General features: G+C 30.3%; 110 protein-coding genes, 4 tRNA genes, 1 riboswitch and 1 other annotated feature (2 of these 116 only partly in view). Of the genes, 101 read left to right on the top strand and 13 right to left on the bottom strand.

Features of this window, described 5'->3' with window-relative positions; all coding sequences use genetic code 11:
* The 14 genes from KQI86_RS17980 to KQI86_RS17915 all read left to right on the top strand — a co-directional run.
* On the top strand, positions 1-293 hold the 3' portion of the coding sequence (locus KQI86_RS17980; RefSeq protein WP_216440791.1) for a DUF362 domain-containing protein. It extends 820 nt beyond the left edge of the window; 293 of the gene's 1113 nt are visible here — the last part of the coding sequence; the start codon falls outside the window, past its left edge; it ends in the stop codon at positions 291-293.
* A 59-nt stretch (positions 294-352) separates the two neighbouring features.
* A complete protein-coding gene (locus KQI86_RS17975) occupies positions 353-1120 on the top strand; it encodes a TatD family hydrolase (RefSeq protein WP_216440790.1) in 768 nt (255 codons plus the stop codon).
* A 298-nt stretch (positions 1121-1418) separates the two neighbouring features.
* Positions 1419-2459: a resuscitation-promoting factor gene (locus tag KQI86_RS17970; protein WP_343216192.1), complete on the top strand. Its 1041-nt coding sequence runs from the start codon at positions 1419-1421 to the stop codon at positions 2457-2459.
* A gap of 48 nt (positions 2460-2507) precedes the next feature.
* Positions 2508-3062 (top strand): ribonuclease M5, encoded by a 555-nt coding sequence (gene rnmV, locus KQI86_RS17965; RefSeq protein ID WP_216440789.1) that lies wholly within the window; start codon positions 2508-2510, stop codon positions 3060-3062.
* The gene (rsmA, locus tag KQI86_RS17960) at positions 3052-3885 is read left to right on the top strand and encodes a 16S rRNA (adenine(1518)-N(6)/adenine(1519)-N(6))-dimethyltransferase RsmA (RefSeq protein ID WP_216440788.1); all 834 of its coding nucleotides are present in this window, start codon (positions 3052-3054) and stop codon (positions 3883-3885) included. Before rnmV ends, rsmA begins: the two co-directional genes overlap by 11 nt.
* Positions 3886-3958: 73 nt before the next feature.
* A complete protein-coding gene (locus KQI86_RS17955) occupies positions 3959-5260 on the top strand; it encodes a DUF7922 domain-containing protein (protein ID WP_216440787.1) in 1302 nt (433 codons plus the stop codon).
* Between the two features lie 90 nt (positions 5261-5350).
* Positions 5351-5944, top strand: coding sequence for a hypothetical protein (locus KQI86_RS17950; RefSeq protein WP_216440786.1), 594 nt, complete (start codon positions 5351-5353; stop codon positions 5942-5944).
* A gap of 88 nt (positions 5945-6032) precedes the next feature.
* Positions 6033-6788, top strand: a complete 756-nt coding sequence (locus KQI86_RS17945) for a prolipoprotein diacylglyceryl transferase (RefSeq protein WP_216440785.1) — start codon at positions 6033-6035, stop codon at positions 6786-6788.
* 13 nt (positions 6789-6801) lie between these two features.
* Positions 6802-7647: a YhfM domain-containing protein gene (locus tag KQI86_RS17940; RefSeq protein ID WP_216440784.1), complete on the top strand. Its 846-nt coding sequence runs from the start codon at positions 6802-6804 to the stop codon at positions 7645-7647.
* A 130-nt stretch (positions 7648-7777) separates the two neighbouring features.
* Positions 7778-8926 carry an efflux RND transporter periplasmic adaptor subunit gene (locus tag KQI86_RS17935; protein WP_216440783.1) on the top strand — a complete coding sequence of 383 codons (1149 nt, stop codon included), beginning with the start codon at positions 7778-7780 and terminating at the stop codon, positions 8924-8926.
* 14 nt (positions 8927-8940) lie between these two features.
* Positions 8941-9633 (top strand): ABC transporter ATP-binding protein, encoded by a 693-nt coding sequence (locus KQI86_RS17930; protein ID WP_216440782.1) that lies wholly within the window; start codon positions 8941-8943, stop codon positions 9631-9633.
* Between the two features lie 30 nt (positions 9634-9663).
* The gene (locus tag KQI86_RS17925; RefSeq protein WP_216440781.1) at positions 9664-10875 is read left to right on the top strand and encodes an ABC transporter permease; all 1212 of its coding nucleotides are present in this window, start codon (positions 9664-9666) and stop codon (positions 10873-10875) included.
* Positions 10876-10938: 63 nt separating this feature from the next.
* Positions 10939-11781, top strand: coding sequence for an Mrp/NBP35 family ATP-binding protein (locus KQI86_RS17920; protein WP_216440780.1), 843 nt, complete (start codon positions 10939-10941; stop codon positions 11779-11781).
* Positions 11782-11882: 101 nt separating this feature from the next.
* Positions 11883-12074 carry a ferredoxin gene (locus KQI86_RS17915; RefSeq protein WP_216440779.1) on the top strand — a complete coding sequence of 64 codons (192 nt, stop codon included), beginning with the start codon at positions 11883-11885 and terminating at the stop codon, positions 12072-12074.
* Positions 12075-12144: 70 nt separating this feature from the next.
* Here the strand turns inward: KQI86_RS17915 and KQI86_RS17910 are convergent, their stop codons facing one another.
* The gene (locus KQI86_RS17910; protein ID WP_216440778.1) at positions 12145-12321 is read right to left on the bottom strand and encodes a DUF3006 domain-containing protein; all 177 of its coding nucleotides are present in this window, start codon (positions 12319-12321) and stop codon (positions 12145-12147) included.
* A gap of 121 nt (positions 12322-12442) precedes the next feature.
* Between KQI86_RS17910 and KQI86_RS17905 the strand changes: the two genes are divergently transcribed.
* Complete coding sequence (locus tag KQI86_RS17905) at positions 12443-13534, top strand: sensor domain-containing diguanylate cyclase (RefSeq protein ID WP_216440777.1); 1092 nt, start codon at positions 12443-12445, stop codon at positions 13532-13534.
* A 25-nt stretch (positions 13535-13559) separates the two neighbouring features.
* Here KQI86_RS17905 and KQI86_RS17900 read toward each other — a convergent pair whose 3' ends face one another.
* A complete protein-coding gene (locus KQI86_RS17900) occupies positions 13560-14543 on the bottom strand; it encodes a DUF3048 domain-containing protein (protein WP_216440776.1) in 984 nt (327 codons plus the stop codon).
* Between the two features lie 266 nt (positions 14544-14809).
* On the opposite strand from KQI86_RS17900, the gene KQI86_RS17895 reads away from it, so the two are divergent.
* The 4 genes from KQI86_RS17895 to KQI86_RS17880 all read left to right on the top strand — a co-directional run bounded on the left by KQI86_RS17895 (position 14810) and on the right by KQI86_RS17880 (position 20149).
* Positions 14810-16927, top strand: coding sequence for an anaerobic ribonucleoside triphosphate reductase (locus KQI86_RS17895; protein ID WP_216440775.1), 2118 nt, complete (start codon positions 14810-14812; stop codon positions 16925-16927).
* Between the two features lies 1 nt (position 16928).
* Positions 16929-17441: an anaerobic ribonucleoside-triphosphate reductase activating protein gene (gene nrdG / locus KQI86_RS17890; protein WP_216440774.1), complete on the top strand. Its 513-nt coding sequence runs from the start codon at positions 16929-16931 to the stop codon at positions 17439-17441.
* 132 nt (positions 17442-17573) lie between these two features.
* Entirely contained in the window at positions 17574-19685 is a 2112-nt protein-coding gene (locus KQI86_RS20550; RefSeq protein WP_216440773.1) for a Mur ligase family protein, read from the top strand.
* Between the two features lie 98 nt (positions 19686-19783).
* Positions 19784-20149, top strand: a complete 366-nt coding sequence (locus tag KQI86_RS17880; protein WP_216440772.1) for an ArsR/SmtB family transcription factor — start codon at positions 19784-19786, stop codon at positions 20147-20149.
* 58 nt (positions 20150-20207) lie between these two features.
* Here the strand turns inward: KQI86_RS17880 and KQI86_RS17875 are convergent, their stop codons facing one another.
* Positions 20208-20849 carry an MBL fold metallo-hydrolase gene (locus KQI86_RS17875; RefSeq protein ID WP_216440771.1) on the bottom strand — a complete coding sequence of 214 codons (642 nt, stop codon included), beginning with the start codon at positions 20847-20849 and terminating at the stop codon, positions 20208-20210.
* Between the two features lie 269 nt (positions 20850-21118).
* Between KQI86_RS17875 and murI the strand changes: the two genes are divergently transcribed.
* From murI to KQI86_RS17755, 24 genes are all read left to right on the top strand, one after another.
* The gene (gene murI, locus KQI86_RS17870; RefSeq protein ID WP_216440770.1) at positions 21119-21904 is read left to right on the top strand and encodes a glutamate racemase; all 786 of its coding nucleotides are present in this window, start codon (positions 21119-21121) and stop codon (positions 21902-21904) included.
* A gap of 174 nt (positions 21905-22078) precedes the next feature.
* A complete protein-coding gene (locus tag KQI86_RS17865) occupies positions 22079-22411 on the top strand; it encodes a DUF3870 domain-containing protein (RefSeq protein WP_216440769.1) in 333 nt (110 codons plus the stop codon).
* Positions 22412-22820: 409 nt separating this feature from the next.
* Positions 22821-24614, top strand: a complete 1794-nt coding sequence (locus tag KQI86_RS17860) for an N-acetylmuramoyl-L-alanine amidase (protein ID WP_216440768.1) — start codon at positions 22821-22823, stop codon at positions 24612-24614.
* A 92-nt stretch (positions 24615-24706) separates the two neighbouring features.
* Positions 24707-24926: a binding site (T-box leader), on the top strand.
* Between the two features lie 86 nt (positions 24927-25012).
* Positions 25013-28120 (top strand): isoleucine--tRNA ligase, encoded by a 3108-nt coding sequence (gene ileS / locus KQI86_RS17855; RefSeq protein ID WP_216440767.1) that lies wholly within the window; start codon positions 25013-25015, stop codon positions 28118-28120.
* Between the two features lie 138 nt (positions 28121-28258).
* Positions 28259-29257 (top strand): LacI family DNA-binding transcriptional regulator, encoded by a 999-nt coding sequence (locus tag KQI86_RS17850; RefSeq protein ID WP_216440766.1) that lies wholly within the window; start codon positions 28259-28261, stop codon positions 29255-29257.
* A 189-nt stretch (positions 29258-29446) separates the two neighbouring features.
* The gene (locus KQI86_RS17845; protein ID WP_216440765.1) at positions 29447-33502 is read left to right on the top strand and encodes an AAA domain-containing protein; all 4056 of its coding nucleotides are present in this window, start codon (positions 29447-29449) and stop codon (positions 33500-33502) included.
* A gap of 98 nt (positions 33503-33600) precedes the next feature.
* On the top strand, positions 33601-34668 hold the full coding sequence (locus KQI86_RS17840; protein ID WP_216440764.1) for a mannose-1-phosphate guanylyltransferase: 1068 nt from the start codon (positions 33601-33603) through the stop codon (positions 34666-34668).
* A gap of 240 nt (positions 34669-34908) precedes the next feature.
* Positions 34909-36030, top strand: a complete 1122-nt coding sequence (locus KQI86_RS17835; RefSeq protein WP_216440763.1) for a BMP family ABC transporter substrate-binding protein — start codon at positions 34909-34911, stop codon at positions 36028-36030.
* Between the two features lie 60 nt (positions 36031-36090).
* Positions 36091-37665, top strand: coding sequence for an ABC transporter ATP-binding protein (locus tag KQI86_RS17830; protein WP_246582876.1), 1575 nt, complete (start codon positions 36091-36093; stop codon positions 37663-37665).
* On the top strand, positions 37658-38734 hold the full coding sequence (locus tag KQI86_RS17825; RefSeq protein WP_216440762.1) for an ABC transporter permease: 1077 nt from the start codon (positions 37658-37660) through the stop codon (positions 38732-38734). The genes KQI86_RS17830 and KQI86_RS17825 overlap by 8 nt, the downstream gene beginning before the upstream one ends.
* Entirely contained in the window at positions 38735-39661 is a 927-nt protein-coding gene (locus KQI86_RS17820) for an ABC transporter permease (protein ID WP_216440761.1), read from the top strand.
* Between the two features lie 2 nt (positions 39662-39663).
* A complete protein-coding gene (rihA, locus tag KQI86_RS17815; protein ID WP_216440760.1) occupies positions 39664-40590 on the top strand; it encodes a pyrimidine-specific ribonucleoside hydrolase RihA in 927 nt (308 codons plus the stop codon).
* Between the two features lie 12 nt (positions 40591-40602).
* The gene (locus KQI86_RS17810; protein WP_216440759.1) at positions 40603-41529 is read left to right on the top strand and encodes a nucleoside hydrolase; all 927 of its coding nucleotides are present in this window, start codon (positions 40603-40605) and stop codon (positions 41527-41529) included.
* Positions 41522-42826 carry an amidohydrolase family protein gene (locus tag KQI86_RS17805; protein ID WP_216440758.1) on the top strand — a complete coding sequence of 435 codons (1305 nt, stop codon included), beginning with the start codon at positions 41522-41524 and terminating at the stop codon, positions 42824-42826. The genes KQI86_RS17810 and KQI86_RS17805 overlap by 8 nt, the downstream gene beginning before the upstream one ends.
* 13 nt (positions 42827-42839) lie before the next feature.
* A complete protein-coding gene (locus KQI86_RS17800) occupies positions 42840-44240 on the top strand; it encodes an ADP-ribosylglycohydrolase family protein (RefSeq protein ID WP_216440757.1) in 1401 nt (466 codons plus the stop codon).
* 2 nt (positions 44241-44242) lie between these two features.
* Positions 44243-45286 carry a LacI family DNA-binding transcriptional regulator gene (locus KQI86_RS17795; RefSeq protein ID WP_216440756.1) on the top strand — a complete coding sequence of 348 codons (1044 nt, stop codon included), beginning with the start codon at positions 44243-44245 and terminating at the stop codon, positions 45284-45286.
* Positions 45258-46157 (top strand): ribokinase, encoded by a 900-nt coding sequence (gene rbsK, locus KQI86_RS17790; RefSeq protein WP_246582875.1) that lies wholly within the window; start codon positions 45258-45260, stop codon positions 46155-46157. The genes KQI86_RS17795 and rbsK overlap by 29 nt, the downstream gene beginning before the upstream one ends.
* Positions 46158-46307: 150 nt before the next feature.
* Positions 46308-46874, top strand: a complete 567-nt coding sequence (locus tag KQI86_RS17785) for a TetR/AcrR family transcriptional regulator (protein WP_216440754.1) — start codon at positions 46308-46310, stop codon at positions 46872-46874.
* A gap of 11 nt (positions 46875-46885) precedes the next feature.
* A complete protein-coding gene (locus tag KQI86_RS17780; RefSeq protein ID WP_216440753.1) occupies positions 46886-48343 on the top strand; it encodes an MATE family efflux transporter in 1458 nt (485 codons plus the stop codon).
* Between the two features lie 250 nt (positions 48344-48593).
* Positions 48594-49202, top strand: coding sequence for a DNA-3-methyladenine glycosylase (locus KQI86_RS17775; RefSeq protein ID WP_216440752.1), 609 nt, complete (start codon positions 48594-48596; stop codon positions 49200-49202).
* Positions 49203-49218: 16 nt separating this feature from the next.
* Positions 49219-50472, top strand: a complete 1254-nt coding sequence (gene larC / locus KQI86_RS17770; RefSeq protein WP_216440751.1) for a nickel pincer cofactor biosynthesis protein LarC — start codon at positions 49219-49221, stop codon at positions 50470-50472.
* Positions 50473-50497: 25 nt separating this feature from the next.
* Entirely contained in the window at positions 50498-51316 is an 819-nt protein-coding gene (gene larE, locus KQI86_RS17765; RefSeq protein ID WP_216440750.1) for an ATP-dependent sacrificial sulfur transferase LarE, read from the top strand.
* Positions 51309-52055 (top strand): nickel pincer cofactor biosynthesis protein LarB, encoded by a 747-nt coding sequence (gene larB, locus KQI86_RS17760; protein WP_216440853.1) that lies wholly within the window; start codon positions 51309-51311, stop codon positions 52053-52055. The genes larE and larB overlap by 8 nt, the downstream gene beginning before the upstream one ends.
* Before the next feature lie 23 nt (positions 52056-52078).
* The gene (locus KQI86_RS17755; RefSeq protein WP_216440749.1) at positions 52079-53218 is read left to right on the top strand and encodes an ABC transporter substrate-binding protein; all 1140 of its coding nucleotides are present in this window, start codon (positions 52079-52081) and stop codon (positions 53216-53218) included.
* Between the two features lie 9 nt (positions 53219-53227).
* Here KQI86_RS17755 and KQI86_RS17750 read toward each other — a convergent pair whose 3' ends face one another.
* On the bottom strand, positions 53228-54352 hold the full coding sequence (locus KQI86_RS17750; RefSeq protein WP_216440748.1) for a glycosyltransferase family 4 protein: 1125 nt from the start codon (positions 54350-54352) through the stop codon (positions 53228-53230).
* A gap of 144 nt (positions 54353-54496) precedes the next feature.
* Between KQI86_RS17750 and KQI86_RS17745 the strand changes: the two genes are divergently transcribed.
* From KQI86_RS17745 to KQI86_RS17735, 3 genes are read left to right on the top strand one after another with little or no spacing between them, the layout of a single operon-like run.
* The gene (locus KQI86_RS17745; RefSeq protein ID WP_216440747.1) at positions 54497-55501 is read left to right on the top strand and encodes a CotS family spore coat protein; all 1005 of its coding nucleotides are present in this window, start codon (positions 54497-54499) and stop codon (positions 55499-55501) included.
* Positions 55502-55521: 20 nt separating this feature from the next.
* Positions 55522-56274, top strand: a complete 753-nt coding sequence (locus tag KQI86_RS17740) for a spore coat protein (RefSeq protein ID WP_216440746.1) — start codon at positions 55522-55524, stop codon at positions 56272-56274.
* A gap of 11 nt (positions 56275-56285) precedes the next feature.
* A complete protein-coding gene (locus KQI86_RS17735; protein WP_216440745.1) occupies positions 56286-57302 on the top strand; it encodes a CotS family spore coat protein in 1017 nt (338 codons plus the stop codon).
* 35 nt (positions 57303-57337) lie between these two features.
* On the opposite strand, the gene KQI86_RS17730 is transcribed toward KQI86_RS17735, so the two are convergent.
* The gene (locus tag KQI86_RS17730; protein WP_216440744.1) at positions 57338-58462 is read right to left on the bottom strand and encodes a glycosyltransferase family 4 protein; all 1125 of its coding nucleotides are present in this window, start codon (positions 58460-58462) and stop codon (positions 57338-57340) included.
* A 136-nt stretch (positions 58463-58598) separates the two neighbouring features.
* On the opposite strand from KQI86_RS17730, the gene KQI86_RS17725 reads away from it, so the two are divergent.
* The 12 genes from KQI86_RS17725 to spoIIR all read left to right on the top strand — a co-directional run bounded on the left by KQI86_RS17725 (position 58599) and on the right by spoIIR (position 72375).
* A complete protein-coding gene (locus KQI86_RS17725; protein WP_216440743.1) occupies positions 58599-59603 on the top strand; it encodes a CotS family spore coat protein in 1005 nt (334 codons plus the stop codon).
* Positions 59604-59711: 108 nt separating this feature from the next.
* Positions 59712-60578, top strand: coding sequence for a sporulation peptidase YabG (gene yabG, locus KQI86_RS17720; protein WP_216440742.1), 867 nt, complete (start codon positions 59712-59714; stop codon positions 60576-60578).
* 283 nt (positions 60579-60861) lie between these two features.
* Complete coding sequence (locus KQI86_RS17715; protein ID WP_216440741.1) at positions 60862-61095, top strand: Veg family protein; 234 nt, start codon at positions 60862-60864, stop codon at positions 61093-61095.
* 359 nt (positions 61096-61454) lie between these two features.
* A complete protein-coding gene (locus KQI86_RS17710) occupies positions 61455-63011 on the top strand; it encodes a DUF3794 and LysM peptidoglycan-binding domain-containing protein (RefSeq protein ID WP_216440740.1) in 1557 nt (518 codons plus the stop codon).
* Positions 63012-63163: 152 nt separating this feature from the next.
* A complete protein-coding gene (locus KQI86_RS17705) occupies positions 63164-63982 on the top strand; it encodes a cyanophycinase (protein ID WP_425514393.1) in 819 nt (272 codons plus the stop codon).
* A gap of 3 nt (positions 63983-63985) precedes the next feature.
* On the top strand, positions 63986-66601 hold the full coding sequence (gene cphA, locus KQI86_RS17700) for a cyanophycin synthetase (RefSeq protein WP_216440738.1): 2616 nt from the start codon (positions 63986-63988) through the stop codon (positions 66599-66601).
* Between the two features lie 67 nt (positions 66602-66668).
* Positions 66669-67511 carry a 4-(cytidine 5'-diphospho)-2-C-methyl-D-erythritol kinase gene (ispE, locus tag KQI86_RS17695; RefSeq protein ID WP_216440737.1) on the top strand — a complete coding sequence of 281 codons (843 nt, stop codon included), beginning with the start codon at positions 66669-66671 and terminating at the stop codon, positions 67509-67511.
* Positions 67512-67718: 207 nt separating this feature from the next.
* Positions 67719-67913: a CLC_0170 family protein gene (locus KQI86_RS17690; RefSeq protein ID WP_216440736.1), complete on the top strand. Its 195-nt coding sequence runs from the start codon at positions 67719-67721 to the stop codon at positions 67911-67913.
* A 26-nt stretch (positions 67914-67939) separates the two neighbouring features.
* Positions 67940-69397, top strand: a complete 1458-nt coding sequence (locus KQI86_RS17685) for a spore germination protein (protein WP_216440735.1) — start codon at positions 67940-67942, stop codon at positions 69395-69397.
* A gap of 16 nt (positions 69398-69413) precedes the next feature.
* The gene (locus KQI86_RS17680; RefSeq protein ID WP_246582874.1) at positions 69414-70526 is read left to right on the top strand and encodes a GerAB/ArcD/ProY family transporter; all 1113 of its coding nucleotides are present in this window, start codon (positions 69414-69416) and stop codon (positions 70524-70526) included.
* A gap of 1 nt (position 70527) precedes the next feature.
* Positions 70528-71703: a Ger(x)C family spore germination protein gene (locus KQI86_RS17675; RefSeq protein ID WP_216440733.1), complete on the top strand. Its 1176-nt coding sequence runs from the start codon at positions 70528-70530 to the stop codon at positions 71701-71703.
* Between the two features lie 75 nt (positions 71704-71778).
* Complete coding sequence (spoIIR, locus tag KQI86_RS17670; RefSeq protein ID WP_216440732.1) at positions 71779-72375, top strand: stage II sporulation protein R; 597 nt, start codon at positions 71779-71781, stop codon at positions 72373-72375.
* Positions 72376-72409: 34 nt separating this feature from the next.
* Here the strand turns inward: spoIIR and KQI86_RS17665 are convergent, their stop codons facing one another.
* Positions 72410-73555 carry an MGDG synthase family glycosyltransferase gene (locus tag KQI86_RS17665; protein ID WP_216440731.1) on the bottom strand — a complete coding sequence of 382 codons (1146 nt, stop codon included), beginning with the start codon at positions 73553-73555 and terminating at the stop codon, positions 72410-72412.
* 228 nt (positions 73556-73783) lie between these two features.
* Between KQI86_RS17665 and ypeB the strand changes: the two genes are divergently transcribed.
* The 9 genes from ypeB (at position 73784) to phnD (ending at position 84067) form a co-directional block, all read left to right on the top strand.
* Positions 73784-75151 (top strand): germination protein YpeB, encoded by a 1368-nt coding sequence (gene ypeB / locus KQI86_RS17660; protein WP_216440730.1) that lies wholly within the window; start codon positions 73784-73786, stop codon positions 75149-75151.
* A gap of 117 nt (positions 75152-75268) precedes the next feature.
* Entirely contained in the window at positions 75269-76297 is a 1029-nt protein-coding gene (locus tag KQI86_RS17655) for a D-alanine--D-alanine ligase family protein (protein WP_216440729.1), read from the top strand.
* A gap of 23 nt (positions 76298-76320) precedes the next feature.
* Positions 76321-77307 carry a tRNA 4-thiouridine(8) synthase ThiI gene (locus KQI86_RS17650; protein WP_216440728.1) on the top strand — a complete coding sequence of 329 codons (987 nt, stop codon included), beginning with the start codon at positions 76321-76323 and terminating at the stop codon, positions 77305-77307.
* Positions 77308-77335: 28 nt separating this feature from the next.
* Positions 77336-77758: a YwiB family protein gene (locus tag KQI86_RS17645; RefSeq protein ID WP_216440727.1), complete on the top strand. Its 423-nt coding sequence runs from the start codon at positions 77336-77338 to the stop codon at positions 77756-77758.
* A 77-nt stretch (positions 77759-77835) separates the two neighbouring features.
* Positions 77836-78132 (top strand): hypothetical protein, encoded by a 297-nt coding sequence (locus KQI86_RS17640; RefSeq protein ID WP_216440726.1) that lies wholly within the window; start codon positions 77836-77838, stop codon positions 78130-78132.
* Between the two features lie 189 nt (positions 78133-78321).
* Positions 78322-79923 carry a CTP synthase gene (gene pyrG, locus KQI86_RS17635; protein WP_216440725.1) on the top strand — a complete coding sequence of 534 codons (1602 nt, stop codon included), beginning with the start codon at positions 78322-78324 and terminating at the stop codon, positions 79921-79923.
* A 120-nt stretch (positions 79924-80043) separates the two neighbouring features.
* Positions 80044-80400, top strand: a complete 357-nt coding sequence (locus tag KQI86_RS17630) for a hypothetical protein (RefSeq protein ID WP_216440724.1) — start codon at positions 80044-80046, stop codon at positions 80398-80400.
* Between the two features lie 153 nt (positions 80401-80553).
* Positions 80554-82038, top strand: coding sequence for a transcription termination factor Rho (gene rho / locus KQI86_RS17625; protein ID WP_216440723.1), 1485 nt, complete (start codon positions 80554-80556; stop codon positions 82036-82038).
* Between the two features lie 295 nt (positions 82039-82333).
* A complete protein-coding gene (phnD, locus tag KQI86_RS17620) occupies positions 82334-84067 on the top strand; it encodes a phosphate/phosphite/phosphonate ABC transporter substrate-binding protein (protein ID WP_425514392.1) in 1734 nt (577 codons plus the stop codon).
* Between the two features lie 71 nt (positions 84068-84138).
* Here phnD and rpmE read toward each other — a convergent pair whose 3' ends face one another.
* Positions 84139-84348, bottom strand: a complete 210-nt coding sequence (rpmE, locus tag KQI86_RS17615) for a 50S ribosomal protein L31 (RefSeq protein ID WP_216440722.1) — start codon at positions 84346-84348, stop codon at positions 84139-84141.
* A gap of 167 nt (positions 84349-84515) precedes the next feature.
* Between rpmE and KQI86_RS17610 the strand changes: the two genes are divergently transcribed.
* The 29 genes from KQI86_RS17610 (at position 84516) to mreB (ending at position 109062) form a co-directional block, all read left to right on the top strand.
* On the top strand, positions 84516-85103 hold the full coding sequence (locus KQI86_RS17610; protein WP_216440721.1) for a thymidine kinase: 588 nt from the start codon (positions 84516-84518) through the stop codon (positions 85101-85103).
* The gene (locus tag KQI86_RS17605; RefSeq protein WP_216440720.1) at positions 85103-86017 is read left to right on the top strand and encodes a DUF1385 domain-containing protein; all 915 of its coding nucleotides are present in this window, start codon (positions 85103-85105) and stop codon (positions 86015-86017) included. The genes KQI86_RS17610 and KQI86_RS17605 overlap by 1 nt, the downstream gene beginning before the upstream one ends.
* The gene (gene prmC, locus KQI86_RS17600; protein WP_216440719.1) at positions 86010-86876 is read left to right on the top strand and encodes a peptide chain release factor N(5)-glutamine methyltransferase; all 867 of its coding nucleotides are present in this window, start codon (positions 86010-86012) and stop codon (positions 86874-86876) included. The genes KQI86_RS17605 and prmC overlap by 8 nt, the downstream gene beginning before the upstream one ends.
* 77 nt (positions 86877-86953) lie before the next feature.
* Positions 86954-88027 (top strand): peptide chain release factor 1, encoded by a 1074-nt coding sequence (prfA, locus tag KQI86_RS17595; RefSeq protein WP_216440718.1) that lies wholly within the window; start codon positions 86954-86956, stop codon positions 88025-88027.
* A 22-nt stretch (positions 88028-88049) separates the two neighbouring features.
* Positions 88050-88652, top strand: a complete 603-nt coding sequence (locus tag KQI86_RS17590; protein WP_216440717.1) for a hypothetical protein — start codon at positions 88050-88052, stop codon at positions 88650-88652.
* Positions 88653-88714: 62 nt separating this feature from the next.
* A complete protein-coding gene (locus tag KQI86_RS17585; RefSeq protein WP_216440716.1) occupies positions 88715-89434 on the top strand; it encodes a ZIP family metal transporter in 720 nt (239 codons plus the stop codon).
* A 33-nt stretch (positions 89435-89467) separates the two neighbouring features.
* The gene (locus tag KQI86_RS17580) at positions 89468-90520 is read left to right on the top strand and encodes an L-threonylcarbamoyladenylate synthase (protein WP_216440715.1); all 1053 of its coding nucleotides are present in this window, start codon (positions 89468-89470) and stop codon (positions 90518-90520) included.
* An 84-nt stretch (positions 90521-90604) separates the two neighbouring features.
* Complete coding sequence (locus KQI86_RS17575) at positions 90605-91060, top strand: low molecular weight protein arginine phosphatase (RefSeq protein WP_216440714.1); 456 nt, start codon at positions 90605-90607, stop codon at positions 91058-91060.
* A gap of 72 nt (positions 91061-91132) precedes the next feature.
* Complete coding sequence (rpiB, locus tag KQI86_RS17570) at positions 91133-91582, top strand: ribose 5-phosphate isomerase B (RefSeq protein WP_216440713.1); 450 nt, start codon at positions 91133-91135, stop codon at positions 91580-91582.
* Positions 91583-91600: 18 nt separating this feature from the next.
* Entirely contained in the window at positions 91601-92230 is a 630-nt protein-coding gene (upp, locus tag KQI86_RS17565; protein ID WP_216440712.1) for a uracil phosphoribosyltransferase, read from the top strand.
* A 199-nt stretch (positions 92231-92429) separates the two neighbouring features.
* On the top strand, positions 92430-92918 hold the full coding sequence (locus KQI86_RS17560) for a deoxycytidylate deaminase (RefSeq protein WP_216440711.1): 489 nt from the start codon (positions 92430-92432) through the stop codon (positions 92916-92918).
* A gap of 15 nt (positions 92919-92933) precedes the next feature.
* Positions 92934-93968 carry an MraY family glycosyltransferase gene (locus tag KQI86_RS17555; protein WP_216440710.1) on the top strand — a complete coding sequence of 345 codons (1035 nt, stop codon included), beginning with the start codon at positions 92934-92936 and terminating at the stop codon, positions 93966-93968.
* A gap of 27 nt (positions 93969-93995) precedes the next feature.
* The gene (wecB, locus tag KQI86_RS17550; RefSeq protein ID WP_216440709.1) at positions 93996-95150 is read left to right on the top strand and encodes a non-hydrolyzing UDP-N-acetylglucosamine 2-epimerase; all 1155 of its coding nucleotides are present in this window, start codon (positions 93996-93998) and stop codon (positions 95148-95150) included.
* Between the two features lie 131 nt (positions 95151-95281).
* Positions 95282-96460, top strand: coding sequence for an acetyl-CoA C-acetyltransferase (locus KQI86_RS17545; protein ID WP_216440708.1), 1179 nt, complete (start codon positions 95282-95284; stop codon positions 96458-96460).
* Positions 96461-96877: 417 nt separating this feature from the next.
* A complete protein-coding gene (locus tag KQI86_RS17540) occupies positions 96878-97231 on the top strand; it encodes a hypothetical protein (protein ID WP_216440707.1) in 354 nt (117 codons plus the stop codon).
* Positions 97231-97911: a F0F1 ATP synthase subunit A gene (locus tag KQI86_RS17535; protein WP_216440706.1), complete on the top strand. Its 681-nt coding sequence runs from the start codon at positions 97231-97233 to the stop codon at positions 97909-97911. The genes KQI86_RS17540 and KQI86_RS17535 overlap by 1 nt, the downstream gene beginning before the upstream one ends.
* 13 nt (positions 97912-97924) lie before the next feature.
* Entirely contained in the window at positions 97925-98182 is a 258-nt protein-coding gene (atpE, locus tag KQI86_RS17530) for an ATP synthase F0 subunit C (RefSeq protein WP_216440705.1), read from the top strand.
* Positions 98183-98207: 25 nt separating this feature from the next.
* On the top strand, positions 98208-98684 hold the full coding sequence (locus KQI86_RS17525) for a F0F1 ATP synthase subunit B (RefSeq protein WP_216440704.1): 477 nt from the start codon (positions 98208-98210) through the stop codon (positions 98682-98684).
* 2 nt (positions 98685-98686) lie between these two features.
* Positions 98687-99232 (top strand): F0F1 ATP synthase subunit delta, encoded by a 546-nt coding sequence (locus KQI86_RS17520; protein ID WP_216440703.1) that lies wholly within the window; start codon positions 98687-98689, stop codon positions 99230-99232.
* A gap of 4 nt (positions 99233-99236) precedes the next feature.
* Complete coding sequence (gene atpA, locus KQI86_RS17515; RefSeq protein WP_216440702.1) at positions 99237-100742, top strand: F0F1 ATP synthase subunit alpha; 1506 nt, start codon at positions 99237-99239, stop codon at positions 100740-100742.
* 23 nt (positions 100743-100765) lie between these two features.
* On the top strand, positions 100766-101617 hold the full coding sequence (gene atpG / locus KQI86_RS17510) for an ATP synthase F1 subunit gamma (protein WP_216440701.1): 852 nt from the start codon (positions 100766-100768) through the stop codon (positions 101615-101617).
* 33 nt (positions 101618-101650) lie between these two features.
* Positions 101651-103045, top strand: a complete 1395-nt coding sequence (gene atpD / locus KQI86_RS17505; protein WP_216440700.1) for a F0F1 ATP synthase subunit beta — start codon at positions 101651-101653, stop codon at positions 103043-103045.
* A gap of 25 nt (positions 103046-103070) precedes the next feature.
* Positions 103071-103319, top strand: coding sequence for a F0F1 ATP synthase subunit epsilon (locus KQI86_RS17500; RefSeq protein WP_216440699.1), 249 nt, complete (start codon positions 103071-103073; stop codon positions 103317-103319).
* A gap of 257 nt (positions 103320-103576) precedes the next feature.
* On the top strand, positions 103577-104263 hold the full coding sequence (locus KQI86_RS17495) for a YwmB family TATA-box binding protein (RefSeq protein ID WP_216440698.1): 687 nt from the start codon (positions 103577-103579) through the stop codon (positions 104261-104263).
* Between the two features lie 22 nt (positions 104264-104285).
* Positions 104286-105542 (top strand): UDP-N-acetylglucosamine 1-carboxyvinyltransferase, encoded by a 1257-nt coding sequence (murA, locus tag KQI86_RS17490; RefSeq protein ID WP_216440697.1) that lies wholly within the window; start codon positions 104286-104288, stop codon positions 105540-105542.
* 75 nt (positions 105543-105617) lie between these two features.
* Positions 105618-106664, top strand: coding sequence for a stage II sporulation protein D (gene spoIID / locus KQI86_RS17485; protein WP_216440696.1), 1047 nt, complete (start codon positions 105618-105620; stop codon positions 106662-106664).
* A 160-nt stretch (positions 106665-106824) separates the two neighbouring features.
* The gene (locus KQI86_RS17480; RefSeq protein ID WP_216440695.1) at positions 106825-107559 is read left to right on the top strand and encodes a M23 family metallopeptidase; all 735 of its coding nucleotides are present in this window, start codon (positions 106825-106827) and stop codon (positions 107557-107559) included.
* A gap of 114 nt (positions 107560-107673) precedes the next feature.
* A complete protein-coding gene (gene spoIIID / locus KQI86_RS17475) occupies positions 107674-107928 on the top strand; it encodes a sporulation transcriptional regulator SpoIIID (protein ID WP_216440694.1) in 255 nt (84 codons plus the stop codon).
* A 99-nt stretch (positions 107929-108027) separates the two neighbouring features.
* Positions 108028-109062 (top strand): rod shape-determining protein, encoded by a 1035-nt coding sequence (mreB, locus tag KQI86_RS17470; RefSeq protein ID WP_216440693.1) that lies wholly within the window; start codon positions 108028-108030, stop codon positions 109060-109062.
* A gap of 60 nt (positions 109063-109122) precedes the next feature.
* On the opposite strand, the gene yyaC is transcribed toward mreB, so the two are convergent.
* Together yyaC and KQI86_RS17460 are read right to left on the bottom strand one after the other, a co-directional pair.
* A complete protein-coding gene (gene yyaC, locus KQI86_RS17465; protein WP_216440692.1) occupies positions 109123-109650 on the bottom strand; it encodes a spore protease YyaC in 528 nt (175 codons plus the stop codon).
* 59 nt (positions 109651-109709) lie between these two features.
* On the bottom strand, positions 109710-110429 hold the full coding sequence (locus KQI86_RS17460) for a tRNA 2-thiocytidine biosynthesis TtcA family protein (protein WP_216440691.1): 720 nt from the start codon (positions 110427-110429) through the stop codon (positions 109710-109712).
* Between the two features lie 261 nt (positions 110430-110690).
* Here KQI86_RS17460 and KQI86_RS17455 point away from each other — a divergent pair.
* The 5 genes from KQI86_RS17455 to metK all read left to right on the top strand — a co-directional run bounded on the left by KQI86_RS17455 (position 110691) and on the right by metK (position 112498).
* A tRNA-Thr gene (locus KQI86_RS17455) sits at positions 110691-110766 on the top strand.
* Between the two features lie 5 nt (positions 110767-110771).
* Positions 110772-110857 (top strand) — tRNA-Tyr (locus tag KQI86_RS17450).
* A gap of 19 nt (positions 110858-110876) precedes the next feature.
* Positions 110877-110952 (top strand) — tRNA-Thr (locus tag KQI86_RS17445).
* Positions 110953-110957: 5 nt separating this feature from the next.
* Positions 110958-111043 (top strand) — tRNA-Tyr (locus tag KQI86_RS17440).
* Between the two features lie 103 nt (positions 111044-111146).
* Positions 111147-111248, top strand: a riboswitch (SAM riboswitch).
* 74 nt (positions 111249-111322) lie between these two features.
* Positions 111323-112498, top strand: a complete 1176-nt coding sequence (gene metK, locus KQI86_RS17435) for a methionine adenosyltransferase (protein ID WP_216440690.1) — start codon at positions 111323-111325, stop codon at positions 112496-112498.
* Between the two features lie 45 nt (positions 112499-112543).
* Here metK and KQI86_RS17430 read toward each other — a convergent pair whose 3' ends face one another.
* From KQI86_RS17430 to KQI86_RS17415, 4 genes are all read right to left on the bottom strand, one after another.
* A complete protein-coding gene (locus tag KQI86_RS17430; RefSeq protein ID WP_216440689.1) occupies positions 112544-113533 on the bottom strand; it encodes a D-alanyl-D-alanine carboxypeptidase family protein in 990 nt (329 codons plus the stop codon).
* A 245-nt stretch (positions 113534-113778) separates the two neighbouring features.
* A complete protein-coding gene (locus tag KQI86_RS17425) occupies positions 113779-114609 on the bottom strand; it encodes a 4Fe-4S binding protein (RefSeq protein WP_343216191.1) in 831 nt (276 codons plus the stop codon).
* On the bottom strand, positions 114602-114760 hold the full coding sequence (locus KQI86_RS17420) for a CD1871A family CXXC motif-containing protein (RefSeq protein WP_216440688.1): 159 nt from the start codon (positions 114758-114760) through the stop codon (positions 114602-114604). The genes KQI86_RS17425 and KQI86_RS17420 overlap by 8 nt, the downstream gene beginning before the upstream one ends.
* Before the next feature lie 136 nt (positions 114761-114896).
* Positions 114897-115343, bottom strand: partial view of a TlpA family protein disulfide reductase gene (locus KQI86_RS17415; protein WP_216440687.1) — the final stretch only. It continues 648 nt past the right edge of the window; 447 of the gene's 1095 nt are visible here — the last part of the coding sequence; its start codon lies off the right edge, out of view; its stop codon occupies positions 114897-114899.

Here is a 115343-nt window from a genome sequence, read left to right as displayed (position 1 = left end):
GTTTTATTATGAATGTGTCACCAAATTGTGATTGTTGGGATAGCAACGATGCACCTATAGTTCCAGACATAGGTATAGCAGCATCCTTCGATCCAATTGCACTTGATATGGCTTGTGCAGATTTAGTAAATAAAGCACCTATGATGAAAAATACAATATTAGAAGATAAATGTTATCATCAAGGACATGATAAGTTTACATATATTCATAGTAATACCAATTGGAAAGCAGGACTAGAACATGGAGTAAAGTTGGGAATTGGTAGTGAAGATTACGAGCTTATTATAATATAGAACTAATAATATAAAAATAATAATATAAAACTAATGATATAAACTTAGGAGGAATATTAATGCTTATATTTGATTCACATGCACATTATGATGATGAGAGTTTTGATGAAGATAGAGAGAAAGTACTAGAAGAATTAAAACAGAGCAATGTTGTAGGAATATTAAACTGTGGATCGTCTCTTCAAGGTGCTAGAGACTCAGTAAAGCTGGCAAGAGAAAATTCTATATTCTATGCAGCAGTAGGAATACATCCAGAGTATGCAGATAAAGTTAATGATGAATTAATAGAAGAAATAAGAAAAATGACAGAATATGAAAAGGTTAGAGCTATAGGAGAAATAGGATTAGATTATTACTATGATGAAAACCCTCCTAGGGAGATTCAAAAATATGCTTTCATAAAACAAATGGAATTAGCTAAGAAGCTGAATTTGCCAGTTGTAATACATAATAGAGATGCTCATGCCGATACATTGGAGATACTAAAAATGTTTCCAGAGGTAAAGGGAGTTATACATTGTTTTTCAGGGAGCGTTGAATTTGCAAGAGAATGTATAAAATTAGGTTATTATATAGGTTTTACGGGAGTAGTTACTTTTAAAAATGCTAAAAAAATAGTAGAAGTAGCTAAGGAAGTTCCTTTAGATAGAATTCTAGTAGAAACTGATTGTCCATACATGGCTCCCACACCATTTAGAGGCAAGAGAAATAGATCTGAGTATATAAGTTATATATTGGAAGAAATTGCAAATATAAAAGAAATATCCATAGATACACTTAGTAATCAAACTATTTCAAATGTGAAAGAGTTGATAAAAATAAAATAATAGTGTAAAATGATTCTATATCTTTTTCAAAAAAAGGGTAATTATTTTGTTACAAGTGATTAAAAATTAAATATTTGGCATATAATATAATAACTTAAATTGTAATAAATCCCAAATTCCACCTTTAAGAACTGTCGCCATAAAAAAACCGCAATAATATATTTATTATAAATTTATGCACAGTGTTGCATTTAGACAGTCAAAATATAAGGAAATTTGACAAAACGAAATTTTAAGGATATAATCTTCAAATGTCCAAAATAATAGAAATCCTACGTTTTGCCAAAGGGAGGTATTTGTGGTGGAAAAATTTAAAAATTCTATTAGAAATTATTTTTCCAATGGTCCTAAGGCAGTTTTTGTTACTGTATTATTAATTATGATTAGTACTGTTATAATAACTGGTACTAGAAAAACTTTATATGTTTATATTGATGGTAAAGAAAATAAAATAACGACATTTAGATCTAACGTAAAAGAAGCTTTAACTGCGAATGATATAGAAATAGGATCAAAGGATAAAGTAACACCAGGGTTAGACAGTAATATAAAAGATAAGGATAAAATATATGTTAAAAAAGCTGTAAATGTTGAACTGAAGTTAGATGGAAAAACTTTAACTATCCAATCTGCGGAAAATGATGTAGAAACTATGTTAACAGCAGAAGGAATACAGTTAAATGCGCTTGACAGAGTAAGTCCATCTAAAGAGGAGCCACTTGGAGAAGGGTTACAAGTTGAGATAACCAGAGTTGAAAGCAAAGAAGTAAAAGAAGTAAAACCTATAGACTTTGCAACTGTTACTAAAAGCGATACTAGTTTACAACAGGGAAACAATAAGGTTATTCAACAAGGAAAACCTGGAGAAAAGACTGTTACTACAAGGGTAGTTTATGAAAATGGAAAAGAAGTTTCCAAAAAAGTAATAAGTGAAGTGGTTACTAAGAAGCCAGTTGAAAAAGTAATTGCTATGGGAACAACAGGAAGTTATACTCCATCTCGTGGTTCTAATATGCGTTATTCAAATGTAATGAGAATGAAGGCAACTGCCTATACGTCTGATTACGCGTCTACAGGAAAGAATCCTGGTGATCCATATTTTGGAATAACGGCTACAGGAACTACAGCGAGAAGAAATACTAATGGTTACAGTACTATAGCAGTTGACCCAAGAGTTATTCCTCTAGGAACTAAAGTATATGTAGAAGGATATGGATATGCCATAGCGGAGGATACTGGTGGAGCTATTAAAGGAAATATAATAGATGTTTATTTTGATAGCAATAACCAAGCTAATAATTGGGGAGTAAAATCAGTAAATGTTTATATACTTAAATAAAAAAGGGAGCCATAGGCTCCTGTTTTTTTGGTATTAGGAGAGGATAAAATGATTAAGGAAGTAATTGTAGTAGAGGGTAGAGATGATATTACCGCAGTTAAAAGAGCAGTAGATGCAGAGGTTATAGCAGTAGGTGGATTTGGTATAAATGCAAAAGCTATAGAGAGAATAAAAGAAGCACATAAAAGGCAGGGAGTAATAGTACTAACTGATCCTGATTTTGCCGGAGAGAAGATAAGAAAGATAATATCCAAAAGAATACCAGATGTAAAGCATGCCTATATATCTAAAGTAGAAGGATTGAAGGATGGAGATATAGGTGTGGAAAATGCATCACCAAAGGCCATAGTAAGCGCATTAAAAGAAGCAAAATGCGAAGTCAAAGATAAGAGAGAAGCTTTCACAATTGGGGACATGATTTATTTTGGACTCAGTGGAAAAGAAGATTCTAAAGAAAAGAGACAGCAGTTAGGTAAAATACTCAGAATAGGATATGGAAATGCTAATCAATTTTTAACTAGACTAAATAATTATGGTGTAACAAAGGAAGAGTTCATAAAAGCTATAGAAAAAATCAGTAAGGGGAATGATTATGCAAAATAATACTAAAGATATAGTAAGTAAGTATAATTTTAAGTTCACAAAAAGCTTAGGACAAAATTTTTTAATAGATGATGGAGTATTAAAAGATATAGTAAAGGGTGCTGAAGTAGATAAAGAAGATTTTGTAATAGAAATAGGGCCTGGTGTAGGTACTTTAACAAAGGAACTTTTAAAAGAGGCTAAAAAGGTTTTAGCCATAGAGCTAGATTCAGATCTGATCCCAATATTAAAAGAAGAGCTAAAAGAGTTTCCTAATTTTGAAATTATAAATAAAGATGTATTGAAAGTAGACTTTAACGATTTACTTAAAGAAGAAGATTCAGTAAAATTGGTTGCTAATTTACCATATTACGTAACAACACCTATTATATCTTCATTACTTAAGGGAAACCATAAGTTTAAATCATTAACTATAATGATACAAAAAGAAGTGGCAGATAGAATAGCTGCGGAACCTAATACTAAGGAATATGGTTCTCTTTCTTTATTAGTTCAATATTATTGTGACGTAAAAGTAATAAGAAGAGTATCACCAGCTTCTTTTATACCAAGACCAAAAGTAGATTCCATTGTAATTAGGCTAGATAAGCTTAATAAGCCAAGAGTAGATGTAAAGGATGAGGAATTGTTTTTTAAAATTATAAGATCATCTTTTAATATGAGAAGAAAAACTCTTTGGAACGCTTTAAAGGGCCTAGGAATAAATAAAGATTTATTAGGGGAAGCATTACAAAATGTTAGTATAGATAGCAGAAGAAGAGGAGAAACTTTATCCATAGAAGAATTCGCAAATCTATCTAATAATATAAAAGAATTACTATAATGTAAAAATTTGTTCACTTTTTGAAATGTGACTCATATATTATAATGAATAAAATATATGGAGGTACATTGATTTGGCACAAAAAAAGAGTTATAGTAGATATTTTATTATATTAAATGAAGAGGTAAAGGGATATGCCATAGCTTCTGATAAACTACCTACTGGCTATGTTAAACTTGAGATAAAAAATAATAAGTGTAAAGTTTCGTATTATGTGCAAAATCTAAAGAAAGAATCTATCCCCTATTACATGATATTAATACTTGGCAAAAAAGACACTAATAAATTAATTAAAATTGGAGAATTGAACATAGACGATTACGGAAGAGCAGATGTTTCTTATGAATATCCTTCAGATAATATAGGGGATACTGGAATGGATATTGAAAATGTTTCAGGAGCTGCAATTGTTAAATTACAGGGAAATGATGTAAGACCGGTTTTAAACGGATTTTTAACTTCGGACATTCCGGCATGGAAACAATACACAATAATTGAGCCCCAAAAAAGAGATGTGTCGGAAGAGGAGAGGGTAAAGCCAGAGCCAGAACCTGCTCCAGTTAGTATTTTTGACAAATACGAAGAAGTTATTGAAGAGAAAGTTAAAGTGGAAAAGGAAGACAAACAGGAAATAAAGAATGAAAATACTAGGGAAGAAAATGAAGGCTATGAAGATGAGATAAAAGAAAAAAAGGAAGATGAAAAAGAAGAAATCCACTATGAGAATACTAGAGAAAAACATGATGTTGTCATAGAAGAAAATAAAATTGAAGAAGATGAGAAAAGAAAAGAACACGTTGAATGTATTAAAGAGGAAAAGGACAAAAACATAACGAGAGAAAATGAAAATGATATTGAAAATGATTCAGAAGAAATTATAGAAAAAGTTGCTGAAGATATACAAGAAGAGGACATGATAAGGCGTGATCATTGTCATAAAGAGGATGATGAAAAGATGCCTAAAGGAAAGTTAGGAAAATTCTTCAAAGAATTAGCTAGAGATTTTGAAAAGCTTGAAGACGAAGTTAAAGACATAAAGAGATGCGTATGGTATAAAATACCTGCAGCTAATAGAAGTGATATGAGCTGTCATGTTAATTGGAATAGGCATTCCATTATATACCATCCAATGGCTAATTATTATAACTATATTAGTCCACATAAATATTATATGATTGGATATAAATGTGACAAAGAAGATAAAATGAAATGTTTAGTATATGCTATACCAGGAAGTAGATCAAAAAGAGATCAGCCTTTTGCTGGTAAAACTGGATTTGTAACATGGGTACCATCTAATTCAGGAAGATGTGAAGGATATTGGTTAATGTTCTATGATTTTAAAACTTCAACAATACTAATTCCTGTAAAATAGGTATGCAAATATGCATACCTATTTTCATTAATATTTCTAAATAAAATCTCATATATTGTATTAGTAATCCATTTATAAAGGGGTAGGGATATGAGAGTCATTTTAATAAATAAGAGGAGATTAGGCGTATCCATAATAATTATTGGACTTATGTTAACAATGTTTGGTACGCAAAAATTTTTTAGAGATAGGATTAACTATACATCTTTAATGCAGAATAACATAAATTCTTTAAAAGAATATGTAATTACGAAAGGGGAGGCTACATATAGTCTTCCAAGTGAGTGGAATACTAGCGAAAGGTCATTCGGAGGAGAAGAAATAATATATCATAATGATTTTCAATCAAAAGATTTAAAAATACACGGCTTTGTAGAAATGTGGAATTTAAGAGAAGACATAACTGATTTTTTAAAAAAGAGTGAAGAAATATCTAAAGCTGAAAATAAAATACTTGATTATAAGCTAGAAAAGATAAAAATAAATAATGAGGAATGGTATTTAGTGGAATACACAGTTAAGAATAATTATGGATCTAAGTATAGATCTAATGAATATTTCAAGAAAAATAAAGATAAGCTTATTAGATTTTCATTCTTTGTTTTGGAAGAAAATTTTAAGGAGAATATGCCCACATTATTTAAAACAATAATTCAAACTTTTAAACATAATTTAAATCAATAAATTATATGTTATAATTATAATAAAAGATTAGCAAATGATAATAAGAGATTAACAAAGGATAGAAAGGTGCCTAAGGAGGATAAACTAGATGAGGCCAGTTTTGTTTGAGATATTTAATAGAGAGATATATGGTTACGGCACAATGATAGCCATAGGTATTTTATCAGCTATATTATTGTTAAACTATAGAATTAAGGATAAGAAATATAATGAAGATCATATTTTTAATATGATAATAATAGGGATAGTGTCAGGGGTATTTGGAGGCAAGCTATTATATATAATAACAGATTTTAAATATATAATTGATAATCCTAGTTCATTAAAGGATTTAGGCTATGGATTTGTAATATATGGTGCAATAATAGGGGGAGCTTTAGGAGTCTATTTATATTGTAGAAAAAGAGGATGGAATGCATTGGAAATGTTTGACTTAATCGTGCCATCCTTAGCTTTAGCCCAAGGTTTTGGAAGAATAGGTTGTTTTTTTGCTGGATGTTGTTATGGAAGAGCTACTACTCTACCTATAGGAGTGGATTTTACCAACTCTCCTTTCGTAACACCAGGAGTTTTAAGACATCCGACTCAAATTTATTCTGCAATTTTTGATTTTTCATTAGCAGCTTTCCTAATATGGTATAGTAAAAGGAATAAAAATGCAGGAAGAATTTTTGCATTGTATGCTATAATATATGGTATAGGAAGAATAGCTATTGAATTTTTAAGGGATGATCCGAGAGGAACAGTAGGAATGATGTCAACATCACAATTCATTAGCATATTTGCTATTATAATAGGAATTGTTATATTTAATTTAAATAGATTTAAGAGCAAATTAACCTAGGAGGTTAAATAAATTGTTTAAGAAAACTAAAGATGATAAAGTAAAGTATATTTTGTTAATTATAGTGTTAATATTACCAGTGTTTTTAAGTGGTTGCAGTAGAGTAGATTCAATGAAGGTGAGACTAGGTCTAAAGAATAATGATTTTGAATATATAAAACAGAATAAAGTTGATAAAATCGTCATACAAAATACAAGGGATAAGGGATATAGATTCGTGGTAACAGATCAGACAGCTATAGAAGAACTATATAAAATATTGTCTACAGCCAAAGAAGTAGAGGAGAAGTCAACTTTAAAACCGGATTATATATTTGAAATACACGAATCACATGATAAAGTTCATAAATTTCAATATATCGCGGGACTAGATAAGAAGAATGGCGGTAATTTATATAGTGACGATAAAGTATATATAGTTTCCAAAAGAATAGACAATGATATAATAAAAAGCTTTTGGAATATAAGAGTTCCTAAGGACTTTACAGATATATACTATAGCTCAATAATAAGTGTGCTTAATGAATATACCAAAGAAAATAAAGGCAATAAAACTATAGGTATAAATTTAAATGATGATATTGATGTAAGTAAATTTATATTGTCTGCGGATTTAGAGAATCTAAAGTATAGACTGAATAATAAATTTTCTGGAGTTACTTTAATAGAAGATGACAATACTAAGTATGATATTTTAATGACAGTAAAAACCCAAGGATATAAAAGAACTTCGTATAAATCAATTGTAACTTTCTATGATAAGAAAAGTAAAAAGGAAACAAAATATTATATAGTAGGTGAATATGAGAATACAGATTGGAATATAAATGTATCTAATGAAAAACCTAAAGATTTTTAATACTGCAACTTAGTTGCAGTATTTTTTTATTTGAAATTCAAAATAAATAATACACAATTGTCAATAATATAGATATCTAAATTGATGACAGGGGTAATTTGATTTAATTAAGGGAGGAGGCAGAGGGAAGATGAAGAAGAAAAATTTCGTTTGGATTATTTCCATATTTATAATCGTACTTATAATCTCATTTTTTTATATGAGAAAAATGGGTAAAAAACCCATATCAGTAAAGACAGCTATTGTTCAGGAAGGAGAAATAAAATCTTATTTATCTACTACAGGAATTATAAAATCAAAAAACTCAAAGGAGTACTATGCGAATCAAGGAAAAATCCAAAAGCTATATGTGAAGCTTGGTGATAAGGTAAAAAAGGGGCAAACATTAGTAGAATTTGATGTGCCAAATGTAGATGATAGCATCAGACAGGCTGAAATACAGTACGAAAACGCACTTTTACAGAAAAAAGATTTAATGAGACAAAGGGACAATATAGAAGAAAATAAAAAGAAGCTAGATGAAAAAATCCATGAACTAGAAAGTAGTAAAAATCCTAATAGTTTATCTCAGTTGCAGACATTAAAGCAGCAAAGAGAAAGTATTCAAAATATATCTAATGAGAAGCTAAAGCAGTCAGAAAATGCTGTTGCTTTAGCTGAGATTGTATTGGATTCAACAAGAAAGAAGAAGGATGAAATAAAATCTAAAATAATTGCTGATTTTGATGGAGTCATAACTGCAATAAATGGGGCAGATGGAGCTATATATAATGGAATGCAACCAGTAATTGTTGTTGAGGATGTAAATAACTTAAAAGTTATAATATCTTTAAGCAAGTATGATGCTGCAAAAATAAAAGTTGGTCAAATGGCTATTGTAAAAAATGGAAACAAAAATTATAATGGAAAGGTTACATTTATGGAACCTGTGGCTAAAAAGCCAACATCACCTATGGAAGGAGAAAAAACTCTTGATGCTACTGTAGACATAGTAGATAAGGTAGAAGATTTAAAAATTAATTTTGATGTTGATATAGATATACTTACAGGAAAAGTTGATAAGACCATTAAAATTCCAACTGAATGTATTAAAAATGAAAAGGGTGGCAGAAATATTGTATATATAGTTTCAGAGGATAGGGCTATAGAGAGAGAGGTAAAAACAGGCTTCCAGTCAGATATGGAAGTTCAAATACTTGAAGGACTAACATTAGGAGATAAAGTTATATTAAATCCTAGCACTAACATTATAAATGGAACCCTTGTAAAAGAAAGTTAAGGTGAGTTGGTAAGATGATTCAAATAAAAAATCTTATAAAAAAATATAAGATGGGAGACTCATATTTTGTTGCTTTAAATGGAGTTAATATTAACGTAGGAAAAAAAGAGTTCACAGCAATAATGGGACCTTCTGGTTCAGGTAAATCAACATTAATGAACATATTAGGGTGTTTAGATAGACTTGATGATGGTGAGTATATTTTAAATGGCAAGAATGTGTCTAATTTATCTGAGGATGAATTGGCCTATATAAGAAATAAAGAAATAGGATTTGTTTTTCAATCATTTAACTTATTACCTAGGATGAATGTGATAGAAAATGTTGAATTACCTATGCTATATAGTGGAGTATCAAAGAAGGAAAGAAAAGAGAAAGCTTTAAATGCATTAGAAAAGGTGGGGTTATTAGATAGAATTCATCATAAACCAAATGAAATATCCGGAGGACAGAGGCAAAGAGTGGCTATAGCAAGAGCTATAGTAAATAATCCTTCAGTTATAATGGCGGATGAGCCTACAGGAAATTTAGATTCAAAATCTTCCCTAGATATAATGAGTATATTTCAAAAACTAAATGAAGATGGTGCTACTATAATAATGGTAACTCATGAACCGGATATTGCTCAATATTCAAAAAGAATAATAAGAGTAAGAGATGGAAAAATAGTTTTTGATGAAGAGGTTAAAAACAGGATTATTTTATGATGAGATAAATTGCTGGAGGAGGGGAGCCTAATGAATTTTATAGAGAATATTAAAATGGCAATGGATAGTATAAGAGCTAATAAATTAAGGTCTTTTCTAACTATGCTTGGTATAATTATAGGAATAAGCTCTGTCATAACTATAGTGTCTTTAGGCAATGGAGCACAAAAGACAATTACGGGGGAATTTGAAAAGATAGGATCATCTACAATTACCTTAAAGGTTAATTCCTCCAAGGCCTCTAACAGTGATTATATAACTTTTGAGGATATAAAGGCTATAGAGGACAGAGTAGAAAAGGTCAAATATGTATCTCCGTTGATACAAAAGAACGGAGTGGTTGATTCAGGAAAAGCATCTAAAAGTGCTATTATAAGCGGTGGTAATAGTGATTTATTGTACATATCAAGTGAAGAAATAGTTTACGGGAGATTTTTTAATGAAAGAGAATATATAGAAGGGAAGGCAGTTGTAGTTATCGATGAACATTCTGCGAAAAGCCTATTTGGATATTCAGATGTTGTAGGGGAAACTTTAAAGCTTGGTCCAAAATCATCTATAAAAAAGGCCTTAATAGTAGGTGTAACAAAAGGATTTACAAGTCCATTTATCGATGCATCAGAAGCCAATATGCCAGCATTTATTTATACTCCCGTCACTTTTATGAAGTTATTATATCCTAATGATTACAATATAGATACTTTAAATATCATGGCAGTTAGTAAGAATGATTTAGAAAGTGCGGGAAATGGAGCTAAAAATGTTTTAGAAAATAGGCATAATAATAAGGAGAAAGAGGTCTATAAAGTCGATAGTATACTAAAGCAAATGGAACAAGTTAATAGAGTACTAAACATATTTACAGCTTTTATAGGTGCTGTAGCAGCTATATCTCTATTAGTTGGCGGTATAGGAGTAATGAATATAATGTTAGTATCCGTAACAGAGAGGACTAAAGAAATAGGAATAAGGAAAGCTATAGGTGCTACGACTAAGGTAATCTTAATACAGTTCCTAACAGAGTCATTAATAATATCATTAATAGGTGGCATAATAGGTATGATTTTAGGTATAATTGGAGGAGAGGTAATAGGCATTTTTGCTAAAATTAATCCATTGGTTTCAATTAAAGCTGTATTAGGGGTTATACTTTTCTCATCAGCAGTAGGGATTTTCTTTGGAATATATCCTGCGAAAAAAGCGGCTAAGTTAGACCCTATAGAAGCTTTAAGATATGAATAGTATACTTATGTGAATATGGATTAATATTAATTAACTAAGATTAACGGAAGAGGAGGAGTTATAATGAGTAATTGTGATAGTTGTCCAAGTAAATCAGGCTGTAATACTAAGGAATCAGGATGTTCTAAGTTATTACCTAAGCATGGTAATGTAAAACATATTATTGGGGTAATAAGTGGTAAAGGTGGAGTAGGGAAGTCTACAGTGACTGGCATACTAGCAACGCAATTAAGCAAGGCTGGATATAAGGTTGGTGTTTTAGATGGTGATATAACAGGACCCTCTATGCCTAGATTTTTTGGTATAAATGAAAAAAGAGCAGAGATATATGCAGTAGAAAATAGTGAGGAAGTGAAGTTCGTTCCAGTTGAAACATTATCAGGAATAAAAGTAATATCACTAAATTTACTTACAGAGAAAGAAGAAGAACCTGTTATATGGAGAGGACCTGTAATAACAGGTGTTTTAACTCAAATGTATACTGATACTCAATGGGGAGACTTAGATTATCTTCTTATTGATATGCCACCAGGAACAGGAGATATAGCACTTACAATCATGCAGAGTATTCCAGTAGAAGGTATGGTAGTGGTATCAACGCCTCAAGATATGGTTTCTATGATAGTTAAGAAAGTGATTATCATGGCTCAGAAACTTAATGTAAAGATAATAGGAGTAGTAGAAAACATGTCTTATGTTCAATGTGGAGAATGTGGAGAAAAAATAAACGTATTTAGTAAAAAATCTGCAAAAGAACATGCTGAATATTTAGGAGTACCTTTATTAGCTGAGATGCCTATAAATTTAGAGTTATCAGATAGCCTGGAAAGAGGAGAGGCTGAGAAGTTTGTATTAGAAAATAAAGAATATGAAGAAATATTAAAAAGTTTTAATAAATTCATATAAATTGTTTAAATAGGTTTTTTTTCCACATAAGTTATGTTATAAATAGATTATAATTAGGTAAAAATAAAAGTATAATTTTTATTTAATAAGGAGGTTATATTATGAAGGCACATGTAGATAAGGATACTTGTATTGGATGTGGATTATGCCCAGGTATTGCTCCAGATGTTTTTGAAATGGACGATGATGGAAAAGCTGTAGTTACAGTAGATGAAGTTCCAGATGGATCAGAAGATGCTGCAAAGGAAGCAGAAGATAGCTGTCCTACAAATGCTATCTCAACAGAAGAATAAAATATAGAAAAGTAAAATATATAAGAGCAAAATAAGGAGGGATATTTATCTCTCCTTATTTTTTAAATAATTAAAAGAAATCTACTAATTTTGAATTGGATATTCTAGGAGTTCCAGGATCAATTCTTACAGTGTCACCTATTTTTGCATTTGATGGTAAATTGAATTTATTTACATCTATGGTAACACCATTTTCAAAGCTTACAAATACTTCAGTATTATTCATATCAATAATTCTACCAACCATTGCATTTATACCTCCGTAAAATATATTCTTAAAATATTGTTTACATTATTTAATGAATTTATTAATATTAAATATAATGGTATTCATTCCATTATTTATAAAATGGACTATGGAGGATAAAATGCAAAGTATATTAAAGGATCTACTTTTATTGACCCTTATAATTTTTACATGTATACAATTTATTAGTATAAATAAAATGAGAATACATATAAGAAAGGTAGAAAAAATAAAAGAAGCATTGTATGAAATTGCATATACGATAGTACATACACAAAATGAAGAAGAATTATATGATATTATTCTAAGTACAGCAATTCAATTAATTCCCAATGCATCAAAGGGGAGTATATTACTACTAAATGAAGACAATAAATTTTATTTCAAAACTTTAATAGGATATTCGGAAAGATTAAAGAGTATATCTTTTTCTAAGGAAGAAATATATATTAGTAATATGACTTCAAAAATAAGCATTATTATAAAAAATCCCTCAAAGTTTGATGAAAATTTTTTAAGTGTAGATAAAAATGAATATTTAAGGACAAACAATGCGTTGGATATAGCATGCACAATTAGTTCCCCCATTTACATTGATGATAAATTAATAGGATTAATAAATATAGATAGTACTAGTAAAAATAAAATATTTACCGAAGAAGATAGAACCTTTATGGATTATATAAAAAGAGATTTAGAACTAGTACTTAAAAATACTCATATACAAAATAAGCTCAAATTTATGGCTAATTATGATGAGTTGACCGGATTGATTAATAGACGATATTTTAGAAAATTATTTGAAAACGAAGTTAAAATGATTAAAGAGTGTGACGATATTTTATCAGTAGTAGCTATAGATATAAATAATTTCAAAATAATAAATGATACTTACGGACATTGTATGGGTGATAGAGCTCTTAAAAAATTTGCTAAGGTAATTAGTAGTAACGTTAGAGGTCATATCTGTGCTAGGATATCCGGAGATGAATTTGTAATTGTTTTAAAAAACTATTCATTAGAAAAGGCAAATGAAAGGGTAGTTCATATAAAAGAAGAGATCAATAAAATAAAATTTGGTGATTTAAGTTTAGACTTTAGTTATGGTATATATTGTGTTAATTCAAGAGAAAACATTAAACCAGATGAAATTTTGATAATGGCGGACAGAGAAATGTATAAGGACAAAAAAAAGTTCCACTGTAATATTTAAATACAGTGGAACTTTTTATAAAAATCTATTCAATGGCAACTTTTATTTTGTTATCAAAGATATGCCACCATGTCTTACCGGGGGATAAAGGAATCTCTTTATTATCTTTATCTAGAAAAACTGTAGGAGAATTGGAATCTTTCTTTGACCAACGACCTTTTATATATTTGCCATTACTTATAATATAACAATCGCCTTCCCCTATAAGACGCACATCTATATGTAGATTATCTTTTTGTAAAGTAATATCCGTCAACTGTATAATAATATTATTAACTTCAATAGGTATTTTTTTCTCTGCATCAATAGATTTTTCTCCATCCATATATTTTGTATATTTATTATTATTAAAAACATAAGAAGTATTGTAGTATTTATTCACATTTAAAGATACTTTCTCAGCATTATCCAAGGTATTTTGCCAAAAATCACTATTAAAATATAAAGATTTACTTGGAGATTTAATTAAATTTTGCTCTTTAATAAGTTCTCTTAAATTAGATGAAGTATATAGGCTATGTTCATAGGGCCTATTTTTATCTCTCCAATAAAATTTTTCATATAAAAATTCGTTTAAGCTAGGAAGTTTCTCTTTTTCTATTCTGTTCTTAGCCTCTTCACTATATCCACAGTGAGCAAAAGGAAGATTGTTTTCGATTGCTATATCTAAAAAATATGGTCTAGCGCTTCTAACAGGACCTATTTTAGGGGAATCATCTTTATGATAAATTGCCATAAATCGCGATATTCCACCTTCGGCCATAGTTTCATAAACTACATCTGCATGAATTAATCCAGAGTGAGGTCTAGAAGTCTTTGAGTTTTCCACTATTACCATAAATGGAATTTTAAAATAAGTATCCTTATCTATTTCTTCCCCAGTATAGGGAGAAAAGAATTTTTCCTCTTCTTTAGGCTGTTCTTTTTTGACTTCTTCTTTTATTTCGGGAGGTTTATTACATCCAACCAATAAAAAAATTGAAAATATTAAAACTAAAATTTTTTTCATATTAACAACTCCTATAAAAATACTATATATATTTTACCAAATAATGTATTTATTTGGTAGTACTAAAGATAATATTAAATCTATTTAGCATAATAAAAAAAATATCAAGCTGCTAATATATATAAGATAAAGAAAGAGATAAAGAAAGAGAATAGTAAATACATATATCATTGTAATATAGTTAATTTTAAAATTGCCAAATATTTATTACCATAGTATAATTACACAGTGCAAACACAATATATAGTAGTTGGGGGTATTAATTTATGCTACATGTAGTAAAGAGAGACGGCAGAAGGGTTTCCTTTGACACCACAAAGATAACTAATGCTATAAAAGGAGCATCAGAGGAGATTGCATATAATTTAAAAGAAAGTGAAGTTATAGATCTAACTCAGAAAATTATTAAGAGATTAGAAGATATAGATAGCGGAGAAATATCTGTAGAAGAAATTCAAAATTTAGTAGAAAATATTTTATTAGAAAATGGATATAGAGAAATAGGGATTGTATACGCTAACTACAGAAAAGAAAGAACTAAAATTAGAGAAATAAAATCAGATTTAATGAAGGCAATAGAGAAAATAGGAGTAGAAACTGATAGAGATAATGCTAATGTTGGAAATAATTTTTCTTCAAAATTATTAAGAATAGCCAGTGAATCCAATAAATGGCACAATTTATCTATAATGCCTAAGCATTTAGCAAAGGCCCATGAAAATGGGGATGTATACTATCATGATTTAGATAGTTACAATTTAACAACAAATTGTTTACATATACCAACTAAAGAAATACTATTAAAAGGATTTAACACAGGCTATGGTTATATAAGGCCACCTAAAAGAATAGAATCTGCTTGTGAGTTATCTTGTATACTTCTTCAATCCACACAAAATGATATGTTTGGAGGACAATCTCATCCGGATTTTGATAATGATATGGCTGTATTTGTTGGGCCAACAAGAGTTGAAATAGAGAAAGAATATAAAGAAGTAGGATTAGAAGACTCAGTAATAGAAAAATTAGTTGAGAGAAGGCTTAGAAAAAATATCAGCCAGGCTATGCAGGGAATTGTGTATAACTTAAATACTATGCATTCAAGAGCAGGCTCTCAAGTGCCTTTCAGTTCCATTAATATAGGAATACCTCAAAGTGAAGATGCAGCGTTGATATGTGAGATATTCTTAAATGAATATGAAAAAGGATTAGGTAAGGGAGAACAGCCTATCTTCCCTAATATAATTTTTAGGGTAAAGGATGGGGTGAATAAAAAGCAATCAGATCCATACTATTATTTATTTAAATTGGCATGTAGAGTGGCAAGCAAGAGAATGAACCCAACTTTTATGAATATAGATGCTGATTTTAATTTGGAGTATTATGAAAAAGGATACTTACCAGCTACCATGGGTTGTAGAACAAGGGTTCAAAGCAATGTAAATGGAGAGCCTACAGTAAAGGCTAGAGGCAATATAGCTCCAACAACAATTAATCTACCAAGGGTAGGTATATTGGCTAAAGGAGATTTAGATAAGTTTTTTAGCTTATTAGATAATAGGTTAAATATGGCTAAGGATTCTTTATTACATAGATATGAAGTACTTAAGAGATTAAGAGTTAAGGATTTACCTTTTGTAGCTGGACAAGAATTGATGAAAGGTGCAGAAAATTTAAGTTCAGAAGATAGCATAGAACCTATATTAAAGCAAGGAACTTGGGCAATTGGATTTATAGGACTTGCGGAAACACTAAGAGCGCTAATAGGAAAACATCATGGTGAAAGTGAAGAAGCAAGGGAATTAGGATTGAAAATAATACAATATATCAGAGATTTTGCAGATAAAACTACAGAAGAAACAAGTTTAAACTGGTCTTGTTATGCTACTCCTGCAGAAGGACTAAGTGGAAAATTTATAGCACAAGATAAAAAAGTGTTTGGAGAAATAGAAGGCGTTACTGATAAAGACTATTATACAAATGGATTCCATGTTCCAGTTGAACATTCTATATCAATAAAAGAGAAAATAGATATAGAAGCGCCATACCATAAAGTTTGTAATGGAGGACACATAACTTATATAGAGTTAGATGATTATCCAACAGAGGATGTAATAATGGATATATTAGAATATGCTTATACACATTCTAATATAAGCTACATAGGAATAAACTTTCACATAAAATACTGTAGAGATTGTGGCACGTATTTAAGCAATAATGAGTGCAAGTGTAATAAATGTGGAAGTTTAAATATACAGGGTATTTCAAGAGTTACAGGATATTTAAGTTTAGATGAAAGATTTGGAAGTGGAAAAGTGGCAGAAAGAAGTGATAGAATATCACACACTAATGGAATTAAATTCTACAATAAAGGTGAGTAATATGAAGGAACTTCAAGTTGCAGGGTTTTTAGATAACTCTTTGGTAAATGGTAAAGGGTTAAGAGCTGTATTGTTTTTGTCCGGCTGTAATCATCATTGTCCAGGATGTCATAATGTAGCCATGCAGGGATTTGATTATGGAGAAAAGGCTAATATAAAGGATATTGTTAAGAGAGTAGAGAGCAATATGCCATTAATAAAAGGAATTACTTTTTCTGGGGGAGAACCTTTTGAGCAAGCCGAAAATCTAAGTGAATTAGCGTATCTTTTAAAAAAAGAGGGCCTTAATATTTGGTGCTATACGGGATATACTTTTGAATATATAATTGAACATTTAGATAAAAATAATGGGTGGAAAGAGCTATTAGATAATATTGATATACTAGTAGACGGTAGATTTGAGATGGATAAATACAGCCACCATTTAAAATACAAAGGCTCAAGTAATCAAAGGATAATTGATGTGAAGGAAAGTGTATTACTAAAACATATTATATTATACGAGGAAGTTTAAAATTTTAATATGCATAATTTCTCTTGTAAATTAAGAACCTATATTATTATGGTTTTTGAGGATGGTGAAATTATGCATATTTCTTTTATAAATTTTTTTGAAGGAAACAATATTAAGGGTATAAAAAGTTTAGTGAAAATAAAAGTTAAATCTACTAATAAAGTAGATTTAAATGAATTTATGAAAAAATATTTAGGAGTATACAAATATATTGGATATGATGAAAAAATAATAGAAATAGAGGAGGAAGAGGAAGGATATATTATTTGGGCTACCTATAAAAGAGAGAATTTATGTAGATATATAATTTACAATATAATGGATGAAAATTCTAGTGTGAAGAAAGTTGGAGATAAGATTAAAAAGCTATTTCAAGATAAATTTACTTTTACAATTATAGATTTAGCTAAAGATGAGGGAATTCCAACAATTGAGCTTTCAGAAGGATTATATCAATTAGGCTATGGGCGAAGATCTATAATTATAAGTGATGAATATCAGAGCTATGAAAATGATCCAATGGTAATCAGAAGTAAAAACAGAGATACTTTATATGGATTATTAAGATATAACAATCTTCCTAGAGTAGAGATGAAAAAGCTATATAATTTAATAGAGGAAGATATTATGGATATACAATATCCAATAAATATATGTAATTATTCGAAAGATTATAATATAGATATTAATTGTAAAAATACTGAAGAGTTGATGACTGTTGTGAATAATATCATTAATTCTTATGGATATGCCCTAGCTTATAATGGAGACATAAGTTACAGAGTAATTAGCTATAAAGGTAGAAATAACAAAGTGTTTAAAATAAATACAAATGGAGAGTATGAAAGAGTAAATGAAGGGTTAGGGCTTAGGGAACTAATAAATAGTATATATAAGATTTTTAGAATTGAATTTATGTATATAGATTTCTATGAAGATGAGAAAAATAACGCATTAAAGGTAAGAGATTTGGGATGCGTGTTTAATATAAAAGATGAACTGACTAATATAAAAAATGATATAATAAAGTTTTTTCTACAAAACATAAAGAATGAAGTTGGAGCCATACCCATAATATCAATAACTGGATCAAATGGTAAGACAACTACAGCAAGGTTAATTTATAATATATTTAAAAGACTTGGCTATGTGACAGGATTGGCCTCAACAGAAGGTATATTTATAGGAAATGAGAAAATTAGAGATGGAGATACTACAGGATTTTTAAGTGCAAGAGAGATTTTAACTAATGAAAAAGTGGAAATAGCTGTATTAGAAACGGCAAGAGGAGGCATAGGACGAAATGGGTTAGGCTACGAAGGAGGGAATATAGGTATTATAACATCCATATCTGAAGATCATGTAGGCATGGAGGGGACAGAGGATATGGATAAATTAATTAACACTAAGTCAGTAATTATAAAAGAATTAGAAATGGGAGGAAAGGCTATATTAAAAGCTCAACAGGAATTATCCCATTTATTTTCTTGTAGAAATGATATAGGCATATGCTTGTATGATTTAGAAAAAAATCCATTGATAGAGGAACACATAAAAGAAGGTAGGGAAGCCTTTTATGTAAGGGATGATTATATAATACATTGTAAAAATGGTATTGAAAGTAAGATTATAAACGTAAGAAAAATCCCATTCACTTATTATGGAAAGTCTAAAAGTAATATCTTAAATATAATTTCTTCACTAGCAGCAACTTACTATATACATGGAAATATTGAAAAAATTATAGATATAATAGGTAATTTAGAGTGTGATCTATATTTAAATCCTGGAAGGCAAAATATAATAAACATGAATAAATATAAGATTATTTTAGATTATGGACATAATGGAGAAGCCTTTGAAGAAGTATTTAATTTAGCTAAGGAATTTAATCCTAATAGAATAACCTCAATAATAGCTGCTCCTGGAGATAGGATGGACAGATACATAAAAGAACTAGGAGAAATATCTGCCAAGTATAGTGATCATATAATAATAAGAGAGCAGTTTGATCTAAGAGGTAGAAAAAAGGGAGAGTCCGCTAGTTTAATAAAAGAAGGAGTTATATCAAAAGGATTTGACATAAATAGTTTAGAGATTATTTACAAAGAGGAAGATGCAATAATATATGCCATGGATAGGGCAATAGAAGGAGAAATTATAATATTATTTACTCAATGTTTAGATTTAATAATTGAGACTATAAATAATCATGAACAGAATAAAGTACCTCTATTAAGTTGAATAAATAAATTATAAACTATATAATGAGTATATAATAAAAGGAAATTAGTCAGAGGATAGTACAATGATAAAGCAACTGATCTAAGGGTGGTGAAAAAATGAGAGAACTTGAAGAAATAGAGGTTTGCAACTGTTGTGATGTTCATGACGATTGTGTTAGCTGTGTTAAGAAAAATATGTTAGATAATGAGACATTTACAAGGCTATCCGATTTATTCAAAGTTTTAGGAGACTATACAAGAATTAAGATAATATATGCTCTTTTTAAAAAAGAATTGTGTGTTTGCGACATTGCAGATGTATTGGGTATGAGCCAGTCTTCAATATCTCATCAACTTAGAATTCTTAAATCTGCAAGACTTGTTAAGTTCAGAAAAGAGGGAAAAACCGTATTTTATTCCCTGGATGATGAGCATATAGGTGAGATTTTTAATGCTGGTTTAACTCATGTTGAACATAACTAAAATTAATTGTAAAACCTTAGTTTAAGAGAAAAAATTCAATTAAACTAAGGTTTATTTTTTATTTATAATCTAATATTAATAATTCTCCATCAAGTTTCTTTAGATCATCAGTCAGCTCGATAGAATTGCTATTTATACGTTTACCTTTCTTTATGTACTTTAGAAAAACTTCCAATCCTTCTAAGGGAAAGGATAAGTCTGGAGTTTTATAATGCATAGGTATAATTACATGGCTTTTTATTGTTTTAGTTATTTGAAAAGCTTCCTTACCGTTTATGGTATAATTCCCTCCTATAGGTATAAATAGTACGTCAACGCCTCCAATTTTTGATATATCTTCTTTTGATAAAAGGTGACCTAAATCTCCTAAATGACAAAGTTTGTAACCATCCATTTGAAATAGGTATACTATATTTTCTCCTCTTTTCGTACCTTGGTCCTTGTCGTGATAGGAAGGTATGCCCTGTATAGGAATATCGCAGGGATTAAAAAATCCCACCTTCTCCACTACAGCAACTTTTTCAGAATTGATATTATCTTTATAATTGTGATCAAAGTGTTGATGACTAATAGTTACAACATCTATATCTCCTTTAAAGACCTCATATCCTATGGAATCATTAAAAGGATCTGTAAGTAATTTTCTTCCTTTGCAATCTTCTATAATAAAGGAAGAATGGCCCAACCAGGTAATTTTCATTTTCCACACTCCTATAAATTATTAATTTAATATATATATTTATACAATTGTCGAAAAATATTCAGAAAAAATAATAAAAAGAAAAAATATTGACAAGCTGCGTCATATTTGTTAAAATATTTTTAAATGAGAGTGAATTTAATATTCACCGTTCATTATATTGGTATACAAACTTAGTGTATATAAATTTTGTATATAAAAATATAATGAAGCCGGTTTTCTCCTAAAAGGGAGAACCGGCTTTAATTTTTTGTGGAGGTTGATTTATAATGATAACAAAAAACAGTCCAATAGGGGTGTTAGATTCAGGAGTAGGAGGACTTACTACTGTAAAAGAGCTTCAAAGGTTGCTACCAAAGGAAAATATAATATATTTTGGTGATAACAAGAATGTGCCATATGGAAACAAGAGTCAAGAAGAAATTATAAGTCTTACTAGAAGAATGATCGAATTTTTAATTAGCCAAAACGTAAAAGTTATCGGGGTGGCATGTAATACAATTTCCACCATTATAGATCTTATAAGTGATGATTATGATGTTAAGATAATAAAAGTTATTGATCCAGTAGTGGACAACATTAGAAATGTATTAAGAAAAGAAAAAGTTGGATTAATAGCAACTAATTTTACAGTAAATAGTGGATATTATGATAAAATGTTAGGGGATATTAAAGTTTATGGAAAAGGCTCAGGAGAGCTTGCGGCTATAGTAGATAGCGGAAAGATAGATAGAATAGAAGTTAAGGAAATAATAAGAACTCATGTTAATAGTATTTTGGAAAAAGAAAGTGTAGATACAGTAATACTAGGATGTACTCATTATCCAATAGTAAAGGATATATTTGAAGAATGTTATCCAGAAATTAACTTTATTAATCCGGCTTTCCAACAAGCAGAGGCTATGAAGGAATATCTAGAAGAAAAACAATGGTTAAAAGAAGAAGAAAGTAAAGCCTTTAAGGTATATACTACAGGGGATGAAGATAAATATCATACAATAATGGGCATGCTACAATTAGAATTGCCACAAGAAATAATACAATACAACGATTAGTAATTGAGTTATGCAATATCGTTATATTGAAAATTCAGACTGTTAATTTTATATTTAACAGTCTGAATTTTTTGATATAATATAATTGTTGCTCTTATTTATTGAAAATGTTGTATAATCTAATTAGTGCGAATATATAAATTTCGAATATATAAATTTAAGGAGTGGTACTGTATGAATTATGAAAAAAATACTATATATATTACAGGAATATCTAGAGCAAATAGTACAGATCCAATTACAATTATGTATAATGGCTTTTTTCTTGGATTAATAATTAATATAGATAATGGTGAGATAATAGACATAACATGTAATGCCATTAGCAATGTGACCTCTGATTTCATAAAGTCTATACTTGTTGGATACAACTTAATAAGTGATTTAGATCATATGATTAATGAAATAAATAATAGATTTTTAGGTACTGCCCAGAAAGCTCTAATTGTAGCTTTAAAGGATGTTCATAATAAATTTTTAATGGAAAAGAAAAAAATAAGTAAGTAATATTTTAGTACCATTTTTTTAGCAATAATAATTTATTCTATTTTATCATATAAATATCCTCTTAATGCTGGAGATGGCAGTATTATAAATGATATAGGAAGTTCTTTTTATATAGGAACAATATTTATTATCCCAGACATTGTTATTTTGATTTCGTATTTCTTTAAAATAGACGTTAAAGTTTCTATGGTAGTAAGTATAATTGTGGCTCTATTGATAAGCATTTTTGTGCAAGACAATTAATAAATCTTATTTATTTAACCTCTAGAGACAAAAAATATAATAAATTTTTAAAATATACCGTAGATTAATATGGAATATATGTAATTTTATATTATAATGAATGTATGTGTGACGAAATTAAAAATAAATCGTATTAAAAGTTGATGCTGTAAAAAGGGGTGGTTTTTTGAAAAAAAATTATAGGAAAATAATAACTATATTTACAATGTTATTGTTTGTGGCTACTGGATTCTTTGGAGGAAATTACGTTAAAGCAAGTACAGACTTTGGAAATTGGAGTACTAAAGAAAGCGTAGAGGAAAATAAAGTTTGGACCATTAAGTTCAATAATGAACTAAATAAAAGCACTATAAATGATAAAAATATTTATGTAACAAATGAAAGTGGACAAACCATTCCTGTAAATGTAGTAATTTCTTCTGATAAAAAGGGAGTGACAGTTTCTTTAAAAGATAATGGGAAATATGAAGCGGGAAAAACTTATTATTTATATGTGAATGAAAAAGTTCAAAAAGCTTCAGGGAAACCCTTAGGTAAACCCATTAAAATGAAATTTACAATAAAAAATAAAACGATTTCAAACAATAAGGAATTTGCTGTGGTATTAGATGCAGGCAGTGGTGGCAGTGATACAGGAATTGTAGGCCCTAATGGAAACATGGAAAAAGATATAACATTAAGCATTGCGTTAAAAGCAGGAGAAATATTAGAAAAAAGCGGAATTAAAGTTATATATACCAGAAAAGACGATAATGTAAATTGGGATAAAGATGATATGAAATCCCGTTATAGTATAGTTAACAATGAGGATTATAATTACTTTGGAGTAACCATACATACAAATACTGCAGGCAATGTAGAAGCCACAGGTGTAGAAACATATCACTTACAGGGAGACTTGTTAGGACAAAAACTTGCAGAAAATATCCAACAAAAAGTTGAAGGAAGTATTGATATTAAAAGCAGGGGTGTTAAAACTGGAGACTTTCCAGAAAAAAGTGCTGCCAATATGTCAATGGCTAAAGTATTTGTAGGATTTTTGAATAACCCTATAGAAGAGTTGAAAGTTAGCACTTCTGAGATGCAACAAAAATTTGCTGAAGCAATAGCAGGTGGAATAATAAGATTCAAAGAGACAGAGGACTTCAGCGGTAACAATAATAACAAAATAACTTCAGTAGAAGATATTATACATACTGTAACAGAAGGGGAAGAATTTATATTACCAGATAAGGTAAAAGCTACGCTAAGCAATGGTGAAGTTAAAGATGAACCAGTAACTTGGGATAGTACTACTGTAGATACAAGTAGCGCAGGAACATATAGCTATACTGGAACAGTAGCAGGTTACAGTGGGAAAGTATATTTAACCTTGCTAGTTACTCTCAAAGGGGACAGCAGATATACAGTAGTAGTAGATCCAGGGCATGGAGGATATGATCCAGGGACAGTAGGACCTACAGGTGTTAGAGAAAAAGATGTAACATTGGCAGTGGGTATGGAAGTAGGGAATATACTTCTTAAAAATGGAGTGAAGGTTGTTTATACAAGAACTAGCGATAAAGTATCCTGGCCATCTAATGAAAGAGAGGATTTACAAAAAAGAACGGAAATAGGTAATAGCGTAAAAGGGAATTATTTTGTTTCAATACATTGTAATTCCATAAAGAATAATCCTGCGCCTAATGGAACGGAAACTTATTATGATAAAGATAGCGTTGCTGGTAAAAACTTAGCTCAAAACATTCAAACTGAACTAATTAGTAATTTAGGTACAGTAGATAGAAAGATAAGAACGGCAGGATTCTATGTGTTAAAATATACTGATGCTCCAGCAGTTTTAGTTGAGTTAGAATTTTTAAGTAATCCTAATGGAGAGAAAAATCTAAAAGATCCTAAATTCCAAAAGAAAGCTGCACAGGCTATTGCTAATGGTATACTAAAATCTTTAGGAAAATAGTAAAAAAAATTGACAATAAAAATTCCTTATAATATAATTAAGCTTAATTATATTAAACACTTGTTTTAAGTGTAATAAAATATTTTAAGTGTAATAAAACTGTGAAGAGGAAAAGTACTTAATTCCTATACTTTAAAGAGAGTGGTGTTTGGTGAAAATCCACAGGTTAAGTTTTAAGGAAAATCACCTTGGAGTTGAGAACCGAAGTAATAGTAAGTTTGTCCGTAATCCTGCGTTAAAGGATAGAGCATATGAGTGCTTGAAATTTACTTACCATAGGTGGTATAGCGAAAATATAACTTCGTCCTATTAGAGACGAAGTTTTTTGTTTTATAAAATAATTTGTTTACAATACATGTATTATGACAAGAATTAATTATTAGGAGGGAGTTGCGGAAATGTATAAGAAGATAGACAATGGCAGAGGCTTTGTCCAAATGGAAAGAGATGTATTAAATAATTGGCAAGATAATAAAATAATAGAAAAGAACTTTGACCTAAATAAGGATGGAGAGTTCTTTACTTTTTATGATGGACCGCCGACAGCTAATGGAAAACCACATGTAGGTCACGTATTAACAAGAGTTATAAAAGACTTAATACCAAGATATAAAGTAATGAGAGGATATAGAGTATTAAGAAAGGCTGGGTGGGATACCCATGGACTTCCTGTAGAACTTGAAATCGAGAAGAAGCTTGGTATTTCAGGAAAAAAAGAAATTGAAAAATATGGTGTAGAAAAATTTATAGGTGAATGTAAAGAATCAGTATTTACTTATTCTAGTATGTGGAAAGATATGTCAGAAAAATTGGCGTTCTGGGTAGATATGGAGAATCCTTATGTTACTTATCATAATGATTATATAGAATCAGTATGGTGGGCGTTAAAACAAATGTGGGATAAAAATTTATTATATAAAGGTCATAAGGTAATTCCTTATTGTTCAAGATGTGGAACTACATTATCTTCTCACGAAGTAGCACAGGGATACAAAGATGTAAATGAAGGAACAGCATTTGTTAAGTTTAAAGTAAAAAACGAAGATAATAAATATATACTTGCATGGACAACAACTCCTTGGACATTACCAAGTAATATTGCTCTTGGAATAAATAAGAACTTCACTTATGTTGAGGTAATAAATAATGAAGAACATTTAATACTAGCAAAAGAACTTCTTAAAGTATTAGATGGTGAATATGAAATTGTAAAAGAATTTAAAGGAGAAGAACTTTTAGGGTTAGAATATGAACAGCTATTTAACTTCTACACTCCTGAAGAAAAGGCGTTCTATGTAGTTCATGGTGATTTTGTTACACTAAGTGATGGTACAGGAGTAGTTCACTTAGCACCGGCTTATGGTGAAGATGACAGTATTGTTTGTAAAAAACATGATTTGCCATTTATGAATCTAGTAGATAGTGAAGGAAAGTTTATTGACTGTGTAGAGCCATGGAAAGGTATGTTTGTAAAAAAAGCTGATCCAAAAATAATAGAAAATTTAAAAGAAAGTGGAAAGTTATACAAATCACAAAGATTTACTCACTCTTATCCTCACTGTTGGAGATGTGATACACCATTATTATATTATCCAAAGGATAGCTGGTTTGTTAGAATGACATCTTTAAGAGATAAGTTACTAGAAAACAATAATAAAGTTAATTGGTATCCAGACAACGTTAGAACAGGAAGATTTGGTAAATTCTTAGAAAATGTTATAGACTGGGGAATTTCAAGAGATAGATATTGGGGAACTCCTCTTCCAATATGGGAATGTGCTTGTGGTCATAGAGATTGCATAGGAAGCATTAGTGAGTTAAAAGAAAAAGGAATTAATGTTCCAGACAATATAGAATTACACAAACCATTTATAGATAATGTAAAGTTAACATGTCCTCATTGTAGTGGAGAGATGACAAGAGTTGGTGAAGTTATAGATTGTTGGTTTGATTCAGGATCTATGCCTTTTGCTCAGCATCATTATCCATTTGAAAATAAGGAAGTCTTTGAAAAGACTTTTCCAGCGCAATTTATATCAGAAGCAGTGGATCAAACGAGAGGATGGTTCTATACATTAACAGCAATATCAACAGCCATATTTGATACAAATCCATTTGAAAATTGTATTGTGTTAGGTCACGTTCTTGATAAGAATGGATTAAAAATGTCAAAATCAAAAGGAAACGTTGTTGATCCATTTGAAGTATTAGATAAAGTTGGAGCAGATGCATGTAGATGGCACTTCTATACAGCTAGTGCGCCATGGTTACCAACAAGATTTTCAGTAGAAGATGTAGAAGAAACTCAAAGAAAGTTCCTAAGTACATTATGGAATGTATATTCCTTCTATATTTTATATGCTGATTTAGATAAGTTTAATCCATTAGAATATACTGATTTTGTTAGTGAAAATGTAATGGATAAATGGATAATATCAAAATTAAATACTTTAATTAAAGAAGTAGGAGAACACATGGATTCCTATAGAATTACGCAAGCTTCTTTAGCTATTGAAGAATTTGTTGACGAACTATCCAACTGGTATGTAAGAAGAAATAGATCTAGATTCTGGAGCGAAACATTAACTGAAGACAAAATTGGAGCGTATGTAACTCTATACAGAGTATTAACTACCGTATGCTTAGTTGCAGCACCATTTGTTCCTTTCATCACTGAGGAAATATATAACAATCTAGTTATAACATTAAATAGTGAAGCACCAGAAAGCATACACTTATGTAAATGGCCAGAATACAATGAAGGCTTGATGGATAAAGAGTTAGAAAGAGAAATGGAAGAGGCTTATAGAATAGTTAAGCTTGGAAGAAGTGCAAGAAATACAGCAAATATAAAGAACAGACAGCCGTTATCAGAAATGCTTGTGAGTTCAAAATCTCTTCCAAAATACTATGGAGATATTATAAAAGATGAACTTAATATAAAAGATGTATTATTTGGAGCAGATTTATCCAAATATGTTAACTTTGATATAAAGCCTAATTTACCAATGTTAGGGAAAGCTTATGGTAGACATATACCTGCAATAAGAAAAGAATTAGCTTCAATGAATCAAATGGAATTAGCTCAAAAAGTTCAGAATGGAGAAAATGTAACTATTAATGTTGGCGAAGTAGAAATAGAACTTAATAGTGAGAACCTTCTTGTTACAATGCAAGGTCTTGAAGGATTTGCTTTTGCAGGTGAGGGAGCTATAGGAATAGTATTAGATACTACTATTACCGAAGAATTAAGAGAAGAAGGACATCTAAGAGAAATATTAAGTAAAGTTCAAAATATGAGAAAAGACAGCGGCTTCCAAGTAGCAGATAAAATTAAATTATACGTAACTGGAAATGCAATGCTAGAAGATGTAGTTCGTAAGTTTGAGGACTATATTAAAAAGGAAACACTTTCTGTAGAAATTTACTACAACGAAGAAAAAGAATACACAGATTGTAGAATTAATGGAGAAGACCTTAAGGTTTATGTAGAAGTGGTAAAATAAGATTGCTAAGGGGAGTTGTTTAATAAAAACAGCTCCTTTTGCATAATATAAATAATAATTAAAGGATTTTTATGAGAGTTTGAAGAATATATAAAGTTGGATAAAATATATAAAAATACCTTATTAGGAGTTGATAATATGGCAGCATCCATAAAAGACGTAGCAAAAGAAGCAGGCGTATCAATAGCAACAGTATCTAGGGTTTTAAATGATATAGATGTAGTAAACGAAGATACTAAGAAGAAAGTTTTAGCAGCAATTAAAAAACTAGGATATAGACCTAATATAGTTGCTAGAAGTTTAAAGACTCAAAAGACAAGTACTATAGGCATTATCATACCTGATATATCTAGTCAATTTTATCCGGAAATAGTTAGGGGAGCTGAAGATGTAGCTAATATATATGACTATAACATAATTCTTTGTAATACTGATTTAGATGTTGAAAAGGAAATGGAATATCTAAAAGTTTTAAAAGAAAAAATGGTAGATGGTGTTCTATATATGAGTAGTTCCCTTCGAAAGGATATTATAGAACTTATAAGGGAATTAGAGATACCTACAGTATTAGCAGAAACAATAGATGAAGAAAAGAGCTTTCCTAGTGTAACCATAGATAATCTAGAGGCAGCATATGATGCTACAGAGTATTTAATAGAAAAAGGAAATAAAAAAATAGCTTATATAGGTCCAAATGACAACAATGTTAATGGAACTTCTCTAAGATATAAAGGTTATAAAAAAGCATTAAAGGAAAACAACATAAAGCTTGATGAGAGTTTAATATGCTTTGCAGGAACTAAAGCGAAAGATGGATATGAAGCTATAGATAAAATTTTAAGTAATTCATCTATAGATGCAGTTTTCTGTGCTAGTGATGAGATAGCTATGGGAGCAATAAATTCATTAAGGGATAAAGATATAAATGTTCCGAATGATATTGATGTAATGGGATTTGATAATATTTATTCCTCATCTATATTTTATCCTAAGCTTACAACAATAGCTCAACCTATGTATGACATGGGCTCTGTTGGTATGAGAATGTTGATAAAAATAATTAATAAACAAGAATTAGAAAAAGAACATTACGTATTAGATCATAAATTGATTGAAAGAAATTCATGTAAGAAATAGTAACTAAATATATAATAAAGAAAAAACACAGTATTTATACTGTGTTTTTTTCTTTATAGATGTTAGAGTTTGTCATTAATGAAAACATAATGTACAACGAAAGTTTTGAAATGAAAATAAATTAATGGTATAATTTAACATAAAAGTAATATACATTATATTTTAATGTTTATTTGGGGGTATGAATATATGGAAGCTAGGGCTAAAGTTAAGAATATATTTAATTATCTCTTAAATTTAAGAAGTATTAATGAAAATATAATTAGAGATGTTAAGAAATATAGCAAAATTTTTTGGGAAAATGAAATTATTAATACTGAGGGATGTATTTTAAATAAAACTGAAAATGATGGCTACTACATAATGATAAGCAAAAAAGCTAAAAATATATATGATTATTTATTTAACTTATACGGCCAACTTGAAAAAAGTAATAATAATTTTGAAGTTGTATATGCAAGTCATTTATTTGCTTGGATGTTTAATGGAGAAAAAATTATGCATCCTATTTTTACTACACCCGTTGAATTAGAGTTTCAACCGGGTAAGGAAAGGTTTTATTTAAAATTATATAATAGTGTAAACTTAGAGCTTCAATTCTTTCAAGGATTAGATGTAGAACTTGAAACTATAATGAATTTACAAAAAGAACTGCAGAGCAAGGCAGAATGCTTTCATCATGATAATGTAAGAAAATATTACAATATGATATTAGAAGCTATAGAAAAAAATAATATGTGTAAAAAAGAAGAGAGTGTTTATAGTTGTGGATATGAAGAATTAACAATTAAGGACAAGCCTCTAATGATAAGTGAGGGGCTAATAATAGTAAGAGAAATAAATACGAACTTATGGAAGGAGGATATAAAAAGAATAATCTCAGAATTGGATAATGGAGCTCATATACCTAAGTCATTAATGGCTTTAGTAGAAGAGAATGTAGTCCAAGAAAATAGCCAAGAATGGATGTCTTTAAAAGAAGATATATTGTTTCCATTACCATCCAATGGAGAACAAAAAGAAGTGGCTAGGTCACTAGCAGAGAACTATGGAGTAGTAGTTCAAGGAGCCCCAGGTACAGGAAAAAGTCACACTATTGCCAATTTAATATGTCATTTATTGGCTCATGGTAAAAGAGTTTTAGTAACTAGTGAGAGAGGAAGAGCTTTAAAAGTTTTAGAGGATAAAATTCCTGAGAAAATAAGACCTTTATGTATAAGCTTACTAGGAAATGATTCTAGAGAGCTAAAAGAACTAGAGGATTCAGTAAGAGTTATAACAGATAATGTGTCTGTAAATCCTAGGACTTTACATGATGAGCTAACAGTGCTAGAAAAAAACTTAAAAAACTGCAGGAAAAATACAGATGATATAATTGAGCAATTGAAAAGTTTAGATAGAAAAGAAAGAGAAATAATAAATTATTGTGGAAATGAATATACTTTGGCTGATATTGCAAAGTGGATTAAGGAAAATGAAGAAGAATATTCTTGGATTGAAGATTATATAAGCATTGATACGAAATCTCCCCTGTCAGAAGAAGAATTTGAAAGTTTAAAATTATGCATAAAAACAATAGGAAGTAATAATTTTGATAAATATAGTAATGCTTTACCAATAATAGATCAAATTCCACCTTACGAGGAACTTTATAAAATGCTCTCAGATTACATAAAACTAAAAGAAAAATATGAAACCAATATAGAGTTTTTACAAGGATGGGGAATATATTGTAAAAAAATATTTAACTATGATAGAGCGATGAAATCTATAGATTTTGCTATAAGTGAGATTGTAAAAATAAATGATATGGGATTGGGAGAGGTTTTTAAGATTTATAATAATAGTGACTTTATAAAAGATAACTTATTTAATATGTTAATAAAGTGGGAAAATAGTATTAATCGATTAAAACATATAAGAAAGGAAATGAACAATCATAACATATCTTTACCGGAAAATATAGATTTCGTTAATTTGAAAATACAATATGAAAAAATATATAAGGAATTAAATAGGAGGGGAAGAATATCTCAATTATTTTATATAGTTAATAAGGAATGTAGATATATACTGGATAATTGTTTTGTAGATGGTATGCCTTTAGAGAATTTATCTCAAGGTTTAATAATTAAATTATATATAGAAGAAAAATCTATAGAGGAAAGTATTATAAGCTTTTGGAATAACACATTTAAAATGTACAATAATTTAATAATAAATAAGAGCTGTGATGAGGGCATGATTATATTAGAGAGATACATGATGGCTATAGAAAATATAGTAAACTGGAATAAAAAAGTAAGGCTAGAAATAAGTAATTCCCTAGGAGATATAAAATATCCATCAGATTTAAATTGGTACGAAAAATCTACTTTTGTAAATTTAAAAGAGTGTTTGAAGTCTATAAAAGAAATATATGAATATAGAGAATTAGATGCAAAAATAAATTGTATAAATAGTATGTTAAGTAATTATGAGGAATTTAAAGAATTAATTTATACAATTGAAGAATTAAATATAGATGAATTGAAAATGGCTTATGAAGAAGTATGTAATCTAAAAAACATTAAATCTTCTATAGTTCATATGGACAGTATTTTATGTAGGCTAAAGGAAATATGTCCTAAATTATATAAAAAACTATTGGAAGGAGATATGGAGAAGCTAAATAATTGGAACAGGGCATGGAGATGGAAGAAATGGAGCTCTGTTTTAGATAAGTTAGAAGAAGTTAATAAAGCTCAATTAGAAGAAAGACTAGAAAATGAAAAGGAAAAGGAAAGGCACATTATTAAAGAAATTATATGTAAAAAAACTTGGTATAATCAAATCTCTAAAATATCAGAGAATGAGAAAAGAAGTTTATTTACATGGATTCAGGCAGTGAAAAGAATTGGGAAAGGCAAGGGAAAATACGTAGATGAATATGTAAAATTAGCTCAAAGAGAACTAAATAATTGTAAGGAAATTATTCCTGTATGGATAATGCCTTTAAATAAGGTGCTGGAGAACATAGATATATCAAGTAATAAGTTTGATGTGATTATATTTGATGAAAGTAGTCAAAGCAATATATTTTCTCTATGTGGTCTTATGAGAGCAGAGAGAGCTGTAGTTGTTGGAGATGATAGACAGATAAGCCCTGAAGCTGTAGGTGTAGACCAAGGTAATGTAAGAAAAATAATAAATACATATTTAAAAGACATCCCTCATAGAGAATGGTTTGATTTACAAACAAGCCTTTATGATACGGCACTAAGAGTGTTTCCCGCGAGGATAGTACTTAAGGAGCATTTTAGGTGCGTAGAAGAAATAGTAGAATTTAGTAATAAATATTGTTACTCAGGTGAAATAACACCATTAAGATATGCCTATAAGTATGAAAGGTTAGAACCTGCGATAAATGCTATAAAGATAGAAGATGGAAGGAGAGATGAGAAAAAAGGAATAAATATTAAAGAAGGGGAGGCTATTGTAGAGAAAATATATGATCTTTGTAAAGATAGAAATTATAGAGGAATGACCATGGGGGTGGTGTCTTTATTAGGTGAGGAACAAGCACAGTATATTCAAGACAGGCTGAGAGAAAAAATTGGAGAAGAGGAGATAATAAAAAGAAAAATAATATGTGGAGATGCGTATTCTTTCCAAGGAGATGAGAGAGATGTAATGTTTCTGTCTATGGTTGTGGGGGAAAATATAAAGTTTGCTTCATTAACAAAAGATTCGGACATCAGAAGATTTAATGTAGCAGCATCAAGAGCGAAAAATCAAATGTGGCTTTTTTACTCAATAGATATAGAAACTTTAAACAGAGATTGTGTTAGATACTCTCTTCTTAATTATTGTCTAAATTATAAAGACTATAAAAAGGAAAAGGATAAAGTAGAATATGTATTCTATTCCGATATTCAAAGAGAAATATATAATAGACTATGCAGTATGGGATTTAATCCATACCTGAACTTAAATATAGGAGGGATTAAAATAGACTTTGTATTAGAAAATTTGAAAAATAAAGTAGCTATTATATGTAGTGATGAATGGAAGAATAGTAGATCAAATTGGAATGAAATGTATGAGGATAAATTTAAGCTGAAAACTTTAGGGTGGCATATCATAGAAATAAGGAATATAGAATTCTATAGAAGACCGGAAGAACTTATGGAGGAGGTGTATTCATCACTAGAACTTAGGGGCATTGTTTCTAAGAAAAATTCTAAAGAGTTAAGAGTTGTTTGATAAAATATTTAGATTTATAAGGAAATTGCTATTTTAATCACCACTCCGTTTTATTGTTCATAATATATATTTATGAACAATAAAACGGAGTGGTGTTTTTGTTATATGCTTTAATTCTTGCCGGTGGTAAAGGGACTAGGCTATATCCGTTGTCTAGAGATAAAAATCCAAAGCAGTTTCTTGAAATAATTAATAATAAAAGTTTCTTAAGAAATACAGTGGATAGAATAAAACCTTTAGTCAGCAAGGAGAATATTTTTGTAGTTACTAATGAAAAGTATCTTGATAAAGTAGCTGAAGAGTTGCCAGAGATTAAAAAAGAAAATATTTTTGTTGAACCTTCAAATAAAGAAACTGCAACATGTATAGGTTTATCAGCTATAAAATTGTTGAAAAAAGACAAGGACGCTGTAATGGTAGTGCTTCCTTCTGATCATTATATAGAAAATGAAAAGATATTTATGGACACTATTTCTCAAGCGGTGGAAACAGTGGAAAGAAGACGAGGCCTTATTACGATTGGAGTTCCTCCAACGAGACCAGAAACAGGATATGGATATATACAAATTGGAGAGAGAATTGCCGGAGAGATAGCTTCCTATAGGGTAGAAAGATTTGTAGAAAAACCTAACCTGGAAGTAGCAAAAGATTTAATTGCAAAGGGTACGTATTTATGGAATAGTGGAATGTTTGTTTGGAGAGCAGATGTATACCTTAGGGAAATGGAAAGATATTTGCCTAAAATGTATAAAAGCATGATGAATATATATGCTAATTTAGAAACAGAAAAAGAAGAAGAAGTGATAAGAGAAGAGTATGACCTGATAGAAGGTATTTCTGTAGACTTTGGTATAATGCAAAAAACTAGAAAAGCTTATGTGATAAAATGTGAATTTGCATGGGATGATATAGGGAACTTTATGTCGCTTTCTAGATTTTTAAAAAATTTCCGGGGAAATAATGTAACAGGAAATGCATTTATGGAACAAAGTGACAATTGCATAGTATTTGGTGGCGAAAAATTGGTAATAGGATTTGGAGTAAAGGACTTAATTATAGTGGATGCAGGAGATATATTTTTAGTTATGGATAAAAATAAAGACCAGGAGATAAAGCACTTAGTAACAGAACTAAAAGAAGCTGAAGGATTGGATAAATACGTATAAATTAACCAAGAAATAAAAGAGAGAATTTATAATAAAATGGGGATTTTAGAAACTCTAAAATCCCTTAAACTATTAATAAGGTCGATTTAAAAGATATAATAGGGAAAGATTCATTTTATGTGGAAAAATTTGTACAATAACAAAAGTTGATATTGAAATATAAGATAAAAACATTTATAATATTGATAAAGCATTAAGTAAACGTTTTAGTAAAACGTTTTATCAAATGGAGGGGTAAAAATGAAAAAAGTAATATCTTTAATGTTAAGTATCTTAATGTTTACTGCATTAGTATTAACTGGATGTGGAAGCAAAAGTACAGATGGACAAGCTTCCAAAAGTGGCTCAGAGGATAAGCCATTAAAAATAGCATTATTGCTTAATGGTAATTTAGGGGACAAGTCTTTCTTCGATTCAGCAAATGAGGGAATAAAACAAATAAAAGAAAAATTCAATGCAGAAACAAAAGTAGTAGAAATTGGCCCAGATCAGACAAAATGGGAGCCTACACTAGCGGATGTATCTGAGGAAGACTGGGATATAATAATCGTTGGTACATGGCAGATGCAAGAATATTTACAGAAGATAGCACCACAGTACCCAGAGAAAAAGTACATATTATTTGACTCTTCAGTAGATTATTCAAAAGGAGAATTCAAAAACGTATACTCAATAAACTATAACCAAAATGAAGGATCATTTCTAGCAGGAGCTTTAGCTGCTAAAATCACTTCCTCTGATATGGAATTAGCTAACAAAGATAAGTTAATAGGATTCGTTGGTGGAGCTGATATACCAGTTATAAATGACTTCCTTGTTGGATACATTAGAGGTGCTCAACATGTAGATCCAGAAATTAAGGTTGCTATTTCTTATGTTGCAGACTTCTTTAATAGTGCGAAAGCTAAGGAAATGGCGTTAGCTCAATTTAACCAGAAGGTTGATGTGATATTCCCAGTTGCTTCTCAAGCTGGCTTAGGTGCATTAGATGCAGCTAAAATAGAAAAGAAATATGCTATAGGTGTTGACTCAGACCAAGCTATGTTATTTAAAGATGATGCAGAAAAAGCAAACTTAATAATGAGCTCAGTTTTAAAAAGAGTTGACAATTCATTAGTAAGAGCTATAGAACTTCATACACAAGGAAAATTACCATGGGGTACAGCAGAAGCTCTAGGAATAAAGGAAAATGCTATTGGATTAGCAACAAATGAATATTATAATAAAAATGTTCCAGAAGATATGAGAAAGTTCATAGAAGATCTTTCAAAGAAAATAGTAGATGGAGAAATAAAGGTTGATTCAGCTATTGGAATGGATACAAAAGATCTTAACGAAATAAGAAATTCAGTAAAACCTTAACATAAACAAACTATATATGCACTGGATAACTCCAGTGCATATAGTTTAATAATAAAAATCATGAGAGTAGAGGTGAAGGATTTGTCAGGAGAAATATTAAAAATGGAGAACATAACCAAGGTGTATCCCAATGGTATGGTAGCCAGTAAAAATGTAAATTTTTCTGTTAATACTGGAGAAATACATGCACTTATGGGTGAAAACGGAGCAGGTAAGAGTACTTTAATGAAAATATTATTTGGCCTTGAAAATCCCGAAGAGGGAGATATTTATCTAAAAGGCGAAAAAATAAAAATTGATTCACCTAATACAGCAATAAAAAATGGAATAGGTATGGTTCATCAACATTTTATGCTTGTTCCTTCACTTACAGTAGCAGAAAATATGGTTTTAGGTATAGAGCCAAGAAAAAATGGATTTATTGACTTTGAAAAGGCAATAAATATCACTGAAGAAATATCAAAGAAATACAATCTTTTAGTTGATCCAAGAGCTAAAGTTGCAGATTTACCCGTTGGAATAAAGCAAAAAGTAGAAATACTTAAAGCGCTGCTTAGAGGAGCAGAGATATTAATACTAGATGAGCCTACAGCTGTATTAACCCCACAAGAGACGAAAGAACTATTTGCAGAACTAGTAACATTAAAAGATAAAGGACATACTATAATTTTTATTTCTCACAAATTAAAAGAAATAAAAGAAATATGTGATAGAATAACAATCCTAAGAGGGGGAAGAAGTGTAGGAGTTTACGACGTAAAAAAAGTGTCACAAGAAGACATTTCTAAGTTAATGGTAGGTCGTGACGTAATTTTAAAGATAGAAAAGGGATCAAGCAAGCCTACAGAAACAGTTTTAAAGGTAAATGGAATTAATCTTGTAGATGATACAGGAAAAGATATACTTAAAGATATAAATTTTTCTCTTAGAAAAGGAGAAATATTGGGAATAGCCGGAGTAGAAGGCAATGGTCAAAGAGAATTAATTGAATTAATCACCGGATTAAAAAAATATGATAATGGCGAAATATTGATAGATGACAATAATATTAAAAATTTAAATATAAGACAAATAAGGGAACTAGGAACATCTCATATATCTGAAGATAGAATGACTTATGGTGTTGCTGGTGAAGCAAGCATTGAAGAGAATATTATCTCAGATAGGGTTGGAAGTAAGGAATTAAACAAAGGTTATTTACTAAATATTGGGAAAATTCATGAAATGGTTAAAGAACTTATAAGTGACTATAAAGTAAAGTGTGACGGAGCAAATCAGCCTATTAAGATGCTATCAGGAGGAAATATACAAAAGGTTGTAGTAGCAAGAGAATTTTCATCTTCTCCAAAGCTTATTATCGCTAACCAGCCAACGAGAGGAATAGATGTAGGTGCTACGGAATTTATACATAAAAAATTAGTTGAACTAAGAGATGAAAAGACAGGTATATTGTTAGTATCTGCGGATTTAAATGAAGTCATGGAACTTAGTGACAGTCTAATGGTAATGTATGGTGGAGAAATTGTAGCATATTTTAAAGATAGCTCTAAAGTTACAGAGGAGGAATTAGGAACATATATGCTAGGAATAAATAAACAATCTCCTGAAGAGATAAGGAGGGCTATGAATGAGTAGTAAAAAGATAGAAACACAATTTGAAATAATAAGAACCTTTGTAGCTATTTTATTAGCGATGTCCTTAGCATTTTTAATTATTTTAGGAATAAGCAAACAACCACTAGAGGCATTAACTACATTCTTAACAGGACCTTTCTCGTCTCTTAGGCGTTTTGGTAATATGATTGAAATGTCTATACCATTTATTTTTTCAGGGTTGTCTGTTTGTGTAATGTTTCAAGCCAAACAATTTAATATGATAACTGAAGGTGCTTTTTTCATAGGAGGAGTGGCAGCTTCATTTATAGCAGTTAAGGTGATGCTACCTATTGGCATCCATCCAATTGTAGCTATACTATTTGGAGGGTTGATAGGAGCTTTAACAGGTTTAATACCAGGAGTATTAAAAACAAAATGGAATGCAGATGAGTTGGTTTCATCTTTAATGCTTAATTATGTTTGTCTATACGCGGGTATATATGTAATTAACAATGTATTAAGAGACCCTGACGCAGGAATGATGTCTTCATATGTTTTTAATCCTACAGCGGTTTTAAAAAAGATAGTTCCAGGAACAAGAATTCATTTAGGTATATTTATAGCAATTTTATTTATAATTTTAACTTATTTATTTATGTATAGATCAAAATGGGGATATGCATTAAGAATGACTGGGTTAAATAAAAACTTTGCTGAGTATTCTGGCATTAATACTAAGAGGGTGATTTTATATTCACAGGTACTAGGAGGATTTATTGCAGGTTTAGGTGGAGCCACAGAAATACTTGGAATGTATCAGAGATTTCAATGGCAAAGCTTGCCAGGATATGGTTTTGACGGAATAATAGTTGCTATTTTAGCTAGAAATAACCCTTTATTCATACCAATAGGTGCATTGTTTTTAGCATACTTAAGAGTGGGAGCAGATATAATGGCTAGAATGACCGATGTGCCAAGTGAAGTAATAGCAGTTATTCAAGCGATCATAATTATGCTTATAGCAGCAAATAGATTCTTAGCAAAATGGAAACATCAAAGGATTGTTAAGGATTCACAAGAAAAACTAGCTGTTAAGGAGGGAAAGTAAATGGAAAATCTTTTTTCAATAATATTTTCAACAAGCTTTGGATATGCAATATTAAGAGTTACAACTCCAATACTTTTTGCTTCGTTAGCAGCTTTAATATCAAATAAGGCAGGAGTTATAAACATAGGTTTAGAGGGTATAATGCTTTCAGCCGCTTTAGGAGGTGTAATTACCAGTGCCTTTACTCAAAGTGCTTTAGTAGGTATTATTTGTGCGGTAATAGTGGGAGTATTGTTGTCATTACTTCTTGCATACTTTTCACTCAATCTTAAATCGGATATTATTTTAACAGGTATAGCATTAAATTTGCTTGCTAGTGGGGGAACGGTTTTTCTTTTATACTTAGTAGCTAAAGATAAAGGGATTTCAATTTCTCTAAAGAGTATGGTTGCTCCAGAGGTATCTATACCATTATTAAATAAAATACCTGTATTAGGACAAGTATTATCAGGGCATAACATATTGACTTATATATCTTTATTATCAGTGATAATAGTATATGTTTTATTATATAAAACTCCATTAGGGTTGAAGATAAGAGCAGTAGGAGAGAATGCCAATGCAGCAGATTCCGTTGGTATCAGCGTTAAAAAGATACAATATTTAGCTTTGGTGTTAAGTGGAGTTTTTGCATCATTAGGGGGAGCATATATGTCCATGGGTTATGTTTCTTGGTTTTCAAGAGATATGACTGCAGGGAGAGGTTTTATAGCTTTAGCCGCTGAGGCAATGGGTAGAGGAACACCTATAGGGACCTTTTTAGCTTCTTTAATATTTGGTTTTGCAGATGCTTTATCTAATGTAATGCAATCTTTGAGGGTTCCAGCAGAATTCGTTCAGATGGTACCTTATTTGACCACTATATTAGGTCTAGTTATATATTCGGCACAACAGTCTAATAAAACTAAAAAAATTAGGAGGAAATAGTTATGCGTATACCAGTAATTATAGATTGTGATCCAGGTCATGATGATGCAATAGCTCTTTTATTAGCTTTTGCAAATAAAAAAATAGATGTGAAGGCTGTAACTATAGTAGCGGGAAATCAAACCCAAGAAAAAACTCTAAATAATGCATTGAAAGTATTAAGTTTTGCAGATATAGAGGTGCCAGTAGCTAAGGGAGATGATAAACCACTTATGAGAGATCTCATAATTGCTCCTGAAGTGCACGGAGATAGTGGACTTGATGGCCCTGAACTTCCAGAACCAACGCTAAAAGCTTGTGATATATCAGCAGTAGAACTTATAGCAAAAACTGTTAAAGAGAGCGAAGAGAAAGTTACATTAATACCAACAGGAGCCTTAACTAATATTGCTAAATTCCTTTTATGTTATCCAGAATTAAAGGGAAAAATTGAAAGAATCTCATTAATGGGAGGAGCTTGCTTTGGAGGGAATTGGACTCCAGCAGCAGAGTTTAACATACTAGTAGATCCTGAAGCAGCAGATATAGTATTTAAATCAGGAATACCTATAACCATGTGTGGTTTAGATGTAACTCACAAAGCTTTAATATATCAGGAAGACGTTGATAGAATAAGGGATTTAGGTGGAAAAGTTGCCGTTATGGTAGCAGAACTTTTAGATTTCTTTTCAAAATTTCATGGGCAAATGGGATTTGAGGGAAGTCCTTTACATGACCCATGTGCTGTAGCATGGGTAATTGACCCATCTATTATGACTACAAAGAAATTACATGTAGCAATCGAAACAAAAGGTGAACATACTTTAGGGGCTACGGTAGTAGATTATTATGATGTTTTGAAGAAAGAAAAAAATGTGGATGTAGTTTTTGATATAGATAGAGAGAGATTTGTAGATATGCTAGTGGAAGCTATGCAACAGTATAACTAAGGAGGGAGTAATATGAAGATACCAGTTATCATAGATACTGATCCAGGTGTAGATGATGCTATAGCTCTATTTTTAGCATTCTCATCAGATAAATTAGATATAAGAGCTGTTACCACAGTAGGTGGCAATATACCTTTAGAGAAAACTACTAAAAATTCCATAGACTTAGTAAGTTATTTTGGAAAGAGTGCTAAAATTTCAAAAGGCGCTTCAGGTCCATTACTTAGAGAGCTAGAAACAGCAGAATGGGTACATGGCGCTTCAGGTATTGCTTCAGTAAAATTACCTAAAGGAAATATTGAGTTGTATGAAAAAAATGCATGGGACACCATATATGAAGAAGCTATTAAGTTTGAAGGTAAATTAAACATTATTACTTTAGGACCTCTTACTAATATAGCTATTGCTTTAATGAAATATCCTGACTTAAAAGATAAAATAGAGAGAATAACCCTTATGGGTGGAGCTTGCTATATAGGTAATACTACCCCAGCGGCAGAATTTAATATATATGTGGATGCTGAAGCGGCAGACATAGTATTTAAATCAGGTATACCTCTTACAATGGTTGGCTTAGATGCAACTCATAAAGCTGTTGTTCTAGAAGAAGAAATAAATGAAATAACTAGTAGTGGTAACAGAGTATCATCAGTAGTAAAAGAATTATTCCAATCCTGTTTAAGCGTATGTAAACTTTATGGAGCTGAAGGAGCAATTGTTCATGATGCTTTAGCAGTGGCTGCTGTTATTGATCCTTCAATAATTAGCAAGAAAGAATACTATGTGTCTATAGAGACTAAAGGAGAGTTGACTTACGGTAAGACAGTAGTAGATATATATGATGTCACTAAAAACAAGCCCAATGTGGAAGTTGCTCTAGGAGTTGATAGAGAAAGATTTGTACAAATGTTTAAAGGGATGATGAGAGAGTATGCTTAAGGGTTATTATAAGTGGGATACAGTCTTAAAAGATGGCAACATAATACATAATGAAGGTAATATAGAAGAGAAGGTACATTTATATATAAGGGATGGAAAGATAGAGAAAATATCAAAAGAGTATGAAGAAGGCGCTAAGGAAGTAACCCAGTGCAAAGATCATTATATAACACCTAGTTTTGTAAATTTACATTCTCATGTGCCAATGAATATACTAAAAGGATTAGCTGAGGACGTAAATATTAATGATTGGTTCAATGTGGAGATATTTCCTTATGAAAGTAAACTTACCCCTATGGATATATATTATGGAGCATTGTTAGGGATAAGTGAGATGATAGATAATGGAGTTACAGCTTTTGCAGATCACTACTTTTTCGCAGATAAGATTTGTGATGCAGTTATAAAAAGTGGTATTAGAGGAGATATAGCACCTACAGTATTTGGATTAGCTGATAATTTTGAAGATATCTTAAATGAAGCTTCTAATCTTATAGAAAAGAGAAGGAATGAAAGTAGTAGACTTAATTTAAGAATGGGACCACATGCCCCTTACACTTGTCCACCAGATAAACTAAAGAGAATAGTAGAGAAAGCAAAAGAGCTTAGAGTAGGATTACATATACATGTATCTGAGACAGAGGAACAGGTAATACAGAGTTTAAATGAGTATGGAAAAACTCCTTTTCAAATGTTGAATGAAGCAGATGGATTCAATCTTCCGTTAATAATCGCTCATGGTCTATGGGTTAAAGAAGAGGACTTTAAATATATAAATAAAAATACTTTCTTTGCTATATGTCCTAAGACTTATATGAAATTAGGAATGGGCGTAGGTAATGTTTTCAATAGATACAATGAGCTTCCATTATGTATAGGAACAGATGGAGGAGCAAGTTCAAATACATTAAATCCTTTAGAACAATTAAGGTTATTTGCTCTGATTGGTAAGTTAGAGAATAGAGCGGAAGATTTTAAACTAAAAGATATGTGGAAAATTTTAATGAGGGGGCATAGTGCATTAAACTTTAATACTGGAGAAGTAAAGAAAGGATTTAATGCAGACTTACTTATATGGGATCTAAGCAAAAGTAATACTTACCCAAATTATAATCCACTAGCCTCTATAATTTATAGCGGTGAAAGTAAAAATATAGTACATTCAATGGTTGATGGGAAATTTATAAAGAAAGATGGAGAGGTAGTATTTAAAAATGAATTATTGTGGAAAGAGATTGAAACTACCTCAAAAAATATACTAAATAAAGGAAAAGGTACAAATAAAGTTATATATTAAGGAGGAAAAAATTATGAAAAAAGCTTGGGAAATGGAATACGAGTTAATGCAAAATGCTATACCTGTAGTATTAGGTGAAGAGGATCAGACTTGGAGTACGGGAGCAGAACATGCAGAAAAATATATAGAAGCAATGACTAAGGCAGTTTGGAAAAGTAATGTTCCAGGATCATTTGCTCCAGAGAGAGTTATAATAGGAGCTATTCAATCTATGGATAACATGGGATATAGTGTAGAAGAGGCAGAAGAGTTAATTCCCCTTGGTCTTAAAGCTTTAGAAGAAGACAATATCGTTGAATTAAGTAAAATAACTGCTAGGGTTTATCATAAATTGAACAATGTGAAAAAGGATATGAGTTCACCATATTGGAAATATAAAATATATTCCACTTGGGAAGAATATAAAAATTCAGTAAAATTCTATAAATATGATAAATACGATATATCAAGGGAAGATTTTGAAGAAAAGATATTAGCAGGATGGATAGCTCAAATATGTGCAGGAGCTCTAGGAACAGCTATAGAAGGATATACTACTGAGAATATCGAAAAGACTTTCGGTGACGTAAAGTATTATGTTAGAAAGCCAAATACATATAATGATGATATAACATATGAATTAGCTTTCCTAAAAGCTTTTGATGAAAAAGGTTATGAAGTTACTTCATCAGATATAGCGGAAGAATGGGTTGGACTTATTCCATTAGGTTGGTCAGCAGAAGATATCGCATTAAAAAATATCAAAGGCGGAATATATCCTCCTCACAGTGGTGAATTTAATAACTATTATCGTGAATGGATAGGCGCACAAATGAGAGGAGCCATATGTGGAATGGTTGCTCCAGGAAATCCAGAAGAAGCAGCTAGACTTGCTTGGATTGATGGGGTAATTTCACATCATAACAATGGTGTAATAGGAGAAATATTCAATGCGGTATTAGTATCTTTAGCTTTTGTTGAAAATGATGTAAAAACTATATTAGATAAAACAATAGAAATGATACCTAAGGATTCAGAGTACTATTCAGTAATAGAGTTTGCATATAATCAATGCAAAAATAATAATAACTGGAGAGATGCGTGGAAGCCTTGTGAAGAAAAATATAAAATGTATAACTGGATTCATGCATATCCAAACGCAGCAGCAGAAGTTGTAGCTTTATACTTTGGTGGAAATGATTTTGACAAAACAATGAATATAATATCTATGGCAGGACAAGATGTTGACTGTAATGCTGCTCAGATAGCTACAATATATGGTATAATTCATGGTTTAAAAGGAATAGATAAAAAATGGTTTGAACCAATTGGTGACGATCTAATAACTTATGTTAGAACTATGGAAAAATTAAAAATAAGTGAGCTATCAAAATGGACAGTAGAGGCGATTAGGAAATCCGACAAGGGAGAATGATAATGAGCATAACTATCAAGGATATAGCCAAGGAGGCTAATGTATCTATTGCTACAGTATCTAGAGTTATAAACAACAAAGAGGATGGTGTTAGCAAAGAGACTAGGGAAAAAATTTTGCAAATAATGAAAAAGCATAATTATATACCTAGTAGTATAGCAAGAGGATTAGTGACTAAAAAAACTAATATCATAGGTCTTGTATTGCCAGATATAAATAACCCTTTTTTCCCTGGAATAGTAAGGGGAGTGGAAGATGCAGCAAATGAATATGGGTATAATATTATTTTATGTAATACGGATGATAACGAAAATAAAGAAAAAACCTATATTCAAATTTTAAAAGAGAAATGTGTAGATGGAATAATATACACTAGCACTCTATACAATAACGGAGAAAATATAAATTTGCTTTACAAGCATAAGATACCTTTTGTATCAATGGATAGAAATACGAATATAGATAATATTCCATTTGTAGCTACAAATGGTGAAGCAGGAATGTTTAAAATAGTAGAATATCTTCTCAAAAATGGTCATACAGAAATAGCATATATATCAGGTAAAAGAGGAGCAACATTTAATTGCGGTAGATTAAAAGGATATAAAAAGGCACTTGAAAAATATGGAGTTCCTATCAGAGAAGAGTTTATAAAGTATGGAGATTATAAAATAACTAGTGGCATAAAATGTATGGAGGAGCTTTTAGAGTGTAGTAATAAATTTACTGCAGTAGCTTGTGAAAATGATTTAATGGCTATAGGAGCTTTAGAAGTTTTAAACAGTAGGAAGATAAATGTTCCTGGAGAAGTTTCAGTGACTGGATATGATAATATCTTTTTTAGTAAAGCAACATTTCCCAAACTAACTACCGTATCTCAACCAACTTATCAAATGGGATATAAGGCTGTAGAATTACTAATGAAAATAATTAATAAAGAAGAAGTAAAAGAAAGAGAAATAATACTGAATACAGACTTAATAATAAGAGATTCTGTTTCAAAACGAGGTGATTTCATTGGAGATTTTAGTTATAGGCAGTATTAACATAGACTATGTATCGACTGTAGAGGAGCTTCCAAGAAAAGGGGAGACACTTCATGCAAATTCCTTTGAGGACAGCGCTGGAGGAAAAGGTGCAAATCAAGCGGTAGCAGCAAGGAGACTTGGTGCAGAAGTATCTATGATAGGTGCTGTAGGAAATGATGTAATAGGGAAAAAACTAAAAGAAAGTTTAGAGAAAGAAGGCATAGATACTAGCTGCATAAATGCTGTAGATGTACCTACAGGTAATGCTCTAATAACCGTAGATAAAAATGGTGATAATACCATAGTAGTTTATTCTGGCGCAAACTTTCAATTAGATAATAAATGGATTGATGATTCGGAGAGATTAATAGAAAGAAGCGATATAGTTGTGCTACAGTTAGAAATACCAATGGAAACTGTTATGTATTCAGCTAAATTGGCAAAAAAACACAATAAGATAGTTATTCTAAATCCAGCTCCAGCAAAGGAGTTACCAGAAGAAATTTATAGTTATATAGACTATATAACTCCTAATGAAACAGAGCTGTACAAACTTACTGGTATTGAAGAAAATGTAGAAATGGCTTCGAAGGAGTTACTAGACAGAGGAGCTAAAAATATAGTAGTTACGTTAGGAGAAAAGGGGTGCTACTGTCTAGGAAAAGTAGGAGAATACAGGGTAGATAGTTTTAGAGTTGAAGCTATAGATACTACCGCTGCAGGTGATTCCTTTAATGCGGCATTAGCCGTAGCACTATGTGAAAACAAGAGTATAGAGGATATTTTAAAATTCGCCAATGCAGTAGGAGCTTTAACTACAACTAAAAAGGGTGCTCAAACTTCTCTGCCATGTATGCAAGAAGTAAATGAGTTTATAAGTAAAAAATAATTTAAAAACAAAGTATAGATAGTAAGTATTATTATATTTAAGATCTATACTTTGTTTTTTATAAAATATAATCTTAATTACGAATTGACAATGTTATGGCTTTAACTTAAAATGAATGGTGATTCATTTAAAAATAAGGAGGTGTTTTTTGTGCCTAAAATAATAAAAGATATAGAGAGTAAAATATTCAGCACTTCAATGGATTTATTTTTAAAAAAGGGCTATAAAGCGGTGGATATGAAAATGATCGCTAAAGAATGTGGCATAGCGGTAGGTACACTTTATAATTATTATCCTAATAAGAAAGAGCTTTATATTTCTATATTGAAAGAAAGTTGGAATGATACTTTTATTAAGCTAGATAGTGTATTAGAATCATCTTTATTGCCTAAAGAAAAAGCAAATGAAGTTATAAATATTTTATATAGTGACATAGAAAATAGACAAGGAATCGGAAAAGAATTGAGGAATGACAATATAAAGGATTTATCTAATGATAAAAGAGTTACAGAATTTAAAGAAACTCTTATTAAAAAGATAGAACTTTCTATAAGTAAGCTAGAAAAAAAAGAAGAATTTAAAGAAGATAAAAATATAGATATGAAAATATCTGAGATTATACTCATGTCTATAATAGTTATTATAAAATCACATAAGAATGAAAAAGTAAAAAATATAAAAATTCTAAATAAAACATTAGAAGCATTTTTAGTATAAGGAGTGATTAAATGAGTTCAATAGCTTCAGAAGAAAGAGAAAAAAAAGCCCACATGATGGGAGAGGGAGAAATTAAAAAAGTATTATTAACTTTAGCTGTTCCAGCTATAGTGGCTATGCTTATTAATGCAGTTTACAATTTAGCGGACACTGCTTTTGTAGGAATGCTAAGAGATACAGCAGCTATTGGTGCGGTTTCTGTATCTTTCCCTCTATTTATGATTATAGGTGCCATAGGGCAGGCTTTTGGGGTAGGATCTGCCTCTTATATATCAAGATGTCTAGGAGAAAAAAATAATGAAGAAGCTAGTAGAACAGCCTCTACTGCATTTTTTACCGCTATAGGAACAGGGGTATTGTGCACTATAATTTGCCTTACGTTTTTAAAACAAATTTTATCCATTACTGGAGCATCAGAAACTATATTACCATATGCTATGGACTATTCAGTTATATTAGTATTAGGTTCAACAATTACAATAGTGAATATGACTTTAAACAATATAATTCGTGCTGAGGGTAATTCTAAATTTAGTATGTATGCTTTAATGATTGGTGCAGTACTAAATATTGTTTTAGATCCCATTTTTATACTAACCTTTGATATGAAAGTAAAGGGTGCAGCTATTGCTACGATAATTGGTCAAGGGGTTTCTACAATATACCTGTTATCTTATTTTAAGAGAAAAAAGGGAGTATTATCAATAGATAAAAAGTTTTTTACACCTAGTAAGAAAATATACAGTGAAATCTTTAAGATGGGTATTCCTACTTTTTTAATGCAATTTTTAGCTTCCTTTGGCATGGCACTTTTAAATTCAGCAGCAGTGGTGTATGGAGATGCAGCCGTCGCTTCTTTAGGAATTACCATCAAAATAAATACTTTGGTTACCTATGTTTTATTTGGGTATATTCAAGGATTCCAACCTTTTGTAGGTTATAACTATGGTGCTAAAAAGTATGATAGAGTCAAAAAAGCTACTAAAATATCTCTTATATGGGTTACGGCCTACGGCGTAGCAGCTGTTATGCTCTTGAATATATTCTCTGGAGCTTTAGTTAGAATCTTTAGTAATGATGTTGAAGTTATAAAATTAGGTGTAAATAATATAAGAGGTTTTTCTTTAGTATTGCCTTTCTTAGGATTCCAAATATTATTTAACGGTCTATTCTTAGGATTAGGTAGGAGTGCCGAGGCAATGGTTATATCTGTCACAAGACAAGGATTATTCCTTATACCAGCTATATTAGTTTTACCAAAGCTTTTTAGTAATAACATTAATTTAGTTAATATGTTTAAATTTATTTTCCCAAATACAATGGATCCAGGATTGTATGGTTTAATGCTTACTCAACCTATTGCTGATTTATTAGCAATTATTGTAGCCACTATATTAGCTATAAATTTTTTAAAGACATTTAATAAAAAAAATGAAAATCAACAAAATTTAGATACAGAAGTTTCTTAAACAACATTAATAATATTTTATGAGATTGAAGTATAGATGTGGAGAAGTTTTATTCTCTATATCTATACTTTATTTATTAAAATATTATTTTGGAATAGCGAAAAATACAATTATAATATTAAGTACATGACAAATATTTAAATGATTAGAATCAATAACAGAAAGTTTTACTTTTTATGGAATAGATAAATTGAATAATAATTAATTAGTATAAAGGGATAATAACTCTATAAGTGAAAGGGTGATAATGATGAAGTTATCTAGAGATTTTTATAATAGAGATACTCTTATTGTTGCAAAAGAGTTGTTGGGGAAGATATTAGTAGTAAATAAGGACAATAAAATATGTAAAAGTAAGATAGTTGAGGTAGAGGCCTATATGGGATTCATGGATAAAGCTGCGCACTCCTATAACAATAGAAGAACTAAAAGAACTGAGGTCATGTATGGAAAACCTGGATTTTCTTATGTATACTTTATTTATGGGCTTTATTATTGTATGAACGTGGTAACAAGGGAAGAAGGTGTACCTCAAGCTGTCTTAATAAGGGCTGTTGAACCATTAGAGAATCTTGAAGCTATGAGCTTTAGAAGATTCAAAAAAGGCTATGATGAGCTAAGTAATAGGGAAAAAATAAATATAACAAATGGACCTTCAAAGTTATGTATGGCTATGGGGATAGATAAAGATTTAAATGGTTTAGATTTATTAGAAGATGATATTTTTATAGAGGAGGGTATAAAAGAAAGTTTTGAGGTTTCTGCGTCAAAACGTATAGGGATAGATTATGCTGAGGAGGCTAAAGACTATCCTTGGAGATTTTATATTAAAGGTAATAAATATGTATCAAAAAAATAGAAAGGGTGAGTGGGATATGAGAGTTTTATATTATGATTGCTTTTCCGGAATTAGCGGTGATATGAACTTAGGAGCTATGATAGATTTGGGAGTGAATGAAGATTATCTTTTAAAAGAGTTATGTAAACTGCATTTACATGGCTATCGTATAGAGGTAAAAAAAGATGAAAAGAAAGGTATAACTGGTACTAAAGTAAATGTGATTCTAGAAGATCACCTTAATAATGAACATGACCATGGACATAAACATGATAATGAACACAGTGGCGGACATGAACACAATGATGGACATAAGCATGAAGATCACCATGTACATCACCATCATAGAAATTTAAAAGATATAGAAGAAATAATTTATAATAGCAAGTTAAATTCAAGGGTGAAGGAATTAAGTATGAAAATCTTTGAAAAGGTAGCAGAGGCTGAAGCTAAGGTTCATGGAAAGAGTTTGTATGATGTTCATTTTCATGAAGTTGGAGCTGTAGATTCTATTGTAGATATAGTAGGGGCAGCGATTTGCTATGACTACTTAAATGTAGACAAGGTTATTTCTGCACCAATAGAGTTGGGTAAAGGTTTTGTAAATTGCGCACATGGAACCTTCCCAGTGCCAGCACCAGCTACTACAGAAATACTAAAAGGAATACCTATTAAAAAAGGGACTATACCTTTTGAAGCTACAACTCCTACAGGAGCCGCAATACTAGCTACATTAGTTTCTGAATACAAAGAAGATTTTAGTTTTAATATTGATAAGATTGGATACGGCATAGGATTTAAAGATGAAGGAAATATACCTAATGTACTTAGAGTTTTTTTAGGAGAGGTTCAACACAATCAGGATGTGTATGTACTAGAATGCAATATTGACGATATGAATCCAGAAATATATCCATATGTAATGGACAAGCTAATGGAAGCAGGAGCATTAGATGTATATTTAACTCCAACGATTATGAAAAAAGGAAGACCAGGAATTAATTTATCAGTGTTATATAATATTGAAAGTGAAGATAAAGTAAAAAATTTAGTGCTAAAAGAAACAACCACATTGGGATTTAGAAAATATAGAGTTCAAAGAGAATGTCTTGATAGAAGTATAGAACATATAGATACACCTTACGGTAAAATCAAAATTAAAAATGCTTATTTAAATGGTGAAAAAGTGAAGTGTAAACCAGAGTATGAAGATGTAAAATCTATAGCAGAAAGAGAAGGCATATCTTTTAATGAAGTGTATAATGGTGTTTTAAAAGAATTAAACAAATAAATTTATTAATTCTGAGGTGGTATTAATGATTAAAGATAGTAAGTATAAAGATTTAATTGAATATTTAAAAGGATTAGAAAAGGTTGCTATAGCATTTTCGGGGGGAGTAGATAGCAACTTCTTGCTAAAAACTTCTCAAGAGGCATTAGGAGATAAGGTAGTAGCTATAACAGTAAAAGCTCCATATATTCCTAAAAGGGAGATAGAAGAAGTAAAGGAGATTGTTAAAAGCAGTGGTGTAGAACATTATTTTTTAGAAATGCCATTAGAAGATCTCATTAAAAATAATCCTGAAGACAGATGTTATATTTGTAAAAAAGCTGTGTTTAATAAAATTATGCTTCTTGCAAAGGATAAAGGGGCTAAATATGTATTAGACGGAACTAATTTTGATGATACAAAAGAATATAGACCTGGGATGAAAGCGTTAAAGGAGCTTAGTATAAAAAGTCCTCTTAAAGAATTGGGTTTTAAAAAAGAAGAAATTAGGCAATACTCAAAAGAGTTAGAGCTAAATACTTGGAATAAGCCTTCTTATGCATGTCTTTTATCTAGAATTCCTTATGGAAAAGAGATATCCTTTGAGGAGCTCGAAAGAATTGAAAAAAGTGAAGAATTTTTACACGAAATAGGATTTAAGGGTGCTAGAGTAAGAAGTTATGGAGAAACGGCAAGAATAGAAGTGTATAAAAATCAGATATGCAAGTTTTTTGATGAGAAAATTTCAAATATGGTAGTTTCAAAACTAAAGCTATTAGGATATAAATACATAACTGTTGATTTAGAGGGATATAGAAGTGGTAGCATGGATAGCAATATAAAGGATGGAAATAGCAATGAATGAAAAAGATATAAAGGAGCTATTAGTTAATATAAAGGAAAATAGAATATCTCTAGAAGATGGAGTAAAAGCCTTTAAGGAACTTCCTTTTAAAGATTTAGGATTTGCTAAAATTGATAATCATAGAGAAATTAGAGTAGGCTATCCAGAAGTTATATACTGTGGGGGAAAGACTGTAGAACAAGTAAAAGAGATTATAAAGTTTATGATGACGAAAGAAAATAATATATTAGCTACTAGGGCAACAGAGGAAATGTTTGATGAAGTAAGAGATTTTTGTAAAGAAGCTGAATATGATAAAGAAGCAAAAATTATAAGGATAATGAAAAATACACCTAAAGTTTCAGATTCATATATTGCTGTGGTAGCAGCAGGAACTTCAGATATTTCTGTATGTGAAGAAGCGGCTATTACGGCAGAAACTTTTGGAAATAAGGTAGAGAGAATTTATGATGTAGGAGTGGCCGGTATACATAGATTATTTGATAAGTTGGATATAATAAGAGGGGCTAAAGTTGTTATTGTAGTGGCTGGCATGGAAGGGGCCCTTGCTAGCGTTGTAGGCGGATTAATAGATAAACCGATTATAGCTGTACCTACTAGTGTAGGATATGGTGCTAATTTTAATGGATTGGCAGCTCTTTTATCAATGCTTAATAGCTGTGCTTCAGGAGTAACAGTTGTAAATATAGATAATGGATTTGGAGCTGGCTATAGTGCTAGTATGATTAATAAACTATAAATATATATTTAAGGGAGAAGAGTATGAACAATAAAAATCTGACCAAGTACTTAATTATCATATTAATGTTTAATCTTTTATTTGTATCTTGTGATAATAAGGAGCCAACTAATGGGTTTAATAAAAGGCTAAAAGGACAGGTTAATATTGTAGTACATAAAGATAGAGAAAATTATATAAAGAAATTTTCTCAGGAATTCACAAAATATTTTCCAAATGTGACTTTTAACATCAGGGTAGAAGAAAATATTTATGATAACTTTGATAAACTTTTAAATGAAAAGGGAAAAAATAAGAGTAATATTATAGTTGTAGAAAATAAGTATGTTCCGTACATATTAAAAGAGAATCAAGATGAACTTTTTGATATATCTTCAATTCTAGCTCTGTATAAAGATAATTATAATAAAGAAGATATTAAAAAGGTTTCTGTGAATAACAGTATTTATGGTTTGCCTTTAGATAGAAAGCCCTACTATATGATATATAGAAAGGAAATATTTGAAAAGAGCAAGATAAATATTGAAGATATAAGAACATGGGAAGATTTCATAAATAAATGTAGAATTATAAATAAAAAGAATAAGAATAATTATAAATTTATATGGGAAGAGAATGAGAATGAACTTTATAGTTTATTACTAAGTCAATTAGCAGGAAGTGGTTATTATTTAGAAGAAAATAGCAATCTATCATATTCTGATATTTTAAAAGTTAGAAATACTATTGAAACTTTTAAGAAGGAAGATATTTTAACAAGAAATAACTTGATAGATGAAATAAGAAGTGGAAAGCTAGCTGCATCAATAGTAAATATAAATCATATAAATAAGATCATGAAGGAAGTTCCTGAGATGAGCGGAAAGTGGGTAGTTACTAAAGTGCCTTCTTTCGAGATAGGGGGAAATAGAGAGATATCTTTAGATGGATATAGTGCTTTTGTGCCAAAGGAAACAAATAATAAGGAACTAGTTTTAACCTTTATGGAATTTATGATGGCAAATGAAAGACTTCAACAGGAATTATTATTTAATGAGGGTGTGTTTCCTGTTAATACAAGCACCCATAAATCTAAGGATTTAAACAGAACAGTAGAATACTATAATGATATTAGGTTGTGGCTTATGGCTGTAAATACAGAAAAGCTTCTCATGGGAAAATGAGAAGCTTTTTCATATATCGTTACATGTTTTATTATAGGCATCTAAGGTTCTTCTTGCAGTTTCAGTCCAAGAAAATAAAGAAGCTCTTTTTATAGCTTTCTCTTTAAGTGAATTTTGAAAGGTTATATCTCCTAAGGTTTTTTCAATCATTATCTCCAGGAGCTTTTCATCATAAGGGTCAATTAAAATTCCACCATCTTTAACCACTTCTGGTATGGATGATAGATTTGAAGATATAACAGGAGTTCCACAGCTCATAGCTTCAAGAGGAGGAAGCCCAAAACCTTCATACAGGGAAGGATAAACAAATAAATCACATCCATTATAAAATAAAGGAAGATGAGATTCGGGAATAAAACCTGTGAATACAATCCTATCTTTTATATTCATGTTGGTACTCATGTTAAGTAATGATTCACCATTGTCTTTATTAGCTCCTACAATTACAAGTTCATACTCCTCGTTGAGTTTATTAAATACTTTAGAAAAGGCTGTTATAAGGGAATGAACATTTTTTCTAGGGCTAAAGCCACCTATATACAGTATAAAGGGCTTAGTAATATTATAAAATTTTTTAAGAACATATTTGCATTTATCCTTATCCATAGGCCTATATTTAGAATCTGCAGCTAAAGGAGTTACAAAAATTTTTTCAGGGTCAAATTTAGGAAAAAATCTAGTTATGTCTTTTTTAGACCATTCGGATACAGTCAATATGGCATTACAGTTATCGATTAAAGTAGGCAATTCTTTTAAAAACTTATTTAAATATCCCTTACCTACGGTTTCTGGCATTACATAAGGAATTAGGTCGTGAATAGTAATAATTTTTTTACATGCAATATCTTGGTGCAAGCCAATTCCGTTTTGAGGGACATGATATAAATCTATACCTTCAGTAGATATACTATTTGAAAAATAATGATTTTCAAAGAAGTTTTTATTTTTTTTAGAAGTAAAAGTTATCTTTGAATTATTTTTTTTAAATTCATTATGATTTTCTCCCCACCAATATATGTGGTAATAATTATCTCTATCAATGTTTAGCAAGCATCTTAATAAGTTTTCTGTATATGTTCCAATTCCAGTTCCTTTGTAAAAGTTAATCCCTCTAGCGTCAATACCTATTTTCATTTAAATCCCTCCTTAAAAACAGGGCAGGTTATAAAAGCTTATATATTATTAATATTATATATAGTTGAAAAATGTGTCATTTAGCACATACAAAGGAAATTTTACATATAATACAACTATAAGTAATTTCGGGGAGGAGAAACCTTGAAAGAAGAACAAATAAAGATGAGGATTGAAGAAGAATATTCTATTAAGCCTCGTGAAATAGAAAAGGTGAAAAATGTTTATAGGGTAATAACTGAAAAAGAGAAATATTGTCTTAAAGTAATTAAGTATGAAATAAGTCATTTTCTATTCATATTGTCTGCTATAAAACATCTTGAAAAAAATGATTTCCAAAAGACACCTAAAATTATTAAAAATACAAAATCTCAAGATTATATTAATTTAGGCAATAAGCATGCTTATTTAACGCCATGGGTGGAATCGCGATCATGTAATTATGATAATCCAATGGAGCTAAGCTTAGCATCAAATAGACTTGCAGAACTCCATTTAAAAAGCAGAGGGTTTAATATAACATCAGACATGAAACCTAGAGTAGGATGGTTTAATTGGTTTGAGAATTTTTCTAATAAAAAAAGAGATATATTAGATTTTAAAAATATAATAGAGAATAAGGATGAAAAAACTTATTTTGATATTTTATATCTAAAGCATGTAGGGGAAGAGATAGAGAGAATAAATAAGTCGCTAGAGGATTTAATGAAAAGCAAGTATTTCCATAAAATGAAAGAAGAAATAGTAAAGAAAGGTTTTTGCCACCATGATTATGCTCATCATAATGTTCTTATAGACGAGGAAGGAAGCATAAATATAATAGATTTTGACTACTGTATTTTAGATACTCATTTACATGATTTAAGTAGTTTAATCATAAGAGCTATGAAAAATGGTAAATGGGATATATCTAATTCCATTCATATTTTAGATAGTTATAGTTCAGTGTGTCCTATAAATAAGGATGATATAGATATTATGGCTGCGTTTATAGAGTTTCCTCAAGCCTTTTGGCAATTAGGTATACAATATTATATTGAAAAGCAACCTTGGGAGGAAGATGTATTTATAAATAGGCTAAATAAGGTATGTGAGGATAAAGACTCAAGACAAGAGTTTGCAGATGAATTTAAAAATATTAGGTATTAATTAATACTGGGGGTAATTTTATGATAATAGGAAATACCTTTGAACAATACTTAATATCCAAAGGTATAGATGTAGTAGACCAAATTAATTTTGAACTAAAGAGTAAAGAAATAACTGAAGAAATGCTATTAGAGCAGATAAGAATAATGAATGAATTTCATCATAAAGTAAGAGGAAGCACTAGTGGAATAAAGGAAAGATTGGACAGTAGAGCAGGAAGAGTAGTAGAGAGTTTCAAGGTAAATATCAAGAAATTAAAAAGGGACATTGATAGATTTCAAAGTGAAGGAGCAAACAATCTCTTTGAAGAGATAATTCTTTACAAAGGTGAGGATTATATAAAAAGAGGAGAAAAAGTTATAAAGAATATATATGAAGATGGGTATTATGATTTAATACTAAGAAGCATGAAAAATAAAGAAATTTGCTTAGAAGATGTTGATTTTAATAATCTAGGTAAAGAATCAAAAATTCAAGTGAGAAATATTAAAAAAAGTAGTTACAACATGGTAGAGATAGATTGTTATAATCTACTTTATAAATACAAGAAAAAAGGATTAGATGTAAATTTCAAAAAATTAGTTGAAGAATTTTGTGAATTAGAAGGATTGAAAGAGAATAGTTATCAATTCATAATCGCATGTTTATCGTTTCCTTATGAGGTCACAAGGCAATGCAATAATTACAGATTAAAGAAGAAGGAGCTTGGAGATGATGAATATGTATTAAAGCTCCAGAAAGCTATTATTCAAGACTCTATGAGCTTATTATAGAGGTGAGAGCTATGAAAGATATGTATAAAGATATAGATTACTTAATTAAGTATGACTTAGATATAAGTCTCTTTAAGCAATTTAACTTAGAACCATACGATATATATCCAATAAGAAGCATATTTATAGTAAATACCGATAAGGGAGATAAAATATTAAAAAAAATAGATTATAGCAAAGATGAACTATTGTTTATTAATGAAGGATTGAATTATATAAGAGATAAATTTGATAGGATAATGAATTTTAATAAAACGGTAGACGGAGACATATATGCTTTATACAATGAAGAAATGTATTGCATGATAGATATATTTGAAGGAAGAGAGTGTGACTACTCAAATCCGATTGATATATTTACTGTAGCTAAAGGATTAGGGGAGCTACACGCGGCCTCATCAGGATTTAATTCTCAACTAGATAATAGAGTTAATTCAGGGAAGATGATAAATAAGTTTAATAGAAGACTAAAAGAAATGGAAGTCTTTAAAACTATATCTAACCTAAGTGAATATAATGGAGAGTTTGATCAAATTTTTTTAGAAAACATTGACCATTATATAGAAGAAATTAAAAGAAGTATTAAATTGTTAGAAGCATCTTCCTATTATAAGTTATGTGAAGAGAAAGACAAAGTTATATTATGTCATCATGATTTAGCATATCACAATGTAATTATAAAAAATAACGAAGCATATTTTATAGATTTTGATTATGCTATAGTAGATTTAAAAGTACATGACATATGTAATTTTATCAATAAGGTATTAAAAAGTTCCGCTTATGACATTGGAAAAGGGAAAAAAATTATGGATGAATATACAAAGGTCAATTCTATAGACAAAAGAGAGATGACCGTATTATACGGGTTATTAACTTTTCCACAGGATTTCTACAGTATAAGTAGAGATTATTACACAAGAAGAAAAGATTGGTCAGAACAAACATTTATAAATAAGATTAAGAAAAAAACAGAGATTGAAGAATTTAGAATAGAATTTTTAAAAGAATTTGAAGAGCTATTGTAAATAATAAGCTGCCCTAAACAGGGCAGCTTATTATCTTATGAATTGAGTATCTTGTTATATGCTATTAAAGTATTTTTAGCAGTATTACGCCAATTTAATTCAGAAGCTCTAATAAGACCCCTCAATGATAGCTCTTCTTTTAGCTCATTATTAGTAAGTACACTATACATAGAACTGCATAGTTGATCAATATCTTTAGGATCAACTAATAAGGCAGCATCTCCCGTAACCTCAGGAATTGAAGTAGAATTAGAGGCTATCACAGGAACACCACAAGCCATAGCTTCAACTGGAGGTAGACCAAAACCTTCATAAAAAGAAGGATAAACAAATAACTCACATCCGTTGTATAATGCTGGCATGTGTTCTAGTGGTATAAAGCCTGGGAATACTACTTTATCTTCAACTCCTAAGTCCTCACAGCGTTTTTTGTATATAGAATAAGACTGACCTTGCTTGCCGGCTATAATCAGCTTTAAGTTCTTTTTATATATGTTTATAAGTTTACTAAAGGATTCTATAAGCCCAACTATATTTTTCCTAGGGCTGAATCCACCCACATATAATATATATTCTTCGTCAATAGAATAATATTTTTTTATAAGTTCCTTACTAAGTTCTTTTTCCATTGGATGATATATATTTTCACTTGCTAGATGGGTTACATATATTTTTTCTTTTGGAAAATTAAAAGCTTTTAGTATATCCATTTTAGAGTGATTGGACACAGTAATTATTCCATCACACATTGAAACTATTTTGGGGAGGGTTTCGTTAAAAAGCTTTAAATATCTTTCGCTAGATGTTTCAGGCATTTTGTAAGGTATTACGTCGTGAAGAGTTATCACAAAGGAACATTTTTTATCTAAAGGTAGACCTATTCCGTTTTGAGGTACGTGGTATAAATCCATATCGTTACCCTTTAATATATTAGGGATATTTACCTCATCCCAGAAATTTTCCTTACAATTTTCTGTGATTTCAGCAATAGTAAAGTTAGGTTTAAAATTAATGTTGTTACTACAGTGCTGAGGTAAAAAAACCATATAGTCATTTACGGAATCTATATTATTAATGTGATTAATTAACTGATAAGTATAGGTGCCTATACCAGTGCCCCTATACCAATTTGCAGCTCTTCCATCTATTCCTATTTTCATGAGGCAATCCCTTTCCTAAACTAATCATAATTTATTATATTAACTATTACAAAAAAGTGTTAACAAAATAAGAATATACTAACATATCTTCTAAAATTATCATTTAATACATATAAATTATAAGGAGGTGATTGCTATGATGAGAGAGTTTGAAATAGAAAGACAATTTGATATCAAAATTGAAAGTTTAAAACCTAATAAGGGTGTATATTTATTAAAAACAAACAAGGGGCCAAAATGTTTAAAAAGAATAAATTATGGCATTCAAAAACTATTGTTTGTGTATGGAGCTAAAGAGCATTTAATAGAAAATGGATTCCCAAGAGTGGATAAATATTCTTTAAACATAGATGGACATCCTTATGCAATAGTAAATGAAGACATATATACTCTATCTCAGTGGATAGAAGGAAGAGAAGCGGATTTTAGGAACAAAGAGGATTTAGTAATAGCAGCAGAGAACTTGGCATATCTTCATATTGCCTCAAAGGGATATGAACCACCTGAAAATAGTAAACTAAAATCTGATTTGGGAAGATGGCCCAATCTAATGGAAAAGAGGGTAAGATCTCTAGATAAGATGAGAGACATGTGTAGAAAAAGAAATAACAAAACAAGCTTTGACATGAATTATATAAAGAATCTTCAATTTTATAAAAATATAGGTAGAAGAGCAATAAATGTATTAAAAGATTCAAAATACAGCGAACTGTGCATGATATCAGAAGAAGAAAAGAGTTTTTGTCATCATGATTATACTTATCACAATATAATAGTTGATAAGGATAAGGATATCAATGTTATAGACTTCGATTATTGTAAAAGAGAAATCAGAGTGTATGATATATATTCATTTATGACTAAAGTTCTAAAAAGAGTTGACTGGGATATAGAGTATGCTAATTTAATTCTAGATTCCTATAACAAAATATATCCACTTAAAACTTGTGAATATAGAGTACTATTTGCGTTTTTGCTATTCCCTCAGAGATTTTGGAGATTGTCTAATAGATACTACTATAATGAAGTAAACTGGCCTTCAAATACATTCAGCAATAAAATGGAGGAATTAATAGCTGAACAAGATAATTATATGGCATTTATCGAAAAATTTAAAAATATGTACGATCAAAACGAATAAGGATTAAAGCATGCAATACTTCGTAGGTAATGCATGCTTTGATTTTTGCACGTAAATTTACACATTAACATATTATGTAACATGAGTTTTATAAGTGGAGAGGATTTTATGAATATAGGAGATATAGTAGTAAGAAAATCCTATGATAGGGATATAACCTTTAAAATAATAGATGTTAAAGAAACAAGTAGGGGATATGTCTATGTATTAAAGGGAATAAACTTAAGAATAATTGCAGATTCTTCAGAAGAAGATTTAGAATTAGTAGATAGAAATACTTGTAGCGATTATGAAGAAGTATTTAATAGAAAAGTAAATACTTCTATTAAAAAAATATTACTTGATAGAAGTGGCATAGATATAAGAAATTTAAATAGGTCTGTACCTGTAAAGGAAAAGAAAGATTTATCTTTTGGTAGACCAGGAAAAATACTGCATGTGGATGGTGATGCGGAATATTTAGAAGTGTGTTTAAAGGTTTATAAACAATTATCTTTGGATGCAGTTGGTAAAGTAATTAAAGAAAATGAACAACCCAAACAAATAGTGGATATAGTAAAAGCAGTCAAACCGGATATTGTAATAATAACTGGTCATGATGGAGTAGTTAAAGATACTAGAGACTTTATGGATTTAGATAATTATAAAAATTCTAGACATTTTATAGAAACTGTAACAGAACTAAGAAATTATGAACCAGGATATGATAACTTAGTTATATTTGCAGGTGCTTGCCAATCTCATTATGAAGCAATACTAGATGCAGGTGCTAATTTTGCCAGTTCTCCTAGTAGGGTGCTTATACATTGTTTGGACCCTGTATTTATATGTGAAAGAATAGCTTATACAAACATAGAAAAGGTTGTATCAATAAAAGAAGCTTTGCAAAATACTATTAGTGGAGCAAAAGGTGTTGGAGGACTTCAGACAAGAGGTAAGTATAGAGAAGGGTTCCCAAAATCTAAATATTCTTAAATAAAAATTACGAAGCAATATTTATTGCTTCGTAATTTTTATTATGGAAATAATATTGTCAATTTCCATTTATTCAAGGAAACTTGAATAAATATGAAAAATATAGGTAATAATAATTTAGAAGAAGATATTGAATATTAAACAATGTAAACCTTTAAAAATATTTATAAATTAGCAAATATAAATGTTGACAAATTGTAAATTTAGATATAAAATTAAAAGTTTAGTTGACTTATTTTATATTTTAATATATAATATAATACGTGGAAAGAGGGTGTTTGTTGTGGAAAGAGGAAATGTATTGGCTGCTATAAGGAGAGATATAGAAAGCCATGTAGGAGAAACTGTAACTCTTAAAGCAAATGGGGGAAGAAGAAAGACCCTTGTGAACAAGGGAACCATAGAAAAAACATACCCCAGCATATTTGTCATAAGATTAAATAATGACACCCAAAGGACAGTGACATATAGTTATTCAGATGTATTAACAAAAACAGTTCAATTAGTTTATGCATAATAAAAAGCAGTACTTATAGTACTGCTATTTCACTTTTTATATAGATTTTAATACATACAAAAAGAAAGATGGTAAAAAAGCCATCTTTCAACTATGGTATAAAAGGGTATTGAGAATTTATGAGAGGTTATATGGTCAACAACCAGTTTTAATAATACGACAAAATAAGATATATGTCAACAATATTTGTGACAGTTCTACCCCTTATTATAATGCTATTTAAATAATATGAAATATTATGTTTTGAAAATTTTAAATATTTATATCTTTATAAGGTATAAATATTTAAAGTTTAATCATATTTCCCTATTTTTAGTTATATAAATAAATAGTAGGTTTATATAGGAGGGAAAAGAAGCATGGGTATAGAGCTTATTAGAGAGAATATAGAATGTGAACAATTATTGGGACAAAATTCAATGGATACAGTTGTCAAGGCTGAATATGTAATACCAGATACTCACCCGGATATAGCGAAGATATTGTGTGTGGATGCTAGACCTTTTATAATCAGCAAAGAAACCATGAAGGACAAAGTATATCTAGAAGGGCAAGTAGAATATAATGTAATTTATTTAGCAAAAGAAGAAGAAAAAATGGGTGTCAATAGCATTACCTATATTGGAAAATTCTCAAATTATATTGAAATGCCCGGAACAGAACATAAAATGAATTGCCAATGTGAATGCTATGTTGAACATATGGATAGCAACATAATACATGAAAGAAAAATAGGACTAGAAGGAGTAATAAAATTAAGGGCGGATGTATATAAAAATTATAACTTTGATATTGTAAAAGATATAGAAGATAATTTTGATGCTCAGATGCTTAAAAATCCAATGGAAATAGATAAAATTGTTGGAAATGTAGAATCTGATATGACGGCAAAATGTAATATTAAAATTCCAGCTAGCAAGCCTGAAATAGGAAACATACTCAAATGTGATGTAAAGGTACGTAAGAGAGATGCAAGGGTATTGGAAAATAGAGTATCTATTGAAGCATCAGTATTGATTACTATACTATATAGGGGAAAGGATACAAGAGATATTGTATCAATCGTAGAGGAAGTGCCTATTTCTAAGGATATAGAATTTGAAGGAATCAATTCACTAATGGAAAATTATACTGAATTTAAAGTGGATTCAATGCAAATGAATATTAAAGAAGATGATTTAGGTGAAAATAGAGAAGTAGAAGTTGAATCGGTAATTAAAACTGATACAAAGATAATGCATAAAGAAGAAATGGATATGATAGAAGATGTGTATTCTCCTTCTGTATTTATGAATATTAAGAAGAATAATTACAATCTAAATGCAATACATGGTCAAACCTCAACGGAGTCTATAGTTAAAGGTGATATTGAGGTAGAAGGACCTAAACCTATAGAAGTAGTTATGTGTTCAGGAAGAGTTTGCATTACAGATAAGAGAATAGTAGAAGATAAAGTTATAGTAGAAGGAGTATTAAATTCAGATATTTTGTATAAAACAAAGGATGAAGATAATTATATTTGTAGTGTATCAGAAGAAATACCTTTTTCGTGTCCGGTAGATGTTCCAGGATGCAAAATAAACATGAACAGTATTGCCAAAGCATTTTTAGAAAATATTGAGTGTGATATTGAAGCTGGTAATATAGTTATAAAAGCATTGGTAAAAATTTATGTTAAAGTAGACTATGTTATGCCTAAGGAATTCTTAGTTGAAATATCTCAGGTAGAAGGAAAACTTCCAGAGAAGAAGGCTAGTGTCACTATATATATAGTTCAGCCTGGAGATACTTTATGGAAGATAGCAAAAAAATACTCTACTACAGTAGAGGATTTAGTAAAGATAAATGATATTGAAAATATGGATTATATAAAACCAGGTCAAAAGCTAATAATACCTGGAAGGGCTTCGTTATAATTGATTTAAAGTCTGTAGTTTTATTCTACAGGCTTTTTTTATTTATAAATATATTAAAAAAGTATGTATTGAAGAGAATACACTTCATTCTTTCATATGTTTGATATTAAAGTGTATATTACTCGTGGAATTGGAAAAAATATAGAATACTTATGACAAAGGGGTGCGTTTTGTTGGAAGACAAGTTAAATGGAAATTTAATAATAATAGGCGGTGCAGAAGATAAAAATGGAGATAAAAGTATATTAAAGGAAGTTTGTAGTAAGATTGATAAGGATAAAGAAGAACTAGTAATAGCCACAGTAGCATCTGGTGACCCTGAAGAAAAGGGATCGCAGTATCATAAAATTTTTGGTGATTTAGGTGTGAAGAATATCTCTATACTCAATGTAAGAGAAAGGAAGGATGCTTTTGATGTTAATAATATAGAACTAATTAATAAAGCTTCTATAGTATTTTTTACAGGAGGAGATCAGCTAAGAATAACTAGTTTATTAGGAGGTACCGACCTTTATAAGATAATGATGGATAGGTATAATGCTGGATGTATATTTGTGGGTACTTCTGCAGGGGCATCTGTTATGAGCGATACTATGATTGTTTCTGGTCCTAATGATGAATCCCCTAGAAAATGTACCTTAAAGATGGCTCCAGGTTTAGGGCTTATTAAAGATGTTATAATAGATCAACATTTTGCACAGAGAGGTAGAATAGGTAGACTATTGGTAGGTATTGCAGAAAATCCTCAGAGTATTGGTATAGGTATAGATGAAGATACTGCAATTATTGTAAATAGAGAAGCTGAATTTAAAGTGATAGGTTCTGGAGCGGTATATCTTATTGATGGAAGAGATATCACTTATACAAATGTTTCTGAGCAGAATCAAGAAGAACTATTATCTATATTCAATATAAAAATGCATGTTTTAAAAAAGGACGATAAATTTGATTTAAACAGGAGGATACCTTAAAAAATGAAAATTTTAAATCATAAGTATTATAGTGGGAGAAATATATACTGCCATAGACCGTGTATAAAAATGGAGATAGACTTAGAAGGCTTTAAGGATGTACCTAGTAAAGATATTAATGGATTTAATGAAAAATTAGTTCAAATATTACCCATACTAAAGGAACATAGATGTGGAATTGATGAGGAAATGGGATTTGTCAAAAGATTATATGAGGGAACTTATCTTTCTCATATATGTGAACATATATGCATTGGTATACAAAATATGTTAGGGCTAGAGGGTGCTTATGGTAAAGCTAGGCAAATAGAAGGAGATATATATTTTATAATTTATGAATGTGAATATGAAAAAACGGGAATTGAAATAGGAAAAACTGCTGTAATGATAATAAACTCTCTAATAAGTAGTAAAGAAACTAATATAGAGGAAGCCATATATAAACTTAGAGAAATATTAAAATTTGAGCAATTAGGTCCCAGCACTGCAGCTATTATAAGGGAAGCGAAAAGTAGAAGAATTCCATATATAAGAATTGGAGAGGGAAGTATCTTTCAATTAGGATATGGAAGTACTTCTAGAATGGTAGAAGCTACTGTAAGTGAGAAAACTAGTGGATTGGCTATAGACATAGCCTGCGATAAGCTGCTAACAAAGGAAGTATTATATAATCAATGTTTGCCTGTAACTGAAGGTTCACAGGTTATAAATCCTGTTCAGATGTTAGTGGATGCAGAAGTGATTGGATATCCAGTGGTATTAAAGCCTAGATTTGGGAATCAGGGCAAAGGGGTATTCGTTAATTTGAAAAATGAAAAAGAACTTATGCAGGCATATAATATCATATCAAAGGATTACAAAGATATAATTATAGAAAAACATGTAGTTGGAGAAGATTTTAGGGTTTGTGTTGTAGATTATGAAGTGGTAGCAGTTTCAAAAAGAGTTCCACCCTACATTATAGGAGATGGAGTTACAACTATTGTAGAATTAATACACAAATTGAATGAAGACAGTAGAAGAGGAGATGGCCATGAAAAACCTCTTACAAGAATTAAGTTAAATGAAGAATTAATCAATTATATTTGGAAAAATTCATATTCATTAAATTCTATTCCTAAAAAGGGAGAAAAAGTGACTTTAAGGGAGAATGCAAATCTCTCCACTGGAGGAGCTTCTGTAGATTGTACTGATATTATATGTGAAGAAAACATTGAAATATGTAAAAGAGTTGCAAGAACAGTAGGATTGGATATATGTGGAATAGACATTTGCTGTACAGATATATCAAAACCAATAGATGGCGCTATTATAGAGGTCAATGCGGCACCTGGTATAAGGATGCACGAACATCCTTGTGATGGGAAAAGTAGAAATGTTGGAGGAGCTATAGTAGATATGTTATTTAAAGAAATACCAAAGCAGATTCCTGTCATATCTGTAACAGGAACTAATGGTAAAACTACAACTGCTCGATTAATATCTTATGTTTTATCTTTAGCAGGCCATAAAACCGGTTTAACTACTACTGGAGGTATATACATAAACAATCAATGTATAGATAGAGGAGACACAACGGGCTATGATAGCGCTATGACTGTATTAACTAATAATGAAGTAGAAGTGGCGGTTTTAGAAACAGCGAGAGGTGGAATTATACGAAAGGGTCTTGCTTATGATTTGGCAGATGTAGGCATAATAACTAATATAACTTCCGATCATTTAGGCATTGATAACATAGAAACCATAGAAGAATTAGCCTTCGTAAAATCTTTGGTAGTTGAGGCTGTAAAAGATGATGGATATGCAATACTTAATGCAGATGATCATGCAAGCATTGCATTGTTAAATAGGATAAAAAGCAATATAATCCTATTTTCAAAGGATAAAAATAATCTTATTTTGGTAGATCATATGAAAAATGGTGGCTGGGGAATATATGTATCAAATGATTTTATTTATGTAGAAAAGGATAAAAACATATTTCCAATAATAAAAGTTAAGGATATAAAGATTACTTTAGAGGGAAAACTTGAATATAATGTAGAAAACGCCATGGCAGCATGTGCTGCATTGGTTAGTTTAGGAGTAGATTATTCAGTTATAAGAAAGGGTCTGCAAAGTTTTTATCTTGATGAAATACATAACCCTGGAAGGTTTAATTTATATAAATTTAACGATAGCACAGTTGTTTTAGACTATGCTCATAATATTAAAGGATATAAAGCTGTAATAGATGGAATAAAAAAGCTAGATTATAAAAAATTAATAGGTATAATTGGGGTACCTGGAGATAGAAAAGATGAAGATATAATTAGATTGGGAGAAATTGCAGGGGAAAATTTTCAATATATATATATAAAAGAGGATAACGACAAAAGATGTAGAAAAGAAGGGGAAGTAGCATCACTATTGAAAAAAGGGGTGCTAAAAAGTGGGTTTGATGAGAAAAATATAAAGATAATTCTAGAAGAAAAACAAGCTTTAAAAAAGGCAATGGAAGAGTGTAAAAAAGGAGATTTAATTATAATATTCTTTGAAAACTATGAACCTTTACTTGAAATTGTTAAGAAAGAAATAAAGCGATCTAATAATAATTCTGATGAAGCATTAGCATAAGTATTTATTATTTATATTAAAAGCTATACAATTATATGTATAGCTTTTATATATTAGGAGGTTTATTATGAAGCGTAAAGCATATGCTAAGGTGAACTTGTCCCTAGATGTGTTAGGGAGAAAGGAAAATGGATATCATTTATTAAGTATGATAATGCAGTGCATAGATTTATATGACACTATAGAAATCAAAGAAATTAATAATGGAATAAAGGTTAATTGTAATAAAATTAATATACCAACTGATAAAAGAAATTTAGCATATAGGGCTGCTGATATGTTTATAGAAAAATATAAAATAAATAAAGGAGTAGAAATTTATATAGAAAAAAATATACCTACAGAAGCAGGTTTAGGGGGAGGAAGTAGCAATGCAGCTATAGTATTAAAGATGATGAGAGATATGTTTAAGCCCCAAATAAATGATGAGGAACTGGCCATGCTAGGTGAAAAATTAGGAGCGGATGTGCCATTCTTTATCTATGGTGGAACAGCCCTTTGTGAAGGTATAGGCGAAATAATAACACCATTAGAGAAGTTTAAAAACCATATTCTACTTTTAGTTAAACCAAATTTTGGGGTTTCAACAAAGGATGTTTATGAGGAAATTGATAAAATTACAATAAATGATCATCCTAATATGAATAGAATTCTAAATTATATAAACGAAAATAATTTAGAAGATTTATCTAAGAACATGATAAATGTTTTAGAATTAGTTACTTTAGATAAGTATCCAGAATTATTAGAAATAAAAAGAGATATGAAAAACTTAGGTAGTATAGGTACATTAATGAGTGGAAGTGGTTCAACTATATTCGGTTTCTTTGAAAACTACCAATTTGCTGAAAGATGCTACAACTTTATGAAAGATAAATATGATGAGGTTTTTCTCAGCAAAACAATATAAGTTTAATTTATAGTAAAAAATATAATTAAAAAGGGAAAAGGCTATCTCAAAATGATTTATAAAATTATTTTGAGATAGCCCTTTTTATATTTTATAAAAGTTTTATAACAAGAGTAGGAGTTGTTTATATTTAACTCTAATGAATAATTAATGGCTATATGTGAAAAATAATTAAGAATTATAAAGTGAATTAGAGGGATGAAGGTTATGGATATAATAAAACTATTTGATAAATATTTACTTATTTTAGTAACTATTCAAGCTTTTGTAGCTGTTTTTATAGATAGTACCAAATTTAAAAGAGCTAATATGCTTAAAGCCTCTAAACAAATAAAAATAATAGGAATAATTATATTTTCTATAACACTAGTGCTGTATATTATATCTGAATTTTATTATTGAAGTTGTCAAAATGAGGGGTGAGCAATATGAAAGAGGTAATAAAGGATAATATATCCAAGAATTTAGACGAAAACATACAATATCTAAAAGAGTTGTTAAAAGGAAATTCGGATATTGTATTTAGAGAATTTTATATAAATGACACAAAAGCACTACTCATGTACATAGATGGAATGGGAGATAAAGTGCTTTTGAATAATTTTGTTTTAGAAACTTTAATGTTTAACTGGAAAGAGCTAGAGATTGAAGAGATAAAAGACAAAATATTGACTGTTACGGATTTAAAGGAATTAGAAAAATTAAGTGAAGGTGTAAATGGCGTATTATCTGGGGACACAATGCTGTTGATTCATGGAATGAAAACCTGCTATGTAATTGCTTCGCGATTTTGGCCAACAAGGGGAGTAACTGAGCCTTCGCGTGAAACTGTAATAAGAGGAGGTAGGGACGGGTTTACTGAGACGATAAGGTTTAACACAGCCTTAGTAAGGAGAAGAATAAGAGATACAAGATTAAAGGTAGTACCTAAAACCTTAGGAACAAGGTCTAAAAGTGATGTAGCGATAATGTATATAGAAGACATAGCTGAAAACCATATAGTTAAAGATGTATTAGATAGAATGGAAAAAATTGATATTGATGCTGTATTAGATAGTGGATATGTGGAACAATTAATTGAAGATAATAAATGGTCCATATTTCCTCAAACCCAAAATACTGAAAGGCCAGATGTGGTAGCGGCGGCATTGTATGAAGGGAGAGTGGCTATATTAGTTGATAACTCTCCCTTTGCTATAGTAGTACCAGCAACACTGCCAAATTTATTTCAAAGCCCTGATGATTATTATCAAAGATGGGTGTATGGTACTGTATTGAGGTTTATAAGATTTTTATCCTTAATTATATCGATTATATTACCTGGTATGTATGTAGCTACGACTTCCTTTCATCCTTCAATAATACCAACACAATTAGCATTTTTTGTGGCAGCTTCTAGGGAAGGGGTTCCATTCCCTGCATTTATGGAAGCTATAATTATGGAGGTGAGTTTAGCTCTGCTTACGGAAGCAGTTATTAGGTTGCCTAAAGCGATTGGGGCCACAATAGGTATAGTAGGGGGGTTAATTATAGGTCAGGCAGCAGTTAGCGCAGGTATAGTTAGCCCGATAATGATCATAATTGTATCCCTTACTACCATTACAAGCTTTACAACTCCAAGCTATGAAATTACATCTGCTTTTAGGATAATAAGATTTTTATTAATAATAAGCGCATCGATTATGGGGTTATATGGAGTTGTAATATGTTTATTGATGGTATTGACACATCTTATTAGACTAAAAAGTTTTGGAGTTCCTTATTTATCACCTTTTGTCAATATAAATAAAAAAGATTTCAAAGATATGATAATAAGATTTCCACTAAGATTCATTAAAGAAAGACCTGAATATATGGGCACAAAAGATAAAATTAGACAGAAATGAAATAATATTGGAGGTGATGAATGTGAAGGATAAGAATTTTATATCCAATTACGGTTTGTTTTCCACTTTAGTTGTAACCATTGTGGGGGTTAATGTATTCTCCTACCCTAGTGAACTGGCTAATGTTTTGGGTGTAGAAGGCTGGATAGCTATAGTTATAAGTGGAATTATTGCAATTTTATTTGCTTATATGATAAATAGAATTGCTAAGAATAATAACTATAAGCATATTTATGAGATATTTATAAATAGTTTTGGGCAAATATTTGGGAGAGTAGTAGCGTTATTTACTATTTTTTACTCAATTTACTTTGTATCTATAGGATTAAGGGTTTTTACTGAAGAAATAAAGATGTATTTATTAGAAAAAACTCCGACGGAGGTTCTATTTTTAATAACAATATTAGCGGGAAATTATATTATAAGAGGAGAAATAGATAATTTAATTAAATTTAATGAAATAAGTTTTTGGATCATGTTTATATCTGTGGCATTAATATTTATACCTTCTGCCAGGCAGGGTGATTTTACAAACTTACTGCCTATTTTTAATGAGCCTATTTCTAATTATTTAAGAGGTGTTACTACAGGGGTAAACAGATACGCTGGATTTGGAGTATTGCTTTTAGCCATTCCTTTTGTAAAAAGAAAAGAGGATGTTCTAAAAGTAACTATAAAAGGAGTAATTTTTGTTACTATATTTTATATAATAATTTTTGTTTTAGCTATAGGTTTTTTTGGAAAGGAGCAAACGGGACTATTGTTATGGCCCACTATAACCATGGTGAAATCTGTTGATATACCTGGTTATCTTGTTGAAAGGTTGGAAGGGATAATGATGAGTATTTGGATATTATTCTATTTTACGACTTTTGCAAATCATTACTATTTTTCTTCAGATATATTAAGGAAAGTTATGAATTTTAGAGATATAAAATTATCTTCTACTATATTGGTTCCTTTTATATATTTGATTGCTTTATATCCCCAAAATATTGCTGAGGTACATATGCTTTCTAGAACCTATACTCCAATATTTTTTACAGTAGTTTTAATTATAGCAATAATTGCATTATTTATATCTTCTGTGAAGGGAGGTAAGAAGCCTGATGCAGTATCGGGTGAATAATATGAAAATAAAAAAAATAATTTCCTTATTGATAATAACGTTCTTATTAGTAGGTTGTTGGGATAAAGTGGAAATAGATAGAAGAACTTTTATAACTACTATAGGAATAGATGCCGGAGAAGAAATAAATAAGCAAGTAGATTTAAAAAAATTAAAACCTGATGAACCGTTTAGTGATAATGATACAAAAATATTAAATATTATTTATGCCTTCCCTGATATAAGTCAATTAGGACCTGAAAAAGGAGGAGTAGCAGAAGAAAAACATATCAGTGTGAACGCTTATTCCATGGAAGATGGCTTTATTAAAGCCATTTCTAAAAGTAGTAGGTATATAAGTTTTGCCCACTCTAAGCTTGTCTTATTTGGAGAGAATTTTTTTGCTTACCCTGAAGTTGTAAAAGAAGTATTAGATTATTTGCAAAGAGAACCGAATATAAATAGAGATATGTTAGTTATTATGACTGAAGGTAAAGTAGAAAACTATATAACTAAAAAGGGTTTGATGGAAAAAAATATTGAAGCATATCTATATGGGCTTATTGAAAACAGCGATAGAAATAATAATATAATTCCAGTAGATTTAAATGAATTTTTACGAAATTTATCAGAGAGCAGCAATGCGATATTACCTTATTTAACTATAGAAAAAGAAACCAATGAAGTACAATTAACAGGTGCTTGCATTGTAAAAGATTATGAACTTAAGGGTAAATTATCATCAGCGGAAACTGCTAATGTTAAAATGTTAAGAGGAAAATTAAAGGGAGGAAAGAAGGTAATATATAAAGAGGGTCACCCTATAGACTTTTCCATAAGTGGCATGGAAAGAAAGATAAGATTAAAGAATGATGAAGAAAAATTAAACTTTTATATTGACATAGATTTAGAGGGAGAAATAAAAGGATATTATTTAGAAAATGTATTATTTGGAAATAACGATCCACGACAAATAGAAGAATATTTCGATAAAACTATAAAAGAAGAAATGGAATCTACAATTAAAATGATTCAGGAAAAGTATAGTGTTGATGTATTTGGTTTAAATGATTATATTAAAAAATATCACCCAAAAGTTTGGAAAAGGGTAAAAGATAATTGGGAAGAGGAGTTTAAAAACTCATCTATAACAGTAAATGTAAATACACATATAAGAAGAATGGGAGTTACAAAATAAAATTATAAAACATGTATAACATTATAATATATGGTAATAATAGGTAATAAGTTAATGGATGTTAGGGGGATATTTATGAAAAAACTGGTTGCTATTATTACTATATTTTTTTTAGGCTTTAGTGCATATAATATGCCTAATTTGTGGACAAGAACTGATGATGATATTTATAGTAAAGTTATAAGATTTCATGTAATAGCTAATAGTGATTTACCAGAAGACCAAAATTTAAAGCTGAAAGTAAGAGATGAGGTTCTAGATTACATTTATCCTAAATTAAAGGAAAGTAAAGATATAAATCAATCAAGAGAGATATTGAAAGATAATAGTGAAAATGTAAAAAAAATATCTCAAAAAGTTGTATATGATAATGGTTATAAATATGATGTTGATGTGAAATTATTGGTAGATAATTTTCCTATAAAAAGCTATGGAAATATTACTTTACCACAGGGTGAATATGAAGCATATAAAATAATAATAGGAGAGGGAAAAGGGCAAAATTGGTGGTGTGTTATGTTTCCGCCATTGTGTTTTGTAGATATTACAAAAGGTGAAGTGGACGTTGAAGAGACGGATGAAATTATGAAAGAAATATTAGGTGAAAGCGGAACAAATAAAATTGAATTAAAGTTTAAGGGATTAGAAATTATTAAAAAAATTATGAAATAATGTAATAAGCCACTCTTAAGTAAAGAGTGGCTTATTACATTATGGATAATTCCTCGGTTTCATTTTTTTTAATGAGTGTTTTTAAAAGTAAAGAAAGGCCTTTGCCAGCTTTGGGTTTAGAGAAGTTTTTAATATTTTCTTTCATCTGCTTAAGTCTATTTTCCTGACGCATTAAGCCTTCGATAATATAAGCTACATTGTCTTCTCTTAAATACACAGCTAAGTTATTCTTTAATAAAAATTCAGCATTTTTTTCTTCTTGACCAGGAATAGGAGAAAATAATGCCATAGGCAAATTACATATTAAAGCTTCAGTTATTGTGAGACCTCCAGGTTTGGTTAACAATAAATCTGATGCTTGCATGTATTTGTTAACTTTATCTGTAAATCCTATTATATGAGTTTTTTTATTTCCTATTATAGTATTATTGTATTTCATCAGATCATTATAAAGTTTTTTATTATTGCCTGTTATTACTATTATTTGAAGATGTTCATCAACTTGAAGAATGTCTTCAAATACTTCTTCTATTTTACCAAGACCTAGACTACCTCCCATAATTAGCAAAGTTTTTACATTTGGGGATAGGCCTATTTCTCTTAAGGTTTCTTTTTTATCATATTTTACAAGAAATTCAGGATTAACTGGTATGCCTAAATCATAGATTATATCCTTTGGAATACCTTTTGATGAAATTTCATCTATCATATCAGAATTAGAGACAATATATGCATCTATACAAGGATGTATCCAAAAACTATGGGGTGCATAGTCTGTGAGTATAGAAACAATAGGAACCTCCGTTTTATGCTTAACTTTTAATATTGATAGCATCTCTGTTGGGAAAGGATGAGTGGCTATCATAATATCAGGATCAAAATCATTAATCAATGGCATGAGCTTAAAAGTCATTATCTCATTAAACTTTGCACTAATTAAAGCTAGACCGTAGTCTGACTCAGTGTAATCATATAATTTTCCGAAAATAGAAGGACTTATTTTTAATGATTTTAAATAACTTCCTATTACTACTTTGTCAATTATAGGATTAATATATCTTAATGTATCTATTATTATCACTTCTGAATCAGGATTGTTAAGTTCAATATGTTTTTTTACTGCTTCTGCAGCTCTAGCATGACCTGCGCCAGCAGATACTGAAAAAATTATAGCTTTCATAGAGTATTGTTTCCCCCTTCATAAAATAAAATTATTTATATCTATTAGGAAAACTCATTTATAAATATTTTACACTATTTTTCTTAATAATATAAGTTGAATAAGCTTAAGAATTCATTAAATATTATTCCCATATTATTATTTTTAATCATAAGATTAAAATAATTTATGAATAAATAGTTAAAATATAACAGATAATAAATAGAGAAAAATATTGGAGGGATTGCTATGAAGATGAGCAAAAAAAGAATTATATATACTCTTGCAGTTACATTGATAGTAGTATTTTCATCAACCTTTGCTATCCTTATGACATTAGAAAGAACGGATTATAGAAATTACTTACAGGCAGAGTATAGTAAAAATATGCATGAATTAATTAGTTCGGTTCAAAATATAAGGGTAAATTTAAGCAAAGCGCCTATAGTTGGTTCAAGGGAACAGAGTATAGTAGTTTTTGAAGAGATATTTAGGCATTCAGCTATGGCTAACGATAAACTTAATTCTCTTCCTATATCACAAGACACAGTAGAAAATACTAATAAGTTTTTATCTCAAGTGGGAGACTTTTGTTATAGCCTAGGTAGAGCTGCATCGGAAGGGAAGTCTTTAGATGAAAAAGATTATAAAAATATTGAGGATTTGAAGAATAGATCTTTCGAATTAGAGGCAAGATTAAGTGCAGTATCAGACGAAATAAATCAAGGAAAAGTTAAGTGGGGAGAAATAAGAAAAAAAGCAAGCGGTGTATTAGCTAGAGAACGACCAGAAGTGCTGGCAGAAAAATTTAAAGGCATTCAAAAGCAGGTTGCTCAATATCCTGCATTGATATATGATGGACCTTTCTCGGATAACTTAGTAGAAATAACGCCAAGAATTAATAAAGAAAAAGAAATATCAGTAGAACAAGGTAAAGAAGCAGTAAAAAAGGTTATGGGAGAGAATAGAGTAGAATCAATAACACTTAGTGGTAGAGAAAGCAATACAAGAATTCCATCATATTCTTATGAGGTAGTATTAAAAGGAAGAGGAGATAAGAGTAAAGCTATTTGTGAGATAAGTAAGCATGGTGGAAAGGTTGTCTATCTCTTAGATAATAAGAGTGTTGCGGAGGCGAAAATATCCAGAGATAAGGCTATTCAATTAGGGGCAAATTACTTAGAAAACATTGGATATAAAGATATGATACCTATGTATTCGTTAAACTATGGAAATTCAGCTGTAATTAGTTATGTATACAAAGAAGATGATGTGATAATTTATCCTGATCAAATAAAATTAAAGATAGCTTTAGATGATGGTAGTGTAATAGGAATTGAATCAGAAAAATATTTAATTTCTCACATAGAAAATAGAGATATACCGAAGCCAAAAATAAGTGCAGAAGAGGCTAGAAAAAGAGTCGGTAAAAAACTTAATGTTACTTCTACAAGATTGGCTATAGTGCCTACTGAAACAAATAAAGAAGTATTATGCTATGAATTTGCAGGAAATTATAATAACGAGGACTTTATAGTTTACATAAATGCTGATACTGGATTTGAGCAGAGAATTATACAGATAATAAATACTCCTAATGGACAATTAACTATGTAATAAATTAATTTATTAATTCTGTTTTTATGATAAAATAGTATAGTGACTGTTTAATTGTTGTGTTAATTTATATTAACACAACAATTAAATCTATTATTAGGATGAGGAGCGGTTAGAATGAAGAAAAAAATAGCTATTCTTTTTGGTGGACAATCTACTGAACATGAAGTATCAATAGTATCAGCAACTTCGGTATTAAATAATATTGATAAAAATAAATATGATATTTATCCTATAGGAATAACAAGAGATGGACAGTGGTTTTGTTATAAAGGCGATATTAATAATATAAAAACAGGAGATTGGGAAAAGGACGAAAAAAATAAATTAGCTAATGGACAAAATATATTATTTAATAGAGAAGTAGACGTTGTTTTTCCGGTATTACACGGGATGTATGGTGAAGACGGAACAGTGCAGGGATTGTGTAAACTATTAAAACTGCCTTTTGTTGGACCGGGAGTTTTATCATCTGCTTTATGCATGGATAAAATATATACTAAATATGTTTTAGAAAAATTTAAAATAAAACAAGCTAGATATGTGGTTGTAAATAAGAACAGTTATTATGATAATAAAGAAGCTATAATTGAGGAAATAGAAGAAAGTTTAGGATATGATGTTTTTGTAAAGCCAGCAAACAGTGGTTCTTCAGTGGGAATAACTAAAGCTCACTATAGAGAAGAGTTAGAGAATGGTTTGGAAGAAGCTTTTAAATATGATAAGAGAATTTTAGTAGAAGAAGCAATTAATGCAAGAGAAGTAGAAGTAGCTGTACTTGGCAATGAAGATGCAAAAGCTGCAGTTCCGGGAGAGATTATACCTGCAAAAGAATTCTATGACTATGAGGCTAAATATAATAATGAAAACTCTAAGTTGCTAATACCTGCAAATTTAAATAAAAAAGAAGAGGAAGAAATTAAGGATTTAGCAATAAAAATTTATAAACTTCTAGATTGTGAAGGATTATCTAGAGTGGATTTCTTAATGGATAAAGAAACGGGAGAGTTTTATTTTAATGAAGTAAATACTATACCTGGATTTACTCAAATAAGTATGTATCCAAAATTATGGGATGCATCAGGTAAAAGCTATTCAGAGCTTATAGATGAATTAATATCTTTAGCAATAATCAAAGATGTATAATAAAACTAGAAAGGTGATTATATATGACAAGAGCTTTAGCTATGATATCAGGAGGGCTAGATAGTATTCTAGCAGCCAGACTAATAAAAGAACAGGGTATAGAGGTAATTGGAATATGCTTTAAATCTCATTTTTTTAATGAAGATAGTGCTTTAAAAATGACTAATCAGATAGGTATTCAATTGAAAGTTGTAGACTTTGCTAAAGAGCACTTTAAAATTGTAAAGGACCCTAAGTTTGGTTATGGGAAAAATATGAATCCTTGTATTGATTGTCATAGCTTGATGATGAATTATACAGGTAAGTTACTAGATGAATTAGATGCTGATTTCATAATAACTGGAGAAGTACTGAATCAAAGACCTATGTCTCAAAATAGATCTGCATTAGATATAGTAAAGAAGCATTCTGGATTTAGTGATAAAATATTAAGGCCCCTTTGTGCTAAAAATTTGCCACCTACTGAAATGGAATTGAATGGGTTGGTAGATAGAGAAAGGTTGCTTGATATATCTGGAAGAGGAAGAAAAGTTCAAATGGAATTAGCAGAGAAATGGGGAATTAAGGAGTATCCTTCTCCAGCAGGTGGATGCAAATTGACTGAACCGAATTATTCTAGAAGGCTTAAAGAATTATTAGAACATATTAAAGAACCTAAAGATAAAGATTTAGAGCTTTTAAGATATGGAAGGCATTTTAGAATATCTTCTAGTGCAAAGATTATTTCTACTAGAACAAAAGTAGAAGGAGATGAAATAAAAAAATATCTAGGAGAAGAGGATTGGGTATTTTTTGCTGCAGATTATAATGGATCTATGGTTTTGATTATTGGAGAGCCTAGTGAAGAAGATATTGAACTTGCGGCAAAGATTACTGGCAGATATTCTAAAGGTAAAGATGAAGATAGTATAAAAGTTAAATATGGAAAGTTTAAAAGTCTACTAAATAATAATTATATATGGATAGAGCCTGCAACGGAAGAAGAGATAAATAAATATATTATACAGTAAAGTTTAAGTTAGGAGGTGATGTCTTTCTATGAAAAAAAATGCCCTTGTTTCTGTATCAAGTATACAGTCAAAAAAGAAGGAAGATATTATTGAAGTAGTTACTCCGGGCAATTTTTACAAAAAGGAAAATTGTTACTATGTAGTTTATGATGAAACAGAACTGGCAGGCATGGAAGGAACTACAACAACTTTTAAGATTAATTGTAATGACAATAAATTTTCTCTAATAAGGATGGGAACAACAAGTACAAGAATGGATTTCGAAAATAATAAAGACGCTATAGTACTTTATAATACTCCTTATGGACCTTTAGAATTAAAAATTGATACTAAAAAGTTGAATATCGATGTAGATGACAATGGAGGAGATATACTTATTGATTACAATTTAAGTATTTCGGGTGAAAAGCCTCAAAATACATTATTAAAGATAAACATAAAAGCACAATAGTTTAAAGCTATTGTGCTTTTATGTTTAAAATTAGATATATTGGATATTATTTCTAATAAAGAGGTGGAGATGATATCATGAAATATTTTAATAGTGAAATTCATTATGATAAGATTATTGAACTATTATGTGGATATAAAGGCGTAAAAAAAGAGGAATTGATTAAAATATTGATGGATGAAGAATGCAAATACTTATTATTTCTATTATTAAAAAAATATAATTGCGTAGATATAGAAAGACTAAAAAAAGATTTTCAAATTAAAAATGGAAATAAAGTAAAAAATGATTTGGAAAAAGCTGAAGAAAAATTAATGTTTAATAAAAGAATAAGGGATATGTATTTTGAGGCGGAAAACATACTAGAAAAATAAGATAAGAACAAAAAATAGTAGAAAAAAGTCTACATGTATGTTATTATAATCTGTATGTGATTATAAATATAATATCCCCATTATAATGATAGGGTAATTTTTATTATAATATGGTTATTATTATTTGTCAACATAAATTTTAAAGTTGGGGGTGAAGTTTGCTCTATTAATTTTATAGGGCATAATTTTATGAGTAATTCTAAATATATATTTGTTACTGGTGGAGTAGTATCCTCATTAGGAAAGGGAATAACGGCAGCTTCTTTGGGAAGGTTATTAAAAAATAGAGGATTAAAAGTTTCTATTCAAAAATTTGACCCATATATAAACATAGACCCAGGAACAATGAGTCCATATCAGCATGGAGAGGTATTTGTTACTGATGATGGAGCGGAAACAGATTTAGATTTAGGTCACTATGAAAGATTTATTGATGAAAACTTAAGTAAAAATAGCAATATAACTGCGGGTAAAATATATTGGTCAGTTATAAACAAGGAAAGAAAAGGGGAATATTTAGGGGGAACAGTACAAGTAATCCCTCATATAACTAATGAAATAAAAGAAAGAGTATACAGAGTAGGCAAAGAAAGAGATGTTGATGTAGTTATAACAGAAATCGGCGGCACTGTTGGAGATATAGAATCTTTACCTTTTTTGGAGGCAATAAGGCAAATAAAATATGATGTTGGAAGAGAAAATGTTTGTTTTATTCATGTTACTCTAATTCCTTACTTAGGTAAATCTGGTGAATTAAAAACTAAACCAACACAACATTCAGTAAAGGAATTAAGAGGAATAGGTATTCAGCCTGACATTATAGTTTGCCGTTCGGAAAAATTTATATCTGAGGATTTAAAAAGTAAAATTGCGTTATTTTGTAATGTGGATCAAGGATCAGTAATACAAAATCTAGATGCGGAAAATTTATATGAAGTTCCATTAATGCTTCACGACGAAGGATTAGATAGATTGGTTTGTGAAAAGTTAAACTTAAATTGTAGGCAAGAAATAGATAATTCGCACTGGGCAGATATGGTAAGTAAGATAAGGTCTTTGTCAAAGAAAGTTACCATAGGTTTAGTTGGCAAATATGTTGAATTACATGATGCATATATTTCAGTGGCAGAAGCATTAAGCCATGGTGGTTATGCAAATGATGCAAATGTGGAAATAAAATGGATAGATTCTTCCGAGGTCACTAAAGAAAATGTAGGAGAAATTCTTAAAGGTGTAGATGGTGTATTAATACCAGGAGGTTTTGGAGATAGAGGTGCAGAAGGGAAGATAGAAAGCATAAAATGGGCCAGGGAGAGTAGAACGCCTTTACTTGGAATATGTTTAGGTATGCAATGTACAGTAATTGAATTTGCAAGAAATATTCTAAGGCATAAAGATGCAAACAGTTCAGAAATTAATGTAAATACAGATTATCCAGTTATAGATTTAATGCCTGAGCAAAGAGATATTGATGAGAAGGGTGGAACAATGAGACTTGGATTATACCCTTGTAAATTAGCTAAGGAAAGCAAGGCATATGAAGCTTATGGAGAAGAAATCATATATGAAAGACATAGGCATAGATATGAATTTAATAATGAATATAGAAATGAGTTTATAGAAAAAGGATTAATTATATCGGGAACAAGTCCAGATGGAAGACTTGTAGAGATAGTGGAGGTTAAGGATCATCCTTGGTTAGTTGCAGTTCAGTTTCATCCAGAGCTAAAATCAAGACCTAATAGACCTCATCCTTTGTTTAGAGAATTTATAAAAGCCACCTTAAAATAAAATACATGCCCTTATGGGCGTGTATTTTATTTTGTAATAGTTAATTTTATATCTTGAAGGATTTTAATAATAAATATAGAAATTAATATATTAAAGAAAAACCTTTAAAGAGGTGATATTATGATATTGAAACCTAATGTAAGTATTGCGTTTAAAGGTAATAACGGCAAATATGTTATGTTAAATACTTCTTTGTTTCAGTTTAGTCAGTGTGTTTATGTGTTTGATGTTGTTAAAAAGGCAGAAATAGATGGTGGAGTTTTAGATATTAGTATAATTTGTCCAATTTGTGGAGATAATCATAAGTATAATTTTTCATATAGGAAATTAATTAATAAGGGGGTATCTATCGGGGGATGTGAGAAATTTGGTACGCCTGTATTATATATAGGAAATGAAAATAAAATACAAGATAAAATATCAAAATACAATAACTTTCATAGAGATATATACGGATTTTTATCAAGTGATTCCTAGCTATGGGATAAAATTTCTTTTCTAAATAAATGTAGATTAATATTGTAAAATAAGGTATAATATTAAAGCAGTATATCCTTTCCAACTTATCTCTTGATATTTTCCCAATGTGTTTATATATATTTTACAATTAAATATTGGAGGTGTAATTTTTTGTCAAACAACGATTTGGAAAACATGACATTAAATGAATTAAAAGATATAGCTAAAGAATTAGGTATAAAAAATTTATCAAAATATAAAAAAATAGAATTGATAGAAGAAATAAAGAAACTTTCGCCTATATACATAGAGAAGGACGGAGTAATACTAAGGGAAAAAATAACTCCTAAAACTAATAAAGTTATAGAAGTGAATGATAACATAGATGATAATAAAGACAAGAAATGTATAGAAAGTTCAAAGGAAGAAGTATTTTCAGAAGATTGCAAGAAGTCTGAGCCATTAGCAGATAATGATAAAGGTGAGGAAAAAAAAGAAAGGCTCATTGAAATGATTAATGAATCTGATACCGCTAAAGGGGTATTAGAAATAATTGAAACTAATAATTATGGATTTTTAAGAGGTAAGAATTATTTAACAGGACCTGATGATATATATGTATCTCCTTCTCAAATAAGAAGATTTAATTTAAAAACAGGAGATGAAGTAGAAGGTAAAGTTAGAACTCCTAAAGAAGGAGAAAAGTTTAAAGCTTTGCTTTATGTAGAAAAGGTTAATGGGGAAGAACCCGAGAGAGCGGTAAGAAGAAGACCATTTGAGACATTGATTCCTATATACCCAAATAAGAGAATAAAATTAGAAATGAATAGCTCTGATTTATCAACTAGATTAATGGATATAGTATGTCCTATAGGAAAAGGGCAAAGAGGGGTAATCGTTGCTCCGCCTAAAGCCGGAAAAACAACTCTACTTAAGAAGATAGCTCAAAGCATTTCCATAAACCATCCAGAAGCAAAATTGATAGTATTATTAATTGATGAAAGACCTGAAGAAGTCACCGACATGCAAAGATCAATAAAAGGAGAAGTTATATACTCCACTTTTGATGAAGAACCTGAACATCATACAAAGGTTGCTTATATGGTTCTTGAAAGAGCAAAGAGAATGGTTGAGCAAGGTCAGCACGTTGTAATATTGCTTGATAGTATTACAAGGCTTTCAAGAGCGTATAATTTAACTATAACTCCTACTGGAAGAACTTTATCTGGAGGGTTAGATCCAGGAGCATTAATAATGCCAAAAAAATTCTTTGGTGCAGCAAGAAACATCGAAGAAGGTGGAAGCTTAACAATACTTGCTACGGCTTTGGTTGAAACTGGTAGTAGAATGGATGATATGATATTTGAAGAATTTAAGGGTACTGGAAATATGGAGGTCCATTTAGATAGAAAGCTTCAAGAAAGAAGAATATTCCCAGCGATAGACATATATAAATCTGGTACGAGAAAAGAGGATCTGCTTCTTTCAGCTAAAGAATATGAAGCGGCGTTTAATATAAGAAAAGTATTATATAATGACAATAACACACAAAATGTTACAGAACAACTAATAAATATGCTGTTTAAAACTAAAAATAATGATGAATTTGTATCAATAATAAGTAAATTAGATTTTAAGGATAAAAACAATAAGTAAAACAAAGAGCGGGTTGATGAACTTGCTCTTTTTAATTATATAAATATAATTGTTATTTCGACCATATTTTAGTAAAATGTATTTATATTGTATTTTGAACTTATTATTTACAAAAATATCATATGGGGAGATGGTATATGTGTTTAACAAAAGATTTTTGGGATATTTTGCGATTATAATAATTATAATAAATCTTTTTTTGAATTTTTTTATCATTCATAATTTCGGAATATTTATTCTATTAACAGTTATAGATTTATTTTTGTTGTGGATGTGGACATACATATACAATAAAGTGCAAAGTTTGGATAAGAAAAAAGATTTTAAACTTGTTGATTCTAAGAAGAAAGATAAACATTATGAAGAATTGTTTCAGAGCTGGGAAACTATAGGATTTGATATTCAACAACTATTGTGGCTATATAAAGATAGTATGGATATGTCAGATAGGGTGGTAAGCGTATCAAATGAAGTGGAAAATTTTACTGAGCAAAATAATGCAAGTGCCCAAGAAATAAGTGCGGGTATAAATGAACTTGTTCATATATCTGAAAAACTTAATAATGATGTATTGGAAATAGAACATAATTCTGAAGAATCTTTTAATATGTTAAATAGTAATAAAAGTACGATAGAAAGTATAGGATTTTATCTTATTGAATTGAATAAAAGCATAGAAAATTTATATAATGGGAACATAAAATTCCAACAACTATCTGGTAAAATAGGCAACTTCGTGAATTACATAAAGCAAATATCTAGTCAAACAAATTTATTAGCTCTTAATGCTTCTATTGAAGCTGCGAGAGCAGGAGAAGCGGGAAAAGGATTTTCTGTTGTGGCTCAAGAAATAAGAAAATTATCAGAGAAAACAGATGAGGCTGTATTAGAAATAGAAAATATAGTGAAGGACATAATAATAGATTTTAAAGAATCTAATTCTCATATGAATATATGTATGGATAAAATACGAAATACTAATACCATCGTAGATGAATCAAAACAGTTGGTAAATAAAATAGGAGATATAGTTGGGGAAATATCTACTTCAATGAAAGGTTTAAAAGGAGTAGCTAATGAACAGATGAATACTTCTAATAATATGGAGCTAGCTATAGATGCTATAACAGGGGCTGTAGAAAAAACTCATAGGGTTACTATAGGGGCCAAAGAAATGTTAAGCTCACAGCAAATTAAAAATAAGGAAATTCTTAATTTTTGTAATAAATTGAGTGAAACAGCTGATTCGGTACAACAAATTGCAGCTAAATTAAAGAAGGATGATGAGATTATATTTGGCATAAATCCCTTTACTTCTCCTAAAAATATAAAAGACACTTATATTCCTATATTAGAGAGAGTATGTAATTCTATAGGATATAAAGCAAAAGTTATTATAGTGAAAGATTATTATGCATTAGGAAGAGGGATAGAAAGTAATTCTATAGATGTAGGGTGGTTTTCGCCTTTTGCTTATGTAAGCGCTCATGAAAAATATGGTGTAATACCAATTGTAACACCAAAAGTTAATGGAAAAACTTTTTATAATGGATATATAATATCAAGAAAGGATAGAGGGATAAAAACTATAAATGAGTTAAAGAATAAAAATTTTGCATATGTAGATGTTGAAAGTGCATCTGGATATTTATATGCTAGGAATTTATTGAAAAACAACAGGTTTAATCCAGAAAAGGATTTTAAAAAGGTGTCTTATATGGGAAGCCATGATAATGTAATAAAAGCTGTATTAAACGGTGAAGTAGATGCAGGTGCTACCTACAGTGAAGCTATTGATAATGCTAAGAAGAAGGGGGTAAACATAGATGAATTGTGTATTATAAACAAAACGGAAGATATTCCCAAAGATGCTATAGCCGCCAATTGTAAACTGGACAAGGAGTTAGTAAATAAACTACAGCAAACTTTTGTAAGCTTCAATGATTTTCACGGAATTAATTCTGCCATAGATGGTTTTGTAGAAAGTGACGATAGTAAATATGATATAATAAGAAGTATAAAGAAATAACACCCAAACAAGCCCGAATATTTGCAAATATTCGGGCTTATATTGAGTATTTTAAAGTCGAAATAACTAAATTATTCTTCGTTAGCTATGTTGAATTTTTTCATGAATCTTTCAACTCTTCCGCCAGCATCAACTATCTTCTGCTTGCCAGTGAAGAATGGGTGGCATTTAGAGCATATTTCAACTTTAAGTTCTTTTTTAGTAGAACCTGTAGTAAAAGTATTTCCACATGCACACTTAACTACCGCTTCTTGGTAATCTGGATGTATGCCTTCTCTCATTTTTTTTCACCTCTTTCGAATTCTGCATCTCAGTATCTGAATTTTTAACTACTAAATTATAACATAGCTTTAATTCATTAGTCAATAAATTTTGATTACACTCTTTAATATATTGTCCATGTCTGATAAAATATACTTGTTTTATAAAATACGAGGAGGAACGAATTATGTACGGACCAAACAATCATGGATGGATAGAAGTAATAGCAGGCCCTATGTATAGCGGCAAGTCTGAAGAATTAATAAGAAGAATAAGAAGAGCTAAAATTGCAAAACAAAAGGTACAAGTGTTTAAGCCGGAAATTGATAATAGATATAGCAAAGAAGATGTGGTGTCCCATTGTGGAGATAAAGAAGGAGCCATCCCTGTAAAAAATTCTACTCAAATATTGGAGCTTATTGATGATGATGTGGAAGTAGTAGCTATAGATGAAGCTCAATTTTTTGATGAATTTATTGTGAAGGTAGTATGTGATATTGCAGATAAACATAAAAGGGTAATATGTGCAGGATTGGATATGGATTTCAAAAGTGAACCTTTTGGAAATATGCCTGAACTCATGGCGGTAGCAGAATTTGTAGATAAAATTCAAGCTGTATGTATGAAATGTGGAAGACCAGCAACTAGAACTCAAAGATTAATTAATGGACAACCAGCTAGATATGATGATCCAATAGTTTTGGTTGGAGCTAAGGAATCTTATGAAGCTAGATGTAGAAAATGCCATGAAGTAATTAAAGATGAGGTGAGATGATGAAAAAAAACTGTTCTGTAGGGGGGCAGGCTCTTATTGAAGGTGTAATGATGAGAGGAAAAGAAGGCATAGCAACTGCTGTAAGAAAAAGTGATGGTGAAATTGTAGTAACAAAAGAAGATTTTAAACCTTATTCAAAGAGGAATAAAATATTAGCACTTCCTATTATAAGAGGATTTGTTTCATTAATAGAATCTCTAATAATAGGAATGAAGAGTTTAAACTACTCTGCTTCTTTTTTCGAAGATGAAGTAGAGGAATCTAAGTTTGATAAGTGGTTTCAGGGGATATTTAAAGAAAAAAGTGATAATATTATAATGGGATTTTCTTTTTTTATTTCTATAATAATATCAATCACCTTATTTATAGCCTTACCTAATGTAATAGCCAATTTATTCAAAAAAACTGGAATAGAAAATACAGTAATGTTAAATATAATAGAAGGATTAATAAGGGTAACTCTCTTTGTTATATACATATTAGTTATAAGCAGAATGGAAGAAATAAGAAGAGTTTTTGAATATCATGGTGCAGAGCATAAAGCTATATTTTGCTATGAAAATGGAGATGAGTTAACTCCAGAAAAGGCAAAGCAATATTCTAGACTTCATCCAAGATGTGGAACAAACTTTATGTTTCTAGTTATGATTGTAAGCATAATGCTATTTTCTCTTGTGGGATGGCAAAGCCTACCACAGAGGATAATATATAGATTATTGTTACTTCCAGTGGTTTCAGGAATAACTTATGAAATAATAAAATGGATGGGAAGAGGAAATAGTTTATTATCTCGAGTTATGGCAATGCCAGGCCTTGCTCTGCAGAAAATAACTACTAATGAACCAGATTTATCTCAACTAGAAGTAGCTATAAAATCATTAAAGGTGGCGGAAGGAATAGAGGACAATGAATAATAGTGAATTCACAATCGGAGAGTTATTGATTAAGGGATTTAATATTCTTAAAGAAGAAAGCATACCTAGTTATAAATTAGATTGTCAGTTGTTATTAGCAAAGGCTATAAACAAAGATAAGTTATTTATTATGATAAATAGAGATTATAAAGTAAGTAAGAGTGAAATGAATGAATATCTTAGATTGGTGAATATTAGAAAGAATAAAATGCCTATAAAATATATGCTGGGTGAATGTGAATTTATGAACTTGAATTTTAAAATAAAAGAAGGGGTATTGATACCTAGACCGGATACAGAAATTTTAGTTGAAGAAGCAATTAATGATATAATAGAAAATGAATATAAAAATATTTGTGATCTTTGTTGTGGTAGTGGGGCAATTGGTATATCTATAGCAAAATATACCGATAATACACAGATAGATTGCTATGATCTTGAAGAGATTCCCCTAGAAGTAACAAGAGATAATATTTATTTAAATAGCATGCAGGATAGGGTAAATGTATATAAAAGTGATTTATTGATTCATGCTATAAAAGAAGGTAAAAAGTATGATATGATAGTATCAAACCCACCATATATAAAAGATAGGGTGATAGAGGACCTTATGGATGATGTAAAAAAATTTGAACCCTATGAAGCCCTAAGTGGTGGAGAAGATGGATTGAACTTCTATAGGAGAATTATAGAAGAAAGTAAAGTGGTTTTAAAAAGGAATGGAATAATAGCCTTTGAAATAGGATATGATCAGAGAGAGGATGTAATGAATTTACTTAAAGAAAATAATTTTTACAACATTGAATGTAAAAAAGATTTAGCTGGACTAGATAGAGTGATAAAAGGCAAAAAACTTTAGCATAAATTCATTGCATTAAATAAAAAAACTATGATATAATTTATAGTTGTTAAAATATTATTACGGAGTGAGAAAATATGTTAGATAGACTTGATTTTATAGAAAATAAATACGAAGAGTTGTCTATAAAGATAAGTGATCCGTCAGTTATGGCAGATCAAAAAGAATGGCAAAAACTTTGTAAAGAGCACTCAGATTTAGAAGATGTTGTAGTAAAATACAGAGAATATAAAAAAGTGCAAGAAAATTTAGAATCAGATAAAGAGATGTTAAGGGAAGACTTAGATAAAGACCTTAAAGAAATGGTTCAAGAAGAAATTAAAGAATTAGGAGAACAACAAGAGATATTAGAAAATGAGTTGAAAATCCTAATGCTTCCTAAAGATCCAAATGATGATAAGAACGTTTTTGTTGAAATAAGAGGGGGAGCAGGTGGAGATGAAGCAGCTCTATTTGCGGCTAACCTTTTCAGAATGTATACTAGATATGCAGAAAGAATGGGTTGGAGAATTGAGCCTGTAAGCTCTAATGAAACTGATATTGGTGGATTTAAAGAAGTAGTATTTATGATTAAGGGAAAAGGAGCCTATAGCAGATTGAAATATGAAAGTGGAGCGCATAGGGTTCAAAGAGTACCTGATACAGAAGCAAGTGGTAGAATTCATACTTCTACTGCCACAGTAGCAGTCTTACCTGAAGTTGAAGATGTAGATGTTGAAATCAACCCAAATGATATAAGGGTAGATGTGTTTAGATCTTCTGGACACGGTGGTCAGTCTGTTAATACTACGGATTCAGCTGTTAGAATCACTCATTTACCTACAGGAATGGTAGTTTCATGTCAAGATGAAAAATCTCAGCTTAAAAATAGAGATAAGGCAATGAAAGTATTGAAGTCAAGATTATACGATATTGCACAAGCTGAAAGAAGCGCAAGTATAGCTGAGGATAGAAAGAGTCAGGTTGGTACTGGAGATAGAAGTGAAAGGATAAGAACTTATAACTATCCACAAGGAAGAGTTACAGATCATAGGATAGGATTAACCCTTTATAGATTAGATTCTTTCCTTGATGGAGATATAGATGAAATAATAGATGCGCTTATAACTACAGATCAGGCAGAAAAAATGAAGTCTTTAGGAAATAATTAATAATATAAGGGAAGAGGTAATTATGAGTATAAATAAAGCCATTATAAAGCAAAGAAAATCTTATAAGATATTCATGCTAATAATGAGCTTTATTTTTTTTGTCTTGCCTTTTGCTTTAATATTAATTGATAAAGTCAATATTTTTTATATAATATATTTATTATTAATAGAGATATTAATAATAATTGCAATACTAAGTAAAATAAACAATGAAAATTTTAAAATAAATAATGACAATTATAAAATTAAGATAATTTCAGGCTTAAAAAGAGATGGGCTAAATATAATGTGTAACAAAGTAGCTTTTGTCCATATAGAAAACTACATAAGAAAAAGTGATAAGAGTAAAGATTTTTCAATAATAATTATAGCATCATCTAAATTCAGGAGTGATAAAATGATTCCTATAAACGAAAAATTCTTAAAAAATCATCCTTATGTAGCTTATCATTATAATAAGATAAAAATTTTGAGCCCTGAAAAGGACTATTTTTTTACAATAATAAAAAAAGGAAGATATTTAAAGTACGAATTATTAGATATAATATATAGAAATTGTGTATATGCTCAATTTACAGAGGAAACAATAGATAAAATAAAAGAATATAGAAATGAAATGTATTAAGAATATTTATATATCCCCTTAAATATTATCTTATAGAGAGCAAATTTTATAAAGGTGATAAATTGAGTAGATTAATTTTATTGATTCTATTGGGGAGCGTAATATCTCTTTTGGGAACTACTTTAGGAGCGTTAATAGGAATCTCTATAGGAAAACCATCGCGAAAGCTATTAGGAGCTCTGATTGGCTTTTCAGGCGGATTAATGTTTTCTGTGGTAGTTTTTGATTTAATTCCGGAAGCTTTACAAAATTGGAGTTTTGTTAATACAGTTCTTACTTGTATATCCGGTATTATATTAGTGAGTTTTATTGATACTAAACTGCAACATGATAAAATGGATAAACATATAAAGATGGCTTTGATGACAGCAATAGGGCTTATGATTCACAACTTTCCAGAGGGAGTTATAATGGGGTGTGGATTTGCGGCAGGAAGTAGTTTAGGAATAAAAATGAGTTTAATTATAGCTATACATGATATACCTGAAGGTATTGCTATATCTGCACCCCTAATGATCACAAAAGTTAAGCGATGGAAAATATTATTTTACACTATTGCTACAGCTACACCAACTATATTAGGAACATTAGTAGGGGCATATATCGGGAAGCTTTCTACTAATGCTTTAGGGCTAAGTTTATCTTTTGCTTCAGGGATAATGCTTTATGTAGTTTGTGGAGAAATGATACCTGAGTCTTCAAAATTATGGGAAGGTGTATCTAGTACCTTAGGAATTTTAGCAGGAGTGATTTTTGGACTGGTATTAATCAATATACTATAAACTATTTTACAATATTCAAAGGGAGATGTAAGTTTGGAAACAAAAGTTGTTTTTTTAGATGAACATGATATGGATGAAGCTTCGTTAATGGAATGCGGTAAAGTTATAAGAGAAGGTGGGTTAGTAGCATTTCCAACAGAGACGGTATATGGATTAGGAGCTAATGCTTTAGATGGAAATGCTGTGAAAAAAATATTTATAGCAAAGGGAAGACCACAGGATAATCCATTAATAGTGCATGTAGCAGATATAGAAAGCATAAAACCTTTAGTTAAGAAAATTCCAAAGGTTGCAGAAAAATTAATGGAAAGTTTTTGGCCAGGACCATTAACAATTATACTTGAAAAAACTGATTTAATCCCTAAAGAAACTAGCGCAGGATTAAATAGTGTAGGAATTAGAATGCCGTCAAATGAGATAGCGCGTAAACTTATAAAAATAGCAGAAGTACCTATTGCTGCTCCATCGGCTAATATATCTGGAAGACCAAGCCCTACGGATATAGAAAGATGTATTGAAGATCTTTTTGGAAAAATCGAATATATAATAGGTGGAGAAAAGTGTAATGTTGGAGTTGAATCTACTGTTGTAGATTGTACAGAATATCCTCCCTGTGTGCTTAGACCAGGTGGAGTTACCTTAGAAATGTTACAGGAAATAGACAAGAATATTTATATAGATCCTGCTATATTAAATAAAATAGAAGGGGACTTTAAGCCAAAAGCTCCAGGAATGAAATATAGACATTATGCGCCAAAGGCTCCTTTAATAATAGTACAAGGCGATATAGATAAAGTTGTAGATAAAATAAATGAAATTGGAGAAGAGTATAGAAGAAAAGGGCAAAAAGTAGGGATAATCGCTACAGAGGAAACTAAAAGTTTATACAAAAGTATATCCGTTGTATCTTTAGGAAGTAGATTAGATATGGACGCTATAGCTCAAAATCTATTTGAGACTTTAAGGGTTTTTGACGATGAAAAAGTTGATGTGATATTTTCAGAATCCTTTGAAGAAAAAGGTATAGGCATTGCAGTTATGAATAGACTTAAAAAATCATCAGGTTATAATATTATTGATGTATAATTATTATATAAAATATAGTTGACATATGTTATCTACTAAGCTAAAATGTTTAACGATAGTTATTAAAGTTTTGTGGAGGAAGCTATGAAAGTATTATTTGTTTGTACTGGAAACACTTGCAGAAGTTGTATGGCTGAAGCTATTTTTAATTCATTAAAAAAGGATAATTCACTTCTAGCATTTTCAGCAGGCATAGCAGCTATTCCACATAGTAAGACTTCTTTAAATTCCGCATCTATTATTAAAGAAAAATTTGCATTAGATATTAGTGATAGATGTGCAGTTAAACTAACAGAAGAACTAATTAATGAATATGACTTAATATTAACTATGACTTCTTATATGAGTGAATTATTGATACATAATTTCCCACAACATAAGGAGAAAATAAATTCATTAAATAGCTATGTCGGCATAAAAGGGGATATTGTAGACCCTTATGGCGGCAGCATTTCCGTTTATACGGATACATTTGTAGATTTAGAAAATAGTATTTTATTACTATTAAATAAATTAGAGGAAGATAAGAGTATTTCTTAAATATTTCTATCTTCCTTTTTTGCGTAGCATTAAGGTATTTTAATATACGAAAAATTATGGAGGTGTATAATAATGAAAATTGCTTTAGGAAGTGATCATGCAGGTTTGCCTTTAAAAAAGGAAATTATTAAACATTTAGAAAGCAAAGGTATAGAGATTAAGGATTTTGGAACCCTTACAGAGGATTCCTGCGATTATCCAGATTATGCCTTGGCAGTAGCAGAAGAAGTGGCTGCTAAAAACTTTGATTTTGGTATATTAGTTTGTGGAACAGGTATAGGAATAAGTATTGCAGCAAACAAAGTTCCAGGAGTAAGAGCTGCCCTTTGTGGAGATACTTTTAGTGCTCATGCTTGTAGAGAACATAATGATGCAAATATATTAGCTCTAGGACAAAGAGTTGTAGGTGCAGGATTGGCTCTTGACATAGTTGAAGCTTTTTTAGGTGCAAAATATGAAGGTGGAAGACATGGAAAAAGGGTTGATAAAATATCACAAATAGAAAAGAAGTATAATAAGTAATTTTAGGAGGTAATAAAAATGAGCAAAGTAACACAGATAGGACACCCTTTAATACTGCATAAATTAACATTAATAAGAGATAAAAATACAGGTTCAAAAGAGTTTAGAGAACTAGTTGAAGAAGTAGCTATGCTTATGGCTTATGAAGTTACAAGAGACTTAGATCTAGAAGAAGTTGAAATTGAAACTCCGATATGTAAAGCTAAATGTAGAATGTTGGCAGGAAAAAAAGTAGCTATAGTTCCTATATTAAGAGCTGGATTGGGTATGGTAGATGGAATGCTAAGTATGATACCAGCTGCTAAGGTAGGGCATATAGGTTTATATAGAGATGAGGAAACATTTAAGCCTGTAGAATATTTCTGCAAACTTCCTCAAGACATTGGAGAAAGAGATATTATAGTTACTGATCCAATGCTTGCAACAGGTGGTTCAGCTGTGGATGCTATAACATCTTTAAAAGCTAAAGGTGCTAAATATATAAGACTTATGTGTTTAATTGCAGCGCCAGAAGGAATAAAGGCTGTTGAGATGGCACATCCAGATGTAGATATTTATGTAGCTGAAATAGATGAAAAATTAAATGAAAAAGGATATATAGTTCCAGGCCTTGGTGATGCTGGTGACAGATTATTTGGAACTAAATAATAGAAAAATTTTTGAGAATATATTAAGCATTCTGCATGAGCAGAATGCTTTTTTTAACTCTTGATTCTCAATTTGCAACTTTAAATTAATAAAAAATTGCGTCGTATTTTTTATTTTATTGAGTTATACTTTTAATTATTGCACTTTTAGTATAGAATAGTACGTAGTTATACATATTTTAAGTTATTTTGGAGGAATTATGGAGAGAATAGATAAAAATAATTACTATCTTGACATATGTTCAACTATATTAGAAAGAGGAACTTGTCTTAGAAGAAATTTTGCGGCTATAATTGTAAAAAATGATGAAATAATTGCAACAGGGTATTCTGGGGCGCCAAGAGGAAGAAAGAATTGCTGTAATATTGGATACTGTAGAAGAGAAGAATTAAATGTTCCAAGGGGAACTAGATATGAATTATGTAGATCAGTGCATGCCGAGCAAAATGCAATTATATCAGCAAGAAGACAGGATATGATAGGTGCCACTATGTATTTAGTTGGAAAAGAGCAGTCAACGGGAGAATTGGTAAAAAACGCTTCACCTTGTGCTCTTTGTAAAAGATTTATTATTAATGCAGGAATAGATAGAGTAGTAATAAGAGATACCAGATATGAATATAGAGCCATAGAAGTTCAACATTGGATAGATAATGATGACTCATTGACAGGGGACGGAGCTTATTAGATGGAGAGGTAAATTATGGAAAATTTAATTATAGTAGCTTTTTTTTCAACTATAGTATCATTTTTATTAACGCCATTAATAAAAAAACTTGCATATAAGCTAGAAGTTATAGATATACCTAAAGATAAGAGAAGGATTCATAAAAAACCTATACCTTTATTAGGTGGTCTGGCAATATACTTATCTTTTATCATTTCGGTACTTTTAAAAGTTGGCCCTTTAACTAGAGCGCAAAAGGGAATAATTATTGGGGCTACAATTATAGTTATAGGTGGATTCTTAGATGATAAATATGAAATAAAGCCTTTAATAAAACTTTTATTCCAGCTATCTGCAGCAGTAGTATTAATTTTATATGGAGTGAGGATATCTTTAATTACTAATCCTTTTCCTGCTTTTGGACAATGGATTGATTTAGGTTTTTTAGGATTACCAATTACTATATTATGGGTAGTTGGAGTTACAAATTCGATAAATTTAATTGATGGATTAGATGGTCTAGCGGCAGGAGTAGCATTTATATCTTGTTTTACTTTATTTATAATAACTTTATTTACCATTGAAACTAGATTTGAAACAGCGTATTTAACAATAGCTTTATGTGGATCTATATTAGGATTTTTGCCATATAATTTTAATCCAGCTTCCATATTTATGGGGGATACAGGTGCTCAGCTATTAGGATTTTTATTAGCAGCAATATCAATAGAGGGAGCTGTTAAATCTGTAGCAGCTTTTGCTATCTCAGTACCGATTTTAGCCTTAGGATTACCTATATATGATACTATATTTGCTATGGTAAGGAGAAAAATAAACGGTAAACCTATAATGGGAGCAGATAGAGGGCATCTACATCATAGATTATTAGATATGGGATTAACACAAAGACAGGCAGTTATAATAATGTATCTAATAAGCGCGATTCTTGGAAGTTTCGCTATTTTAGCTATGCAAGTAAGCAGTCAGAGTTCATACTTCTTATTAGCTGTAGTAATGTCAATGCTTGTTATTATAGCATGGAAGTGTGGTTTTTTTAAGCATAAGGAATAGCTAATATTAATTTCTGGAGGTAAAATAATGAATAAAATTAAAGTTATCACTATATTCGGTACTAGGCCAGAAGCAATAAAAATGGCCCCTTTAGTTAAGGAGCTGGAAAAAAGGGAAGAAATAGATAATAAAGTTTGTGTGACGGCTCAACATAGAGAAATGTTAGATCAAGTTTTAGATCTGTTTAAGATAACACCTGATTTTGATTTAAATGTAATGAAAGAAAAACAAAGTCTTACAGGGATTACTACTAGAGTTCTAGAAGGTTTAAAAGATATATTTGAGAAAGAGAAGCCAAATTTGATATTAGTGCATGGAGATACTACTACTACTTTTGCAGGAGCTTTAGCAGCTTTTTATAACAAAATAGAAATAGGACATGTAGAGGCTGGTTTAAGGACCTTTAATAAATATTTTCCTTTCCCAGAGGAGATGAATAGGAAATTAACAGGGGCTCTAACGGATTTGCATTTTTCACCAACCATAAGTTCTAAAGAGAATTTATTAAGAGAAGGTGTAGAAGAAAAATCTATTTTTGTTACAGGTAATACTGTAATCGATGCTATGAAATTTACAGTAGAAAAAGATTATATATTTGAAAATCATATTTTAAATGAAATAGATTACAAAAATAAAAAGGTTATAATGGTAACTGCCCATAGAAGAGAAAACTGGGGAGATGGAATAAAAAATATATGTATGGCATTAAAAAATATTGTAGAAGAAAATAAGGATGTTGAAGTAATATATTTAGCTCATTTAAATCCTCTTGTTAGAAATGTGGTTTTAGAACATTTAGATGGATTGGATAGAGTACATATACTTCCTCCATTAGATACAAAGGAAGCCCACAATTTAATGAACAAATGTTATATGGTTATGACGGATTCAGGAGGATTGCAAGAAGAGGCGCCACATTTAGGCAAACCAGTAATACTTTTGAGAGATGTTACAGAGAGACAAGAGGCTGTAAAGGCTGGAACAGTGAAAGTTGTAGGTACAAAGATTGAAGATATATTAACAGGGGCTAAGAAGCTAATAAACTGTCCTTTGGAGTATGAAAAAATGAGTAAAGCCATAAATCCTTTTGGGGATGGCAATGCTTCTGCCAGAATAGTGGATAGTATTTTATATCACTATAATTTAAAAGAAAATAGACCTGACGAATACAATACACTATAAAGATTGTGTTTTTTTTAACAAAAATATATTGAAAAAGTTAATAAATAGGTTTATAATGAAATTGTTGATAAAAGATTTCGTTATTTAAGATTCGAAAAATTGCAACTATTATAGTTTAGGAGGGTTTATTAATGAGAGAAGTAGTAATTGCGAGTGCAGTTAGAACAGCAGTAGGTTCCTTTGGTGGTGCATTAAAAGATGTGGCAGCAGTTGACCTAGGAGCGACAGTTATAAAAGAAGCTATAAAAAGAGCGGGAATAAAAGGCGAACAAGTTCAAGAGGTTATAATGGGTAATGTACTTCAAGCAGGTCTTGGACAAAACCCTGCAAGACAAGCAGTTATAAAGGCAGGTTTACCAGTTGAAATTCCAGCATTTACTTTAAATAAAGTGTGTGGTTCTGGATTAAGAGCTGTTAGCTTAGCATGCCAGATGATAAAAGCTGGAGATGCTGATGTAATAATAGCAGGTGGTATGGAAAGCATGTCAAAAGCACCATACATATTAAATACTGCTAGATGGGGACAAAGAATGGGTAATGGCCAAATGGTTGATGGTATGATAAATGATGGTTTATGGGATGCTTTTAATAACTATCATATGGGAATAACTGCTGAGAATATAGCAGAACAGTGGGGATTAACAAGAGAAGAACAAGATCAATTTGCAGCAGCTTCTCAGCAAAAAGCAGAAAAAGCTATAAAAGAAGGAAAGTTCAAAGAGGAGATAGTTCCAGTAGAAATTCCTCAAAGAAAAGGTGACCCAGTAATATTCGATACTGATGAATATGTTAAAGCTGGAACTACAGCAGAAAGCCTAGCTAAATTAAGACCAGCTTTTAAGAAAGATGGAACAGTTACAGCAGGTAATGCGTCAGGTATAAATGACGGTGCAGCAGCATTAGTTATAATGAGTGCAGATAAAGCTAAGGAATTAGGAATAACACCATTAGCTAAGATTACTTCCTATGGTTCAGCAGGATTGGAGCCATCAATAATGGGATATGGTCCTTTCCATGCAACTAAAGTAGCTTTAGAAAAAGCTAACTTAGCTGTTGAAGATCTTGATTTAATAGAAGCTAACGAAGCTTTTGCAGCTCAGAGCTTAGCTGTTGGTAAAGATTTAAAATTTGATATGGAAAAAGTAAATGTAAACGGTGGAGCTATAGCTATTGGACACCCAATTGGAGCGTCAGGAGCTAGAATATTAGTTACACTTCTTCACGAAATGAAGAAAAGAGAAGCTAAAAAAGGACTTGCTACTCTTTGCATAGGTGGAGGAATGGGAACAGCTCTTATAGTTGAAAGATAGTTAAATAAAAAATAGGTAATCATTTATAATAGGTAATCTCTAATATTAGAGATTACCTATTTTTTATTTAAAAATTTATTGAATATATTCATTTATAAATATTCATGTTTGTGAGCTTATATTTACCTATATTTTTTAGGATGCTTATAATGCCTCATATGGATTTGATTAATAAATTTAGAATTAATAAAAATAAGAATAAGCATTTTTGATTAATTCATGATATTAGTAAAAAATATCTACACCAATATAAAAAGATTAAAGTAAGTATAAATTAATATAAATGAAGAAAAATAATAATATTAGGAGGTTTATGAATGTTTTTCAAATTTGTATAAAAATAAGAGAAATATATAATTATATCGTGATTTAAAAATTCCATTGAGGTGAATGAAATTGATAAATGATACTTTAAATATGCTAAAAAGAGTATATACTTACAATCTGTTAATTGTTTTTATCTTGGCAATAATAAGTTATTATTCATTGGTAACTAATATTGGATACATAATACTGGGGTTAGCTATAGCATCTATAAATTTTTTGATAAATTCCTATGTTACTTCGTATGTTTTCACTATGAGAAAGGATAATCCAGGAGCTTTAATTTACATAAGCTTAATTACTAGAATAGCTTTAGTTTGTATTATCGCCATGGGTATTATGAGGGGTAGTGAAAGTGGAGGGTTGGCATTTATCGGAGGATACAGTTTACACTTCATAGGAATACTAATGTATTCTTTGAGGCTAAGAAAAAATGAGGTGGTATAGTGGAAGCGTCGAAAAGTATTTTTATATTACGCTTATTTGGGTTTAACATTAATATAACTGAAAATATAATAGTTCAGTGGATAATAATATTAATATTTATTGCATTATCAATATTACTAACTAGAAACTTAGGGTTAATTCCTAATAGAAAGCAAAGCATTTTAGAAATATTTGTTGAATATATAGGCAAGATGGTTAAAGAGAATATGGGAGAAGCTTATACTAATTTTATTCCTTTTGTAGGTACAATGATTTTGTTTTTGGTATGTATGAATCTGGTTGGGTTAGTAGGGGTTGTACCTCCTACATCAGATTTAAGTATAAATTTAGGAATGGCGATGATAACTTTTGTAGTAGTTCAAGGGTATGCCGTTAAAAAAGTTGGATTAATAAACTATATTACTGCTTATGGTAAGCCATATTTTTTTATATTTCCTTTAAATATTATAGAAAGGTTTATGCTGCCTATTTCTTTAAGTCTGAGATTATTTGGCAATATGACTGCGGCTATAATAATTGTTGATCTTATATATAAAGCTCTATATAGTATTAACCCTTTTGCACAACTACTGATTCCAATACCAATTCACATTTATTTTGATATATTTGATGGAATAATACAGATGATTATATTTGTTATGTTAACTATGATTAATATAAAAATAATATCAGAACATTAAGGAGGAATTTATTATGATTGATTCAAAAGCTTTTATAGCAGGTATGGCGGCCATTGGAGCGGGGTTAGCAGCTCTAGGATGTATAGGTGCAGGGATAGGAACAGGAAACGCTACAGGTAAAGCTGTAGAAGGTATATCAAGGCAACCAGAAGCTAATGGAAAAATTATGAGTGCTCTTATTATAGGAGGAGCTTTTTCTGAAGCAACTGCTATATATTCTGCGTTGATTGGATTGCTATTAATTTTTAAAGTAATATTAGCATTGATTTAATAGTGATGAAGGGAGGCTTGGATTAATGATAGACATATCTCAATCTATAGCTACTGTAATAAATTTCATAATTTTTCTATTTGCAATGAAATTTTTCTTATTCAAGCCTATACAAAGCAAGTTGATTCAAAGAGAAAATTATATAAAAGAAAAAATAGAAAATGCAAAAACAAGAGAAGAGAAAGCTGAATCTCTAAGTATTGAAAAAGATAAAGAATTACAAGAATCAAAACAACAGGGAAAAACTTTAGTAGAAGAATATAAATATAAAGCAGAAAAAATTTCGGAAGAAATTATAAAAGAAGCTCATGATGAAGCTAATTTAATCATTCAAAGAGCTAGAGCAGAAATTGAATTAGAAAAAGAGAAGGCAAGAGATGAGGTAAAAAATAAAATAATAGATGTATCTATTTTAATGAGTTCTAAAGCATTAGAAGAGACTATAGATGAGAAAAAGCAGAGGGAATTAATTAAAGATTTCATTTCCAAGGTAGGTATTTAATTATGTATGAATATTTGGATAGAAGGTATGCACTAGCTCTTTATGAAGTAGCAGAGAAAAAGGGTAAGATAGAGGAATTTATAAAAGATTATAGAGAAATAGTAGATATTATATATGGCAATGAAGAATTATTACAACTTATTAGACATCCTCAAATAAGCACTTCAAAGAAGAAAAAAATATTTATAAAAATATTTAAAGGAAAAATAGATGAGGAATTATTATCATTTTTATTAATACTGATTGAAAAGGGAAGAATATTATACCTTAAAGAAAAAGAAAAAGAGTTAGAAAAAATATACCTTGAAAAACATAATATGCTTCGTGCTCATATTAAAACAGTTATTCCTTTAGAAAATGAGGAGAGGGAAGAATTGAAAGAAAAACTTCAAAATAAGTATAACAAAAAGGTAATCTTAAAAGAAGAGATAGATAAGAGCATAATTGGAGGAGTATATGTAAGAATTGGTGACGATGTTATAGATGGCACAATAAAATCAAAATTAAAAGAAATGAAAAACATTGTTAATACTGCAAAATGGAGGTGAAAATATGAATATAAGTCCTGAAGAGATTACATCAATTATTAAAAAAGAGATAGAAAGATATGAAAAAAAGATTGAAACTGAAGACTCAGGAACAATAATTCAAGTAGGAGACGGCATTGCTAGAGTTTATGGTCTAGATGATTGTATGGCAGGAGAGTTATTGGAATTCCCTAATAATATATATGGAATGGCTCTAAACTTAGAGCAGGATAATGTAGGGTGTGTATTGTTTGGAGAAGAAGAGGGTTTAAAAGAAGGGGATGTAGTAAAAAGAACTGGTAAGGTTGTAGAGGTGCCGGTGGGTGAAGCTCTAATTGGAAGAGTGGTAAATTCATTAGGTGTTCCTATTGATGGAAAAGGTCCTGTAAATACTACAGAAAGAAGGCCAGTAGAAACAGAAGGCCCAGGGGTAATAGAAAGGCAATCTGTAAGACAGTCATTGGAAACAGGGATTAAAGCGATAGATTCTATGATACCTATAGGAAAAGGCCAAAGGGAACTAATTATAGGAGATAGACAAACAGGTAAAACTGCACTAGCTATAGACGCAATATTGAATCAAAAAGGAAAAAATGTCATATGTATATATGTTGCTATAGGGCAGAAACAATCTACGGTGGCTCATATTGTAAATGATTTGAATAAAATGGGTTCTATGGACTATACAGTAGTAGTATCTTCTACTGCATCAGAAACTGCTCCAATACAATTCTTAGCTCCTTATTCAGGATGCAGTATTGGAGAGTATTTTATGTATAAAGGTAAAGATGTATTAATAATTTATGATGATTTATCTAAACATGCAGTAGCTTACAGAACTATGTCTTTATTATTAAGAAGACCTCCAGGAAGGGAAGCTTATCCAGGAGATGTATTTTATTTGCATTCTAGATTGCTAGAAAGAGCAGCAAAGCTTTCTTCTAAGTTAGGAGGAGGTTCCCTTACGGCTATTCCTATAATAGAGACATTGGCAGGAGATGTAACAGCATATATACCTACAAATGTAATATCTATAACAGATGGTCAAATATTTTTAGATTCAGAGCTCTTTTATAATGGAGTAAGGCCTGCGGTAAATGCTGGAATATCAGTATCTAGAGTAGGCGGAAACGCCCAAATCAAAGCTATGAAGCAGGTATCAGGAACTTTAAGATTAGAACTTGCTCAGTATAGAGAATTAGCTGCCTTTGCCCAATTTGGTTCTGATTTAGATAAAGAATCTAAAAGAAAACTAGAAAAGGGAAAAAGATTAACAGAAATACTTCATCAAGAGCAATATAAACCCATGGCAATAGAAAAACAAATTATGATTTTATATGCAGGAGTTAACGATTTTTTAATGGATATTCCAGTAGAAAAAATAAAGATATTTGAAAAAGAATTTTTAGAGTTTATGGATATTCATCGTAGAGATATAGGGAAAGAGATTATAGAAGAGGGACAGTTAACTGATAGCATAAAAGAAAAATTAAACTCTTCAATTGAGGAATTTAAAAATATATTTAAGTAATTTCTTTGTGGTAGGTGAGGTTTATGGGAGTATCTAATTTAAATAACATAAGAAGAAGGATGAAATCTATAACTAGCATTCAGAAGATAAGCAAGGCTATGTCATTGGTTGCTACCTCAAAATTTAGGAAAGTTAAAGTTCAGTTAGAAGCTAATAAAAATTACAAGACATATATGAACGATATAATGGAAGATATTATAAGTTCAATGAATGAAAATAACCCATATAGTATAAAGAGAGAAAAAGGGAGAAATATTTATCTAATTATAACATCTAACTTAGGCTTATGCGGTTCATATAATGTTAATGTATTTAATGAAGCCATGAAGAATGTAGACAAAGAAGAGGAAAAACCTATATTTGTTGTGGTAGGGGAAAAAGGGAAAGTATTTTTTAATAAAAGAGACATGGAAATTGAAACTAAATATTTAGAAATTAAAGATGAAATTAAACATGAAGAAGTTAAAAATATAAGTAAATTATTAATGGATATGTACCAAGTAAAGGAAGTTAAAAATGTTTATGCCATTTATACGGAATTTATTTCTACTGGTAAGCAAGTGGTTAACACAGAAAAATTATTTCCTATTGAAATAGTAAATAATGAAGTTAAGGAACAGTACATGGAGCTTGAATTTTGTAGTGATGAAATATTTGAAGAGGCGTTAGAGTTATATATAAATGAGAAGTTAATATATATCCTACTTACTTCTAAAACATCAGAACAAACTTCTAGAATGACAACTATGGATGGAGCAACTAAAAATGCAAAAGATATATTAGATGAATTAAGTAGAGAGTATAACAGAATAAGGCAGTCATCTATCACAGAAGAATTGTCAGAAATTATAGGAGGAGCGGAAGTTCAAAGATAAGATATCCACGACTTCTATAGGAGGTGTATTCTATTGAGTAATATAGGGAAAGTAGTTCAGGTAATAGGAGCTGTAATAGATATTAAGTTTGATTCCGACTATTTGCCAAATATACATAACGCTATACAAATAGATTTGGGAAATAAAAAAATAATAACTGAAGTGGCTCAACATATAGGAGATGATATTGTAAGAACAATTTCTATGGAACCAACAGAGGGACTTAAAAGAGGAGTGGAAGCTATAGATACAGGTAAACCTATATCAATACCTGTAGGTAAAAATGTATTGGGAAGACTCTTTAATGTGTTAGGATGTGCTATTGATGAATGTGATGAGGTTATTGGAGAGGAATATTATCCCATACATAGAAAAGCACCGACCTTTGAAGAACAATCTGTAGAACCTGAGATGTTTGAAACGGGCATAAAAGTTATAGATTTATTGGCACCTTATCAAAAGGGAGGTAAAATAGGACTATTTGGTGGAGCGGGAGTTGGTAAGACAGTACTCATACAGGAGCTTATAAACAACATTGCAAGACAGCATGGAGGATTATCAGTATTTACAGGAGTAGGGGAGAGAACAAGAGAAGGTAACGATTTATATAATGAAATGAAAGACTCTGGAGTAATAGATAAAACTGCACTAGTTTTTGGGCAGATGAATGAGCCGCCAGGAGCTAGAATGAGAGTAGCTTTAACGGGGTTAACTATGGCAGAATATTTCAGAGATAAGGGGCAAGATGTATTATTGTTTATAGATAATATTTTTAGATTTACCCAAGCAGGTGCAGAAATTTCAGCTCTTCTAGGCAGAATACCTAGCGCTGTAGGTTATCAACCTACACTTGCTACAGAAATGGGAGCACTGCAAGAAAGAATAACCTCTACTATTCATGGATCCATAACTTCTGTTCAAGCGGTTTATGTACCAGCAGATGATTTAACTGATCCAGCACCAGCTACCACATTTGCTCATTTAGATGCAACTACAGTTTTATCTAGATCTATAGTTGAATTAGGAATATATCCAGCTGTAGATCCACTAGAATCTTCATCAAGAATATTAGACCCAAGGATTGTTGGTGAAGAACATTATAATGTAGCTACAGAGGTGAAACATATTTTAGAAAGATATAAAGAATTGCAAGATTTGATTGCTATACTTGGGGTTGATGAACTATCTGAAGAAGATAAATTAGTTGTTACCAGAGGAAGAAGAATCCAAAGGTTTTTATCACAACCTTTCACTGTAGGAGAGCAATTTACAGGCATGAAGGGAGCCTATGTGCCAGTAAAAGAAACAGTAAGAGGGTTTAAGGAAATATTAGAAGGAAAGTATGATAATGTACCTGAAAGTGCATTTTTATTTGCAGGAACCATAGAAGATGTTGCGAAAAGGGCTAAAGATATAAAACAAGAATAAAGTTATTAAATAAGGAAGATGATATATGTTTAAACTCATAATTGCATCTCCATATAAGGAGTTTTATAATCTAGATGTTAAAAAATTAGTTACAGAAAGCTTAGTTGGTAGAATAGAGATATTGCAAAATCATTCGCCATTAATAGCTGTTTTAAGGCCTTCTAATACTGAGTTCGAAGATATTAATGGAAAAACATATAGCTTTAATATTTCAAAAGCTTTAATGAAAGTAACTAAAGAAGAAGTAAAAATTTTATGTGAAAATATGAAATAAAGTAAAGGAGAATTTAGGTTTTAACTTAGATTCTCTTTTTTTAGGGAACTTATATTATTTATTGAAAAACCATGTTGAAAGAAGAATATTATTATTATAATTTTACGAAGTATAAATGTATAGTTTGTAACATTTTCTCAATTTAATTATATATTAATAATATATTTAGTGAATAAAAAAAAGCTAAGTGTCTATAATTTAATTTAAAGGAATAAAATGGATTGAGTTATAGGGGGGAAGCTATTATAGCGTATTATATGAAAAAGAGAGTTTGGTTTGTGATAAGCTTTATATGCTTAGTTTTTTTAATTATAAATATGGATAAGCCTAAGGCTAGCAACTCAGAGGAGTTTTTGACGAAAATAGTTAATGAAGTTGAAGGGGACATACAGGAATGTGGGGTTAAAGCAAGTTTTATAAGTTATGATGATGAAAAAGAGACTGTTGAAGGTATATTAAAAAATTTGAAATTTGAAGAACCCTACCATACTAATATAAAGGAAAATGAGAAAATATACTCAATAGAAATTATAGGTAATAACATAAGTGGGTATGTTCAAAGTACTAAATATGAAAATTATAAAGTAATAGTTGTAGATTTAGTTAAAGTAACTGAAAATGATGAGCTATACCAACTGGAAGAGATAATAAAAAATGCTATTGGAAATGAAAGTGCAAGTTATTTTAAATATATTAAAGCTAGGCTACATACTAATGATTTAATGGATAAAAACAATAAGATAATGGCTTTATTAAAACGTAACAATGCACAGAATATTGAATCTATAAAAATTGATAATGGATACAGCACTATTGCATACACTAAAAAATTTGATCATATTACAGTAGGTAGAAAATTTGTAGATTTGAATTATGCTTTATGTAGTTATCGCTCTGGTAATTATCTTATAATTGGAACGCCAGAAATACTTGTTTCATATTAGAAATTATAGATGGAGGATAGGAATGGATAAAATAGTAGTAAAGGGTGGCAAGCCCTTGACAGGAGATGTAAAAATTAGTTCTGCTAAAAATTCTGTACTGCCTATTATAGCAGCTAGTATATTAAGTAATGGTAAATGTATTATAGAGAATGCACCTATGCTAGAAGATGTTTTTGTAATAAGTGATGTTTTAAGGTCTATCTCTGCAGACGTAAATATAGATAGGGATAATAATAGAGTAATTATAGAATCATCAAATATATGTGATTTTGAGCCATGTTGTGATTTGGTAAAAAAATTAAGAGCATCTTTTTTGATAATGGGCCCTATGGTTGCGCGTTTTGGTAGGGTTAGAATATCACTTCCGGGAGGATGTAATATAGGAACAAGGCCGATAGATTTGCATTTAAAAGGTTTTGCTGCATTGGGTGCAGATATTAATGTTGGTTATGGATATGTTGAAGCTAAAGCTAATGAATTAATAGGAAATAATATATACTTAGATTTCCCATCTGTTGGCGCTACTGAAAATATAATGATGGCAGCTACAATGGCGAAGGGTGAAACTATAATTGAAAATGCGGCAGAGGAACCAGAAATAGAGGATTTAGCAAATTATCTAAATAAGATGGGAGCTAATATAAAGGGAGCTGGAACAGGAAAAATAAAAATAGTTGGAGTAAAAGAGTTCAAGAGTGTAACTCATAGGCCAATATATGACAGAATAGAAGCAGGTACTTTTATGGTAGCTAGTGCTATAACTAAAAGTAAGATTAAAATACTAGGAGTAGATGAGGAACATTTAAAGCCAATAATTGCGAAGCTAACAGAGATGGGAGTAATAATAGAAGTTGATAATGATAATTTAGTAATTGATGGCAGAAGGGAATTAAAACCAATAGATATTAAAACTATGCCATATCCAGGTTTTCCTACAGATATGCAAGCTCAAATGATGGGATTGTTGAGTTCTATAAAGGGTACAAGTGTAATTACAGAAACTATATTTGAAAATAGATTTATGCATGCTCCAGAGATGAAAAGAATGGGGGCAAACATTAAAATTGATGGTAGAAGTGCTGTAATAGAAGGAGTAAATAAGCTTACTGGATGTGAAGTTAAAGCTACAGATTTAAGAGCTGGAGCAGCATTAATATTATGTGGACTAGCGGCAGAAGGTAATACGGAAGTAACAGATATATACCATGTTGATAGAGGATACATGGGCATAGAAAAAAAATTAAAAGGATTAGGAGCAGAGATATATAGATGTTTTTAATGATGTAATAATGTAAAAGGTTTTCTCATATAGTTATTAATAAATAAACTTAAGCTTAAAAAGGAGAAAACCTATATGAAAAAAAATAGTGTATTTTTTTATTTGTCTACGTTATTGGTGACAGTTTTTTTGCTTATGACTTTTACAACATTAATCTCATATTTAACACTAAAACCTAATAACAGCAAAGGGCAAAGTCTTAAGGAATTCAATGTAAACCCTAGTGAAGTTACTTTAAAAGAGAAGAAGAAAGAAGATTTAAAGATTAAGGTATATATTTCGAAAACTAAATCTATCAAAGAAATGGATATTGAAGAGTATATAAAAGGTGTAGTAGCTGCTGAAATGCCAGCAGAGTTTCATATAGAAGCTTTAAAGGCACAGGCGGTAGCAGCAAGAACCTATGCATTAACTCGCATGAAGGGGATTGGAGGGCAGCAATGCACCCAAAGTAATGAGGGAGATATTTGCGATACGGTTCATTGCCAAGTTTATATATCTAAAGAAGAAAGATTCAGCGGATGGCCTAATAGTAAGAGAGAAGAGTATTGGAATAAAATCGAGGAAGCTGTTGCTAAAACAAAAGGAGAGGTAGTAACATATAATGGTTCTATAGCTAAAGAACTTTATTATTTTGCAGTAAGTAGTGGAAAAACTGAAGATGCAGAAGATGTATTCTCTCAAGCAGTTCCATACCTACAAAGTGTAGATAGCCCAGGAGAGGAAGGTGCTCCTAAATTCAACTCAAGTGTAAGCTATTCTTACTCTAGTTTTGCTAAGATAATTAATAGTTATTATCCCAATTCCATACCATCATCTAATAGTTTAAAAAATAGTATTAAAATAAAGAGTAGAACTTCGGCAGGTAGTGTAAAAGAATTACAAGTAGGTAAAACCACTATCACAGGTACTAAATTTAGAAGCATGTTAGGATTGAATTCTACTAACTTCAGTTTTGTGTTTAACAAAGATACTATAGATATAGTTTGTAAAGGATATGGCCATGGAGTTGGTATGAGTCAGTGGGGAGCTAATGCTTTTGCTAAGAGTGGGAAGACATATGAGGATATACTAACTCACTATTATAAAGGTATTAATATAAAAAAATATACGGAATTATAGGTAGTGAGGCGATAAAATAAGCTGTTGATTTGGAAAAATCAGCAGCTTATTTTATTTTATCAAAAAATGTAAAAAAATATAGAAATAAATAGAAAAAAAATTAAATAAAAAATGTATTTTTTACTATGTACTGGACAAACTACAAAAAGGAGGTGTTTGTATGGAAAAAAAATTCTCTAAAAAATTTTCAAACTTTATTAAGAAGGAGGGGTTTTACGTAATACTATTCCTGTGCCTTTGTATACTAGCTACAGTAGCGGTTATGGTATCAAGGAACAATAGAATTAACAAAGACGAAATATCTTCAAATCAACCTGGCATTGTTAATGAAACAGGAAAAGAAATAGGTGAAATTACTGAAAAACCTTTTGAAGATTTTGATAATGCTCTTCAAGTTAAAAATGATAAAGATGATACAGTGAAAAAAGAAACAGAAACTAAAAAGGAAGAAAATAAAACTGCAGAAGTTTCTACTACAGTAAATACAAAATTTATAAAACCAGTAGAAGGAATTTTAGCAAGAGACTATTCTGAAGAACCTGTATATTGGAAATCTACTAATAGCCATAGACCTAATTTCGGTATGGATATTAAATGTGAAGTTGGTAAGTCAGTAGTGGCTGTTATGGAAGGTAAAGTAGAGAGCATTGAGACTGATAGCATAGACGGAGTTCAAGTTACTATTAATCATCAAAATGGATTAAAAACTGTATATGCTAATTTAGATCCAAAAGTATCAGTAACTAAGGATCAGACAGTTAAAACAGGAACTAAAATAGGAACTGTTGGCAAAAGCACTGTTAGAGCATCCTATGAAACTTATGGAGATCACTTACATTTTGCAGTAATGAAAAATGAAGAGTTTATAAATCCTGCAAAATATATACAATATTAAAATTAAAAGTGTAGCCATTTTCCTCATATAACATGGGGAAATGGCCTACCAAATGTAATTTAAAGAAATGGTAACGCATATTTATAAATATAGAAGAGTTAAGGAGGTAGCGTATTGAAGGACTACATTGAAGAAAGAGTTCTAGAAGTGGCAAATTATATTATAAGTTCAAAAGCTACTATTAGGAAAACCGCAAAGGTGTTTGGAGTAAGTAAAAGTACAATTCATAAAGATATGACTGAAAGATTGCCGAAAATAAATCCACAAATTGCTGAAGAAGCAAAAACTATAATGGATTACAATAAATCGGAAAGACATATAAGAGGTGGAAAAGCAACTAAAATGAAGTATAAAGCTATTGAAGGATAGTCACATTCCTATTATAATTAAATTATATTGTTATGGCAAATTTTCAATAATTTTCATTTCAATAAAAGTATAACGAAAGAGTAGGTGTGAATAATAGGGATGTTTTTCTTCAATGTTGGAACCGATATGGGAATAGATTTAGGAACCGCAACAGTATTAGTATTTATTAAAGGAAAAGGTGTTGTATTAAAGGATCCTTCAGTAGTAGCTATAGATAAAAGTAAAAATAAAGTTTTAGCCGTAGGAGAAGAGGCCAGGCAGATGATAGGCAGAACTCCTGGGAACATTGTAGCTATCCGTCCCCTAAAAGATGGGGTCATATCAGATTATGATTTAACAGAAAAAATGCTTAAATATTTTATAAGAAGAGTTTGTGGAAAGAGAAAGATTGTATCCCCGAGAGTAGTTGTATGTATTCCTACTGAAGCTACAGAGGTGGAAAAAAGAGCTGTAATAGATGCGGCAAAGAATGCAGGAGCAAAAAAGGTGTTTTTAATAGAAGAACCTTTAGCAGCAGCTATTGGAGCGGGACTTGATATAACTAAAGCAAGTGGAAGTATGGTTATAGACATAGGTGGAGGAACCACAGACATTGCTGTCATATCTTTAGGTGGAATAGTTGTAAGATCCTCTATTAAAATTGCTGGAGATAAATTCGATGAATCTATTATAAGATATATAAGAAAAAAACATAAACTTATGATTGGTGAAAGAACAGCAGAAGATTTAAAAATTAATATTGGATCAGCTTATGAGAGAGACGAAGAAGTTACAATGGAGATAAGAGGAAGAGATTTAGTTACAGGACTTCCTAAAAATATAACGGTATCTTCAGAAGAAATGAGAGAAGCTTTAAGTGAACCAGTAACTGCTATAGCAGAATGTACTCATTCAGTTTTAGAAAAAACACCACCTGAACTAGCGTCAGATATAGCGGACAAGGGAATTGTAATGACAGGAGGAGGAGCTTTATTGCATGGTTTAGATAAGTTAATACAAGATATAACTAAAGTTCCTGTTCATGTAGCAGAGGATGCAGTTTCTTGTGTAGCATTAGGTACTGGTAAGGTACTAGATTTTGTGGATAAGCTAGATTCAGGGGGGACAGGAGACGATATAAGTTTAATTGATTAGAGTTATGTTTAGCAATAAAAAGCAAGGGTGTAAAACCGTTGCTTTTTATTGTTGTCTTATTCACTTATTAGAGAAGTTTAATTGATAACTATGAAATAAGGATTTAGTGATAACTTTAGCTAACTTGAATATTAAATCTAATCTAATCTTATTATTAATAAATATATTATTCTCCGAGGAGTCTACTATTCCTATGATTGAGGCATCACCAACATAGGGGAGGGTTTTACCCACACCTTTACCAGGATGTATAGAATAATCTCTTGCATGCACTTCACCTATATTATCATGATCTCCTAAACAAGCATCTATAGCTATGATATTTGAATTAGGATGAGTTAATTTAATATCATTGAGTTTTCTATCGATATTTAAAGCATGGATAGGTTCTGAAATGGTTCCGTAAATAGGAAGAGGGAAAAGTTCTTCGGTTAAAAATGTGCCTACTAAAGGGCCTAGGCTGTCTCCTATACATCTATCAGTACCTATGCATACTATAATTGTATTCAAATCCATATGATTACTTATAAAGTCACCTATGCTTAAATAAGAAAAAGGATCTTTAAAATGAGCTTTAACTTTATTCAATAGTCACACCTCCATAATAATGTATATGAGGCATGGTGGACTATTATTAATTTTATTGGTTAATACTTATTTTTATCCCAAACATTTAGCTGTTCAATATTCGTTAATGAACCCAGTAAATGATCTTTTAATCCGGGAATTTCTTTTTCTAAACTATAGGTTAAGTCTTTTATATACTGTCTTTTTGTAAAACCATTAGCAGGACAAGGGTTTTCAACTATAGGAAAGCTATACTTTTTAGATGTATTTTTAATATCTAATTCATCTATGTATACCATAGGTCTTATTATAGTCACATCTTTTCTACTTAAGTAAGTTTTAGGTGAAAAACTATTTATTCTACCTTCGTAAAACATAGACATTAAAAGAGTTTCTATAGCGTCATTTTTATGATGACCTAAAGCAATTTTATTGCAACCTAATTCTTTTGCTTTATCATTTAATATACCTCTTCTTAAATTGGCGCATAAAGAACAAGGGTTTTTTTCTTTTCTTATGTCAAAAACTATTTCTTTAATATTAGATTCTATTATATGAAAAGGAACATCCAACTCTTTGCAAAGTTTTTCTAATGGAGTAAAATCAGCTCCTGTTTTAGGATCTATAGTTATAGCTATTAGTTCAAACTTCTCTGGAGAAAAAGTCCTATATTTACTTAATAAATGAAGTAAAGTGATACTATCTTTTCCTCCAGATAATCCAACGGCTACTTTATCTCCAGTTTCTATTAACTTAAAATCAATTACGGCTCTTCTTAATTTACTTAAAAGTTTTTGCATAATTATCTCCTTAATTGTTTTATAAATATTTATAGTAATTACTTGATTCAATAGCATTATAATATAAACTTCAAAACAAATAAAGTAAAAATAATTGAATATAACATATACATTAAATGAAAGATATATAGAGTAATATTAAGCAAATTCAATAAGGATTTAAATAATGGTGCATTATGACGTTTGAATTTTATTTAATAAGAATGTATACTATTCCTTGTTAACGCATTAAGTTAACTGGACAATTTAATTATAAAATGTGCTGGCATGGCTCAATTGGCAGAGCAGCTGACTTGTAATCAGCAGGTTGTAGGTTCAAGTCCTATTGCCAGCTCCATATGTGGAGGAGTTCCCGAGTGGCTAAAGGGGGCAGACTGTAAATCTGTTGGTATATACCTTCGATGGTTCGAATCCGTCCTCCTCCACCATATAAAATTTAATAAATATGCTGGCATGGCTCAATTGGCAGAGCAGCTGACTTGTAATCAGCAGGTTGTAGGTTCAAGTCCTATTGCCAGCTCCATGTATGGAGGAGTTCCCGAGTGGCTAAAGGGGGCAGACTGTAAATCTGTTGGTATATACCTTCGATGGTTCGAATCCGTCCTCCTCCACCAAAGACACATTTATGTGTCTTTTTTATTTTGTTTAATTACGAAAGACATAATTGACATAAAATTTTTAGTATGATATAATACTTAAGTAAAATGTAATAAAATGCTCTTATCAAGAGAGGTGGAGGGAAAGGGCCCTATGAAACCCGGCAACCAGTACTATGTGCTAAGGTGCCAATTCCTGCAGAAAATTTCTGCAAGATAAGAGGAACGTAACGTTATGGCGCCTCTTCTTATTGAAGAGGCTTTATTTTTTATACAAGTTGAAATGGAGGAAAAAAGATGAGAAAGTTGTTTACTTCAGAGTCAGTTACAGAAGGACATCCAGATAAAATATGTGACCAAATATCCGATGCAGTTTTAGATGCAATACTTGAAAAAGATCCAAAAGGAAGAGTTGCTTGTGAAACTACAGTAACTACTGGTATGGTTCTAGTTGTTGGAGAGATAACAACTAACTGTTATGTAGATATCACTAAAATTGTTAGAGAAACCATTGAAGGAATAGGATATACAAGAGCAAAGTATGGTTTTGATAGTGATACATGTGCTGTATTAACATCTATAAATGAACAATCTCCTGATATTGCTATGGGAGTAAATGAATCCTTAGAATCTAAAAAAGGAGAAATGGATAGAGATGAGGCTATAGGTGCTGGAGACCAAGGTATGATGTTTGGGTTTGCTACAAATGAGACACCAGAATATATGCCAATGCCAATAGCTATGGCTCATAAACTTGCTAGAAAATTATCAGAAGTTAGAAAAGATGAAACATTATCATATTTAAGACCAGATGGTAAAACTCAGGTTACCGTAGAATATGAAGATGGTAAGCCTGTAAGAATAGATACAATAGTAGTGTCTACTCAGCATAGTCCAGAAGTTACTAGAGAAGAAATAGAAAAAGATATACTAAAACATGTAATTAATGAAATTGTTCCAAAGGAATTATTAGATGAAAATACAAAATACTATATAAACCCAACGGGAAGATTCGTTGTGGGAGGGCCACAAGGAGATGCGGGTTTAACAGGTAGAAAAATAATAGTTGATACCTATGGAGGATATGGAAGACATGGTGGTGGAGCTTTCTCAGGAAAGGATCCAACAAAGGTTGATAGATCAGCAGCTTATGCAGCTAGATGGGTGGCTAAGAACTTAGTAGCAGCAGGAGTATCAGATAAAATAGAAATCCAACTAGCTTATGCTATTGGAGTTGCTAAACCAGTTTCTATAGCTGTTGATACCTTTGAAACAGGAAAAATACCAAATGATAAAATTGTTGAAATAATAAACAAAGTATTCGATTTAAGACCTGCAGCTATAATTAAAAACTTAGATTTAAGAAGACCTATTTATAAGCAGACAGCTGCATATGGACATTTTGGAAGAACAGATTTAAATGTTCCATGGGAAAACTTAGATAAGGTTCAGGATATAAAGAAATATTTATAAAAAGAAAGAAGCTGCCTCAAAATAAAAAGTGAGGCAGCTCACTTTTTACTTCGAGGCAGCACTGTTTTCGAAAGTTTGATTATATACAGTAAATGCATCCAAAATGTTGAATTGCTCTGTTTGAGGATTCCCCTCTGCATTAGCGGTGACTAAAATATATTCCTTGCCGTCTATTTTTGCCAAGCTAGCAAGACATAATTTAGCTTCCTCTGTATAACCAGTTTTCCCACCTTGGATAATACCGTTATTCACCTCTTCTGTACTCATGTGTTTGAACATTGTACTGTGAAAAGTGATTCCATCGGGATGGAGATCAGTTGCTTTCGTCGAATGACGTTTTGAAGTGAATACTTCTCGAAAAGTATCGTTTTGTAATGCATATTTCAGTAGTTTAGCAATATCATTTACAGTGCTATAATGATTCCTGTCATGCAGTCCTGTGGAATTAGTAAAATGAGTACTCTTCATTCCTAATTTTTTAGCTTTTTCATTCATTAGCTTTACATATTTTCTTTCTGAACCTGAGATTGCTTGGGCTAATCCTATACAGCTTTCTGCCCCGGAGGGTAATAACACCCCATAAATCAAATCTATTGCTTCTACATTTTCCTTGGGTAAAAAACCTGCCATAGAAGCACCTTCAGAATACAATTTTTTAAACATATTCTCTGGCAGATAAATCATTTCGTGTAAGTCTGGTAGATTTTCAATTGCCACTATTGCCGTCATAATTTTTGTAAGTGACGCTGGGTAGATTCTTTCATCAGATGATTTATCTAATAATATATGATTATCATCTAGACCAATGAGAATAGCATTTGAACTATATAAATTATTAGCTACAATCTGATTAACTCCATCGGCAACTATTATTTTTGAAGATTTTACAGATGATTCTGTTTTTTGGTTGATTCTATTTATTAGATAATTTGACAAAAATAAAGTTGTGATACATACTGCGCATACACATAGTATTGAACGAACACGCTTTATCTTCTTCTTTTTTATCTTGTATTTTTGTCTATGAGCTGTCATTTTAATATTCCTCCTTAAATATAAGTTTCAATATTTCCTTACAACATAATTCTAATAAAATTGAACATTCTTTGTGTAAACAACGGCTTATAGACCTATTAAGATTTTCTTAAGGACTACTTAATAATTTCAGGATTTTAAAAATCATAAAAATAAGAAACACCATTCCTTCATGAATTTTACATCATAAAGGAATGGTGTTTCTTAGAATCTTAAATATTCTATACTTATTCATATTTAAGATTCTAAAACTTAACTCCCTTTTTTATAGATTTTGTAGGACATATTTTTACACATTCTCCACACCTAATACATTCACAGCTATTAGGGTTTTTATAAACTTCTATACTCATTTTGCACTTATGTGTGCAAGCATTACAGCTTGTACATTTATCTTTGTCTACTTCATATTTATAAAAACTTACTTTATTAAATAATGAGTAAAATGCTCCTAATGGACATATATATCTACAAAATGGTCTGTATATAAATATTGATGATATAATAATGACAATTAGTAAGAACATCTTCCAGGCAAATAAATATCCGATAGCTCCCCTTAAAGATTTATTTAGTGAAATTAATGGTATTCCACCCTCTAGTGTTCCAGCAGGGCATATGTATTGACAAAAATATGGAAGACTTATTCCAAATTCATTTACTAAAAACATAGGTAATATTATAACAAATAATGCTAATATGATATATTTTAAATATTTGAGTACATTATTTACTTTTTTATTTACAGTTATCTTTTTAGAAGGTGTCTTATGCAGTAAATCTTGAATAAGGCCAAAGGGACATAACCACCCACATATAAATCTGCCAAATATAACACCAAATAAAGACATGAATCCAACTACATATAATGAAAAATTATATTTTATAGTTCCAATAACAGCCTGCAAAGAACCTATTGGACAAGAGCCCAGAGCTCCAGGACAAGAATAACAGTTTAGACCTGGAACACAGATTCTTTTAGTATTTCCTTTAAATATATTACCTTTTAGAAAACCATTTATATTTGCATTTGTCATTATAGCTACAATAATTTGTGTTATTCTTCTTTTATCCAATTCCTATGCACTCCAGACATATGTTTATTGCTTTTTTTAATACAATTCTTACTTCATCTCTATATATCCCAGTGAAAATAAATACAATACTCATAATTAAGATACTATATCTTATAAATACTTCACTTTTATCAAATCTATTTACATTCATAAATTTCACGCCCTTAATATATCATTTATTAAAGTATCTTTATAATAGAATATTCATTCTTGAAACTATAAAAGTTCATCAAAATAATTTACCTTAAAATCATAAAATTATTACTCTTGCCGATGTATGTAGCTTGCTATTTTATACTTTTTAATCTATCTTGAATTTCTTTCATATATTCATCTTTGTTCTTAGAACCTACTACAAACTCTCCAATGATATTTCCTTCACTATCAACAAAGAATGTAGTTGGAACTCCTGAAACATCGTTTAATATATTATTCATAATCTTTTCATCTGGAATAATATTAGCAAACGTCACACCTTTTTTTGATAAAATTTTCTTAGCTAATTCTTCATTGTCTACATCCGGTGTATCTGAAACAAGACCAATTACATTAATATTCTCATCCTTAACTTCCTCATAAAGCTTTTCAATGTCAGGCATTTCTGCTATGCATGGACTACAATATGTTGCCCATATATTTACCATCGTAAGCTTACTATCTTTAAAAATACTGCTATCTATTTCTTTACCATCTAGAGTTTTAGTTTTAAATTCAAATTTCTTATGTTTACTTAA

It is taken from the genome of Clostridium mobile, from assembly GCF_018918285.1.
In the GTDB taxonomy this organism is placed as follows: domain Bacteria; phylum Bacillota; class Clostridia; order Clostridiales; family Clostridiaceae; genus Clostridium_AW; species Clostridium_AW mobile.
This window is presented reverse-complemented; position numbering and strand designations above follow the sequence as displayed.

Excerpts from the sequence above, each read along its gene's own strand:
- KQI86_RS17975 (WP_216440790.1), top strand. The coding sequence starts at position 353 with ATGCTTATATTTGATTCACATGCACATTATGATGATGAGAGTTTTGAT.
- rnmV (WP_216440789.1), top strand. The coding sequence starts at position 2,508 with ATGATTAAGGAAGTAATTGTAGTAGAGGGTAGAGATGATATTACCGCA.
- rsmA (WP_216440788.1), top strand. The coding sequence starts at position 3,052 with ATGCAAAATAATACTAAAGATATAGTAAGTAAGTATAATTTTAAGTTC.
- KQI86_RS17950 (WP_216440786.1), top strand. The coding sequence starts at position 5,351 with ATGAGAGTCATTTTAATAAATAAGAGGAGATTAGGCGTATCCATAATA.
- KQI86_RS17945 (WP_216440785.1), top strand. The coding sequence starts at position 6,033 with ATGAGGCCAGTTTTGTTTGAGATATTTAATAGAGAGATATATGGTTAC.
- KQI86_RS17935 (WP_216440783.1), top strand. The coding sequence starts at position 7,778 with ATGAAGAAGAAAAATTTCGTTTGGATTATTTCCATATTTATAATCGTA.
- KQI86_RS17930 (WP_216440782.1), top strand. The coding sequence starts at position 8,941 with ATGATTCAAATAAAAAATCTTATAAAAAAATATAAGATGGGAGACTCA.
- KQI86_RS17925 (WP_216440781.1), top strand. The coding sequence starts at position 9,664 with ATGAATTTTATAGAGAATATTAAAATGGCAATGGATAGTATAAGAGCT.
- KQI86_RS17920 (WP_216440780.1), top strand. The coding sequence starts at position 10,939 with ATGAGTAATTGTGATAGTTGTCCAAGTAAATCAGGCTGTAATACTAAG.
- KQI86_RS17915 (WP_216440779.1), top strand. The coding sequence starts at position 11,883 with ATGAAGGCACATGTAGATAAGGATACTTGTATTGGATGTGGATTATGC.
- KQI86_RS17910 (WP_216440778.1), bottom strand. The coding sequence starts at position 12,321 with ATGGTTGGTAGAATTATTGATATGAATAATACTGAAGTATTTGTAAGC.
- KQI86_RS17905 (WP_216440777.1), top strand. The coding sequence starts at position 12,443 with ATGCAAAGTATATTAAAGGATCTACTTTTATTGACCCTTATAATTTTT.
- KQI86_RS17900 (WP_216440776.1), bottom strand. The coding sequence starts at position 14,543 with ATGAAAAAAATTTTAGTTTTAATATTTTCAATTTTTTTATTGGTTGGA.
- KQI86_RS17895 (WP_216440775.1), top strand. The coding sequence starts at position 14,810 with ATGCTACATGTAGTAAAGAGAGACGGCAGAAGGGTTTCCTTTGACACC.
- nrdG (WP_216440774.1), top strand. The coding sequence starts at position 16,929 with ATGAAGGAACTTCAAGTTGCAGGGTTTTTAGATAACTCTTTGGTAAAT.
- KQI86_RS17880 (WP_216440772.1), top strand. The coding sequence starts at position 19,784 with ATGAGAGAACTTGAAGAAATAGAGGTTTGCAACTGTTGTGATGTTCAT.
- KQI86_RS17875 (WP_216440771.1), bottom strand. The coding sequence starts at position 20,849 with ATGAAAATTACCTGGTTGGGCCATTCTTCCTTTATTATAGAAGATTGC.
- murI (WP_216440770.1), top strand. The coding sequence starts at position 21,119 with ATGATAACAAAAAACAGTCCAATAGGGGTGTTAGATTCAGGAGTAGGA.
- KQI86_RS17865 (WP_216440769.1), top strand. The coding sequence starts at position 22,079 with ATGAATTATGAAAAAAATACTATATATATTACAGGAATATCTAGAGCA.
- ileS (WP_216440767.1), top strand. The coding sequence starts at position 25,013 with ATGTATAAGAAGATAGACAATGGCAGAGGCTTTGTCCAAATGGAAAGA.
- KQI86_RS17850 (WP_216440766.1), top strand. The coding sequence starts at position 28,259 with ATGGCAGCATCCATAAAAGACGTAGCAAAAGAAGCAGGCGTATCAATA.
- KQI86_RS17845 (WP_216440765.1), top strand. The coding sequence starts at position 29,447 with ATGGAAGCTAGGGCTAAAGTTAAGAATATATTTAATTATCTCTTAAAT.
- KQI86_RS17835 (WP_216440763.1), top strand. The coding sequence starts at position 34,909 with ATGAAAAAAGTAATATCTTTAATGTTAAGTATCTTAATGTTTACTGCA.
- KQI86_RS17830 (WP_246582876.1), top strand. The coding sequence starts at position 36,091 with ATGAGAGTAGAGGTGAAGGATTTGTCAGGAGAAATATTAAAAATGGAG.
- KQI86_RS17825 (WP_216440762.1), top strand. The coding sequence starts at position 37,658 with ATGAGTAGTAAAAAGATAGAAACACAATTTGAAATAATAAGAACCTTT.
- KQI86_RS17820 (WP_216440761.1), top strand. The coding sequence starts at position 38,735 with ATGGAAAATCTTTTTTCAATAATATTTTCAACAAGCTTTGGATATGCA.
- rihA (WP_216440760.1), top strand. The coding sequence starts at position 39,664 with ATGCGTATACCAGTAATTATAGATTGTGATCCAGGTCATGATGATGCA.
- KQI86_RS17810 (WP_216440759.1), top strand. The coding sequence starts at position 40,603 with ATGAAGATACCAGTTATCATAGATACTGATCCAGGTGTAGATGATGCT.
- KQI86_RS17805 (WP_216440758.1), top strand. The coding sequence starts at position 41,522 with ATGCTTAAGGGTTATTATAAGTGGGATACAGTCTTAAAAGATGGCAAC.
- KQI86_RS17800 (WP_216440757.1), top strand. The coding sequence starts at position 42,840 with ATGAAAAAAGCTTGGGAAATGGAATACGAGTTAATGCAAAATGCTATA.
- KQI86_RS17795 (WP_216440756.1), top strand. The coding sequence starts at position 44,243 with ATGAGCATAACTATCAAGGATATAGCCAAGGAGGCTAATGTATCTATT.
- KQI86_RS17780 (WP_216440753.1), top strand. The coding sequence starts at position 46,886 with ATGAGTTCAATAGCTTCAGAAGAAAGAGAAAAAAAAGCCCACATGATG.
- KQI86_RS17775 (WP_216440752.1), top strand. The coding sequence starts at position 48,594 with ATGAAGTTATCTAGAGATTTTTATAATAGAGATACTCTTATTGTTGCA.
- larC (WP_216440751.1), top strand. The coding sequence starts at position 49,219 with ATGAGAGTTTTATATTATGATTGCTTTTCCGGAATTAGCGGTGATATG.
- larE (WP_216440750.1), top strand. The coding sequence starts at position 50,498 with ATGATTAAAGATAGTAAGTATAAAGATTTAATTGAATATTTAAAAGGA.
- larB (WP_216440853.1), top strand. The coding sequence starts at position 51,309 with ATGAATGAAAAAGATATAAAGGAGCTATTAGTTAATATAAAGGAAAAT.
- KQI86_RS17755 (WP_216440749.1), top strand. The coding sequence starts at position 52,079 with ATGAACAATAAAAATCTGACCAAGTACTTAATTATCATATTAATGTTT.
- KQI86_RS17750 (WP_216440748.1), bottom strand. The coding sequence starts at position 54,352 with ATGAAAATAGGTATTGACGCTAGAGGGATTAACTTTTACAAAGGAACT.
- KQI86_RS17740 (WP_216440746.1), top strand. The coding sequence starts at position 55,522 with ATGATAATAGGAAATACCTTTGAACAATACTTAATATCCAAAGGTATA.
- KQI86_RS17735 (WP_216440745.1), top strand. The coding sequence starts at position 56,286 with ATGAAAGATATGTATAAAGATATAGATTACTTAATTAAGTATGACTTA.
- KQI86_RS17730 (WP_216440744.1), bottom strand. The coding sequence starts at position 58,462 with ATGAAAATAGGAATAGATGGAAGAGCTGCAAATTGGTATAGGGGCACT.
- KQI86_RS17725 (WP_216440743.1), top strand. The coding sequence starts at position 58,599 with ATGATGAGAGAGTTTGAAATAGAAAGACAATTTGATATCAAAATTGAA.
- yabG (WP_216440742.1), top strand. The coding sequence starts at position 59,712 with ATGAATATAGGAGATATAGTAGTAAGAAAATCCTATGATAGGGATATA.
- KQI86_RS17710 (WP_216440740.1), top strand. The coding sequence starts at position 61,455 with ATGGGTATAGAGCTTATTAGAGAGAATATAGAATGTGAACAATTATTG.
- KQI86_RS17705 (WP_425514393.1), top strand. The coding sequence starts at position 63,164 with ATGACAAAGGGGTGCGTTTTGTTGGAAGACAAGTTAAATGGAAATTTA.
- cphA (WP_216440738.1), top strand. The coding sequence starts at position 63,986 with ATGAAAATTTTAAATCATAAGTATTATAGTGGGAGAAATATATACTGC.
- ispE (WP_216440737.1), top strand. The coding sequence starts at position 66,669 with ATGAAGCGTAAAGCATATGCTAAGGTGAACTTGTCCCTAGATGTGTTA.
- KQI86_RS17690 (WP_216440736.1), top strand. The coding sequence starts at position 67,719 with ATGGATATAATAAAACTATTTGATAAATATTTACTTATTTTAGTAACT.
- KQI86_RS17685 (WP_216440735.1), top strand. The coding sequence starts at position 67,940 with ATGAAAGAGGTAATAAAGGATAATATATCCAAGAATTTAGACGAAAAC.
- KQI86_RS17680 (WP_246582874.1), top strand. The coding sequence starts at position 69,414 with ATGAATGTGAAGGATAAGAATTTTATATCCAATTACGGTTTGTTTTCC.
- KQI86_RS17675 (WP_216440733.1), top strand. The coding sequence starts at position 70,528 with ATGAAAATAAAAAAAATAATTTCCTTATTGATAATAACGTTCTTATTA.
- spoIIR (WP_216440732.1), top strand. The coding sequence starts at position 71,779 with ATGAAAAAACTGGTTGCTATTATTACTATATTTTTTTTAGGCTTTAGT.
- KQI86_RS17665 (WP_216440731.1), bottom strand. The coding sequence starts at position 73,555 with ATGAAAGCTATAATTTTTTCAGTATCTGCTGGCGCAGGTCATGCTAGA.
- ypeB (WP_216440730.1), top strand. The coding sequence starts at position 73,784 with ATGAAGATGAGCAAAAAAAGAATTATATATACTCTTGCAGTTACATTG.
- KQI86_RS17655 (WP_216440729.1), top strand. The coding sequence starts at position 75,269 with ATGAAGAAAAAAATAGCTATTCTTTTTGGTGGACAATCTACTGAACAT.
- KQI86_RS17650 (WP_216440728.1), top strand. The coding sequence starts at position 76,321 with ATGACAAGAGCTTTAGCTATGATATCAGGAGGGCTAGATAGTATTCTA.
- KQI86_RS17645 (WP_216440727.1), top strand. The coding sequence starts at position 77,336 with ATGAAAAAAAATGCCCTTGTTTCTGTATCAAGTATACAGTCAAAAAAG.
- KQI86_RS17640 (WP_216440726.1), top strand. The coding sequence starts at position 77,836 with ATGAAATATTTTAATAGTGAAATTCATTATGATAAGATTATTGAACTA.
- pyrG (WP_216440725.1), top strand. The coding sequence starts at position 78,322 with ATGAGTAATTCTAAATATATATTTGTTACTGGTGGAGTAGTATCCTCA.
- KQI86_RS17630 (WP_216440724.1), top strand. The coding sequence starts at position 80,044 with ATGATATTGAAACCTAATGTAAGTATTGCGTTTAAAGGTAATAACGGC.
- rpmE (WP_216440722.1), bottom strand. The coding sequence starts at position 84,348 with ATGAGAGAAGGCATACATCCAGATTACCAAGAAGCGGTAGTTAAGTGT.
- KQI86_RS17610 (WP_216440721.1), top strand. The coding sequence starts at position 84,516 with ATGTACGGACCAAACAATCATGGATGGATAGAAGTAATAGCAGGCCCT.
- KQI86_RS17605 (WP_216440720.1), top strand. The coding sequence starts at position 85,103 with ATGAAAAAAAACTGTTCTGTAGGGGGGCAGGCTCTTATTGAAGGTGTA.
- prmC (WP_216440719.1), top strand. The coding sequence starts at position 86,010 with ATGAATAATAGTGAATTCACAATCGGAGAGTTATTGATTAAGGGATTT.
- prfA (WP_216440718.1), top strand. The coding sequence starts at position 86,954 with ATGTTAGATAGACTTGATTTTATAGAAAATAAATACGAAGAGTTGTCT.
- KQI86_RS17590 (WP_216440717.1), top strand. The coding sequence starts at position 88,050 with ATGAGTATAAATAAAGCCATTATAAAGCAAAGAAAATCTTATAAGATA.
- KQI86_RS17575 (WP_216440714.1), top strand. The coding sequence starts at position 90,605 with ATGAAAGTATTATTTGTTTGTACTGGAAACACTTGCAGAAGTTGTATG.
- rpiB (WP_216440713.1), top strand. The coding sequence starts at position 91,133 with ATGAAAATTGCTTTAGGAAGTGATCATGCAGGTTTGCCTTTAAAAAAG.
- upp (WP_216440712.1), top strand. The coding sequence starts at position 91,601 with ATGAGCAAAGTAACACAGATAGGACACCCTTTAATACTGCATAAATTA.
- KQI86_RS17560 (WP_216440711.1), top strand. The coding sequence starts at position 92,430 with ATGGAGAGAATAGATAAAAATAATTACTATCTTGACATATGTTCAACT.
- KQI86_RS17555 (WP_216440710.1), top strand. The coding sequence starts at position 92,934 with ATGGAAAATTTAATTATAGTAGCTTTTTTTTCAACTATAGTATCATTT.
- wecB (WP_216440709.1), top strand. The coding sequence starts at position 93,996 with ATGAATAAAATTAAAGTTATCACTATATTCGGTACTAGGCCAGAAGCA.
- KQI86_RS17545 (WP_216440708.1), top strand. The coding sequence starts at position 95,282 with ATGAGAGAAGTAGTAATTGCGAGTGCAGTTAGAACAGCAGTAGGTTCC.
- KQI86_RS17540 (WP_216440707.1), top strand. The coding sequence starts at position 96,878 with ATGCTAAAAAGAGTATATACTTACAATCTGTTAATTGTTTTTATCTTG.
- atpE (WP_216440705.1), top strand. The coding sequence starts at position 97,925 with ATGATTGATTCAAAAGCTTTTATAGCAGGTATGGCGGCCATTGGAGCG.
- KQI86_RS17525 (WP_216440704.1), top strand. The coding sequence starts at position 98,208 with ATGATAGACATATCTCAATCTATAGCTACTGTAATAAATTTCATAATT.
- KQI86_RS17520 (WP_216440703.1), top strand. The coding sequence starts at position 98,687 with ATGTATGAATATTTGGATAGAAGGTATGCACTAGCTCTTTATGAAGTA.
- atpA (WP_216440702.1), top strand. The coding sequence starts at position 99,237 with ATGAATATAAGTCCTGAAGAGATTACATCAATTATTAAAAAAGAGATA.
- atpG (WP_216440701.1), top strand. The coding sequence starts at position 100,766 with ATGGGAGTATCTAATTTAAATAACATAAGAAGAAGGATGAAATCTATA.
- KQI86_RS17500 (WP_216440699.1), top strand. The coding sequence starts at position 103,071 with ATGTTTAAACTCATAATTGCATCTCCATATAAGGAGTTTTATAATCTA.
- KQI86_RS17495 (WP_216440698.1), top strand. The coding sequence starts at position 103,577 with ATGAAAAAGAGAGTTTGGTTTGTGATAAGCTTTATATGCTTAGTTTTT.
- murA (WP_216440697.1), top strand. The coding sequence starts at position 104,286 with ATGGATAAAATAGTAGTAAAGGGTGGCAAGCCCTTGACAGGAGATGTA.
- spoIID (WP_216440696.1), top strand. The coding sequence starts at position 105,618 with ATGAAAAAAAATAGTGTATTTTTTTATTTGTCTACGTTATTGGTGACA.
- KQI86_RS17480 (WP_216440695.1), top strand. The coding sequence starts at position 106,825 with ATGGAAAAAAAATTCTCTAAAAAATTTTCAAACTTTATTAAGAAGGAG.
- mreB (WP_216440693.1), top strand. The coding sequence starts at position 108,028 with ATGTTTTTCTTCAATGTTGGAACCGATATGGGAATAGATTTAGGAACC.
- KQI86_RS17460 (WP_216440691.1), bottom strand. The coding sequence starts at position 110,429 with ATGCAAAAACTTTTAAGTAAATTAAGAAGAGCCGTAATTGATTTTAAG.
- metK (WP_216440690.1), top strand. The coding sequence starts at position 111,323 with ATGAGAAAGTTGTTTACTTCAGAGTCAGTTACAGAAGGACATCCAGAT.
- KQI86_RS17430 (WP_216440689.1), bottom strand. The coding sequence starts at position 113,533 with ATGACAGCTCATAGACAAAAATACAAGATAAAAAAGAAGAAGATAAAG.
- KQI86_RS17420 (WP_216440688.1), bottom strand. The coding sequence starts at position 114,760 with ATGAATGTAAATAGATTTGATAAAAGTGAAGTATTTATAAGATATAGT.